This is a genomic window from Pelagicoccus sp. SDUM812002, assembly GCF_031127835.1.
Classification (GTDB): domain Bacteria; phylum Verrucomicrobiota; class Verrucomicrobiia; order Opitutales; family Opitutaceae; genus Pelagicoccus.
In genome coordinates this window covers 1-114475 of record NZ_JARXHX010000010.1, presented here as the reverse complement: position 1 = coordinate 114475, position 114475 = coordinate 1, and the positions used below count along the sequence as shown (strand labels likewise).

Here is a 114475-nt window from a genome sequence, read left to right as displayed (position 1 = left end):
AAATGTGAATTTTTCAATCCGCTCTCGAGTGTGAAGGATCGTATCGGCAAGGCCATGATCGAGGCCGCCGAAAAAGAAGGAAAGCTCGGCGAAGGTTCAATCATTATCGAACCCACTTCTGGCAACACCGGAATCGCATTAGCATTCATCGCGGCTGCCCGTGGCTACCGCCTGATCCTCACGATGCCAGAAACCATGTCCATGGAACGACGCGTTTTGCTCGGAATGCTCGGAGCTGAGCTAGTATTGACTCCAGGTCCGAAAGGCATGCCGGGCGCGATCGCTCGCGCGACAGAGCTAGTCGCTGAGTACGGCGAAAAGGCGTTCATGCCGCAGCAGTTCGAAAACCCAGCTAATCCGGAAGTCCACCGCCAGACGACTGCGGAAGAAATTTGGGAAGCGACCGAGGGCAAGATCGACGCATTTGTCTCGGGAGTAGGAACGGGCGGCACCATCACTGGTGTTTCGGAAGTGATCAAGGGCCGTAGGGAGTTGTATACTGTAGCGGTAGAGCCGTCTAATAGTCCTGTCATTTCCGGCGGCCAACCAGGACCTCACAAGATTCAGGGAATCGGAGCCGGCTTCATTCCCAAGAATTGCAATACCGAGATCATCGACGATGTGATCAAGGTAGAGAACGAAGATGCTTTCGCGACGGCTCAAGACTTGGCCCTCAAGGAAGGAATCAGCTGCGGCATCTCTTCCGGCGCAAACGTTTGGGCGGCCTTGCAGTTGGCCAAGCGCCCAGAGATGGCAGGTAAGATGATCGTCACTGTCGCGTGTAGCGCAGGAGAGCGTTACATCTCCACGCCACTGGGCGAAAAGGCGCGTCTCGCGGCAGCGGCAGCGACTGTCTAGAGCGAATTCTGGAAACTCGACGCTTCAGCTAACGGCTAACCTTGAGCCGTTGATTTTTCGGCGGGCTTCCTGTTCAAGACAGCGAGCCCGTTTTTTTGTACCTCGAGCAATTGCCACGCTTCTATTCCTTTGAATTTCCCCCGTATCTTTTCCCGTTCGCTCGATGCGGCTTTGGAGACAGCGTTTCCCAGTCAGTGCGCGGGTTGCGGGGAGTTGGTTAGTGAATCTCGGTTTTCTGGCGTATGTCCGAGTTGCATTCCGCGCTTGCAGTGGATTGAGGATCCGAAGTGCCTGACTTGCGGGTTTCCTTTCTTTGGCGACACAGAGTCCCACACGCACTGCATGCACTGCGAGCATCTTCAGCCTGCGTTTCGGCAAGGGTGGTCGATCGCCTTGTTTCGCGGACCGTTGCGGGAGTTGATTTACTCTCTTAAATACAAGGAGGGCTTGTGGGCTCTGCGAGATATTCGCGAGCTGGCTCGCTCTGCTCCGGGCTTGTCGGAATTCGCCGGGGAGTCGGTCTTGGTCCCTGTACCCTTGCATTCGCGAAAGCTCCGCGAACGTGGGTATAATCAGAGCGAACTATTGGCCGAGGAGCTGCGAGAGGTTATTCCGAACTGCCGGGTCGAAGATCTTTTGTGCCGTCACGTCGATACCGTTTCCCAGACCCAGTTCGACCGGAAGCAGCGAATCCGGAACCTCAAAAATGCCTTTTCATTGCGCCAAAACCGTGCCATAGACCCGCCCAAACGCTATATTATTGTAGATGACGTCTTCACCACAGGTTCCACTGTCAATGCGTGCGCCGCAGCTCTGCGACGTGCGGGGGCTCGGTCGATAGACGTCTTGACTATAGGGCACGGATAGCCCGTTTCGGCGATTCCGCCTCATCTCAAACAACACATTGCTCAATCACCATGGCGCTTTTCCAAAAACCGAAGTACTCGACCGTTATCGTCAAAAAGAAGGACATTCCACACGGCATGTGGAAAAAGTGTCCCGTATCCGGCGAGATCATCTACAACAAGGAGCTGGAGCAGAACCAGAACGTCGTCGCCAAGAGTGGTTACCACTTTCCGATCACGGCCCGCAGCCGCATCGGCCACCTACTCGACGAAGGAAGCTTCACCGAGCTGGAAAAGGATCTTTGTGCAGGCGATCCTTTGGAGTTCGTCGACTCCAAGCCTTATCCGGAACGCCTTGCGGCTTACCAGAAGAAGACTGGAGAAAACGATTCCATCGTCAGCGGCGTGGGTAAGATCCACGGCATCCCCGTTTCCTTGGCTGTTTTTGACTTTCAGTTCGCGGGCGGCTCGTTGGGCTCGGTGGCAGGCGAGAAGATCACTCGGGCCATCGAATTGGCGATTAAGGAGAAGATTCCTTGTATCGTGGTTTCCGCTTCCGGTGGCGCCCGCATGCAAGAGGGCATCCTTAGCTTGATGCAAATGGCCAAGACAAGCGCCGCTCTCGGTCGCTTGTCGGAAGCTAAGCTGCCGTTTATATCCGTTTTGACAGACCCGACCGCAGGTGGTGTAACGGCGAGTTTCGCGACCCTTGGCGACGTGATCATCGCTGAGCCAGGTGCCCGTATCTGTTTCGCTGGTGCGCGCGTCATTAAGGAGACCACCAACGAGGAGCTGCCGGAAGGCTTTCAGTCAGCGGAGTTCCTTTTCCAGCGTGGACTGATTGACCAGATCGTGCCGCGCACGGAAATGCGCGGTCGGCTGCGCGATTTATTGTCAGCTCTCTACACGAAGAAAGAGCCGGTCGAGGCTTAGCGTTAAATATTTGTGGGAGCGAGCTTGTTCGCGAATCACCTCCCTCAGAGGTTAGCTTCGCGCCCAAGGGCGTTATCAAATCACTCTGATGCCTGAGCTAAACTCGTACGAATCTGCTCGCAATTGGCTGTATTCGCTGAAGAACCGCGGCTCCAAGTACGGCATCGACCGGATGGAGCGATTTGCGGAAGTACTTGGCCATCCGCAGCGCCGATACCCATGCATCCACGTCGCGGGGACCAATGGCAAGGGGTCGACTTGCGCCATGCTGGAGCGGATGTTTCGCGATCAAGGTTTTCGGGTGGGTCTCTCGACTTCGCCGCATTTGGTGAGGCAAGGGGAGCGGATTCAGGTTAACCGGAGGATTTTAGACGAGTCGCAGATTCTTGATTACGTTCGCGAATTTCTGCCTCTCGCGGAAAAGGTGGCGGAGGAAGATCCTGAGCTGCATCCGAGCTTTTTTGAATTCATGACTGCAATGGCCTTCATGCATTTCGCTCGAGAGGAGGTCGATTTGGCTATGGTTGAAGTGGGTTTGGGCGGGCGATTGGACGCGACGAATGTTCTCGTCCCGGAAGTGAGCGTTATCACTTCGATCGGTCTCGACCACTGTGAGATTTTGGGAGACTCGCTGGCGGCGATTGCCAGAGAAAAAGGAGGAATCATCAAGGCAGGCGTCCCGGTGGTTGCGGGATTTTTGGAGCCCGAGGCGTTGACTGAGATTCGGGTAATCTGTGAAGAACGCGGTTGCGAGCTGGTTTGCGTCGAGGAGAAGTTTGGCTCCGATCTTTTCAGGTACCCGGCGACGAACTTGCATGGAAGCTACCAACGGATCAATGCGGCGATCGCATTGACTGCGGCGGAGCTAGTCCAGCAGCGCTTTAATTTGGATTTGGACAAGGCTGAGAGGAGCCTGCTTGATGTCGCTTGGCCTGGACGTTGGGAGGAAAGGCAGCTCAAGTATCGAAAGATTGTCTTCGACGTTTCCCATAACGCGGAAGGGGCTCGCTGGTTGGATCAAAATCTCGCGGGGCTCGTCGAGAGAAGCGGGGGTGCACGTCCGGATATCGTGATGGGTGTGATGGGCGCTTACAGGGCATCTTCCTTAGTGCCGGTCGCTGCGAAATGGGCGCAAAGCCTGCGATTTGTCATGCCAGAGCAGGATAGGGCATGCACCTTCGCGGAACTGAAGTCATTTCTACCGTCCGACTTCAAGGGTGATGTTTTCGAGGAGAAGTTGGCGGACCTGTTTCCAGGTAAGGGCGAGTGTTCGCTCGATTTTGAAGCCGAACGCCCGGTGGTGGTGAGTGGCTCCATCTACCTGATTGGCGAGATCTGGGATCGCTTCTATGAAGAGAGCCCTTTGGGGCAAGGAGCGTTGCAGGACTTCTAATAGAACTTCAGTGTAGAAATAGAAAAAATCTCAAAACGGGGTTGACAGTTGGGTTCTTAATTAGCTTTTTCGGGGCCTTCCAAATGACGCCTCTCTAGCTCAATCGGTAGAGCAGTTGACTCTTAATCAATTGGTTCGGGGTTCGAGTCCCCGGGGGGGTACCACTTTTATTAAAGTTCAGCGGTACGAGTCCGTTTTACAGTTTAGTTCGCCGGTGTAGCTCAATTGGTAGAGCAACTGATTTGTAATCAGTAGGTTGCGGGTTCGAGTCCCATCACCGGCTCCACTTTCGAAAGAACCGCCATCAACATGATCGGCGGTTTTTTTGTGCCTGGTTCGGGCTGGTTTAATTCAGCCAGCCAAAGGGAGAAAGGTGAGGCGAAAATTGCGTCATTTCCCCTTTACACGGGAGAAGTTTTGTATCTTTGTCATCGATTCCTTCAAAGTCATGCAAAAGACCAAGAAATCTATCGCGAAACGCTTCAAGCTTACTGGCAACGGTAAGCTCCGTCGTCGTTCTCCTGGGCAGCGTCACCACCTTCACCAGAAGACTACGAAACAGAAGCGCAACCTAAACAAGGACAAGTCAGTCTCCGCTGGACGCCAAGCCGACCTCATGCGCGGTTTGCCCCACGGTCTCTAAAGTCCCTGTTTCGACGAGAATTATTTCGATCGGGTAAATTCTAATCAAGGCGACCTGACGAAATCCAATACTAGAAAGTTATAAAACATGCCTAGAGCAACAAACGCACCCGCATACACGAAGCGTCGCAAGAAGATGCTGAAGCAGGCCAAGGGCCACTTCGGTAACAAGTCGCGTCTCTACAAGTACGCCAAAGAATCCGTAGCCCACGCGCTCACTTACGCTTACCGCGACCGCCGCAACAAGAAGCGCACCTGGCGCGCTCTTTGGATCGTTCGTATCAACGCCGCTTGCCGCGCTGAGGATATGAGCTACAGCCGATTTACCGAAGGCCTCAAGGCTGCGGAAATCGTTCTCGATCGCAAGATCCTCGCTGACATCGCTGTAAACGATCCTATCGCGTTCAAGGGATTGGTCGAAAAGGCCAAGGATGCCCTGAAGGCGAAGGCTGCAGCGTAAGGCCTGAAGCGAAAGCGTTTTTCCGAAGCTCACAAAAAGAGCTCGGACATCACAATTTTCCTTTCACTAGAAGGAGTTCGAGTATCTGCTCGGGCTCCTTTTTTTATAGCCAAATTTCCCACGGCTCTCGCAGCGCAGCGCTCGAACCGTACCACCATCAGAAACCCTCCCTTCTCATGGAAGACGAACTCAATAATATCGTAGAATCTGCCAAGCAAAAGGTAGCCGCCGTGACAAGTCGCGCCGGCTTCGAAACTGTGAAGGCAGAAATCACTGGTCCTAACGGAGCTCTCACCAAGGTGATGAAAAACATGGGCTCGATCGCCAAGGAGGATCGCCCGACCTTCGGCAAGCTGATCAATCAGGCGAAGACTACGATCCAAGGCTTCTACGACGATGCCCTTGGTGCCATCGAACAAGCCGAGCTCGCCGCCCGAATCGGCCCCGCGATCGACCCATCCTTACCATCACCCAACGACCCTCTTGGCAGCCAGCATCCTCTGACCAAGGTACGAGAAGAGATCTGCAGCATTTTCAAGCAAATCGGCTTCACTGTCACGGAAGGTACTGAAGTCGAAACCGAGTACTACTGCTTCGACGCGCTCAACACGCCGGCCGATCACCCAGCTCGCGATTTGCAGGACACGTTTTATCTGCCCAGCGATGCCCAGTTTGGGAACGTATCCAAAAAGGCAGACGAGCGTTACCTGCTCCGTACGCACACGTCTTCGGTTCAGATCCGTACCATGCTCAAGGAAAAGCCACCACTGCGCATCATTTCGCCAGGGCGCTGTTTCAGGCGGGATACTGTAGACGCAACTCACAGTGCCAACTTCCATCAGATAGAAGGGCTCTACATCGACGAAGACGTCACCGTGCGCGACCTAAAGGCGGTGCTCGATTACTTCTTCGAGCGTTTGTTGGGGAAGGGGACGACGACTCGTTTTCGTCCACATTTCTTCCCTTACACCGAGCCTAGCTTTGAGGTCGATTTTTCCTCGAGCCATCTTGCAAAGCTCGGTAGCGACTGGGTCGAAATCGCTGGTTGCGGCATGGTGGAACCGGCAGTTTTGGAATCCGTCGGAGTCGACCAGGAAAAGCACTCCGGCTTTGCTTTCGGCATGGGAATCGAGCGTATCGCCATGATTCTCTACGGAATCGATGACATCCGCTATTTCTATCAAAACGACGCCCGCTTCCTCTCACAGTTCGCGTGAGGAAAACCTGTATCCAGAATATCTAACATTTTTATACTGTGAAAGTATCTCTCAAGTGGCTTAAGCGTTACGTTGACCTCGACGAGTCTCCTAAGGAACTCGCCGCCTCGCTCACTCTCCTCGGTTTCGAGGTAGATGACATGGAAACCACCGGCGTGCCTCCTCTCGAAAACGTAGTCGTGGGCGAAGTCCTGCAGCGCGACCAGCATCCAGATGCGGACAAGCTCGGCGTTTGCCGAGTGGATTGCGGACCGAAAATTGGCGAAAAGTCGATCGTGTGCGGAGCAAGCAACTACAAGGTCGGCGATCGAGTTCCTGTGGCGCTTCCTGGCGCGGAGCTCCCCGGAGGCTTCAAAATCAAGGAGTCTAAGCTTCGTGGGGTGCCTTCCGCTGGCATGATGTGTGGTGCGAGTGAAATTGGCGCGTCGGGTGACAACTCCGGACTGCTGATTCTCGATGGACGGCCGGAGCTTGGAACTCCGATCAATCAAGTGCTCACGGACAGCGATACAGTATTCAATTTAGAAGTTACTCCGAATAGACCGGACTGTTTGTCGCATATCGGTATTGCTCGCGAATTGGCGGCTTGGTATCGTCGGGACGTCAAGTATCCGAAAATCAACAACGTTCCTGCCAAGTCAGATTGTGCGAATGGCGAAGGTCTTTTTAGAGGACTGACCGTCGATGCACCGGAAGATTGTCCGCTTTACATCGCGAGTGTGATCAAGGGAGTGAAGGTTGGCCCAAGCCCCAAGTGGCTGCAGGAGGCCCTTTCTTCCATCGGTCTGCGTCCTATCAACAACGTGGTCGACGTGACCAATTTCGTCATGCACGAATGCGGCAACCCGATGCACGCGTTTGACGCCCGCGATATCGAAGGCGGAAAAATCATCGTTCGCAACGCGGGCGAAGGCGAAGTGATGAACACCCTCGACGGTGAAGAGCGCAAGCTTTCCAGCCGCATGGCGGTGATCGCTGACGAATCTAAGGCGCTTGCGGTTGCCGGCGTCATGGGCGGCCAAAATTCGGAGGTGAAGAAAGACACTACGGATCTTGTATTGGAAGTCGCCTATTTTAAGCCGAGTACCATCCGCTGGGTATCCAAAACGTTGGCGCTCTCGACCGATAGCTCCTACCGCTTCGAGCGCGGCGTGGACCCGCTTTCGCTCCGTTACGCTACCGAGCGTGCGGTTTCCCTTATTCTCGAAACTGCTGGTGGCGAGCTTTGCTCGAACGGTGTGACGGCGGGTAGCGAACCCGCATGGCAAACAGAAGTTGAGATCACTCCGGAATGGATTCGCAAGAAGAGTGGATTCGAAATCACGGACGAGGAGATTCGCGAAGCCCTAGAGTTGCTCGATATGAGCATCTCGGTGGATGGCGAAGGCGTATGGACGGTTTCGATACCAAGCTACCGGGGCGACCTCTATCGTCCCGTTGATCTGCTTGAAGAAGTGCTACGTATTTTCGGTACGGACAAGATTCCTGGAGGACAAGTCCGCGCCACCGCGACCACGGCCAATGACAGTCCGATCACCGAATTCAACCGTAAGACAGCGTCCTATCTCATCGGGCAGAACTTCGCCGAAACCGTAACGTATACGCTGCGTTCGGCTGGCGAGCAAAAGCGTTGGGCAGGGCACGTTTCTGCGGAGGAGTTAGCTTTGCTTAACCCGATCAGCGAAGACCAGACGCAACTGCGTCACAGCTTGCTTCCCGGCATGCTAGAGGTTTTGCACCTCAACCAGTCGCGCAAGACGGGCGCGAATCGCTTCTTCGAAACCGGTCGCGTTTTCCGGGAACTTAACGGCAAGGTGGTAGAAATGGTTGCGGTCGCCTTTCTCGAATGCAACGGCGGTACCGGTCGCTCCTGGAAGGAGCGGAGCTTTGACGATTTCTATGCGGCCAAGCAGCGCATCAAGACGATCGCGGGCTATGCGGGCATCGACCTTGATAAATTCAAGATTCGCGAAGTCAGCGACAACGAAGGCGCTTGGCAAGAAGGTCACAGCGCCGCGTACGAAGAGCCCAAGGCCGGCTTCTTCGCTCGCGTGGGATTGATGAGTCTGCCGCGCGTGAAGGAGATGGATATCCAAGGCGAAGTGTTCGGTGGGATCTTTTGCTACCTGCCGGAGCGTCTGCGGGAACCAAAGCGTATCAAGTTTAAGCCCTTCAGCCTGTACCCAGCTTCCAGTCGCGATTTGGCGTTGGTTGTCGACAAGTCCGAGCCGGCCGAAGAGGTCGTTCGCGCGATGTGCAAAATCGCGTCGAAAGCGACTAGGGACTTCGAAGTGGAAGACGTATCGGTGTTTGACGTCTACGAAGGTGTGGGTGTTGCAGAGGATAAGAAGAGCGTCGCAGTCAGTATGACGTTCCGCGCTCTCGACCGCACGCTTAAGGACAAGGAAGTGAATGCCGCTTTCGATACTATCCAGAACCAGGTTCGCGAGAATTCGCCTTACAGTATTCGAGACTAAATTTGACTCTATTGACCATGACTGAGGAAAAGCACATCGATATCGATTACACGGCGAAGCTTGCGCGTATCAATCTGACGGATGCGGAGAAGGAAAAACTCTCTGAGCAACTGGATTCAATTATTGGATACGTAGAGAAGCTTGAGGAATTGGATACGGAAGGCGTGGAGCCGACCGCTCACCCGCATCCTGTCTATAATGTTTGGCAAGAGGATGAGGTGAAGGGAGAGCTTTCTACGGAAGAAGCTCTCAAGAACGCTCCAGCCCAACGTGACAACATGATCGTCGTACCGAAGGTAGTGGACTGATTGTTACTCCCGCGAAGAGCACAAAGAAAACACGAAGGATACGGTGTCTAAAGAATTGCATTACAAGTCGGCTAGTGAGCTCTCGGAGTTGCTAGAGAAGAAGGAACTATCAGCGGTCGATCTGATGAAAGCGACGATCGCTCGTACCAAGGAGGTCGAGGACAAGGTCGGCGCGTTTAATTCCTACGATGAAGTCGACGCCTTGGCTCAGGCCGATGCCTCGGATGCGCGGCGAGCAGCGGGAGGATCGTTCGGTCCTTTGGATGGAATCCCCGTCGGCATCAAGGACAACCTTGCGGTGAACGGTCAACCATTGACTTGTTCCAGCAAGATGCTGGAGAAGTTTGTTTCGCCCTACGATGCGACTTGTATCGAGAAACTGAAGTCGCAGGGAGCGGTGCTATGGGGTCGTCTCAATCTTGACGAGTATGCAATGGGTTCCTCTACGGAGAATTCGGCTTTTAAGACGACCTCCAACCCTTGGAATCTCGATTGCATTCCCGGCGGTAGTTCCGGTGGATCGGCTGCGGCTGCGGCTGCGGGGCAAGCGGTGATGACCCTGGGGAGCGATACCGGTGGCTCGATTCGCCAGCCCGCTTCGCACTGTGGTGTTGTCGGTTTGAAGCCAACCTATGGTCGCGTTTCGCGGTATGGTCTGGCTGCCTTTGCCTCGTCGCTCGACCAAGTCGGTCCGCTCACGCGCAACGTCAAGGATGCGGCATTGCTGCTGCAGGCCATTTCCGGTCACGACGAGCGCGACTCGACGTCCTACAAGGTTTCCACGCCGAACTTCTTGGAGGCGATGGAAAAACAGCGCGGTCACAAGTGGACGCTCGGTTTGCCAAAGGAGTATTTTGCCACCGCAGCGGATACGCCTGCCATGAAGCCAGTTCTCGAGGCGATCGAATTCTACAGGAGTCTCGGCTGCGAAATAAAGGAAGTGTCGCTTCCGCACACGGACTACGCGGTGGCGACTTATTACATCATCGCGACGGCGGAAGCGTCATCGAATTTGGCTCGCTACGACGGTATCCGCTACACGCACCGGGCTGAGAAATTCGACGCCAAGGACTCGGTGGATATCTATTGCCAATCGCGTGCGGAAGGATTTGGCGAAGAAGTGAAGCGTCGCGTTATTTTGGGTACCTACGTTTTGAGCAGCGGCTATTATGACGCCTATTATCTCAAGGCTCAGAAAGTTCGTACTTTGATTCGCCGAGACTTCGAAAACGCCTTCAAGGAGGTCGACGCACTCCTTACTCCGACCTCTCCAACTCCCGCTTTTAAGAAAGGTGAAAAGGCGAGCGATCCGCTCTCCATGTACTTGAGTGATATCTATACAATCTCTGCGAATCTCGCGGGAATCCCTGGCATGTCATTGCCGTGTGGATACAGCGACGGGTTACCGGTGGGATTGCAAATCCTTGGCAAGCCGTTCAAGGAGGACGAGCTGCTCTCGATCGCCCACGAGTTTGAAATGGCCCACGACTTCAAGGATCAACACCCAAGCCTCTAATTTTATAATGGAATACGAAGCAGTAATTGGCCTGGAAGTTCACGTTCAGATAAAGGCCGAATCAAAGATTTTCTCCCGCGTTCGTGCAGGCTATGGGCACGAGCCGAACACTATGGTCGATCCCGTGGTAATGGGATTGCCGGGGGCGTTGCCAGTGATGAACAAGGCGGCGCTTGATGGAATAATAAAGGCTGGCCTGGCGTTGAATTGTACGATTCCGGAATCCTGCAAGTGGGACCGCAAAAACTATTTTTACCCCGATAGCCCAAACAACTACCAGATCACCCAGTACGACCAGCCGATCTGTGACGGTGGTTTTGTGGAAATAGAGTTGCCGGGGCACAACCGCGGCGAAATGGGCGAGCACAAGAAGATCGCCCTGACGCGTATCCATTTGGAGAACGATGTGGGCAAGCTGAACCACTTTGCCGACGACAGCTTGGTGGATTACAATCGGGCCTTCACTTCGCTCATGGAAATCGTCAGCGAGCCGGACATGCGCTCCGGTGAGGAAGCCTTCGCTTTTCTTACCGCGATTCGCCAAACCATGATCTATTGCGGTATCTCAGACTGCGATATGGAGAAGGGCCAGATGCGCGCGGACGCGAACATTTCGGTGCGTCCAGTTGGGCAGAAGGAGCTGGGGCAAAAGATAGAGCTTAAAAACCTCAATAGTATCACCGGCGTAAAGAATGGCATCGAGTACGAGATCAAGCGCCAGACGCGCGAGCTCAAGAAGGGCAATACGATCAAGCAGGCGACGTGGCGTTGGAACGCGGACCTCGGCCAGACGGAGATGATGCGCGAGAAGGAAGACGCTCACGACTATCGTTACTTCCCGGATCCGGATTTGATGCCGGTGCGCATCGACGAGGACTGGAAGACGAAGCTGCAGAACGAAATCCCGGAGCTACCCTGGGACAAGCAGCGTCGCTTCATTGAGGAATACGACCTGCCATTTTCGATTACTTCCGTGCTGGTGCCGGACCGCATTTTGAGCGATTGGTTCGAAGCTGCGGCTAAGCAGGAACCGAAGCTTGCACAGGCAATCGGCAATTTGGTGGCGAACGACTTGCTGCGCGATTTGAGCGAAGCGGGAATGAGTATCGATACGTGTAAGATAACTCCGGATACATTGCTGGGCTTGGTCAAGGTCGTCGACCAGGGAATCATCCCGAAGAATGTGGCCAACAAGGACGTCTTCCCAGAGATGTTCAAAACAGGCGAAACTGCGGAGGAGGTGATCGAGCGTAAGGGCTTGAAGCCCGATTTCGACGAAGGGCAGGTTAAGGTCTGGTGCCAAGAGGCGATCGATGAGAATCCCAAGCCAGTGCAGAATTACAAAGACGGAAACGAAAAGTCGCTCAATGCCTTGCTTGGGCCGGTCATGAAGAAGAGCAAGGGCAAGGCGAACCCGCAGTTGGTCAACAAGATCATCCGCGAGCTGATCGATTAAGGACGCTACCCAGGTTAAGTTCTAGGTGGTGGGACGGCCTTCAAGCCGTCCGTCCAAATAAAAAGTCAACCGCCTGGTTGGCGATTGACTTGAATTAGGGGAGTGAGCGAATGGAAAGGATTCGTTACGCTCTCTGACGCCTGCTCGCGATCACCAAGCCCATAGTGGCTGCACCTATAATTCCGTACATGGAAGGCGAAAACTCACTTACCGAGTTGATGGAAGCTTCGAATTCAGAGGCCTGAGCGACGTTTTTATCGTCACTGTTGGTGAGTCCTAAATCGTCAGTTGAGATATGGGCGCAGAGGACAGTCGCGGCGAAGATACAGGCGGTTGTCGTGAGGATAGGCTTCATAGTTCGTGTCGCTTTTGAGGCCACTAGAAGACAACGGAATATAGGGTATTACAACCCCCAGAGTGTGCCAATTCGGTTAACCCTGTCTTTGCTTAGATTGGCCTCATCCAATCCCCTATGCCTCACCTGACATTTTCCTGAGGACGGCCGACGATTTAAATGGATACCCTTACTCAAGGCTCAACTCACTGATAAGATTCTCAACAGCTGTCCAATGTAGATCGACGGATTGTTTTGTTCCGCTGATGGTGAACACTACGAGATTGGACCCTACAAAGCAGAAAATTTCTCGCCGTTTGACCAGTCCCCGCGTCGTTTCCAGTTGATACACGATTTGGCGAAACTGCTTTCCGAAAACATAAGGGGTGATCGCTTGCCCGATGTTCGTATTTTCCAAGACGATCTCGATGTACGGTTTTTCAATCAGGAGCCCTTTTCGATAGGCTGACCATGAGACTTCGGAAAGGTCTGGAAGAAATTCACCTCCCTTGAAGAGTGAAAGGCCGATCGTGATTCCGGGAAGTTGGGTGTCTGTGATCTCGCCAGAGTAGCGACTCGAAGACGGTCGATTGATGCGTAGATTCTCTCGGTTTGCGAGTTCGAAGGAGAGGTCGCTCGATTGTACCAGCAACATGGGTACATGAATTCCGTCGAAATTGTCGAAGGAGCTTCTCGTACTCAATTCTGGCCGAGCAGATTTAGGCCAGAAGAGAGCTTCGAGATCACTCCCGTCATTTGCAGTTTGGGAAAAAGCTGCTGCAGCTGTTCCCATTAACAGGGCAATGGTGTAGAGCGGTTTATTTAGAGTCATCGTAACTTCGCTTCGGGGGAATGCCGATAACCTTTTGGACGGTTGATCGGCTTCTCGTGTCTTACTTTTGGTTTTAGATTGGATTATTCGTCCGATCGATTGCTGTCCTTAGACATCGATCAAATCTTAGTTTCGTAGCGGGTTATTATCTTAGTTAGACGTGACCTGCCAAGGAAGTGTCGAGATACGGTCCTCGTATTCTTCTTTTGTGAGGTTGGTGTAGTTGATTCTACGATACGTTCTCAAAAGTGGTGTGCCAGGGGGGAAGGTGCCGTCGAGGAAAAGTTGACTGAATCCCCACTTGCGGCCAGGAGGCCCATAATAGTCGATGCGCCAGGCACTATCGTCTACCTCGCTTTCGTAGAGACAAACGAGGGAACCTCTGATGTAGAGGTCGTCGCCTGACCAGTTTTCGAGGAATCGGGGGAAGTTGTGCACACCTCCGCTGCTACGACCGTTTCCGTTAGCGTTGGAGGGAATCAAACCTGATACAATGGCCGCCGCGACCTCGGTGGAGCGGGCGTCTTGCTTTTTCGTGGAAAAGGAATTTGCGTCGTAGCTGGACCTATTTTCATCCCAATTTTCGGAGAGTATGGTGACGCTGTCGCCAAAGAGTGCGACAGGAACTTCTCCTAGCTCCGGAACGACGGAGCTATTTTCGCTGGTGTTGGTTTCGTGCAGAGATCCGTCAGCATTGAAATCTCCGAGCACATAGAGCGCGTTATTGGTGGCTAATGTCATACCGGGATCCGCTCCGCGGCTGGGAATTCCTTGTTTCCAAGCATCGGTTTCTCCTCCCCATAGGCGAACTCCGGAGTAGTGGAGCCTCGCTTGCTCGTTGGCGTCGGAGGAGCTGGTTTTGCATTCAACATAGACGATTCCATTCCAGTCGGCTCCAGGATTGTAGCACGCGTTTGTGTAAACAGACGATCCATCGGCAGGGACGGTTCCATACGCGTCGTACGGTTTGATATGTTCGTTGTCGACTGAGTAGTCGGGGTCCTCGATGAGCTGCTTGAGTTTGCCGACATTGAATTCGAGCATCGTTATATACTCGTTGCGGCGGTGATCGTACATGACGTCAGACTTGATCTCGAACAATTTGTTAGCGCCGGAGCCTTCGAGGTGAGTAATGTCGTAGCGAATACCGCCCTCGTTGTAGAGGCGTACCTCGTTTGTTTGCACATCCCAAGTTATATAGAGACCGGCCTTGTTGGAGAGCTTTTGCTTCTCGACCTCCTCGTTGTAGTCAGGATGCACGACGCTCAGTGGAGCTTCGATCAACTGGTGCCCAGAGTTCAGCGGATCGTAGGCTGCAGTGGTCGGATTGTCTGGGAGGTAATCCGGAAAGGCGACTGGGTTGTAGGTTTCTACTCCGTGCTCTTGAGTGAGTAGATTGCCGTTCCATCGATCGGCCGCGTAGGTTCTCCAGTTACTCATATTCGAGTCTTTATATGAGTTGTTGACTTTCATGGAGGCTAGGTTCCCGGCGCGGTTCTTAAACTTTACGTGACCGGACTGCAGGGATTCACCGCCGGAACCTTGGGCAGATCGGACAGAAGTGCCCCAGCCGTAGAACATGTCACTCGCCGTGGAGACGGGATAGTGGAAGTCCACGCCATTAATTGCTTGCAAATAGAGGTTTCCATTCGCGTGAACGGGTCCGTGGATCTCCATCTTAGGTCCAGGTGAGACTTCAAGGTCGAGGTTGTAGAAGATGGCGTGGGCGAAAAGAGGGGCGTCGCGAACTTGCATCTTTTGAGTGACGTAGTTCGTGATGTCTGGTCCGCCTCGAGGATCTATAACTGTCGCTTTCGCGTACAGAGCGATTTGTCGTGCGTAGACGCTTTGGCCACGAAGAGGATCGAATTCGTTCGCGGGATTAGCCGGATCAATAAATGTCAAAGTAGTGGGATAATCGTCTATTATGCCGCCGATGATTTCTGATTTCGTGTGATCTACATTGGAGCCGAAAAGATTGGAAGAAGGCATGCTCAGCGCGTCCGCCGATGAAGGTGAGAGCGCGGAGTTGGAGAAGTTCGTTTGGTTCTCGAACTTATGCCGGAGCTGGGCGAAGCCGTACTCGACGACGGCCTCGGAAGCGTTCTTTGCGATGAGGCGAAGTTCGTGACGGGCATTAATCTTACGCTCGGTGAGAGAATGGCTGAGGATGGCTCCCAGTACGACCGCAAGCGCCGTAGTGATGACGAAGACTGCCATCACTACGCTGCCCCGTTTCTCGCTGATTCTTGCATTTCGATTTTTCATACGCTTAGCCTCTCGGTGATACAGTGAAGTTATAGGTGTTGGTTGCCCGTTTGAGATTGCTTCCGTGATGGAGAATCTCGCCTTGGACGGTTATGCTACGGTTATAGAAATTGAAGAAGAGTTGGCCGTCACTGAGTCCTTTTGAGAGCTCTATTATTTCGCTGTGGGTTCCTATTGTTTCCACTACAGGGAGGAGATCCTCGAGAACAGCGGCTTGCGGCGAACTGAAATCGGTCGAGAATCGCATGACAGGACCTTCGGAGTCTTCGGTCGCGGCTCGGTAGAAACCTATTAAGCCGGTATAGAGGTTGGGGTCGTTGTCGTCCGTGAAGACGAGTACTAGGAAGTCTCCCGATCCGCCCGCGTCGACTCGTGTGCGATTGGTAAAGGATTCGTAGATGACGAAGAAGTTCGAGTAAGTCGCGTTGTCGCTTAGCTCGCTGGTGAACTTTCGTATGTCATGGTTCACGAGCAACTTGCCTTCGTTGTAGGCTGCGAAGTTTGACGTTGAAATAAGGAAACTCATCACCGCCCCCATAATTACTCCAAAGACCACAGTGGTCACCATGACCTCGGTGAGGGTAAACGCTTTCTTGCTCAGCCTTTTGGTTACAGTTCGCATGTTCTTAGAAAGTTGGGATACGCGAGCGTATGGCGTAGAGGGTATTGCCGACCGCTACATTCGCGCCTGTGGAGTTGTCTGTATAGTCCCAGCGGAGTACGATCCGCCGCGCCTCGCCGACGCCATTTGCTTCGTCGGTGATGTCCTGAACGTAGACTACAAAGTTGATACTCAGATCGTCCTGAGCGACTTCAGGTGTGTTGTTGATGTCGATGCTGCGGGTATTGACGATATCAGTGTCAGCGTTGCCCGTTTCCACGTCGGCAGGTAATGGGGAGACGATGAGGGAATCCGGCACACCTTGGCTGATCAGCTCCGGGATGGTGCTTTCATCGAGATGTCTGAACTTCATGTTCTTCAGCTGCTCGACGTAGCCTTGTGCCACTGTTGTGGCGGTCGCTACATAGATCGAGCCTTCCGTCATCTTGCGGGCTTGTAGTAGACCTGAAAGGACTCCGACTGAAGCGATTGTGAAGATGACGGTTCCCACCATCACTTCCACGAGTGTGAAGGCAGCAGTAGCGGGTTTGGTTTTGGATCTTCGACGAAAGGAGGGCATTTCAGATCATCTATCGGTGTATAGTTAGGATTATCTGAAAAAAATCTCGTTTTAGTGTTTCTAGATACAGGTTTTGAGCGCCTTACCCCAGCGAGGTTTCCCTAGAAGTGGCGAACGCTACAGGTAGGCCTTGCGGAAATTACTGACTGCCCTTGCGTTCTTGTTCGGGGGGATTCCGTACGGGGGCTGGACTCTTATTTGGGTTGCGGCCAGCTCTGCCGGAGCTTATTCACTCCCGCTTAATTTTTGATCGATGAAGTCCTTTTACATCACCACCGCAATTGATTACGCGAACGGCTCCCCCCATCTCGGGCACGCCTACGAAAAGGTGCTGACCGATGTGGTCGCCCGCTTCCGCAGACTAATGGGGGATGATGTCTACTTCCTCACCGGAATCGATGAGCACGGCCAAAAGGTCCAGCAATCCGCTGCCAAGCGAGGCATCGAGCCGATCGAGCTTTGCGACGAAGCTGCTGAACAGTTCAAAGAGCTTTGCTCGAGCCTCAACATTTCCAACGACGACTTCATCCGCACCACGGAGACGCGCCACAAGGACGTGGTTCGTACTATTTTGCAGGACCTCTACGATCGTGGAGAAATTTATCAGGCCGAGTACAAGGGGTTCTACAGCTCACGTGCCGAACAATTCCTCCAAGAAAAGGACATGGTCGACGGCAAGTGGCCGGAACTCTTTGGCGAGGTCACCGAAATCACGGAGAGCAACTACTTCTTCAAGCTCAGCCAATACCAAGATTGGCTGATCGAGCACATCAAGACGCACGAGGACTTCATATTCCCGCGTTTCCGGGCCAAGCAGGTGCTGGAGTTCCTCAAAGAGCCGATCAACGACCTTTGCATCTCCCGCCCCAAGGAGCGCCTCGAGTGGGGGATCCCGCTGCCCTTCGACGAGGAGTACGTGACCTACGTTTGGTTCGACGCCTTGGTGAACTACATCAGCGCGGTAGGTTACGGCACGCCAGATTTCGAAAAGTATTGGCCGGTCAACTACCACGTGATCGGCAAGGATATTCTCTTGCCGCCGCACTCTGTCTATTGGCCCATAATGCTCAAAGCCATTGGAGTGGAAATCCCATCCAGCCTGCTCGTGCACGGTTGGTGGTCCATCAACGGCGACAAGATGTCCAAGAGCACTGGTAACTTCATCGAACCGAGCGAATTTGCAAAGGAGTACAGTGTGGACGCACTGCGCTACTTCCTTGTTCGCGAAATGAGTGTGGGGCAGGATAGTGATTTTTCAGACGATCTCTTCACCAACCGCTACAATAGCGATCTCGCAAACGACTTGGGCAACTTGCTCAACCGCGTGCTTACCATGACGCCTCGCTACTGCGGCGAGACGTTCCCCCCTCGCTCTGTGGCTGAAGAACCGGAGCAAGAGCTGGAAGACGCTTGGGCAAACACCGAGCACAAGGTAGTCGAACTCTACGAGGATTTCCAATTCCACAAGGGTTTGGAGCTCACCTTCGCTTTCATCCGCTCTATCAATCGCTACGCCGAGCAACGCTCCCCTTGGAAACTTGCTAAGTCGGATGACCAGAAGGACAAGGATACCTGTGCCACGGCTCTCTCGCTCATGGCCGAAGCACTTCGCCGGGCAGTCGGTCTGCTTGAGCCGGTCATGCCTCAGACCACCACACGCGTGTACGAGCTTCTCGGATACGAGAGTGATGCACCGTGGTTGGAGCGCCTCAAGGCCTCCGATGCTTTGACCGGAGCCAAAGTCGGCGAAAAGGTGATTCTTTTCCCAAAGCCGCAGCAAGAGAAGAAGTAGGCACGTTTCCCTTTTGTGGATACTATCCAGCTAGACCCCAGCCAAGCGAAGAGCTACGAAGCCTTGCATGCTTTTTTGCAAGGCTGCCAGTTCAAAGCGGCGGAGAAGGGGCATGCTCAGCTGGTGAGCATCGCCGCGGAGTCGTCGATCCTGGATCCACTCGCAGTTTTAGAGTCAATCTACGAGGAGCGTCAGCAGCACTTTTACATCGAACGGCGTCGCGATGAACTGGCGATCGCCGGTGCTGAAGTCGCGGTGAGCTTTTCGCCTGCGGGAGCTGAGCGCTTCAAATCGGTAAAGCTATGGATGGATGAGGTGCTGGATAATTCCATCGCCGTGGGTGATCCCGCCTTGCCGTTTTTCGGGCCGCACTTTTTCTGCGGATTCACGTTTTTCGACGAAGTAGCCGAGAATTCGCCGTTTCCCGCTACTTCTGCTTTCGTGCCTCGATGGCAGGTCGTTGCTTACAAAGGACGCTGCATTGCGATAGCAAACGCGACGATCGATGCGGGCGATGATATCGAGTCGGTGGCAAAACGTATCTGGAATGCGAATACGAAGTTTCGCACCTTTGACTACACCGACGAAGAGGAACGTTCGAAGCGAGAAAGCCTGCGTGTACTTGCAACCGAAGAGTGCGGAGGAGAAAACGCCTTCCGCGAGTCGGTCAGCAAAGTTCTGAATCTGATCGATGAGGGTGAGTTTCAGAAGATAGTGCTGGCTCGAGCACTCGATCTCAAAGCGGACCAAGCATTTCACCCGTTGGAAATTCTCAATACGCTGCGCGAGCGTTACGAGGACTGTTATGCCTTTTCAATAGCCAATGGAAAAGGGCAGAGCTTTATCGGTGCCAGTCCGGAGCGCCTTGTATCCGTTTCCCAAGGGCTTGTTAATGTAGACGTTCTTGCAGGCACGGCTCCTCGCGGCAAAACGGCCTCTGAGGATGCCCGATTGGGAGCAGGGCTGCTGGAAAGCGAAAAGGACCGGCGTGAACATCGGATCGTTCATGAATCGGTTTGTCGACGCTTGCGCGATATTGGTCTCTCGGTCGAAGGGAAGTGTCATCCAAGTTTGAAGAAACTACAAAATGTGCAGCACCTGTTTGTAGATGTCGAAGCAGACTTGGAAGATGGTATCCATTTGTTGGATCTAGTCTCAGAACTTCACCCTACGCCTGCAGTGGGAGGTACGCCCCGCGAGTCTGCAGTGCCAAAAATCAAGGAACACGAGAGCTTTGACCGCGGCCTTTACGCAGGGCCGATCGGTTGGATAAACTCCAAGGGAGAGGGCGAATTTTTGGTAGGCATTCGTTCCGCTCTCGTCGATGGCGATATCGCTCGCCTCTACGCGGGAGTAGGTGTGGTCAAGGGGTCTGTACCGGAACGCGAACACCTGGAAACGAATCTAAAGTTCCAAGCTCTCAAAGAAAACCTACTCTGATATGGGCAAAGAATGGGCGAACGCGAACGAACTCTGGGCCGATGTCATTGCGGAGACACTACACCGGAAAGGTGTAGACTACGCCATTACTTGTCCAGGATCACGTAGCTCGCCGCTGACTTTCGCTTTTGCTCGTCACCAATCGATCGAAGCGTTGCCTATTTTAGATGAGCGTTCGGCAGGATTTTTTGCCTTGGGCTTGGCGAAGCGAACAGGGAAACCAGTAGCGATCATTTGTACCTCTGGTTCGGCTGTCGCCAATTTATTTCCAGCAGTCGTAGAGGCTAGCGAGAGTGGCGTGCCTTTGCTGGTTTTGACGGCGGATCGTCCTCCTGAATTGAGAGATTGCTCTGCGGGCCAGACCATAGATCAAGTGAAGATCTTCGGTGGATACGCACGAAAGCAAATCGAGCTGGCTGTACCGGATTCGAGTGTCGAATTGCTGCGTTATTTGAGGCAAGCGGTAGTTCATTGCGTAGATTTTGCGACCGCATCAAATCGTGGACCTGTCCACTTGAACATCCCGTTCCGCGACCCGTTGATTCCCGTTGCGCAAGCAGGCTTTGCGTCACCGTTCGACGGAGATGGCTTCACTTCTTTCTTTTCTCACATCGAACCTTCGGATGCCTTGCCACTCCTACAGGCGATGCTGCCGGCTTCAGTTCGCGATGTTCAGAAAGGATTGATTTTGGTCGGCCCCGCATCACCTGTAAACGAAGAAGCTTGGTGCGAAAACGTTGCAGCCTGGGCAAATAGCTTAGGCTGGCCGTTGCTGTCGGATGCTTTGAATCCGATTCGCACGAATGCGAGCGCGTTCACTTCATTGGTTTGTGGGTACGAAAGTGTACTGAGAAATGCAGAGCTCTCTGAATTATTGCGACCCGAGCATGTTATTGTTTTAGGCGGATTTCCGACGAGCAAGGCATTGCGGACTTGGATAGACCAGTTGGATGTGGCGCTTACGATTCTTAGCGATCGTCCGATTAACTTGGATGCGACCCACTCACGGGCGACCCACGTTTATGCAGATTTCGAGTTTGGCGGAGTCATCGTTGAAAAAGGAGACGCTGCAGATTACGCGGAACGCTGGCTCGAACTCGAACGGCAGGTGAGCGAAGCATTGGATACACGTTTTGCTGCAACGGAAACGTTCTTCGAAGCGAAGGTTTCATGGACCCTTTCTAGGGTCTTGCCAGAAGGGAGTTCGCTCTGTGTTTCCAATAGTATGCCGCCGCGCGATATGGAGTTCTATTTCGGCAGAAACGATCTGGGGATTTCGGTCTTCAGCTCTCGCGGCGCAAATGGAATCGATGGGATTTTGTCGACAGCTCTAGGAGTCGCTCACGATGCTGAGCAGACGTTTTTGCTAACTGGAGACTTGGCTTTGTTGCACGATACGAATGGGGCTTTGATCGCTAAGAACCTGAAAGGAAGCCTGACTATCTTATTGGTGAACAACTCTGGAGGAGGCATATTCGAAATGCTCCCCGTTTCGCAGTTCGAGGATGTATTCGAAAAACATTACGGCACGGATCAGTATGTCGACTTTTCGAATTGGGCGAGGACCTACGGGATCGGCTACGAGCGCATCGAGAGTTGGTCCGAACTCGATGGGAAGCTAGGGGAGCAATCGGAGGGCGTTCGTCTACTGGAGATTTGCACGGATCGGAAACGGGACGCGGCTTTGCGCAAGCAATGGTTTGCCGAAATTAGTCGGGAGCTGAAGTAGGTTACCTCTCAGACAGGGCGGCGTGTCAACGAGCTGAAGCTAACGCGCGGCTGACTAGCCTAGGACGTTAGCATTCTAGCAGCGACGCCGAAGCGGAGATTGAACTCTGAGAAGTAGAGGCGTTCGCAGCCGAGGTGCTTGAGAGAGCTTTCAAGTGTGACCATAGCGGTCGGGAAAATGTCTGCTCTGCTCTCGGGAATGCCGTATTCTGCAACGCGTTCCTGTAGCGGTAGTGAGCAGAGACGATGGGCGATTCGCGAGAATTCGTCGATTGCGAGGCCATCTGCGAGTTGTCGACTTGTAAGTGCTTCGGCCAAGTGCTTGGCGGCTCCTCCCGTTAGCACGGCGACCTCGGATGGGCTGGAGCGCGCTGGGAATTTGGAGGCAAGCCATTGCTCCTTCACGTACTCGGCGATCAGGATTTGCTTCTCATTTTGAAGAGGAATCGCTCTATCAGTCAGTAGTAAAGAGGCTAAGCGTACGGATCCGATTCGGAGGCTTTCAGCTTCGAGGAGTTTTCCGCTCGAAAATTGGATACACTCGAGGCTGCCGCCTCCGAGATCGAGAAGGGAATAGGATTCGAGTTTTGAGAGGGCGGGATCGCACTTGAGGGCTTGGCCGATAAAGGCTGCCTCTTCGTCGCCGGAGAGGATTCGTAGCTCGTGGCCACACGCTTTTTCGACAGCGTTGACGAATGCTTGCTTGTTGGACGCGTCTCGGACGGCGGAGGTGGCGACGATGCAAATGGAATCGCATTCGCAGGCAGCTTCGACCAGTCGGGCGATGGCTGAGGAGCCGCGTGCTATCGCGTCGGCGTCTATGACGGGAGGATGGCCTGTCATGCCCTCGCCAATACGGGTTTCTTCAACGACGAAGGCGACTTTCTCTGCTGGAAGCTTTTGGCCTGCCTTTGCGATGAGGAGCTTGATTGTGTTAGATCCTACGTCGATGACGCCGACTGATTTCATGCGGTAGTGACTTTGTGGATGGGGCTAAAGCTCGTAGTTTTCCGGTGCGATGAGCACGACGAATTCGCCTTTTTTGCTGGCGGTGGCCATTTGCTCGCGGATTTGAGATATGGGACCGGACCGGATGGTCTCGAACTTTTTTGTGAGCTCGCGACCGATGCAGACGACACGTTCTGGACCAAGTACGTCCTCTAGTTCGGCGGTCATCTTTTCGATGCGGTGAGTGGATTCGTAGAGTGCGATGGTGTGCTTGAAATTGCGATACTCTTCGAAGAAACGGCGGCGGGCGGCAGATTTGGGCGGAAGGAATCCCGCGAAGAAGAAGGCGTCGGTGGGGAGTCCGCTCACGCTGAGGAGTGATGTGACGGCACATGCACCGGGGATCGGAACGACTGGAAGTCCTAGGCGCTGGCATTCGCGGGCTACTCGGAAACCGGGATCAGAAATGGCGGGAGTACCCGCGTCGGAAACGAGTGCAACAGACTCGCCGGCATGCAGCTTAGCTACGATAGAACTGGCCGCGTGCTTTTCGTTATGGTCGTGGTATGCTAAGAGAGGCCGGCGGATTTTGAGGCGCGTGAGCATCGTGCCGGTCGTACGCGTGTCTTCGCACGCTATGGAGTCGACTTTAGAGAGGAGAGATAAGGCTCGCTCGGTGATATCGGCGAGATTGCCGATGGGGGTAGCGATCACGTAGAGGTGACCGGGCTCAGGGGTGAGGGATGGATTGTCGGAGGACATGTAAGCTCGTGCGTAGATAAAAAAAGTCGGATCTCTTTCGAGATCCGTCAATTGTGGTTTCGAACCTCTGCTGAGATTCGTCGATTCTATCGGTAGTCGCTTAGTTGCTGCCCATTCCGGGAACGCCGCCTTCCCAGTCCTTTGGTCGGCTCCAAGGAATGGTGGATTCGTCTGGGTCTGCACAGCCTGTGACGAAGAAAAGAGATGCGATGCTCGCGGCAGCGAGAATGATTGATAAGAACTTTTTCATGATTGTAGAAGTCAGTTGAGGCTGGAAACCGAGTCCCCAGTTTGCGGGGTCTTGAGGAGGAACTCTGGCAGAACGCGGGCAATGCTCAAGTTTTCCTTCACTTCGGTGACCTGTATTTTGGCGATTGGTGTGTCAGCGTGCTGGACGTAAAGTTCATTTTGCAGGCGGACCCCGTCGCTATAGCCGATGTCGAGTACGACGAAGGAGGCTCCTTTACCGACTGTCAGGACGTTTCCTCTTATGGCGGGGTCGGCGGGAATAGAGGTGGGTAGAACGCTTGTAGCTTGTTGTAGCGGTTGTGTTTGCTGAAGTTCGAGGACTTGTCGTTCTAGGTTGGCGATGGCGAGTTCGTAATTGGCTATCTCCTCTTGGGGTACGCTCGTGGCCTTGAGCACATTTACTTCTTGGGTGAGTCGGCTGTTTTCTTTTTGCAGGCGGCGCTCGGCGACTTCCTGGGCGTCACGTTCGTCGGCGAGGCGCTTATTTTCCCGTTGGATCTGGAGAAGCTGGTTATTGGCGAGAAGAGCGTCAGCGGTGAGTTTTTGGATCTCTGAAGCCTGGGATTCGATGGTTTCGGCTTGGACGGAGTTCTCTTGCTGAAGCGTTTGGGTATTGGTTTTCTCGCTCTTGAGAGAGGAGTTTAGGGACTTCAGGTTGGTGTCGAGGGATTGGTACTCCGCCTTGGCGAGAAAGTAGAACACTCCGGCTGCGATGGCTCCGAGGATGGCCAGGGCTTGGAGAATTCGGGTTATCACTTTCATGGTATTCGATGCTAGGCCGCGTGTTGCGGGAGGGAAGTATAATTTATGTAGAGATTAGGAGGCCGACGCAGGCAGGAGTAAGGGTAGATTCAGAGCGAATCGAGGAGGGCTCAGATCGCTTGAGTCCTAGGCCTGGTAAGCTTGGCGATCTCGGCCATGATGCGGTCGGCTACGATTTGGTAGCGTTCCCTGCCTGCTTCGCGCCCGGGATCGTAGGAGCGTGGTGAGATCGGTTTACCGTAGCGCATGTGTACGCTCAAGTTGAAGTTAGGAAGGACTTTCCCTTTGGAGAGGACTTTGTTGGAATTGAAGATACGGCAGGGGATGACGGTCGCCTGCGATTTTGCGGCGATAAGGCCGATGCCAGGTTTGGCGAACTGTAAGGTACCGTCGGGGCTGCGAGTGCCCTCAGGAAAAAGTGTCAGAAGTCCCCCGTTTTTGAGGGTAAAAAGGGTGGCCTTCATGGCTTTGATGTCAGAGTCGCCGTCACGATCAACCGGTATGGTGCCGACGCTGTCGAGCCACCAACTGGCGGCTTTGTTAAACCAGAGGGTTTTGCGGGCGAAGAAATTGATGTGGCGACGCAGCAGACAGCCGATGAGTGGAGGGTCGAAATGGCTGGCGTGATTGACAGCGAGGATGACCCCACCTTTGGGGGGCACGTTTTCCATACCTTCGACGTCTCCAATGAGGATTTGGCTGAGCACGCCGGCGGCAAAGGTTTTGCTGGCGTGGTAGATGGTGGGTGAGTAGACGGTTGGCATCTTACTGTAGGTAAGCCTTGGATACGAGTTCCGAAACGTGCTCGACTACCTCTTCGAGAGTCATTTCGGAGGAGTCGACGAGGGTGGCTCCTTCAGGAATAGATAGTGGCGCGGTCTTCCGGCTGCTGTCCATTTGGTCGCGTTTTTCGATGCTGTCGGCGAGGCCTTCTGCCGCGCGACGTGCGGCCCGTTTGGCGGGGTCGGCGTAGAGGTAGAGACGTAGGTCGGCGTCTGGGAAGATGACGGAGCCAATGTCCCGGCCTTCCATGATGAGTCCGGCGAAGCCTTCCTCGCGAGCGATGGTGGCGAGGTCGCGTTGGTAGTCTAGGAGGAATTTGCGCAGCTCGGGAATGGCGGCGTATTGGGATACGTTGGCGTTGACTCGCTCGCTACGGATGGACTCGTCGGGTATCCAGTCGTTGACTACGATGTAGGCGGAGTTTTCATCGATGTAGGTGCCGAGCTCGATGGATGCGAGGGCTGCGTCCATGGCTGCTCCGGACTCAGGTGCGATTTCAGTTTCGAGAAGCTTGACGGTGGTTGCCCGGTAGAATGAGCCTGTATCGACGTGCATGAGATCGAATCGTTGGCTGAGGGCTCGCGAGGTTGAGCTTTTGCCGGCGGCGGCTCCGCCGTCGACGGCGATGATGATAAAGTCTTTTTTGGACATTGTAGGAATGGATTATTGGGCTCCGGGGTCGCACGCTAAAGCGTGGCGCTAGTTAGGGAGTCCTGTCGTAGCTTTTCCAATACTTGGAAGAAGTCAGGAAAGGTTTTTTTGCAGCAAGTCGGATCTTCGACCTGAAGCCAAGGTTGGCCGTTTCCGAGGGCGTCGAAGCAACCGAGGACGCCGAAGCTCATGGCTACGCGGTGGTCGTGGTAGGTGGCAATGGTAGCGGGTTGGAGTGGCTGAGGAGTGATGGTGAGGGAACCTTCAGTTTCCTGCACCTTTTGGCCGAGGCGTTGCAGACCGTCGGCCATGGCCGCTATGCGGTCGCACTCTTGATGTCGGGTGTGCCCAATTTCTTCGATGGAAGTGGTGCCGTTGAAGAGCGGAGCGACTGCAGCAGCGGTGAGGAAAGTATCGGAGTAGGGATAGAAGCTTCCCTCGAGCGATTCGGGCTTGGCGCCGGGTTCGTAGTGGACCGTGGCGGAGTGCTTTTCCCACACGATGTAAGCTCCCGCTTCTTCCATGCGGCCGGAGAAGGCAATGTCGCCTTGCAGGGATTCTTGGGTGACGCCGTGGATCTCTAGCTCGCCGGTGACGGCGACGGGCAGGGCGAAGAAGTAGGAAGCCGCGGAAGCGTCGCCTTCGACGAGATAACCTTCAGGCTTGGCTTGGTAGGGGATGAAGTTCTGAATGAGGTATCCCTGTTCCGAGGAGGACAGGGCGGACTTAGGAACGCCGAACTGCTTGAGCATGGCCAGCGTCATGTCGATGTAGCTGCGGCGGACTGAGGTGTCTTCGAGGATAATTTCGATGCCGTTCTCCGCATAGGGGGCGGCCATGACGAGGGCGGAGACGAATTGGCTCGAGGATGAGGCGTCGATGGAAGCGCGTCCACCGGTTAACCCGCTGGAACGGATGCGTAGCGGCGCGAATCCGTCGGTGGTTTCGATATTGGCTCCCAGCTGGTTGAGGGTCGTGGCAAGGTCGACGATGGGGCGTTTACGCATTTGAGGGACACCGTCGAGAGTGTAATCGCCGCCTTTGCTAAGGCAAAGAAAGGCGGTTAAGAAGCGAGCGGAGGTGCCGGAGTTTCCGACGAAGAGTTCGGCCTTTTTGTTCGGAATCTCTCCCGAGAGGCCATGGACGCGGATGGTTTTCGCGTTTGGATCGGGTCGCACGTTGAAGCCGAGTTCCTGCAGGGCTTTGATCATGATCTCGGTGTCCTCGGAGAAAAGGCAGTTTTCGAGCAGGGTTTCGCCGTCGGCAAGGGCAGCAATGATAAGGGCTCGATTGGTGATGCTTTTAGATCCGGGCACGGTGACGCTGCCGCGGACCGGAGTGGTGAAGGGAGTAACTGGATAGGGATCTTGCATGGGAAATCGGTCGTCTTCGAAGAAGTCGACCCGCCTCGATTTATAGCTGGTCACGGAACTGTTTTCCGTCGGCGAGTTGTTTGAGGAGTTCGAAATCGCTTTGGTTGGCGATAGCTGCGGTTAGGGATTGCAGGTGATCTTGAAAGTCGCGAAGGGCGCGAAGCACCTCGGGTCGGTTTTGGTCGACGATCTCGTGCCAAAGCTCAGGGCTGCCGGAGGCGACTCGAGTGGTGTCGCGTAGGCCGTTTCCGCAGTAGTCCGCAGCGGTAGGGCAGCGGGTGGCGAGAAAAGTGGCGAGCGATGAGGCGAGAAGGTGAGGAAGGTGGCTGACTTGGGCGACGATCTCGTCGTGGCGGTCGGGCGTTTCTTGAACGACTAGGGAACCGATGGCTTCCCAGAAGGCGTTGGTTTTGGCGAGGGCCTCGGGATTGGATTTGTCGGATGGGGTGACGAAACAGACTCGTTGCTCGAAGAGGTCGCCACAGGCGTTCTCCATCCCGGTTTTCTCGGAGCCGGCCATGGGGTGGGAGCCGATGAAGTGCGCTCTGCCAACGAGGGCGGCTTCGCAGCGATGAACGATGTCGGCCTTGACGCTACCGACGTCTGTTACGATGGGGTTGCCGATCGCGAATTTGGAGATTTCCTCGGCGAGGGTGATGATGCGGTTGACTGGGGCGCAGAGCACGATGAGCTCGGAGCCGCGGCAGGCCTCGTCGAGGTCGGTGCTGGCTCGGGTGCACCAAGGCTGCTGGAGAAGGGATTCGACCGCTTCCGGGCGTCGGGCCCAGATTGAGATGTCCTTGGCGACGCTTTTTTCGCTAGCGGCGATGGCGAGCGATGCTCCGAGGAGTCCGGGTGCGACAATGGTGATGGTTTGGAACACGTTATCGAAGAAGGTCTGGGAAGTGAAGTTTGCGGAAATTCTGCTCTGGCGGCTGCGGTTTGGGCCTTTACGGGAGAGGGTTGCTCGCTAGCGTCTTGGAGAGAACGTGAAGGATGGAAGAGCCGGAAGAAAACAGTGAAGAGGCAAAGTGCGCCAAGCGAATAATTTATTGGGTCATGACCGTGTTCATCGCCGCCCCCGTCGTCGCGCTCGTGTATATGGCATTTTCCGGTTGATTAGGGTTTTTCTGGGTCGATAGGAAAGGGATACCTAGGGCTACTATTATTGCCCACCGGACTTCCCATTATTTCTGTCCGCAATGACTCATAAAATGAACCAATCGATTCTCACTTTTCGTGCTATCCTATTGGCCTTCTGCGCCTTGGGTGGCTATGGCGTTTGGTATGCCTTCAACGAACTTGGCAGCGTTTGGCTGGTAATGACAGTGGCGGTGCTAATCGGCTGCTTGTTGATTTTGGTCGATATGCTGATGAAGGGCTTCTCACTGCGGGGCTTATCGGCTCTGACTTTCGGTCTCTTAGCTGGAATATTGGCGGCTCACTTGATCACGATTTCGCCGCTTTTCGAAGAAGGGGACGCTCAGGTGATCTACATCTCGCGAGTGGGAGTGTTCGTGGCGGTGACTTATCTCGGAGCAATTATCGCTTTGCGTGGTAAAGATGAATTTAACCTGGTGATCCCGTACGTTCGCTTCGACCAGCAGCAGGTAGAGGTGCCTCTAGCGGTACTGGATGAAACGACTTTGGTCGATGGTCGGGTTTCGAAGCTGGTCGCAGCCAGAATGTTGGTGGACGTGCTTTTCGTACCTAAGTTTGTGGTAGACGAACTAAACGAGTTGAGCAATTCGTCAGCGGAGGAAGAGCGCAACCGGGGCAAGCGAGGCTTGAAGACATTGGCGGAGTTGCGGTCGTTTGAACATGTTGAGGTTCGTCTGCACGAGAGCGAGCTCAAGCACGGGCAGAGTCGCGAGGAGAAAATGCTCTTTATCGTACGTAGCTTGAAGGGGCGTCTTCTCTCGGTAAGCGATTCCCTTAGCTCGAGAGCGAAACAAGAGGGCGTGCCTTTTGTAGACATGCTTGGTCTAGCCAAGGCGCTTTCTCAGGAAGTCACCGTGGGCCAGGCGATCACAGTTCGTTTAGTCAAGACCGGACGCGAAGACAGCCAAGGTGTTGGTTATTTGGAAGATGGCTCCATGGTCGTGGTGAATGGAGCTGCGGACCTCGTAGGTGCCGACGTGTTGATCGAGGTAGATAGTATCATCCCGACCAGTGGCGGACGGATGGTGTTTGGGAAGATGCTGGGACAAGGAAGCTAGGAATTTTGTTGATTCAATAGTTATCGCTCTTTTGAGAGGGTTACTTGGTGCTTGCCTCAGGAGGCGAGCGCTTAGAATGCGGAGCTTCGGCGGATCTCTTCTTCCGTGACGAATTCGACAGTCTTATACGCTTCTCAAAAACCTCTTATGGAGTTCTTTACCCTCGAAAACAAAAACGGTCTCAAGCTCAAGTTTACGAACCTTGGCGGTATCGTATCGGAAATTCACGTACCGGATCGGGACGGCAACTTTGCAGACGTCACGCTAGGTTTTGAAACGGTCGAAGAGTATAGAGACCACAATGACGCATACTTTGGGGCGCTTATCGGTCGCTATGGAAACCGGATCGGAAGCTGCAAGTTCTCTCTGGATGGCGAAATGTTCGACGGCTTGTTCGCGAACGATGGAGTCAACCATTTGCATGGCGGCAAAGTTGGTTTCGACAAGGTCGTGTGGGAGACGGAACTGGTATCCGGTGATGGATACATGGGAGCGAAACTTACATACCGAAGCCCAGACGGTGAGGAAGGCTACCCCGGTAATCTCGTTGCAACAGTCTTGTACAAACTCACCGACGAGAACGAGTGGGTTATTGAATACGAAGCGACCACGGACAAGGTGACTGTTTTTAACCCGACGAATCACGCCTATTTCAATTTAGCGGGTCATGACGGGGACTCGCCGCTGGGCCACGAGATGCTGATTAACGCGGCGTTCTTCACGCCGACCGACGAAGCCGGAATTCCGACAGGCGAGATCAACAGCGTGGAAGGGACGGACCTGGACTTTCGTTCGGCGAGAGTTTACGGAGCAACTGTGAATTCCGAGGATAGCTTGATCAGCCGACTCGGTGGCTATGACCATAACTGGATCTTAGACAAGCAGTATGGCGAATTCGGCTTGGCAGCGGTTGCTTACGAAGCCCAGTCGGGAAGGGAAATGAAGGTCTATACAAGCGAGCCTGGAGTTCAGTTTTACGCGGGTAACTTTCTCGACGGATCACTGACTGGAAAAGGTGGCAAGGTGTACCAGAAGCGCGACGGGTTTTGCCTCGAGACGCAGCATTTCCCGAATTCGCCGAACTATGGTCATTTTCCATCTACGACTTTGCGTCCGGGAGAGGTTTTCAGATCGAAGACCGTGTACGCCTTCGGGGTTCGGTAGATTGCTATTTCGCCAGTGGAGCCCGCTCTACCTTTTAACAGCGACGACTTGAGCAACTGAGCCGATGCCGGTGTGCAGGTTGCCTTCCTGAATATCGCGCTCGGTTTCCTGGGCGACCAGGAAGTCCAAGCCGTCAAGGTCTTGCTTTAGCTGGTCGATGCTCAAAAGGAGATCGAGGGTAGGAGGACCTCCGGTTCCTTTACTGAGCTGCTCGGGCGTGTAACCTTCGAGAATTAGGACACCTCCTGGCTGAAGAGCTGAGACAGATTTGCGATAGACCTCCTTGCGGAGTGCGGGAGGAAGATGGCAGAAAATGGATACGATTCCAGCAAAGCTTGAAGGCTCGAATTGAAAGTCCGCTAGGTCTCTATGAACGGTATAGAGCTCGACTCCCTTTTGTTCAGCGAGCTGGCGGGCTTTTGCGAGGCCGACCTCAGAAGAGTCGACGGAGGTGACTTTGTATCCTAGACTGGCGAGGTAAACGCCGTTGCGACCCTCACCGTCGGCGAGGGAGAGGCAGGCGCCTGCGGGAATGCGGTGCGCTTGCTCGGCAAGGAAGTCGTTAGGTTCTGTACCGTAAACGAAACCCTTGGATGAGTAGCGTTGGTCCCACTTGTTCATAGGTTGGAAAGGAAACGTCTTCGGAGAAGTCGTTCCACCTTTTTATTGGAGACTTACCGTTCGCTTTCGGCCTTCGGAAGTGAGGTGGAGTCGGTGGGTGATGGGCCAAGGGATGAAAGGTAATTTGCTGGGCCACTCGATGGCTAGGCAGAATGGGGGGTAGATCAGCTCCTCGAGCATGAGTTCGTCCCAGATATCGGGCGACTCTTCGAGCCGATAAGCATCCATGTGGGCGAGCTGTCTCGTGCCTTGGTAGATGTTGTAAATGTTAAAGGTGGGACTCGTAACCGCTTCTTGGATACTCCAGGCATGAGCGAGTCCTTTGACGAATGTTGTCTTGCCAGCACCGAGGTCGCCCTCGAGGGTGAGTATGGCTTCGTCTGGCAGGTGTTCCGCGAGTTCGTGGGCGATTTTGTGAGTCGCTTCGACGGAATCGGTGGTGATGCCCGACTTGAGTCTATCTAAGATGTTCATAGCCGGTTGCAGTGAAACCTTGGGGAGCGTTTTTGAGGATGAGACTGGGCAAACCCATCGCTGGAGGATCGATTGCGTAACCGATATGGGTAAGTGGAGTGTCGATGGATTTTCCCCAGTTCGAGGCGAAGAAAGTCAAGTCGACTCCGGGATTGAGCGCGAAGATTAGTTCGAAGTCTTCGCCGTCGTTGAAAACGTGATACAGTGCATCTCGATTTGAGATGGTGGCTGTTTCGAAGGCGTCCTGAGATACTGGGAGTAGCGAGCAATCGATCTCGCAAGCGAGGTGGGTGGGGATGACGTTTAAAAAATCTTTGCCCAACCCGTCGCTTAGATCGCTGCAGCTGAGGCAGAGTCCGGAGTTGGCTAGCCAGTGCCCCTCGATCAAGCGAGGCGTGAATGTGTGGTGCTTTTTGAGGCGGGTACCTCCGAGGGTACCGGTGACGTAGAGGGGACTGCCAGCCTGAGCGGCGTGGCGTAGCAGTGGCTTATTGCTGGGAAGTGTTTCGCCGTAGAGTGTGAGAAAGGCTCCCAGAAACTTGTCTGCGCTGGATATGTCGCCACCTACGATCCTGGTGCTGAAGAACTGGGCCTCCTTCGCTAGGCCGATATAGAACTCTTTGATCCACGAAATGGATACTGATGGGTCGAGGGCGAGGCTGATTACAGCGTGGGTCGGGCGTCCGCCCATCGCGGCAATGTCGCTCAGGTTGCGTCGAAGCAGTTTCGATGCGGCTTGCTGGGGAGTGATTGAGTCGTCGAAATGTTTACCGTAGATTAAGGGGTCGGCGGTGACGAGCTGCAGCGAACCCTCTGCGGTAGAGGGCAGGACGGCGCAGTCGTCGCCCATGCCGAAGGGAGGAGGAGGTGCGGTGTCGCCGAGCCACCTACGAAGGTTTTCGATCAGCTGGGTCTCGCCCAGATGAGCGATCGATCGGCTGGACTCTCGGGTGAACGGGTTCACGTTAGGTCAGGGAATAGCAGGATCAGTGCGAGGTTGATCGAGTTGAAGACGGAGTGGAACGCGATGCTGGAAACGAGGTTGCCGGACTCCCTGTAGGCGAATGCAAGCATGACGCCGATCGTCATGAGGGGTGCGAAGGAGTAGAGGTTGGCGTGCAGGAGGGCGAAGAAGAAGGCCGACAAACCGATCGATGCAAACAAGGGCATGCGTCCGTGAAGGTAGCGAAAGATGCCTCCGCGAAAGGCGACTTCCTCGCAAACGGGCGCAACGATGACGATGACAGTGTACATCAAGGCGAGCTCAATTGCCGAACCGCCTGCCTGGACCATTTTGATGGGATCTTGGATGACCTGTTCGAAACCGAGCGAGTTTAGAAATATCCGGGAGAAGAGGTTAACGCCTATCATCACCGGGTAAGCGATGAGGAGCCATTTCAGGCCTATGAGTACGGCCTTGGGGAATTCGACAGCTTTGGCGGTGGTAGGATCGAGAGCTTTTTCGTCGGTAAAGCGTTTGAAGACGACGTAAGCTACGAGCATGCCGATTTGCATCCCAATGTTGGCGGAGAGGGCGATCAAAAGTGGCGGATCGGCATCTGGATCGGGCGAGAGAATCCACTGGACGATCTTCGCCCCGAGAAATGAGCAGAATCCCATGAAGGAAAAGAGGAGAGCTACGAACACCCAGAAGTCGCTGCCGCGTATCTCCCACTTGGGAAGGGAGTTGCGTTCGACTAGGGGAATCGTTTCTGCGTGTGTTTCGCTTGTCATATTAAGCAGGATTCAGGCAATCGGCTTCCTCGAAAGGGGCGAGGAGAAAAGCACGAAATGAGAAAAGTGAAGAGCGATCGCTTAGAGTGAAGGATTTTGCATGACATCTGTGCGGGATGGTTTTGGGTACCCATCTTTTGTGATGGAAAAGGCCAAGAATAAAAGAGCGTCATTGCACACGCTGGGTTGTCGCCTCAACCAGTCGGAGACTTTGCTGATCGAGCAGGGGTTGCAGAATCGAGGCTACGAGATCGTGCCCTTCGGTGAAGAAGCGGATTTGGGAATAATCAACACTTGCACAGTGACGAACTTAGCAGACTCCAAGTGCCGGCAAACGATCCGTCAATTCGTGCGCAAGAATCCGCAGGCTTACACCGCAGTGGTGGGCTGTTATTCTCAGATGGGCGCGAAAGAAATCTCTGAGATAGGCGGTGTAGACTTGATTATCGGGAATCAGGAGAAGCTAAGCGTGATCGACTACATCGGGCAGGAGAAAAACGAGAAGCCGGTGATCGTGCGCGAAAAGATTTCCCAGGCGGATTTCTCGATCCACAATTTCGGAGACGTTCCTTTCAACCAGAGGGCAAATTTGAAGGTCCAGGATGGTTGCAGCTTCGTGTGCAGCTTTTGCATCATCCCGTTTGCTCGAGGCGCGGCCCGGGCCCGGGATCTGGGAAACTTGTTAAAGGAGGCTCGCTTAAAGGCTTCTCAAGGGATTCGCGAGATCGTGATCACAGGAGTAAACATTGGTACCTACCATACCGAAGACGGCGATTTGCTGAAGGTGCTGGAAGGGCTAAACGCGATCGAAGGTATCGACCGAATCCGTATCAGCAGCATCGAGCCGACCACGATTCCGACTGAGCTTTTCGGATTGATGAATGACCCGCAGCATGCGCTGCTGCCGTTTTTTCACATACCCTTACAGAGCGGTTGCGACAAGGTTCTTAAGGAAATGAGGCGCCGGTATACGATTTCTGAATACTTAGAGTTCTTGCATCTCGCCCATGATAGCGTGCCGGACGTCTACATCGGCTCCGATATTATGGTCGGTTTCCCCGGAGAAACGGAGAACGACTTCCAGGAAACTTGCAGCGTGTTTTTGGAAAACCCATTCGATTTTTGCCACGTGTTCAGTTACTCGGAGCGCCGAGGAACGATGGCAGCTCGTCGAGCGGATCAAATCGATATCCCGGAGCGGGCGCGTCGCAGTGCCTACTTGAGACGCTTGTCGTCAAAAAAGCGATATGACATGTACGAGCGCTACTTGGGACAAGAGATGCGAGTACTTTTCGAGAATCCAAAGCCGGACAGCTGGCCATCCTATACGGATAACTACATTCGCGTAGTGGTCCCGAGGTTCGGTTATCTAGCCGAGGAAAAGGGTGTCGACTTGGCAAATCGCTGCGGGCGAGTACGGCTAACTCGTGTGGCAGCGGATTATGTGGAAGGGGAGTTACTGGAGGTGCTGGATTGAAGGGAGTTCTTCAGCGCCCTTTCAGGTGGCATAGAGGTGTCCGAGGAGGCCGAGTGAAAATCCAAGAACTGCGCCAAGGGGAGGTGCCCACTTGCGCTCTATGCGTACTTGGGGTGCGATGTCCTGGAAAATCAGGTACAAGATTCCCCCTGCAGCGAACAGTTCGATAGCTGCGACCGGACGCGGATCTTTGGAGAGTAAGCCGTAGCCCAAGGCAGCGGCGGCAGGGCCGAGCAGAGACATGCATAGGAAGGCTAGCGTTATCTTTCCTTTCGACAAGCTGGTGTTGCTACGCATCTCACGGAATGCGTTGAAACCTTCTGGTAGATTTTGAAGTCCGATCATCAGAGCGATAACGAAGCTTGAGGAGGACCCATGTGCAAAGGCGGCTCCAAGCGCGATTGCCTCGGGAAGGAAGTCGGTTAGCATGGCGACGAGCTGGCCGAGGGCTGACTTCTTGCGGCTTAGAAACGTGTCGAGACCCATCAGTGAAACAGCGCCAAAAAGTAGCCAGAGACTCGCCGGTATCGGGGAGAATGCTTGGCTTCCTTCGGGAACGAGTACCAGGGCAACGGCGGAGAGCAGGGCTCCAGCTCCGAAGGCAATGACTCCGTGGCGGAATTCATTTTCCAACCAGTTCGGGCCTATGTGTTCGATTTGAGCGAAAAAGGCTCCGAGCGGCATTGCTAGTCCAGCTGCCCAAGCAATGCCTACGACCAATATCCAATCCATGCATGAATGAACCAACCTTTGGAGGACAGCGCTAGAAAAAATGAAAGCGGTGGCTTTGAGGCCGGCGCTTCGAAAGTTTTTGCCTGTTAGCTGCAGCTACCTTTCGTTGGGCAAGATTTCGACTTCGACCCCGTCGCCCTCTAGCTTTTGGTAGAAGACCTTGATGCCTCTAATCGATGCGAACGGGTGAAGCTGAGAAAGCTCGCCGCCGACACGGTCGAAGGAAAGTTGGTTGAGCTATTTGACTGAAGGCTAGTGTTTGCTCAGGCGCCCCGGTGTCTTAACCCGCTAGGGTTCGGTTCGATTTATTTCTCGAGTCGACGGGTCGGCTGGCGCGTCAAATGCAATGGGCCCGCCAACGGATACTGCTCGGAGCAAGTCATTAACAGTTAGACGCTCGGGCTATCCTTACAAACTAAAGTATGAAACCATTTCGTAGGCTCGCGATTGTCGGCTGCGGAGCGTCGACGATCTTCGTCCTTAAACACTTACTGGATGCGCCTAGCCAGCTGCGCCTTCAGCTCGAGGTAATCGCGATTTTCGAGAAGAGCGTTATTTTGGGGATGGGCATGCCCTACAATCCGCAATTTACGGACCGCTATAACCTGTCGAATATTTCGTCCGAGGAATTCCCGGAGTTGCCCGAAACGCTGGTGGAATGGTTACGGCGGCAGAACAAGGCTGATCTGGACGAGTTAGGGATTCGCAGCGAAGCGATTTCCGAGTCGGAAATTTACAGCAGGCTGACCTTGGGCCGCTACTTGAATGCTCAATATCGGACCTTGCTCGAACGCTTTAGGTCGCTGGGCGTTTCGATACTGGAGTACGCGAGTTGCGAAGTGACGGACCTGACGTTATCGGAGGCTGATGGAGTGACCATCGTCACGGCCCTAGGTTGCTTTCCTGATTTCGATAGAGTGGTTATCGCGACTGGCCACGGTTGGGAGGAAGAGGATTGTCAGGACAAGGGCTTCTACGCTTCGCCATGGCCTATCGCTAAGTTGCTACCGGCTCCGGGAGCTTTTTGTAATTATACGGTGGGTACGCTTGGCTCGTCGTTGAGCGCTTTCGATGTCATCGCCTCCCTTTCGCAACGCCACGGAACGTTTGTGGAGGATGGGGATCGTTTGGTTTATCTCCCGGCGGCGGGTACGGAAAAGTTTAAGCTAGTTATGCACAGCGCGAGTGGACGGCTACCTCACGTCCAGTTCGAGCAAGTCAATGCTTTGCGGGAGATCTATCGTCACGTCACGCGCGACGCATTGCTGGCTCTCAGGCAGCCCGATGGATTCCTTCGCTTGAGCACCTATTTCGAAAAGGTATGCAAGCCGGCGTTTATGGATGCGTTTCGTAAGGATGATCGTGGCGATGTAGTTAAACGTTTGAGACAGCCGGAATTTACGTTTTTGGACTTCATCGAGTTGATGTCTGAAGAGCATCTGTACGTGGATCCTTTTAGCGGACTGGAAGAAGAGCTTCGGGAGGCGGAGTCTTTGGAGCGGCGGGCTCAGCCAGTTTATTGGAAAGAGGTTCTCGACGACCTGGTGTATACTCTGAATTTCCATGCGGAGCTTCTGCCGGCAGAGGATCACATCTTCGTGCGTCGCCACTTGATGTCTTTTCTCCTGAATGTCGTAGCTGCTATGCCGTTGCCGTCGGCTCGCATGCTGCTCGCACTGCATCGCGCGGGAAAGTTGGAGCTCGTGGGGGGGCCAGTTCGGGTTCGCCACGACGACTCAGGAGCGGGCCTAGCGCGGCTCGAAGTCGGAGAGGGGGAAGGGCGTGTCTTCGAGTATCCAATGTTTGTAGACTGCAGCGGGCAGAAGCCATTGGAAATCGAGGATCTTCCATTCCAGTCCTTGATTGCCTTGGGTTTCGCAAGGAAGGCGAGGGCAGGCTTTCAGTATCCGGAGCGGGCGATCGCTGATTTGCAAGGGGGCGAGAAGGAGCATTTGATCGTGACGAAAAGAGGGGTGCTCACTTACGCTCTCGGAGGGCTCGACGTCGACGGATACTATGCGCTGATTGACGATAACGGGTGCCGCAGCTCTCAGGTTTTTGACATAGCCTTTTCGCACGTTAGCGGGCTAAGGCCTTACTCCTACGGGCTGCAAGCTTGCAACGCCACGAGCGCAGTGCTCGTCGAAGGTTGGGTCATAGAGGCCCGTTCGGTCGGCGTAGACGGAACGGTGGAGTCTGCCTCGAAGAGCTACGAGGCAATTGGGTGAGGAAGCTGTCTTGGTTGTTGGGAAACTTTCGCTCAGGCAGTCGCGGAGAGGTGCGAAGCACACGACGGCTTTGTGCCTTTGCTATGGCGATAGCTCGGTTTAATACGTGTATTGGAGGTGGGAATACGTTTTTGAGTGCATCGTAGCAATGGACGATACGGTCCCAACGTGTGGAATTGAATGATGGGGCGAGGCAGTGTTCGGCGTGATAGCGTGAGAATTCGTTTCCTTCTGCGAATTTAGAGAGCCAGTGGATTCCGTTGTGGATTTACTGTTGGTTCCAGGACGCACGGTCTTGATCTTCTAGAAGAACGAGTCCGCATGAGGGATGGGAGCGGGCCAGATTCGCACGGCTGCGAAGAGGGCGTTTCGGACGGCGTACTCGATATCGATGATGCGAGCGACGCCTATTTTCCCCGGCGAGGAGGGAAACGACGTTTCCGTATTCCCGCTGGAAGAGGTTGTTTAGATCTGCAGAGTGGCTCAAGGCGTGGTGATTTCACGGATCTCGACGGAGGAGCCAGGTGCGCAGACTCCGGGACATGCTAGCGACTTCGATGGCTTCTTCGTAGCTTTCTGCGGATATCACCATGTAGCCGCCGACGACTTCCTTAGATTCGACGAATGGGCCATCGATCGTTTTTTCCAAGGAAACGACGCGGCCGGTGCCGCTGAGGCCGCCGCCAAGATCGACTAGGTTGTCGCTGAACTTTTCCCGCCACTCGTTGAAGACAGCGTACATTTTTTCCATATCGCTGGGCGAGGGTGGTTCACAGCCTTCTTGGGAGGCACTTCGTTGGATGCATAGATAGTTCTTTTTAGGCATTTTTTTGGGGTTTAAGTTATGCCGGATTAAGGTGCCGACATAGGATGTAGGCTAGGGATGAGTAAATTGGACACAGGGGGGGCATTTTTTCGAAACGTTTCTGGGGAGCATGGGGAAAAGGAAAAGGCTGCGATGGGAGTCGCAGCCTTCGGGGGAAGTGGTGTTGAGTCGCGTCGAGGTGTCTCGCTCAGCGTTGGTTGGGCAAGATTTCGACTTCGTAGCCGTCGGGATCGGTGATGAAGGCCATGGAGAAATCTTCCTTTTCCTTCCAGTTTTCGGGCCAGACTTCGACGCCGTCGTCCTCGAGCTTTTGACAGAAGGCTTTGATGTCGTCTACGCCGATGCAGGTGTGCATCAGGTCTTCAGGGAACTCGACCTTGAAGTCGGGCGAGTAGGTGAGCTCGAGCATGTGATCGTTGCCCGGGAGCTGGAGGTGGACGATTTGGTTGCCTTGCGGGCTGGTGTTGGGTCCTTTGAACACTTCGAAGCCGCAGTGTTTGCAGTAGAAGTCGAGGGACTTTTGTAGGTCAGCTACGCGTACGCGAGTGTGGAGGAATTTAATCATAGAATTTCTGTTATTGAGGGCGGTATGGCTTAGGCCAAGCCTGTATCTGTATCGCTACGGATTATCCCTTTAACCGATTGCTAGTCAGTGGCCGCTATTTCGCGAATTCCTCAAACTCGAAAGAGAGCGCACGAGGATCTTCCACTCTTTGAAACTCTCGGAAGCGGAACAAATTATACCGAGTCTCCTCGGAAATGGCCTCAGGGCTTTTGGTCGGGACAAGTCTGAATGAATCCAGTTCGGTCACTTTTTCGAGATAGAAAGAGACGACCTTGAAATCGTGTTGAGTCGCAGCTGTGAGGGTGACTCGGTCCATGGGGAGGCGGCCAATAGGAGATGGGAATTCTCTCTGTGCTCCGTGAAGCTTGCGGCGGATTAGCAGGTAGCCAACTGCCTCGACTTGGAAGAGCCAAGACTTGATTGCTCTCTTGATGTCTAGGAGGTCGGTGTCAAACGAATGGGCTTTGAACTGATCGTGGATGGTATAGGAGATCACAACGACGGTCTCTTCGGATTTCGGAATGAAATCGTGAGAGCGGCACTCGCAAAAGTGTCGCCCAGTCTGGATGAGCTGCCCAAGAATCATCGGAATTTATCGTATCCAAAAACGGAATTATCGAAAGTGGAAATTGAACTTATTCAGACGAAAAATGGACCTGCGTCAGCGGTTTTCGTCAACCTTACGGGCAGTCTCTTAGATCTTCTGGTAGATGAGAGACCTTTGGGTCCGTATTTGGCCAATTTAGAGGCGGGCTGGTAGGCCGGCGGCGGCGAGGTGTTCCTTCGCTTGCTTGATGGTGTAGGTGCCGAAGTGGAAGATCGAGGCGGCGAGCACGGCGGAGGCTTTTCCCTTGTTGAGGACGTCGACCATGTGGTCGAGGTTGCCGGCTCCTCCAGATGCGATGACTGGCACTTCGACTGACTCGGAGATGCGGCGAGTGAGCTCACAGTCGTAGCCAGCTAGGGTTCCGTCGGCGTCCATGCTCGTAAGCAAAATTTCACCCGCACCGAGCGATACCGCTTTCTTGGCCCACTCGATGGCGTCGAGCGGAGTCGGGTTTCGTCCACCGTGGGTGAACACGCGCCAAGAGTCGCCGTCGCGCTTGGCATCGATGGCGAGTACGATGCATTGGTTGCCGAACTTTCGTGCAGACTGAAAGATGAGGTCTGGGTTGTTGATAGCAGCCGTGTTGAGCGAAACCTTGTCGGCTCCGGAGTGCAGCATCTTGGTGATGTCGTCGACGGTGCGAAGTCCTCCGCCAACAGTGAGCGGCATGAAACACTCAGAGGCGGTCCGTTCGACGACGTCGCGCATAATTTGGCGTTCGTCGGAGGAAGCTGTGATGTCGAGGAATACGAGTTCGTCGGCACCTTGCTGGTCGTATGCTTTCGCGGATTCGACGGGATCGCCCGCGTCGCGAAGCTCTTTGAACTTAACGCCTTTGACGACGCGGCCGGCATGGACGTCGAGGCAAGGAATGATGCGTTTGGCTAGCACGGTGGTGGAAGTTGTGGAGGGTGAGGGCTGAACACTGGGAGGTTTGGTTTGTGGGACAATAAAAATTGTTCAATGCCTGCTTAGTGGTGTGGCCTCTTCTGCAGTGCGGTCCGGGTGGAATTGGTCCATCCTGTTATGGGCTCTGTGGACCTTTGACTGTTTCCTCGACCTAGCCTGCCACACAAAAAAGGCGACTCCCTGATGGAGTCGCCTTTTGGCCAAATTGTACTTACTCGGCGTCACCGATCGCGATGATATCGGGATCGAAGGTTGCGGCGAAGCGGTAGGTTTGTCCCGGGCGCATGATCAGCGGATGATCGCGTTCGAGAATTTGCAAGTAGTGCAGGTTGCCGTAGTTGGTGCGGTAGGCGCTGTCGTTGGTAACTACCTCGGTTTCCTTCCAAGTGCCTTGGAAGTCGTCCTTCTGGATGGAGCAACGAAGGCCTTCAGCGCCGAGCATTGGCGAAGTCTCGAGACGGTAAGCGGAGTGTGGCGACGCGATTGCGAGCATGTAGCGGAAGCGATCGAGGGTGACCTGATTCTTGACGCTGTAGATGTATTCGCAGGAGATCTGGTTGCCAACGAAGGACCAGTTGACCTTCACGGTTCCGATTCCAGGCACCATTCTCTCGTCGGTGGTGATCCACTCTGGTTGCTCGTAGCGGAAGTAGAAGGAGCGCTTGAAGCCGAGGCCGGTGGTGCACTTCTTTCCGTAGTAGGAGGGAACGAAGACGTTATCTCCTACGGTGAGCTCTGGAATCATGATCGGCGCGTACTGGCTGTTTGGCCAATCGAAGACGCCGGGCGAATGGGGGAAGGCTTGGCAGTCTGCGGTCGCGTGTCCGTTGCTGGACATGAGCGGCATCTGTACCTGCAGGCCGGACTCTACATTGCGGTAGAGGAGGAGGCCTTGCTCTTTTTTGTTGGACTTGTCGAAGATGACGAAACGGCAACCGGACTTGAATGGCTCGGGAGCTGATGCTGGGGGAGCATCGATCTGCTTGGAGAGGCGGGACCACTGGCTGAGGTAGCGAGCTCCGTCGAAGTTCGCCATGCGGGTGGTGTGGTTGCGGTACGCGGTACGCTCGCCGTCGCGGACTACGAGGTAGCCGTGTTCTTGGTCGAGGTAGGTGACGTAGAAAAAGTAGAAGAGGCGACGCAGCAGATCGAAGTACTTGGGACGCTTGTCATCGGGTACCCATCCATCGCGGAAGCCTTGAAGGAGCAGTGAGATGAGGTGCATCTGGCCGTAGGCGCCGGCGTTTTCGGAGCAAGTCCAGCCGAGGCCGTCTTCGCGGACCATGTCCGGAAGCAGCTTGATGTACTTTTCCGCGAAGGTGCGGAGAGAGGGGAGCTTGCGCTCGCGGAGGCCGGGGTTGCTGTGCAGCTGAAGGGCTTGGCGAGTGAAGACGAAGGACATGACTCCGTAGAGAGAGAACGAACCGCCGATACCTTCGTCGCCAACGTCGTCGAAGTAGCCATTAGAGCTGGTTTCTTCGATCCGGGAGAGGAAGCGCTCGATGAGGCGACCGGTTTCATCCTTCTTGGAAAGTCCAAGTGAGAAACGGCAAACCGCCTTGGCGACGTTGAAAGACTGCCAGTGATTATTATAGTCGCTGCGGTTAAGCAGGAGACGGTCGAGGTTTTCGCGGGTTTCGTCGACGAGGCGTTCCCAGACGGGATTTCGCTCCTTAGACGGACCAAACGAGAGCAAAGCGAGCGCTGCGTAGGCGAGACCGTTCTCTTGCGGAGGGTCGCGGAATGCCTGGGCTGTGATGCAGCGTGCGGCGAGGTCGATGAGATCCTTGCCGTCAAGCTCGGTTTCTCCGGTGGCGCGGTAGAACTCACCTATGGCGAGTGCGGCGTGGCCGGACTCGTCTAGACGAGAATCTTCACCTTCGACGGGTGTGATGGTTCCATCAGGATTGATGGAATCCAAATTGTGGCTGAGCATGGAGCGAGCCATGTCGAGGCACTGTTCGGAGAAGCTATCCATTGATATTGTTTGAAACGGGTGTGGTGCTCACTTGTGTCCTGCGAGCAGAGGAAACGTTCTTTTTCACGCGACGAATCGTGGCAGATCAAGGCTTAAGCGCGTTTGGCGCAGCTTATTGTCGAAAGATCTGCCATTTCGTAGCATTTATCGATTAAGGAGGTTGAGGAGGTCCTGGTTGGAATCGGTTTTCGAGAGTCGAGTGATCATGGTCTCGGCAGCTTCCTCTGGCTTCTGCTGCACAAGGGCGCGGCGGAAGAAGTGAATGCCTTCGAGCACGTCTTCGGGGATGAGCAACTCTTCGCGGCGGGTGCCGGAAGTGGCTATGTTCATGGCTGGGTAGATGCGCATGTCCGCGATCTTGCGATCGAGCACCATCTCCATGTTGCCGGTTCCCTTGAATTCCTGGAAAATCATGTCGTCCATGCGGCTACCGGTCTCGATGAGAGCGGAGGCGACGATGGTGAGCGAGCCGGCTTCCTCGGTGTTGCGAGCGGCGGCGAAAATCTGGCGAGGCTTCTCGAGAGCGCGTACGTCGAGACCGCCTGACATGGTGCGCTTACCCTTGCTGGCCGCGTTGTGGGCTCGGGCCAGACGGGTGATGGAGTCCATCAGGATTACGACGTCCTTGCCGGTTTCCACGAGACATTTTGCACGTTCGATACAGAGCTCGGCTACGCGCAGGTGGCTGGGCAGGTCCTCGTCATTGGAAGATGCCCAAACTTCGGCGTCTATGTTGCGGCGGAAGTCGGTGACCTCCTCCGGGCGCTCGTCCACGAGAAGCACCATGAGGTGGATTTCTGGGTGGTTGGCGTTGATACCCTGGGCGATGTGAGTGAGGAGAGTCGTCTTGCCGGTGCGAGGAGGAGCTACGATGAGTCCGCGGGTTCCTTTGCCGATCGGGCAAAAGAGGTCCATGCAGCGGGTGGTCATCTTTTTCTTGTCCGTCTCGAGCTTGATCTGCTCCTCTGGCGTGATGGTCGTCAGTTGGGAGAAGGGGAGGAACTTGCGTCGTTCCTCGACCGAGACGCCGTCGACTTGCTCGATGAAGCGAACCTTTGGGTTCTGGAAGCGAGGGTCGGAGGTGGCTTGAGCGACGATATGGCTACCGCTGCGCAATTTGAAGCGACGAATAAGTTCCTTGGGGACGAATGGGTCCGTGGGGCGCTGACGGCCGTTCTTGCTCAGGTCGAGCAGCTGGCCAGTCTTCTTCTTGGTGACTTCGAGGACACCCTCGACGGTTATTGTTTCTTCTTGTTGCGCGTTCTCGTTGTCCATGACGGAGCGGATTAAGGCGATATTGGTAAATTGTTGCGTGTGAATAATCCAAATACGGAAGGCGATAAGGGGTTACAGCCGGAGGATCCGTATCGAAAAAAATGTGAGGAGAGTCTGTTGATAGAGTTCCAAAGCTTGACCGTCGAAGACCGGCGGAGACAGTATCGTGCTTTGCCTTAAATACCTAACCCCAACAAACGAGGAGCAAGTAAGTGCCAGACAAGACCACTTCAACCGCGAGCCAGAGCGAAAGAGTTTCGCCGTCGCCCGAATTCAGGAAGCAAGCTACTGTGAACAGTACTGCCGAATACAAACGACTGTACAATGAGTCCGTAGCAAACCCCGAAAAGTTTTGGAACGCTCAAGCGAAAGAGTTGCTTCAATGGCGTAAGCCTTGGAAGAAGACGCTCGAGTGGAAAGAACCCCAAGCTAAATGGTTCGTAGGTGGCAAGCTAAATGTTTGCGAGAATTGCGTGGACCGTCACTTGGGCACCCCGAGAGAGAACAAGGCTGCCCTGATCTTTGAAGGAGAGCCGGGGGACCAGCAGACTTTGACCTACAAGCAGTTACACGTCGAAGTTTGTAAGTTTGCCAACGTGTTGGAGGGGCTCGGAGTCAAAAAAGGCGACCGCATCGCAATTTATATGCCGATGACTTGTGAAGCGGTAGTCGCTATGCTGGCGAGCGCCCGTATCGGTGCGGTGCACACGGTTATATTTGGTGGTTTCAGCTCGGAGTCGATCAAGGACCGCGTTAACGATTGCCAAGCCAAGATCATCGTCACTGCGGACGGTGGTTGGCGTCGTGGATCCGTGGTGGACCTCAAGAAGAATGTGGATGCGGCAGTCAGTGGATGCCCAACCGTCACAAATGTGGTCGTGGTGAAGCGTATCGGTAGTCGCGTATCCATGAAGCAAGGACGTGACCTATGGTACCACACCCTTATGAACGAGGCGAGCCACAAGCATACGGCCAAGGCTTTCGATTCAGAGGCTCCGCTATTTATTCTCTACACTAGCGGAAGTACCGGAAAGCCCAAGGGAGTTTTGCACACGAGCGGTGGATACCTGCTTGGGACCACTATCACCTCAAAGTACGTTTTTGATCTGAAAGAATCCGACACATACTGGTGTACCGCGGACATCGGTTGGATCACCGGCCACAGCTACGTGACCTATGGAATCCTTTCCAACGGCGCGACAAATGTCATCTACGAAGGCGCCCCGAACTATCCGGAAGTCGATCGTTTCTGGGATATCGTAGAACGTCACCGCGTCAGTATCTTCTATACGGCCCCCACCGCAATCCGCGCGTTCATGAAGTGGGGTGACCAGCATGTAAAAAAGCACGACCTAAGCTCGCTGCGATTGCTTGGGTCCGTGGGCGAACCGATCAATCCCGAGGCATGGAAGTGGTATCACAAGACAATTGGCGGCGGACGGTGCCCAATTGTGGATACGTGGTGGCAGACGGAGACGGGTGGTATCATGATTACTACTTTGCCAGGGGCAAACTACTCGAAGCCTGGTTCTGCAGGATTGCCGTTTTTTGGAGTGGTACCGAAGGTTTTCAACGACGAGGGCAATGAGGTTCGTAAAGGAGAAAGCGGCAAGCTGGTTCTTACCCAGCCTTGGCCTTCGATGCTCCGTGGACTCTATGGCGACAAGAAGCGCTACAAGGAAACCTACTGGAGTGAATACAAGGGAATCTACTTCTGTGGAGATGGCTGCAGACAGGATAAGGATGGATATTTCTGGATCGTCGGGCGTATTGACGATGTATTGAATGTTTCAGGACACCGCATTGGAACGGCTGAAGTGGAAAGCGCTTTGGTGGGCCATGGTGGCGTTGCGGAAGCAGCGGTGGTAGGACGTCCTCACGATCTCAAGGGAAGCGCGGTCGTTTGCTTCGTTACCCTGAAGGAAGGCGTGGCGATGACTGATGAGCTTCGCAGGGAATTGCGCGAGCACGTGGGCAAGGAGATCGGAGCGATTGCTAAGCCTGACGAGGTCCGCTTTGCTCCAGCGCTGCCCAAGACGCGTAGCGGCAAGATCATGCGTCGCTTGCTCAAGGATATTGCTGCCGGCAAAGAGATTCACCAGGATACGACGACCTTGGAAGACCTCAATGTGGTGAAGGCCTTGCAGGAAGGATAGCTTTCTTGTAACGTAAATTTAACTACGAAGGCGACGCTATGAGTGTCGCCTTCTTTGTAGTTGAACTTGAATACAGATGGATTCTGTTTTGGTGCTTGCCGATCGGGGAGCTCAGAGTTGGAGCCATCGGCGGGCTTCGGCGAGGGTGTCGAAGATACGGAAGGTCCAGGTTTTGTTTACCTTTTGGCAGGTCTCGACGTATTGCTGGTACGCGGCCTTTATTTCGGGTTTGGATCCTACGAGGGCCACAGAGATGTTCTTCAAGTAGGACTCAACGCCGATGTCGTTGGAGGCGATCCTCTTAATTTCTCTATCGCTTACGGCGAAGGCTTCGATATCCGTTCCGTCGAAGATTTGGTAGCGTGCAGTGTCGCAGCGTGGGTCATCGGAGAACTCGCGATTCATCGCGTCGATTTCCCATTCCGGTACGATACCCCAAAATCGTGAATAATAGCCTCGGTCGTCCCAAGTGTTTTCGAAGGGCATTGTCTGGTTTGAGCAAATTAGGCGGTCGAACGTGACGTCAGCAGGGATACGGAAGCGCTGCCCGCTGAATGTTCCGGTTATAGTTTGAGTTTTTGTTAGAGCGGGACGAGTTGTAGTTAGTGGCTTTTACTGTTTTAGCCTTTAGCGGTTTCGGGGTCGCGGTATTTGTCAGGATATCGATGGAGGTGTAGCCGAGCGTGATGGTTTCCGTGTTGCCGTCGCGGATGGTGCTGAGGACATTAACTCCGTGCAGCGGATTGTCGGATTTCTTGTTTTTCGCTTCGTGCAAGGGGTTCTGGACGTTTCCGCTCGAGGCTTGGAAGAGAGGGGAGGATTTGTCGACTTGTTTGACGATCGTGATGGGCTTGTGCTGCCGTTTCCCGGTAGCCAAGCCGGAGGCCGCGTCTCTTGGAGAGACGAGTCCCGAAACGGATACGATATCTATCCAGTCCTTCTGGTCTGCGCTTTTCGATTCGCCCTTGATGCCATCGACTTTCATATAGGCAGCTCCGAAGGCGGTGCAGACGAGGAGGTGAGTGAGCAATATTGCGAGGTAAGTAGAACGCCTTTTCATGACGAGATGGGGTTGAGGTTAGGCGGAGCTTTTGGAGGGCTATTCATCGCCGGCAACTAAAGTAAGTTTGATGCAGAGGTCAAACGGCGGCGTATTTTTCCGCAGATCAACTCTATGCTGGGCTTAGATGATTGCCTCTACGAGCTCTACACTCAGTACCCATCCAGTGACCGATTGGACATGGTTTTATCGGGATCGGGTACCAGCATGAGCCGGAGGCAGCAAACCGTCATAGAAGGATGGCTGCTAAAGCATCTGGGGTGCGAGAATCAGCTGAGCCAGCGTGTTATCTCCGGGCGAAAGATGAAGAAGGCGGCTCCGACTAGGCATATGCTTGCCCAAAGGAAATCGAGGCGGAGGTTTTCTTTCATGTAAAAGACAGCAAAGGGAACGAAGACCGCCAGCGTTATGCATTCTTGCAGAATCTTGAGCTGTCCAAGGTTTAGGGTCTGGTAGCCGATGCGATTGGCAGGGACTTGCAGCAAGTATTCGAAGAAGGCGATTCCCCAACTTATGAATACAGCGATAATCCAAGGTTTGGCGGAGAGATTCTTGAGATGCGCGTACCAGGCGAAGGTCATGAAGACGTTCGAACAAACAAGCATCAGGATGGCGATAGAAGCGGAACGCATAGGAAAGGCAGGTTAGTCAGATTGACGAAATTGCAGGTTTAGGAAAACGATTTGAATGAAAGGAGGGAACTGTGGGACGGGGATAAACCCCGCGCCCTACGGATGACGGGCTTTGCGGGCCGGCGCGAGCTCCGCTCGGGATGGAGGTAGGGCACGGGCTTTACGCCCGTCCCGCAGCGGTTGAGCCCTACGGGTGTGCTACTTGGACGTTTTGGGTTGGTATTTTGCGTGGTTTCGAGACTAGAGTTGGTACTGTTTGCCGTAGTTGCGGCCGGTGCTGTAGATCTTGTTGTTTAGCTCGCGGCGGTAGTTGCGCATTTGCTGGGTTGAGCTGCCACCAGTGGAGCCCTGGCTATCGTAGCGACCGTTTGGATACTGGGAGCTGTAGGATTCCCACCAAGTCGGTTCCTTCACTGGGGCTTGGGCTTCGATCCATTGCTGCTCAAGCTGGCGTTCGAGTTCGGCTTGGAACTGCATGGCTCTTTGCCAGAGGGCTTCTTCGTTGGCGATAGTGGTGGCGAGGACGCTGGGGTCTTCGCCGCGGGCGAAGGCGGCCATGGCGCGTTCGTGGTGGGGGCTGCCCACGGGAAAGCGGCGGTTGTAGGCGATGAGGGTGTCGCGCTCGGCGGTGGTGAAGTTGCGTTTGAATTTCTTGTAGTTTTTGGCGACGGCGTCGAGGTGGGCGGAGAGGCGGTCTTGGTTGGCTTCGAGAGCTTACTGGAACGCGGCTGCGTGCTCGTTGGGAGAGAGTTGGAGGAAGGGGGTGGAGGGTTGGAATTGGGCTTGGGAGAGAGGGCAGAGAGCGAGGGAGAGGAGAAGGGCGAGGGTGTTGAGTGGGTTTTGCATGATGGTGGAAATGGCTGTGCCGAAGGGCGGTGTTGATCGATGTTGGGCTTTGCGGGACGGGGATAAACCCCGCGCCCTACGGGAGCGCTATGGGGAAGTCTTGGCCGTAGCCGTAGGTGACGGGGTATTGGGCTTCGCCTTTTTCTTTTTTGGTGAGCTCGGGGACTTGGACTTCGACGTAGGCTTTGAGCTCGTTGACGGAGACAAGGCCATCACCGGTGTCGGCGGCACCTTGTAGGGCTTGCAGGACTACGTGGGTGAAGGCGCCGTGGCCGAGGCTGTCGAACTCGGTGGCGAACTGTTCGCTGCCGGTGGCGGTGAGCCAATGGGTGCCGGAGCTGCGGGCGAGCTGGGCGATGGCGCGTTCTTCCACGGCACCGCGCACGGCGAGGCTTTTGAGGGCGCCGGCGGATTGGCAGGCGTCGAGGAGGAAGAGCTGCTTTTGGGCGGAGATGTTGCGGGAGTAGGCGAGCAGTTCCTCGCTGGAGATGCCAAGCTGGCGGAGAATGCGGCGTTCTCCGTAGAGCTGGGTGATCTCGTAGGGAGCGAGGAAGAACTCGGGGTCGTCGTCTTCGGAGACAACGCCGTGGCCGGCGTAGTAGAATATGAATACGTCGCGGGGATTGGCTTCGGACTTTATGGTGTCGAGGGTGGCGAGGATGTTTTCGCGGGTGGCTTCGGAGTTGTAGAGGGCGTAGCGGTTTTGGCGGGTGAAGAGCTGTCCGTAGCGTTTGGCGAGGATGGCCTCTATGGCGGCGGCGTCCTTTTGGGCGTAGTTGAGGTTGTATTGGGGATTTTGATACTCGTTGATGCCGACTACGAGAAAGTGGAGGGCGATGCCGCCTTCGCTCTGGGGGGAGGTGGTTTCGGAGTAGACGATGACTTCGTCGGGGACAGATTCGGTGCCTTGCTGGTTGATGGCGATGGCGCGGAAGCGGTTTTTGCCAGGGGTGAGCGTAAAGGTGTGGGTGGCGGATTTGGTGAAGGTGTCAACTGGGGCTTCGTCCTCGTCGTCTTCGACGAAGAGTCCTCGGGTGGCGCCGGATACGAGCTTGCCGTTGTGGTAGATGCGCAGGTCGGCGACGGGGGAGCCTTCGCAGGTGGCTTCGAGCTTGAGGGTGACCTCTGGGGTGGGGAGCTCGAAGGTTTCGAATTCGTCTTCGACGGTGAGCCCTCGGGTGGCGGGGCCGTCGATTTTCAGGGTGAGCTTGGGGGCGAGGCTGAGATCGCTGAGCGGGATGGTGGGCTTGGGCGAGAGGCCTTTGACGAGGGAGCCGAGGAGGCGGGGTTGGTAGAATTGGTCGAAGTAGGATTCGAGCGGGGTGATGGTTTCGCCTTGGATGAACTTGAGGTCTTTCTGCAGGGAGGTTTCGGAGGTGAAGAGGCCGGTGCCTGGATGGCGTACGAGCCACTTCTTTGAGTCTTCGAAGAGCTTTATTTCGGCTATGACGGCTTGTTCGCGGATGTCGATGAGGCGGAGGGTTTCGTCGTTGTTGGAGGTGGCGACGAGGAAGTTGTCGGAGCCGATGAATGCAAGAGTGGCGGGCTTGAAGTCGAGGACGAGAGAGGCGGTCGCTTTCCCGTCGGGAAGGGTTTTTAGGGTGATGTTGTTATAGCTGGCTTGGGCTACGAGGGTACTCGCTCGGTTGTAGGCTTGGAGGTGGGCGGAGGTGTAGTCGATTTTTGAATTCACCTCTCCCGTGGTGACGAAGCGGGAGCTGAACCAGTTCGAGCCGGTCGGGCCGCCGATAGGGCCTCTTAGATAGAGGAGGCGGCCGTCGCCGCTGAAGCGAAGGAAATCGATGGTTTCGAAGGGTTTGTCGCAGGGGGCTTTCCAGAGTAGTTTACCGGTGGATACGTCGTGGCATTCGACGATGTCGAGGGATCCGTTGTCGGTTTTAGTCGTGTAGGCGAAGGCGACGGTCTGTCCGTCGGGCGAGAGGGCGAGGAGTTGCTGGTTGTTGTCGGCGTACGAATACGGGGAGTCGATGGGGAAGGTGGCGATGCGTTTTTCGCTGGGTCGGTCGGCGACGGTGACGGCGGAGTTATGGTGAAGGGCGATGGTTTGGCCGTCGCGGGATAGGTCGTAGAAGTGGGTGTTGCGCAGCGTGAAACGGCGGTTGTCGCCCTCCTTTTGGAAAAAATCGAGGCCGAGGGCGGAGAGTTGGAAGGCTGAGTCTTTGGCTGCCCGTGAGGCGATGCGAGGTTGGTCGCTCCCGAGGAACTGCCAATCTTCGTTTGCTGAATCGTAAAGGGGAGTGAAGGGGCCGAGGGCAGCGCTAGGCAAATCGACGTTTTGTATGTCGAGTCCGACTTCGTTGAAGCGGACGATGCGGGCGTCGGCGCCTCTGCGGATGGCGAGTTCGAAGTCGTCGGGGCGAGCGGCGATGTCGTGGGGGGCGAAGGTGGGGACGGACCATGCTTGGCCGAAAATGCCGGAGGGAATTGAGATGGGTTCGAGGTAGGTGGCGGTGGCTTGGGAGTAGTCGCCGCTTAGGCGGTTTGATTGGGCGATGAGGGTGGTGGTCCGACTGGGTTCGCGAACGGTGATGGATGCGTCGGTGACGCGGTTTTCGAGACGCTGGAGGGGAGTCGTCTGGCGAGAGGCGAGGTCGTGGACGGCGAATTCGTAGCCGGTGGCGAGAAGGAGAGGCTGGCCGAGGCGGGTCGGGAGTTTGGGTGGTAGGTTCGAGGATGAGGCGAGTTGGAAGAGGGGCTGGGTTTGGAAAGTGACGGGGTTGACGACGGTGTAGGTATTGAGGTTGCTCTCGCGGGTGTGGCCGATGAGGCGGCCGTCGGGGAGGAAGCCGAGAGCGCCGTGCTGGGCGGGGACGCGGGCGGCGATTTCGCCGTTTGCCAAGTCGACGAGAAGGAGCGGGTTTTCGCCTTGGAAGCGAATGGAGGCGAAGCGGCCTTGGGGATCGACGGTAATGAAATTTCGACTACTCGGCGTAATGGCAGTCCCGGATTTGACGAGGTTTTCCTTGGAGAGGTCGAGGGTGTGGGAGTAGCTTCGCTCGCGTGTGGAGAGTTCGACGCGTGTGAGCGTGAGTTGGGGTTTGTTGTATTTGGTATGGTAGCGGACGACGTAGACTGCTTGTTCAGCGGCGTTGAAGTAGTAGGCGGTCGGTTCGAATTGGCTTTGCTTGCCGGAGGAGAAGTTGAAGTCGTCGTAGATTGTGAAGCCGTGGTTGGTGCAGACTAGGATTTGGCGTGGTGTGTCTGTGAACCAGGCTCCCATGATGACTTGCAGGTCGTTGAAGCGCCAGCCGCTAGGCGTTTGCTCGAAGGTGGCGATATTGGCGCGTTGTTCGATGTCCCAAATTTTCAATACGTGCTGATCGAAGCTGAGTAGGTAGCGTCCGTCCGGCGAGGCGTCGAGCTGCAGGATTGGGTCGCGATGGAGAGAGGAGCTGAGCAGGCGGGGTGCGGGCGGCGGGCCGACCGGAGTTTTGGGAGCGATGGTTTCGGCGGTCGGCGGCTCGGTCGGCGGGGCGAATTCGGAGTTTTCGATGAGGTCCGGGTTTTCGAGGAGCTCTTCGAATTGGGCGGAGAGAGACGTAGTCGCGAGGAGGGCGAGGAGCAGAAGTTGGCGGAAGGTTTGGGTCATGGGTGGAGAGTGGAGCGGTAGGGGGGGTGATGGTGGGCTCTGCGGGACGGCGCAAGCACCGCCCGTACGGGGATGGGGCTTTGGGGATTCGCTAGGTTTTGATGGTAGGGGCGGGGCTTGTCGCCGTCCCGCGTCGGTTAGGATTTGTCTGTGGATAAGATTTCATCGAGTTTGGTATCCTGCTGTATCCACGCTGCGGGCGGGGTGCTGTCGGGGTTGAGTTGCTCTTGGAAGTCGGGTGTGTAGTTGCGGTTGCAGAGCCAGTGGGGCCAGAGCTGGTCGGCGGGCAGGAGGGCTTTTCGGTAGGGGTTGAGGAAGATGTAGCGGGCAAAGGCGTTGGTGTTGGTTTGGTGGCGGATGCGGTGGTCGTAGTAGTTGCGGTGCCAGTAGAGGGTGTGGGCGGCGAGGGCTTTGCGGGTAGCGTTTTTGAATTTGGAGATGGTTTGAGAGAGGGTGAGGTTATTTCCGAGCACGAGCAGAAGGTGCAGATGATCGGGCATAATGGTTCCGCAGAGGAGCGTTATCGCTTCATCTTGGTGGAGGGCGCGAAGAGTGGTTTTGATTTGCTTGGCGATGGAGTCTTGGGTCACTCCGGGGAGTTTCTCTTTGGTGTTGATCGTTAGGAAATAGTTGGCCCCGGGGTGCGAAACTCGATGATGGGATAATCGGTGCGTTTGGCGGGTGGGGAGCATTGGATTTGGCCTTTGGTTTTGTGGGACTTGGGCTCTGCGGGACGGCGCGAGCACCGCCCGTACGTTTTTAGGGGAGGAGGGCTATTGGGAAGTCTTGGCCGTAGCCGTAGCTGGCGGGGTATTGGGGGGCTCCTTTGTACTTTTGGGTGATGGTGGGGAGCTCGCTTTCGAGGTAGGCTTTGAGCTCGTTGATGGTGATGCGGCGGTCGCCGGTGTCTGCCTCGCCGTCGAGGGCTTGCAGCAGGGTGTGGGTGAAGGCGCCGTGGCCGAGGTCGGCGAACTCGGTGGCGAATTGGCTGGCGGAGGAGGCGGCGATCCAATGCGTGCCGGTGGCGCGGGCGAGTTGGGCGAGAGCCTTTTCTTGGCTGGCTCCGCGTTGGGCGAAGGCTTGCAGGGCACCGCCGGAGTTGCAGGCGTCGAGGATGAAGAGCTGTTTCTGGGCTTTTATGGTCGCTGAGATGTCGCGTAGTTGATTGGCGGATATGCCGTTTTGAGTGAGGCTTTGGCTTGCTCCATAAATGCGGGTGACGTCGTGGGGGATGAGGTAGAACTGGGCGTCCTCGCGGGACATGACGCCGTGGCCGGCGAAATAGAAGATGAAGGCGTCGTGCGGGAGGGCGTTGGCGCGGATCTGGGCGAAGGCTGCTAGGATGCCGTCGTGGGTGGCGGCGGGGCTTTCGAGGTGGTGGACGTTGATCTTGGCGAAGAGGTTGGCGTTCGCGGCTTGGATTTTCTGGAGCACGCCGGTGGCGTCGGCTTCGGCGAAGTTTAGATTGTATTCGGGATTGCGATACTGGTTGACGCCGACGGCGAAGAGGTGGAGTTCGGCGGGGCGGCGGGCGGCGATTTTTTCGCGCAGGAGGGCTTCGGGAGGATCGATGACGATCTCCTTGGAGGTGACGCTGACTCCGGCGGTGTTGGTGGAAACCACTTTGATGCGGTTTTGTTCGAGCAGGAGATCGAGGACGTGGTTGTCGCGCAGGCTGGTTTTTCCATCGGCTGGGAAGCTGTGGACGAGCTTTTCGTTTTGGTAGATAGATACGGTGGCGAGCGGGTATTGTTTGGTCTCGGTGTTGACGACGATGCGTCGCTCGAGGGCGCTGACCCATTGCTCGCCGACGGAGAGAGAGGGCGGCTGGACGTAGGCGGGGATCTCTTCGTCTGCGGAGAGGGCGTCTTCGCCGAGAGCGGTGGCGAGGAGGTTGGGGCGGTAGTCGCGCTCGAAGATGCTGGCGAGCGCCGTGGGGCGGGTACCTTGGAGGAGTTGTCCGCTTTGGCGGATGGGGGCGGAGGCGTCGTACTTGCCGTTGGGGGTGAAGGCGAGGTAGTCGCCTTGGTCTAAGTCGTAGAATTCGAGTTGGAGAGCGGGGCGGAGGGGAGTGGATTGAGTGTCGAGGAAGACGAGGGGGCCGGTTTCGAGTTGGGCGACGAGGTGGCGTCCGTCACCGTAGCGGTGGAGCTGTCTAATGCTTGCGGGCACAGTGACGCTGGCGGCTGTGGGAGGAGAGGCGGCGAGGTCGAGCGTGGTGACTTGGGAACCGCTGGCGACGTAGACGAGATCGCGGCTCGGGTGCCACTGTACGCTGTTGGTGGGTACTACGAAATTTTCCGGGTCGAGGCCGGGAATTGCTTGGGAGCTGCTGCTGCCGTCGCGGGGGTCGAGGACGAGCAGCTCTCCGGATTGCGTATCCAGGAATTGGATTTTTTGAGAGACAGTTTGGTCCAGCCAGACGAGATTGCCGTGTGGCAGTTCGACGGACCAGGTCGGTTCCGGGGATTCGTTGGCGGGATCGAAAGGGAGCGCTTCGAGGCGCAGGCCGATGATCTGGTTATCGTAATCGTCCCAACTGACGGTTCGAGCGAGGCGGTAGATAGCGGTTTCGTCGGAAGCGAAGCGGAAGCTTGGCATGGGGGCGTCGTAGGTGCCGACTCCGCCGAGGCTGCTAAGGATGGCGGGATCCCCGAAGCGGTGCAGAGTGGCGTCGCGGTTGTTGATCTTGATGAGCCAGTTGCCGCTAGGGGAAATTTCGTGGTCGCCGGTGTAGACAGGATTGGCGTTGCGCAGTGGTGGATCTTGGTAGACGAGGCTACCGGGGGATGGAAATTTGTCGGCTACGATTTGTTCGGAGGGTGGGTCGAAAAGGCCTTCGAAGAGGATGTGTTTTCCGTCGGGCGTGTAGCGGGCTTGGTAGGCTCCCATGCCGCGGCTTTGGTGCTTGAGGCCGGAGGGGGCGACGCGGAAGAAGTGCACGCCTTCGCCGGAGTCGGTGGCGAAGAATTCCGGTTTGCCGGGGTGGAAGGCATAGTTGGCGTAGGCGCTGGGCGAGGGGAGGTCGGGGAGGTTGAGGCTTTCGATAAGTCCAGCGGGGAGTGGGGGCCAGGTGTTGGGTTCTGGCACGCGGACGTTGCGGATGGTCTTGAGGGTGCCGCCTTGCAGGAAGTCTTGGTAGTGTCGCGTTTCGCCTTCTTCGGTGACGGTGCGCAGGGAGACGACTTGATGATTTGGATACAGGTCGAAGCGGACGTTGTGGAGATCGAGGGTGCGGGTGATTTTGCCTGCGTAGGGATCGATTTGGTAGTAGGCGCCGTCAGCGTATTCGAGGAGCTGACGTTGGTCGTTGGTCCAGCGGATGGTTTCGTAGAGGTAGAAGTTCTCGTCGGGGGGAGGCATGGTGGCGCTGCGGGCGATGGCTCCGGTTTCGAGGGAGACTTGGGTGAAGCGAAAGTCGCCCCAGGTTTTTGGGTCCCATTGGTTTTTGGGCGGGCCTATTTCGCGAAAGACGAGAAGGGCTTGGTCGGGTTCCCGAGCGGGTAGGATGGCCTTGAATTCCAGCCAAGGCAGGTTTTGGGCGGTGATGGTTCCGAGGAGTTGCGGGGCGTTTGCGCCGGTGGGATCAATGCGATGGAGGCTCTGGGCGTCGCTGTTCCAAGTTCCGGAGAGGGTGACGAGTTGGCCGGTTTGGCTGTTTTGGGCGAGACTGAGGATGTGGGGGATGGGAGCGAGTTTGCTTATCGAGCCGGTGGTGAGGTCAAGGGCGAAGAGGCCCTCGGTGGGGGTGGTGTAGTAGAGGCGGGAGTTGTCGGGGGCGAAGTGGCGTGGTTGGGCGTCGGCTTGGCGTACCAGGAATTGGGTGGCTAGGGTTTCGCGGTCGTGGATGGAGAAGCTCCTTAGGTTGTAGCCGTGGCTTTTGGATACGACGAGGAGGGTGCCGTCGGGGCTTTGCTCGAGCGGGTCAGGGGACTCGATTTGCCAGGCGGCGTGGGAGGCGGTGGCGATGAGGGTGAGGGTTAGTAAGGCGAGAAGTAGGCGTGCTAGCATGGTTTTGGTTTTGAAAAAGAGGATGTGGTAGGGGCGTTTGTAAATTGGATGGTGGGCTCTGCGGGACGGGTGGATGATGGGCTTTGCGGGAGTTGATGTTGGGCTCTGCGGGACGGCGCAAGCACCGCCCGTACTGGGAATTGGGAATGTTGGGATTATGCGGGACGGCGCAAGCGCCGCCCGTACGGGGAGTTACGGGAGGATGGCGATGGGGAAGTCTTGGCCGTAGCCGTAGCTGGCGGGGTATTGGGCGGTGCCTTTGTGCTTGGCGGTGACTTCGGGGACTTGGCTTTCTAGATAGGCTTTGAGTTCGTTGACGGTGATTTGGCTGTCGCCTGTATCGGCAGCGCCGTTGAGGGCTTGAAGCAAGGTGTAGGTGAAGGCTCCGTGGCCGAGCTCGGCGAACTCGGTGGCGAATTGCTGGCTGCCGCTGGCGGTGAGCCAATGGGTGCCGGTGCTGCGGGCGAGCTGGGCGATGGCGCGTTCTTCGGCGGCGCCGCGTTGGCTGATGCTGGCGATCGCTCCGGCGGATTGGCAGGCGTCTAGGATGAAGAGCTGCTTTTGGGCGGAGATTTGACTGGATAGCTCTTGGAGCTGGATGCTGGACACGGCTCGGCTTTGGAGCTGGTCGTCGGCGCCGTAGAGTTGGGTGACGTCGTGGGGGACGAGGTAGAAGTCGCCTTGGCCTTGCTTGGCGACGACTCCGTGCCCGGCGTAGTAGAATATGAATACGTCGTCGGGGGTGGCGGTCTTTTGGATTTCTTCGAGGGTTGTTACGAGGTTGGCTTTGATGGCTTGGTCGTTTTTGACGGGGTGGTAGTTGACCGTGCTGAAGAGCGGGGTGGAGTTTTGCTGGAGCGTTGATGCGAAGGCGGTGGCGTCGGCGACGGCGTAGTTGAGATTGTATTTCTCGTTTTGATACTGGTCGATGCCGATGGCGACGAGGTGGAGGGCGGGTTGGGTTTTGTTGGGATCTGCCTTGAGATGGATGCTGAGCTCGGCGGGGGGAGACTCGATGTTTTGAGCGTTGAGGGCGACGACGGTGAGGGTGTTGTCGCCGGGGAGCAGTTGGATGGGGAACTGGCGGTTTTGGTTGTAGCTAGGGGCGGGAGAGTCGGTGGTTTCGGGTTCGTCGTCTTCGACGAAGAGGCCGCGGGTGGCGAGGTTGAGGCGTTTGCCGTTGTGGAAAACGCGGACTTCGCGAAGGGGAGTGGCGGGGGAAGCGATGGCTACGTTGAGGAGGATTTCGTTTTGCTCGGTCGTAGTGGAGTCGAGGATACTATTGGCCGCTTTGTCCAGGAGGGTTATTTTGGTGGCGGGAGGCTGGGCGAGAGTGGCTATGTCGATAGTGGGAGGGGTGACGGCTTGTCCTTCGAAGAGGGCGTTGAGGAGGCGGGGGCGGAAGTAAGGTTCGTAGAAGGAGGCGAGCGGTGCGGGGGTGAGCCCAAAGGCGAAGTTGAGGGCGGACTGGGCTGCGGGCGTCGCGTCGAAGAGTCCGTCGCGGTTGACGAAGGCCCATTGAGCGTCGGACTGGAGGAGGCTGAGCTCTCCGAGGTAGGTTGGGGCGTCGGTATCGAAAAAAGCGATCCTGTTATCGGAAAGGGCTGCGAGGTGATTGTTGCCCGCGAGGAAGGCCCCGCTGGATACGCGCTTTTTGATGGTGATATTTGAGGGGTTTTTGAAGTAGGGAGCGGAAACGATGCGCAGGGTTTTGTTGTCTTGGAAAACCCAGCGTCGACCGTCGGGGGTGGCGGCTACGATATCGGGGTAGTCGGCGAATACGTCGATGCGAGTGGGCTCGCGTTTGGCGGCTCCGGTGTCGGCGTCGACGGTATTCACGAAATGCCGGATGTAGTTTTTTGTACCGTTGGAGGTGTTGCTGCGGTAGCTTTTTGTGGTGGCGAAGCGAAGGGCGTTGTCGGCGGGGTCGTAGCGAAGGTAGGTGGCGTGGGCGGGGATTTCCCAGAGCTGCTTCCCGGTTCGAAGCTCGATGGCGACGACTGTACTTTTGCTGTTGTTGTTTTGGCTTTTGTGGAAGAAGAGGCGTGATTCATCGCTGTCGAATGCGAAATCTGACGGCCTCAGATTTGGTTTGTGAGGAAATTTCCAAAGGAAAGTTCCGTTCGAGGTTCGCACGTGAAAGCCGGCTGGGTCGACGATGACGAGGTGGTTTCCGCTGGGGCTGAGTATGGGGCTGGTGGAGGATCGGCGGTTGTTGTCGGTGTCGGTTCCACGGTGTTTGAGAGTGGTGGTTGGTTTTGAGAAGGCGGGAGGGTAGAGGGTAGCTGATTGGTAGTTTGGTTCTTGGTAGCTTGAGGAGATCCCTCCGATGGCGATTTGATTGGATTGTGTCGCGAGGCTGATTTGGCTGAGCGGTTGGCCTTTTTGCGAGGCTATGGAGAGGCCGGCTGGGGTGAAGTCGATTCGCTTGACGAGGCCGTCGCTGTCGTTGACGAGGAGAGTGCGTGACGTGCTGCTCGCGTGGATGTGTTCGGGGCGGAAGGCGTTTGTTTGCCAGCGGTTGAATTGCTTCGTGGCAGGGGTGAGGACGAAGCTGAGGGCGTAGTCGAAATTGAGGGCGGCGTGGACAAAGATGTAGTCGTGATCGGCGGAGGCCGTGATCCTTCGAATGGTTTGCGATCCGAAGGATTCGTTTTTGAAGGAGCGGATGGCGACGAGTTGACGCGTGGAGGGGTCGAGCTGGAAGAGGTCTTCGCGAGTGGATACAAGGGTTGGCTTGTTGGGGGAAATGGGTGTGAGAATATTTACGACGGGTGCCTTTTTCGGAAGGGCGATCTCGACGGGCGGGGAGGCGTCGGCTGGGTTGGTAAGGGTGATGGAGTCGATGTAGCCTTCCGAGGCGGTGAGGATGTGGCCGTCGGGAAGGAGGAAGCGTTGGTCTTTGGATGCTGGATACGTTTTGGCGACGACCCAAGTGCGGCCGGTTTTGAGGAGTTCGGCGGTGCCGGATTTGAAGGTGATGAGGGCGAGATTTTCGCGGGGGGCGAGGGAGATGCGGGTGATGGGGTCGAGCGCTTCTTGGGCGCAGGTGTGGAAGGGGCGGATGCGTCCGTTAGAGGGATCGACGGTCCAGATGGTGGCGCGTTGGCCGCGTTGGCCGGCTATGTAGAGTTGGCCGGAGGATGCGTCGCGTGCGTAGGCGGTAGGTTCCGGAACGTTTAGGTCGCGGCTGAAGGAGTAGGAGGGAAGGTCGAAGGTGCGTACCCGTTTTTCGGAGAGGAAGTAGACGGTGTCTTTGCTGGCGAAGATGGGGATGTAGGGCGATGTGTAGCGGTCGTGCTCGAGATCGACCGAATTGAGAGTGCGACCGGTGGCTGTTTCGTAGAAGATGGCGGTGCCGTCGAACTGGGTGGTGAGGGTGGTTTCACCATCGGGGGAGAGGGCGATGTGAGGGGTGTTGTGCGGCAGGCCGGTGGAGAGGATGAGCTCGGGGGTGAGTTGGGCGTGAGCGAAGGGGAGTAGGCTGAGGAGGAAGGTGAAGAGGATGGCTTGTGTGATTGGTCGCATGGTGTTGTTTTTTTGCCCACGAAGATCACTAAGAGGCACGAAGGTGTCCGGGAAATGTGATTTTAGACTTTGCGTTTTACCGCTAATGGACGCGGATTTTTTGAGAGATTTCTGCTGCTCGCAATGCTCGCTTGTGTGGAGGGCACTCTGATGAGTGCTGGTGATGTTAGGATTTGTTTTTTTGATGTTGGGCTTTGCGGGACGGCGCAAGCGCCGCCCGTGCGTTAGGGGATGATGGCGATGGGAAAGTCTTGGCCGGTGCCGTAGCTGCTGGGGTATTGGGCGCTGCCGCGATATTGCTGGGAGAGTTGGGGGACTTGGCTTTCTAGGTAGGCTTTGAGTTCGTTGATGGTGATTCGCTTGTCGCCGGCGTCGGCTGCGCCTTCTAGGGCTTGGAGGAGGGCGTAGGTGAAGAGTCCGTGGCCGAGCTCTGCGGCTTCGGTGGCGAATTGCTGGCTGCCGCTGGCGGTGAGCCAATGGGTGCCGGTGCTGCGGGCGAGCTGGGCGATGGCTTTTTCTTCGGCGGCGCCGCGTTGGGCGATGGTGACGAGGGCTTCGGCGGATTGGCAGGCGTCGATGAGGAAGAGCTGCTTTTGGGCGGCGATGTCGGCGGAGAGTTGGCGGAGCTGCTGGGCGCTGATACCGTTTTGGACGAGGTGAACGGGATCTCCGTAGAGCTGGGTGACGTTAGCGGGAGCGAGGTAGAATTGCTTGTTTTCGGTTTCGTCTACGACGCCGTGGCCCGCGTAGTAGAATATGAATACGTCGCGCGGGGCGGCGGTAGCGGCGATTTCTTTGAAAGTGGCGAGGATGTTGGAGCGGGTGGCGTCGGAGTCGAGTAGGAGATGGGTGTCGATGCGGGTGAAGATGTTGGCGGCTTTTGCCTGCAGGGCTTTGGAAAAGGCTTCGGCGTCGGCTGCAGCGTAGTTGAGGTTGTATTTGGGATTTTGGTACTGGTTGGCTCCGACGATGAGGGTGTGGAGTGCGATGCCGCTTGTGGTGTTGGAATGGGCTTGGCCTTGGGCGTTGAGGGTGAGGCTGGCGGGGAAGGATTCGATGCCGCTAGCGGTTACGACGACGGCGCGGAAGCGGTTTTTTCCTGGGAGGAGCGGGACGGTGTAGTTTTTGGAGAGGTAGGTTTCCGAGTCTTCGTCGTCATCTTCGACGGTGAGTCCGCGGGTGCTGCTGCCGAGTAGCTTGCCGTTGTGGTAGAGGCGGGGTTCGGCGGAAAGGAGGTTGGCTCCGCTGGCGCGGAGGGTGAGGGTGGCGGTGGCGTTTTCGGTGTCGAGCTCGAGGTCGTCCTCGACGGTGAGGCCTCGAGTGCCGTCGGCTAGGGCGAGGGTGACTTGGGGAAGGGAGGCGAGGCCTTCGATCTGGGTTGCGGCTTTGGAGGGAAGGTCGCCGCCGAGGATGCTGGCTAGGATGCTAGGCTCGTGGAGCTGAGCGAGGAGTTGGCCGCCGGGAACGATTTTGTGATCGACGACGGTGTAGAGCGTATCGGCAGCGTCGGGCGAGGTTTCGAAACGGTGGTCGGAGGCGACGAATGTCCAGTCGTTTGTTTTGGGGAAGAGGGTGAGCTGGGCAACTGAGCGGGCTTGGTCGAGGCTGTAGAATTCGATGGGGCCGGAGGCGGTGGCGGCGAGGAGGAAGTCGGATTTGGGCGAAAACGCGAAGGCGGTGTTGGCAGCCGCCAGCGGTAGAGTGGCTTGGATGGATACTGTATCCAGATCGATGATATGGGTTTCGTTTTCGGCGACTGCGAGGATGAGGCGTTTATTGTCGTGGGAGACTTGCAGGTGGATGGGGTCTGGAGAGTCGGATGGAATGGGAAGGGGCTTGCCGTATGGCTGGGGTTCTCCGGTTTCGGCGTCGAGTTGGATGAGCTCGAAGGGGTTGGTTTGGAGGGCGAGGAGCTGGTTGTCGTCGTTGAAGAAGAGGGGGAATACGTGGCGGTTGGCGGGAACGGAGTGGGTCCAAGTTTTTTGCGCGGAGTGAAAGTCGAAGGCGGAGAGTCCTTGCTCTATGGATACGACGGCTACGGCTTCGTTTTGATCGATGGCGGCGAGGTGGCTGGTGTCGCTCGAGGCGGAGTGATTGCGTGAAGTGTCGCTGGGGAGGGTGTAGATGGTTTCGCCGGTGAAGGCGTCGATGATGCGGTCGTCTTCTTCCGGGATGAAGGCGTAGGAGCCCGCTGGGGAGAAGATAGCGGTGTTGCCAAGGGGGGATTTGTAGTCGGGGAGACTGGCGGGGACGTTGATGGGCTTGGAGTTGGGATAGGTATCGGCAAGCCAGAGTTGGTAGGTGGGAGTGGCGTAGGGATTTGGGCGAAGGAGGGTGGCGAGGCTGGCGGTGTTGCCTTGGATTTGGAAGTTTTGGATATCCTCGGCGAGGACCTGGGTGCGGGCTCCGTTGCGATCGAGGGAAAGGCTTAGGAGGCGGTTTTCGGAGTCGAGGGCGAGGTAATTGGATTGGTTGGCGTTTAGCGCGATCTTTTGGATACGCAGGGTGGGATCGGGCTGGTAATTGGCGGTGAGGGTATTGCTTGCGATGTCGCAGCGGGCGAAATGGGTGGCGTCTGAGAGGAATAGCGATTTTCCGTCGGCGGAGAAAGCGGCGGAGGCTCCGGATTTGTTCATGCCGAATTGGCGGAGGTCGGTTTGGAAGGAGATCTCTTTTTCGCTCAGGTCGAGTATGAAGACGCGGGTACCTTCGATGAGGAGGGCTTGGTTGGTGGGGGCGTGGAAATTGCGTCCGGCGGCGAGTTGGAGGGGACCGACGAAGGTTTCGGAGTTGGCGTAGGTTTCGGCGGTGTTGTGGAGGTAGAGGATCTTTTCGCTTTGGAGGGTCTGCGGTTCGACGAAGGCGATGTAGCCGAGGTCGTAGTAGCCGTGGTAGGGCTGAAAGAGATGGAGAAGGACGCCGCCGGGAGCTGCGTAGCGGGAGTCGAAGTCTGAGATGTAGCGAGTGAGCAGGCCGTCGAGATCGCGGTGTTGGAAGGCGAGTTCGTTAGCTGTGGTGGAGGCGGTGAGCTTGCCTTGGGAGAGGCCGACGCCTTGCGCGGCGCGATCGAAGAATTGGGCGCCGTCGGGGGCAGGGAGAATGTCTAGGAGCGGACCGTATTCGATGGCGTACTCGTCCGGATTTTCGTCGGAGCCTCCGCGGGTGATGGGGAGGTCTGGAAGGGGCGTGAAGGAGAGGGAGATGGGGTCGACGCGATAGAGGTGGTTTTGGGACGCGGCGAGGTCGTGATCGACGGCGATGAGCTGGTCGGAGGCGGGGTCGAGAATGAGGCGGTCGATGCTCGGTAGGGGGATGCTTGATACGTTGGGAGAGGCTTGGTCGATTTGGATGCGGACGAGTTGGGAATCGGTGGCGGTGAATACGGTTGTGCCGTCGGGGGAGAGGATGCTGTTGCTGCGAGCGTTGAGGGCGGAGCCGTTGGCAAGGGTGACGGGGCTGAGGATTTTTCCGGCTTTGCTTTGCCACCAGTTGGCTCCAGTGGCGTTGAGGGTGAGGAAGTGGAGGTCGTCAGGGGCGGGGAAGACGGCGAGCTCGCTGGTGTCGATGACCGAGACCATGGGACGGAGGTCGGCGGCGTGGAGGTTTGAACTCGGGATGACCGCCGCGAGTGTGGTTGCTAGGAGGACGACGGTTTTGTTGAGGCGCATGGTTGTGTGGAACGGGGTGGGAAGGAGGGCGATTGGGTTGTGCCCTTCGACGTACGAAGGATCTGTTGACAGGACGGAAGGAATTGGGCTTTGCGGGACGGCGCAAGCACCGCCCGTACTGATGGTTAGTGGTGGGGGATTTCGATCATGAGTGGGACGACGGTGCCTTTGGTTTTTTCCGTAACTGTGAAGCCGATACGGGCGGGGTCGTATTGGATGTATCTGTCGGGGACGATTTTGCTACCGAGGGATTGGGCGACCTTTAGGGAAAGGGTGCCGGGATTGGCGGCCATTGCTTCTTTGAGGGCGTCGATGTCGAGAGGCTCCTCCGAGTAGAGCAGTAGCAAGTAGTCGGTGCCGGGGTGGTTGTCCATGCGGACGACCTTGCGCTCGGAGGGGAAGGCGATGGTGCTGTCGGGTCCGATGTGGGGCGACATGTTGTCGGCGAAGGGGAGGATGGTGGTGATCTTGCCGGTGAGATCGGTCGCGAAGGCGTAGAGATAGCTGTCGGTGTTGGTGGTGATGTAGAAGCGGAAGCGGGTGCCGGACGGATAGGAGCGGGCGAGGCGGTAGCCGACGTAGCGGATTTGGGTGTTGGGGTCGGCGGGCGGGGCGACTTTGACGGCGGGCATGGGGGTGCCGTCGCGTTCTTGGAAAATGACTTTGCCTTTGAGGAGGGGGGCGAGCTCGGGGGTGACGCCGTCGGGCCCGGGGACTGGAGTGGGGCGGGCGGGTCGTTTGCCGTAGGCTTGTAGGGCCATGATGCAGTTGCGGCCGAAGTCGGCGTAGGGAATCCAGACGAATCCTTTGTCGGCCCATTTGGGGCTCCAGCTGTTCATGACTCGCATTGCGCCGCCGTACTTGTTGTCGTCGTAGCCGACTACGACCATGGCGTGGAGCCCGTGCTGGCCGGTGGGGCCAGCGTCTGATTCGAGTTCACGCCAGAGCGGACCGGACTGGTAGAAGCTTTGGTGGACTTTGAAGCCGATGACTACGGGGCTGCCTTCGGAGAGGGACTTTTTGACGGAAAGGACTTTGATGGGGTCTTCGTTGGCGAGGTCGGTGCCGTAGAGGATTTGGTAGTCGATGATTGGATATTCTGTGGCTTCGAGCAGGGCCTCGGATTCGATGGAGCTGCCGCACTGGTAGGGGACGGTGCTGAGGGGCGGGATGCCTATGGTGCGGAGGAGCTCGAGGGCGGCGACGGGGCTGGAGCCTTGCATGCAGTCGTTGTCGTCTTCGCTTTTTATCCGTTCGTAAACGAAGGTGGGGGAGAAGATGTGTTGGTCTAACTTGGATCGGTAGGTGATTTGTTTTTCGATTCCGTAAAGGATCGTGCGGAGGTGGTATCCAACCGCGAAGGCGGTGCAGGTAGAATAGGGCCCCTGATCGCCGGGAGTGGGGGTGTATTTTTCGAGGTTAGCAGCGGAAGGCAGATTGGCGTAGGTCTCGGCGGTCACGGGTGCCTTGTAGGGGACGGCGCGATATGCCTGTTCGTCGAAGACGAGGCCTGTGCCGTAGTCTTGAGCGGCGAGGATAGCTGGCAGGGCGATTACGAGGAGAAGGCAGAATTGGGTCAGAAAGTATCGGAATTGGATGCTCATGGGAGGCGATCGATGAGGGAGGAGTGAGGTGTTTGTTTCTAGGCGTTGAAAGATAGATCGGAGGGGAGCCTGGTGGCTGTAGGGCGTTTCTGAGATTGATTATAGGAAATATAACTCCCTTTTATCGGCTATGTTAAAAAAGATTGCGAGGCGTGGTAGCTGGCGAGCAGCCTGGATTGTTCTCACGGCATTGGTCTTATTCGGTCCAAGTCTAGAAGCAGACACTGCCTCGAATGAAGAAGCAGCGTGGTTTGCCGGAAAATGGATGGTGGGGCCGGCTCCGGTTGAGGGGGGTGAAACGATAGCGGGCGGGGAGGCGAACGTAGCCGTCGTTCGGCACCTTGGAGGGCCTCGGATCGAACGTGAGATTACACTGCGTGGTCAATTGCATGTGATGCAGTTCGAAGTACGAGCGTTCGGCGGAAATTTTCCTTGGTGGGGCGACAATGGGGGCAATTACGTATCCAAAAATAAGGATGAAAACACGTTTATATTGGTTCCTGTCGGTCCGATGGGGAAGGCGGAATGGGAACGGGCTTGGTTGTACCAGAGGTTGTTGCGGAAACCGAGTAGCTTAGCTGAGCAACGCCTTCCAGGTTTTGCCTGAGGACTTTCCTTCGAGGATGTTAACCTCGTCCTGTCCTTTGCCGCCTCGCCATTCCAAGAAGCTCTCCGAGTAGTAGGTCGGTTCTACGGTGTTTTGGGGTTTAACGAAGGAGAATCTCAATTCGTGTTTTGCAAAGGATAGCTTGCCGCCGGCTCCGAAGTAGTACCAAGGGATGTGGAAAGTGTTTACTTCATCGAGAGAGATCGAAAAGAGCTGTATCGGGTATTTGGAGTCGCCTTCGGAGGTGCCCGCTCCATGGCTCTCGAGTAGGGACTTGAGCTTTGATTCGGAGAAGGTGCCAGACTCGAGAATGAGGTAGCTGAGCGTACGGTCCTCCAAGTGAAGGATTCCGGGGATGCTGTGGATTGGGCCCTCTAGAAGCCAGGCTTTGCTGGAGAATGTATTAGGGGCTTTCATACCGTAGCTACTTCTTGAATTCGCCCGATACGGGGCGGTCCTTAACGCCGAGGATCTTCTCGACTTCCGCTTCGATGAATTGAGCCTGCGACGAGTCAGTTAAGCCGGAGAGAAGTTTCTTCTGCTTGTTGTTGCGATCGATGCAGTGCACCTCGTAGGTGATGCTGGTGTTGTTTTTGTTTCGGGTAATTTTCTCTTTGCAGTAGACCTGCTGGACGTTTTCGACGGGGATTTGCAGCTTGCCCTTCCAGGGAAGCGGGTAGTGATTGACGGAGAGGTTATAAGTGTCGATGCGGATGTCGGTTTTGTTCACGAAAAGGGCTATCGTGTAATAAATTAGAAAGATTCCGACGGTTGCATGGATGGAACCGAAAGCTGCCATTATCCAAACGCCATTGCTGATGGCGATGCTCGTCCAGACGACCATGAATATATTCCAGAAAAGGGCGAAGACGATAAGGAAGTAAGCCAGTGCGGATTTCCAGGTTCGGCGTATCACAATAGCGTCGTATTCGACGACGAGCTCAAGATTTTGGGGCAAGGGGGTGAAGGCAGGATTGTCGGATGCGGCCATGTTTCAAAGTAAGAAGATCCTCTACTAGAGAGGTTTATGTCAATCTCTTAGAGCTGCGTTTATGGGGACCTATGGTGAGGTTTTAGATGTATTCGCACCACGATGAAGTAAGTCTTGCTGCAAGAGTCTTATCGGAGAATTTGACAGTCGGTTTGGCTGAGCCGTTAGGCTAGTGTATTCTGCCGGTAAATACAGCAACCAACATTCTGCGGGCGGAAGGAATGTTCGAGACTGCTCAATTATCGAATCTGGAAGCGATGTGTTGCGAAAGCTAGTCAATGATCGCCGATCGGAAATTTGCCGGAGCTCTCGCTTCGGCGGCCTTGCTACTGATCCCGTTTAGTCGAGTCGACGCCGCGTTGACTGTCTTGGCACGAAGGCGGATCGTTTTCTGCTAACTAATCCAAAACTTATCCAGATCATGAAAACCCTCATACCTATATTATCTGCTGTCCTTTTCTTGTTCGGGATGGCTTCAGCGAATAGCGGCCCGAAGGAGATTTCGAGGGCCGAGCTACGAGATAAAATTCACGGGTACTGGATCGGGCAGATTGCTGGTAACTATCTTGGATTTCCTTTCGAAAACCTCTACGAGGAAGAGCCGATACCTATATTGATCGACCGATACTATGACTACCGTGATGCTGGTCCCGCCGACCTGAAGATGAATCTCACTGATCGTCGTTCATTTACCCCGATCATGGCGGATGCGATGGGTGGGGCATGGAGCGACGACGATACAGATATCGAATTCGTGACACTGCATGCAGTCGAGCTGCATGGGCTCGATATGAGCTACGAGGATTTGATGGGTATTTGGAAGGTGCACGTCAATCGGTTCATTTGGGCGGCGGCTCGAAACGCTCGGGACCTTATGGAGGAAGGCGTATCTCCGCCCGAGACAGGTAGCAGAGAACGGAACGCACGGTGGTTTGGTATCTCATCGCAGTTGATGACTGAGATTTGGGGAGCGTTTTATCCCGGAATGCCGGAGCGGGCTGGCGAGCGAGCAGAGTGGAATGCCAAGATGCTGTCGGACGAGTGGGCGACTCATCCCGATATTGCATACGTCTCAATGTACAGCTCAGCGTTTTTTGAGGATGACGTGAAGGTTCTGGTGGATCGGGCCATTGCGGCCTTGCCGGAAGCGAGTCCTTATCGGCAGGGAATGGAGGACGTGCGAGAGTGGAAGGCTCAGTATTCAGATTGGCGCGACGCTCGGAAAAGGATGCACGAGAGGTATTTTGAGCGGATAGATGGCGTCCTCATAGACTATCCCCTAGGTGGAGCGGTAATCAACGGTCTGGCGGGGACGATGGCTATCCTGTATGGAGAAGGGGACTATCTAAAGACCGTATCGATCGCAACGTCTCTTGGTTATGATTGCGATAACCAAGCGGCGACTTGCGGAGGTCTGTTGGGAATCATGCACGGTGGCAGCTCCATTCCAGAGAGACTGACGCTCGATCTACCTAGTCGCGGCCGTTGGGAAGAACCGTTCAACGATTTGTACATCAATTATTCGCGAGATGGTTTGCCCAACGTGACTCGAATTTCCGACATCGTTGATCGCATTTTGGCGATAGCGGAAAGGGCGATTCTCGAAAATGGCGGACAAAAGGTCGGATCAGGGGAAAATTCGGTGTATCGGATTCCGTGATACTCGACTCGTAGTTATTGTTGACTTGGGGGAAATGCTTAAGTCTAGGATCTCATTGCAGGTCCCCGCTGTCTCGAGTTGCAGGATTAGGAACTTTCTTGTATGCTGCTGCTATGAAATTGAAGTTTATGGAGGCAAAAAAGAATCCTGGAGCGAGCTACAGTCGCCCTCTTGAGGTCCTAACTGACGACGAATTGTCCCAGGATGAAAAGAGGAAGGTGCTAGAATCCTGGAAGGCGGAAGCTATCCACCTCGAAGAATCTTCGGGCGAGGGGTTTGGCGGTGGCGAGCGCAGCAACCTCGATGAGATCGCGGAAGCGTTGAAGCGAGTGTAGGAGAAAATGCGCTTGGTGGCGAGTTCTCAAGAGTATCGTTGATAGTACTACCAGTTTCCGGTTTCGCCGGATACGATCGCTTTTGAGAACGCAACGAGAAGCTGGATACAGTGTTCGGCGTCTTGCAGGTCGATCATCTCGCTCGGGGTGTGCATGTAGCGAAGTGGGAGGCAGATGAGGCCAGTGGCAACACCAGGGCCGGCTACTTGGATGGCTCGGGCATCGGTGCCAGTGGGACGCGGGTCGCTCTCGAGCTGGTAGGGGATGTTGTTGGATTCGGCGGCTTCGATCAGCTTTTTGAATACGATCGGGTTGATATTCGGGCCGCGGGTAATTATGGGACCGCCGCCAAGTTTGAACTCACCGAACTTGCGTTTGTCGCAGTCTGGGTGGTCGGTGGCGTGGCCGACGTCGACCGCTACTGCGAAGGTGGGTGCGGCGTTATAGGTTGAAACCATCGCTCCGCGTACGCCGACCTCTTCTTGGGCGTTTGCGACGGAGATGACTTTGGCTTGCAGCTCATCCTTTTCCTTGGCGAGTCGGCGGAGGGTCTCTCCCACTATGTACGAGCCTCCTTTGTTGTCAAAGGCGCGGGCAGTGGCAACGCTACCGTGGATGAATTCGAACTCGTGGTTGTAGGTGGCGACGTCGCCGACTTGGACCCGAGACTGGGCGTCGGCTTTGTCCTTAGCGGCTATGTCGATCCACATCTCATGTATCTGCGGTACTTTCTCACGGTCTTTGGAATCCATAAGATGGACTGCACGTTTGCCGGTAACGCCTTTCACAATGCCATTTTTAGTTTGGATGAGCACGCGGCGTCCGGAGATGACGATACGATCGTGTCCTCCCAAGGTTTGGAAGTAGAGAAAGCCATTGTCGTCGATGTAGTTGATTTGCAGGCCGAGCTCATCGAGGTGGCCTGCGAAGAGGACGGAGGTCTCTGCATCCGGATTTAGGATACCGATACGATTTCCAATAGTGTCCTTCTGGTAAATGTCAGAAGAAGGTTCGACGTATTTGTCGAAAACGGCTTGAGCTTGCTGCTCTGCCCCAGAGGGGCTTTTGGCTTCGAGGAGTTCGAGGAGAAATTCTGGTGCTTTCATGGAAGGGCGAAATAGGGGAGTGGATTCCTACTGGGCGATGTTGTAGGTCTTTCCGTTTTCGAGGGAGGAGGGATTATCGAGGAGCTTTGCTATTTCAGCTGCAATGGTATCCGGTGATGGGATACGGCCTTCTTCCTTGAGCTTAATGAAGTGTTCGACGTCTGGAAAGGCCTTGGGGGAAGTATTGCGGATTTGCTCCTGCATAGCGGTTTCCATAACGCCAGGGTTGATATTGACGAAGGTGGTGGGATTGTCCGCGGTATCCTGTTCCTTTGCGATGGCACGGACAAGTTGTTCTTGGCCAGCCTTGGAAGCACAGTAGAGTGACCAGCTTGCCTTTGGGCGTTCGGGCAAGGCCGCTCCGGACGAAATTTGCAAGAATGCCTTGGGGATTGGGAGCGACTCGACGCGACTCACGAAAGCCGCTGCGGCGAGCGCGGAATGAGTGAGGTTAGCGGCGATGGTTTCCTCGATTTCGAAGGGATCGAGGTTTTGTATCGGTTGAAGCAGGCCGAGGCGACCTGCGTTGGCGATGAATATCACGCTTTCAGACTCTTCGATCGGCTCTGATTCTAGTGCTTGCTGGAAAATGCTATATGCAAGCTGAGGTTTGGTGAAGTCGCATGTGTGGAAGGTCCCGGAGAACTCTCCTTGCGTACGGCCAAAGCCGACGAGATTAGTGTTTTCGTTGGCGAGAGATTTGCTGAGGGCTTGTCCGAGCCCTTTGGATACACCAGTTATTATGATCGTACGCATGGTTGGCTTTCGGGCGAGTTGAAACTCGCCCTTCTAGTTTGAATTACAGTTCGTCTACAATGTCTTCGAGAGGGTAGCTGATTATCTCGGCGAGAGTGGGATGGTACCAATGGGTCTTGAGGAGATCGGCCGCGGTAAGGTTATTGGAGACGGCCACGGAGAGGGCGTGGATAAGCTCGCCGGCGTCTTTCGATACTATTTCCGCTCCGAGGATACGTCCTGTCGGCTTTTCGCCGAATAGGCGAACGAAGCCGTATTTGGCTTCCATTAGGATGGATTTGCCATGGTCGTCAAAAGGATAGTCCGCCGCGATGTACTCGATGCCACGCTCGTCGAGGGTTTTCTGGGTGAGTCCGACGCGAGCCACTTGAGGATCGGTGAAGACGACGTCGAGCATGTGGTCGTAATTGAGTGGGCTGAAAACGCTTGATTTGTTGAATGCGTGCCGAGCTGCATATTCGCCTTGGAGGACAGCGGTATGCACGATCTCGAAAGGTCCGGCACAATCGCCCGCCGCGTAGACGTCAGGGTTGGTGGTGCGCTGGTGTTCGTCAGTTTTTATTTGTCCGTTTGGTAGGAGATCGATCCCAGCGTTATCCAGTCCGAGATTTGAGGTGTTGGGAGTGCGACCAAGAGCATTGACGACGTATTGGGCGGTAACTGATTTCTCGAATCCTTCGTGATCGAATACTGCTTTGTAACCTGTGTCCGTTTTTTCGATACGCTTGAGCGAGGTTCCGGTGAATAGGTCTAGACCTTCGTTGCGGAACGCTTTTTCGACCGTTTCGGAGACGTCCGCAGCTTGGTCTTTGAGTATGTGCGAGCTACGCTGGATTTGCGTGACCTTGCTACCAACTCGGTTGAGGAATTGAGCTAGCTCGCAAGCGACGACACCGCCTCCGAGTATGATGGTCGACTCCGGTAGGAAATCGAGGTCGAGCACGTGGTCGCTGGTCCAAATGTCCTCATGCTCGAGTCCTGGTATTGGTGGGACGGATACTTTAGATCCGGTGCCAATTATGAACTTTTTTCCTCTCAGTTGGGTGCCGTCGGCGAGTTCCAGGGTGTTGCTGTCGATGAATTTTGCGTAGGAGCGGTAAAGATCGTATTTACGGCTCCTCATCGATTCGACTCGGTAGTCTGTGAACTCCTTGATAATGTCCAATTTACGCTTGTGGAGAGCCGGCATATCGGCGGTGGCACTCGGGATATTCAGGCCAAATTTATTGGCGTTTTGAGCGAGGTGTAGGACTTCGGCTGAGTAGATGAGAGTTTTCGAGGGCATGCAGCCGCGCAGGATGCAGAGGCCGCCTAATTCTTCCGCACCGTCGATGACAGCAACGCTATCGGAATATCCGCGAGCGACGCGGGCTGCATTGAAGCCGCCAGAGCCGCCGCCAATTGCGATAAAATCGTAGGTTTTCATTTAAAATGGAACAGTGGGTAGGGTGTTAGGCACTCGGATTGAAATGAATGGATTCGGCTATTTGTTCAGCTGTCGCCTTGTCGGTAAGCTTTTCAACGAGCATGAGTGAGAAATCGACTGCGGTTCCAAGGCCTTGGGAAGTTGTGATATGTTCATCGACGACCACGGGGTTGTCCGAAGCATTGGGTAGGTCGTCACGAACGGATCGGTGCGATGTGGCTGTGCGCGTATCCAGGATACCGTGGTGGGCGAGTATTTTGGGTGCGGCGCAGAGAGCTGCCAGTTCTTTGGCATCCTTGTCCTGAGCAACAAGAATGTCGCGGACTGCTTGGTTTTCGAGGAGTTCGAGAACGCCGGGACCTCCCGGAAGTATCACGAGGTCAAACGAGTCAGAAGCCACCAGCGAAAGGGCGACGTCTGCGGCGAAGGTGATTTGGTTGCGCCCTGTGACCTGGGGTTGGCCGTTGACGCTGGCGACAGTGACTTCGATGTCGGCTCGTCGTAAGATATCGACGGGGGTGAGAGCCTCGATTTCCTCGATGCCGTCGAAAACGATGACGAGGGCGTGTTTGCGTTGGCTGGGCATACTGTTTTTTGGGGCATGGTTGGGACTTCAGGCAATCATTTTGCGATTCAATCCTCAGGCTGTCCCGTTTCTTGTCGCCGCTTTGGCTTGCGAGTCACTGGGATGAAGGTGAGAACAAGCGGATGTTGGCAGGAAAGGGAAAGCGGCTTTTGGTGTTGGGTTGCGGCTATTTAGGACGTCTGCTGGTTGCAGACGCGTTACGTAGGGGGATGCGTGTTTTAGCTGTAACGCGTAATTTGGATACATTGGCAGAAGTTGCGAAAATGGGCGCGGAAACAGTTTGTGGCCTGGTGGATACCGACGCTTGGCATGAGGCTGCCGGTAGCGATGTCGATTTCGTGGTCAATTGTGTGAGTTCCGCTGGCGGCGGGCTAGCCGGGTATCGACAATCTTACATAGGGGGGAACGAGTCCTTGCGCAAATGGGCGCGGTCGGTTGGCTTTGCAGGTAGGGCGATATACACCAGTAGCGTGAGTGTCTATGGGGATGCTGGGGGAGCGTGGGTGGATGAGTGTTCTGCGCCGGAGCCCGCCAATGAGCGGGGAGCTTTGGTTCGACAGTCGGAGCAGGTGTTTTTACGCGGCTTGCGAGGAGCGCAGGCTACGGTGTTGCGTCTTGCGGGTCTGTATGGGCCTGGGCGTCATTTGATGTTGGATCGTTTGCGATCGGGCGAAGATGAGCTAGCGGGTTGGGGCGACTATTATCTGAACTTAGTGCGAATTGAGGATGTGGTCAGATCGATTTGGAGTTGTTTGGAGGCGGAGTCGCCTGTGGAAGGAACATTTACGGTGGTAGATGACGAGCCAGAGTTGAAGCAGGAGATCGCTTGCTGGATTGCGGAAGCGGTCGGCAATCCAACGCCTCGATTTACGGGAGAAGCTGATACCAGCGGGCGGGCGTCGCGGCGATTGGGCGAGAACGGACGTCCGGCGAACCGTCGCATCAGCAATGCCGCCTTGAAGAAAGCGGTGGGCTGGAATCCGCGGTTTCCGAGTTTTCGGGAGGGCTTTGGCGATCTGCTGAAAGAGGGTTAGAGATTGACGCTGCGGACAGGTGGATGCAGCTTGGCCCGCTGTTTTACGCAACGATTAACCCGAAACTATTTAAGAGAAGGAGCTGAATTATGGCTGGAGTTGGCAAATTGATGAAGCAAGCCGCTAAGATGCAAAAGAAGATCGAGCTGATGCAGGAAGAGCTTGCAAATAAGGAACTCGAAATTTCTAGCGGTGGTGGCGCGGTAGTGATTAAAATCAACGGTCAGAGTGAGTTTAAGTCGCTCAAGATCGACCCGGAACTACTTAAGGAAGAGGCTAGCCTAGTCGAAGAGACCTTGCTCGAAGCGGTGAAGGAAGCGGCCTCTAAGGCAAAAGCTTTCAATGAAGAGGAAATGGCTAAGGCCACGCAGGGTTTCAGCATGCCCGGGTTGATGTAGTTGCTTTTTTGTTACGTTTTACATGACTCCTGCATTCGAAGCGTTGCAAAAAGAGCTCAAGCGATTGCCCGGTGTGGGATATCGCTCCGCGGAACGGATGGCTATCCATCTGTTGTTAGAAAAGCCTGAATCGGCGAAGCGGTTGAGTGACGCAATTCTAAGTGCAAGCGAACGAGTGCGTAGCTGTTCGACGTGCGGAAACGTTTGCGAGGAGGAGCTGTGTGCGATCTGCGAGGATGTGCGTCGCGAGGAGAGCGGCTCTTTGTGTGTGGTTGAACATGTGAGCGATTTGATGGCGATCGAGAAGTCGGGTGCTTATCGTGGGAGGTACCACGTGCTTCACGGAAAGCTGTCTCCCATAAATGGAGTCGGGCCGGATAATTTGAATATGTCCGGTCTCGCCGCCCGCATCGAGGCAGAGTCTGTGACGGAGGTAATTCTGGCCTTGCCGAATGACGTAGAGGGCGAGGCGACTTGCCATTACTTGACGGAATTGGTGGAAAGCGATTCCGTTGAGGTTTCGCGAATTGGCTTTGGTTTACCAAGCGGAGCGTCGGTGCTGTATGCAGATTCTGGAACTTTGAAAAGCGCGCTTGACGCTCGCCAACGATATTAATTTCGGGCTTTCTGGAACCATGCTACCAGACGTATCCAACGAAGTTGTATATGACAGAGCGACAGTCGATGAGCTGTTGCTTAGGCAGAAGGACGGGCGTCCGCTGTTGCGGCGCTTGTTCGAAATCTATCTCGAGGAAACGCCTCGCTTACTTGAGGAATTAGAGACGTCATTCGCTGCCAAAAACGAGGAAGAGGTACATGAGGTGATTCACCAAATGAAGGGATCTGCGGCGGCTTTGGGAGCTCGGAAGCTTTTTCGGATCACCGAGTCGGCGCTCTCGCTAAGCCGAAACGGTGAGATACTCAAAGTGGAAAATCTTGTGGAGCGAATTGAAGACGAATCTGACGCCTACATCCGGGATGTTTCGGAGATTTTGAATCGTCATTAGCAAGCCGAGTAGGCTGACGGGTTGAGCCCCCTTCCATTTGTTTTCCGATACCGACGGGACCCAAAAAAAGGCGTCCCTGCTCAGGAACGCCTTTTCGTGGAAATAGAATTTTCTGCGATCAATCTTGGCTTACCAGCTTCAGCTTTACAGCGAGACGGGTCATATCGGTAGCGCCGCGGAGATTGAGCTTTCGCATGATATTCGAGCGGTGAGCGTCGATTGTGCGGACGCTGAGGTTGAACGAACGGGCGATTTCCTTCGAGCTGTAGCCTTCGCCGACCATCTGCAGTACGTCTGTCTCGCGAGGGGTGAGCATCTTGAGGCTGTCGTTGTAGTCCTTGTTAGTGATGGGCTGGCGAAGCAGCTTGTAGGCTTCAGGGGAGTAGTAGACAGCTCCTTTGAGGATCTGGCCGATAGCATCCTTAAGGCTTTCGATGGAGCTGTTCTTGGTGACGAGGCCATTCACCCCGCGCTCGACGGTGTTTTTGACGATCTCTGGGGTGAAGTGAGCTGATACGAGGATTACCTTGCATTCAGGAGTGCGGTCCTTGATGCGGTTGAATACGGTTAATCCACCGAGCTTCTTAATTTTGAGGTCGAGGATTACGAGGTCTGGCTGGAGGTCGAGGCAGGCTTGCAAGCCTTCTTCCCCGTCGTCGAACTGTCCAACCACTTCCAGCCCAAAGTCGGTCCGGACGATTGATTCAGTGAGTTCTCTAAAGAGTATTTGGTCTTCGATGAGTACGACTTTCATTCGGTCTACGGTCTAAATACAGGTGCTGGCTGTTGGTGTTTTCTTAGGTGTCTATTCAGGTAGTTTACGTATTACTACCAGTTGGATTCCGTCAATTAATGATCATGAACCAAGGCTAAGCAACATGTTTGTTGCCGCTTTACGGTCTATTATTGAATTGCCGGAATATTATTACGATACCTTTGGGGTGAAGCCCCTAACGGCGGAGACACGTTGTTCTAAAGGTCGACCTCTTTGGGAGCATTTAGAATCGAACGAGGCGACTTGAAAACCGTAGGTAAATGTATTGGGCGCTCCGTCACATCCTGATTTAGTGTTGAATGGAGTGGATATTTGGCTAACCCCGATTCTTTGTCCTGCTTGATAGCAATATCCGAACAATCCTATGGCACTTAGTAGAGTAGTAATAACTGGCGTCGGCCTCACTTCTCCCAATGGCAACACGCTTGAGGAATTTCGTCGTAGTCTCCTGAAAGGCAAGGGTGGAATCAGCCGAATCGACATGCGCTACATGGGGCAGGTCCTAGCGGGAGTTTGCGATTTTGAAGCAACCAAATACCAGAAGCGCAAGGAGTTGAGAGTCGGGACGCGCGCTGGAAGCATTTCAATCTACTGCGCTCGCGAGGCTTTGGCGGATGCAGGCCTTGCGGTGGATCAGCTGGATTCCAAGCGGACCGGAATCTACGTCGGGACTACTGAGCATGGAAACGTCGAGACAGAAAACGAGGTCTACAATATTTCCCAGTTCGACTACGACACGAAGTTTTGGTCGCATCACCACAATCCAAGAACCGTTTCCAACAATCCAGCGGGTGAGGTTTCCCTGAACCTAAAGGTGCACGGGCCGGCTTACACTATTGGAGCTGCCTGCGCGGCTGGAAATTTGGGACTCATTCAGGGGATGCAGATGCTTCAGCTCGGCGAAGTCGATTTTGCGATCGCTGGTGGCGTTTCCGAAAGCATCCGCTCTTTCGGAATTTTCGCCGGTTTCAAGAGCCAAGGGGCGTTGGCTGAGCACGAGGACCCGAACAAGGCGTCCCGCCCTTTTGACGTGGATCGAAACGGAATCGTGGTTTCCGAAGGAGGGGCGCTCTACACGCTCGAACGCTTAGAGGATGCTCAAGCCCGTGGGGCAAAAATTTACGGCGAAATCGTTGGCTACAAGATCAACTCGGACGCCACAGACTACGTTTTGCCGAATCCGGAGCGACAAGCTGAATGTATGCGTGGAGCACTCGAGAAGGCGGGGATACAGCCCAGCGACATCCACATCGTCAGCACGCACGCGACTGCGACACCACTGGGAGATATTCAAGAGTGCGAAGCTGTGCGGGAGGTCTTTGCCAACTGCCCCGACACTCACATCAACAATACCAAGGGCTACATCGGCCACGCCATGGGGGCCGCTGGTTCTCTGGAACTCGCGGGTAATCTCCCGTCGTTCGAAGATGGACTTGTTCACCCCACGATCAACGTGGATAATCTGGACCCTAAGTGCGATTTGCCGGGGCTGGTCATCAACGAACCGAAGCAAGCGAAACGGGTTGACGCCATTCTTAATAATTCCTTTGGTATGCTCGGTATTAACTCGGCGCTGATCATAAAGCGCTTTTCGAACTAGCAAAGAAAACTTACATGACCAAAGACGAATGCAAGCAAGTGGTGCTCGACATCATCGCAGAAATAGCTCCTGACGAGGATCTTAGCGATGTTAAAGGCGAGGTCGCCCTACGTGAGCAACTGGATCTCGATTCGATGGATTTCCTCGATATCGTGATGGAACTTCGTAAACAGCACAGCATCGAAGTGCCCGAAGCCGACTATGTGCAGCTCGCTTCTTTGGATAGCTGCGCGGAGTACCTGACTCCTAAGTTTAACGCACTGGTCTAAGAGACACTCTTAGCAGATCAATTTTTCGAATTGGCCCACCGCGAGCGGTTGGGCCATTCTTGTATCCATGAGTTGAGGACGAAATGTCTGAGCATTACGACGTAGCGATTATCGGAGCGGGGATGTCCGGCCTAGCGGCTGGGATTCGCGCAGCCCACTTCGGAAAGAAGGCTATCATTCTCGAGCAGCACAACGCTCCAGGAGGCTTGAACAGTTTTTATGCGAAGGATGGGCGCAAGTATGATGTCGGCCTCCATGCCATGACGAATTTTGTGCCAGCCAAGGAGCGTCGAGCGATTTTTAACAAGCTGCTGCGGCAGTTGCGCATCGATCGAGCGGAGCTCGATTTGATCGAACAAAAGTCTTCTCGTGTTGCGTTTCCAGGTGTCAACCTGCGGTTTGGGAATGACGAAGCCTTGCTTGAGGCCGAAGTGGAGCGCCTGTTTCCCGGGCAAATCGATGGGTTCGTTCGTCTAAGCGTCGCAATTCGGAATTATCCTGATCTGGATTTGAACCAGCCTTATCATTCCACGCGAAAATGGATCAAGCAGTTCGTCACGGATCCGCTATTGGAAGAGATGATCTTTTGCCCGTTGATGTATTATGGATCTGCGGTCGAGGACGACATGGACGTGGGGCAGTTCGTGATAATGTTTCGCTCGATCTTCCACGAAGGCTTGGCACGGCCGGCCGAGGGAATCCGTTTGTTGATTCGTGTCGTTTTGGATCGCTACCGCAAGCTCGGCGGTATCCGGAAAATGAAGACAGGCGTAAAACAGCTGATCGCCGAGGATGGAAAGATCTCCCGTATCGTATTACAGGACGGTTCCGAGGTTACGGCGGACGTGGTGTTGTCCTGTGCGGGCTTGCCCGAGACGTACGCCCTCGTCGATCCTTCGCTCGTACCGGACGAGTCGAATCAGGCGGGCAAGCTCTCGTTTTCCGAAACGATTGCCGTTTATAACTCGCTCCCCGAAACATGGGGATGGGGAGATGATACAATTGTATTTTTCAACAACGCGGAGAGATTTTCCTATCGGAATCCAGCGGATCCGATCGATTTGCGGAGCGGGGTGATTTGTTTGCCTAACAACTTCGAGTTTGGCGATCGCCCTCTGAAGGAGGGGCTCGTTCGAGTCACGTGCTTGGCTAGCCATGATAATTGGTGCGGGTACTCGGACGAGGAGTATGAAAAGGCGAAAACGGATTGGTTCGAGCGTATCCAAAAATCGATACTCCCCATGATGCCCCCGTCGACTCGCGAGTATGCTGGTGATTTGGTGGCGACCGACATGTTTACGCCACGAACGGTCAAGAAGTTCACTCGGCGTGCTCGTGGTGCGATCTATGGATCGCCGGAGAAGGTTAAGGATGGCCGGACTTCGTGGGATAATCTGTTCCTTTGCGGAACGGATCAAGGCTACCTAGGAATTGTAGGAAGTATGCTAAGCGGCGTCGTTATGGCGAATGAGCATGTGCTCAAAGGCTAGTTTTCTCGACCGGTTCTAGTAGTAGTAGATTACCCAGGCGCAGACGGCCGCGAGGGCGGTGAATGCTAGGGCGCTTATGATTAAGCATCCTCGCTTCGTATCGGCAGCGGCGCTTTTGGTGTCGGGTCCGAGTTCGGTGTAGAGGTCGCTGACGACCTGTCCGCGAGGCGCGGATTCGAGATCAAGGCTTGGCGCAACTTCCTTGTCGTCGGAGATCGCATCGATTAGTCGGCTTGTTTTTGGGCTTTTACTGGGGGCTGCCGTGTTTATTTCCCGGTCGATCTCTTGGTTGATCCAATCGAGATGATCGAGGATGAGCTGCTTTTGTTGTCTTAGCTTTTGAAGTCGTTCGCTGTCCATGGCGCCGTGTGCTTCCTAGGGATCGGCTGATTTGGGTGTAGGTTGAGCGAACTGGCGAGGTTGATCGTTCAAAATCAGAGGGAGATGGGCATGAAAAAGCCCTCTCCGGTATCTCAGAAAGGGCTTGGAAAGTGCAGGGCGTGAGTTGCTTACGCTTCGACGGCTACCTTACGGTGCTCCTTGTCGAAAACGACGTTGCCGTCTGCGAGAGCGTAGAGGGTGTGGTCACGTCCCATACCAACATTCTTGCCAGCGTGGAAGCGGGTGCCGCGTTGACGGACGATGATGTTGCCTGCGATTACGTTTTCGCCGCCGAACTTCTTAACTCCGAGGTTCTTTGGGTTGGAATCGCGTCCGTTCTTGGAAGTTCCTTGTCCTTTTTTGTGTGCCATGACTGGAGGGTGCTATGTTCTAGCTAAAGGTTTTGTGATTAGGACTCGATGGAGTCGATCTTGATGACGGAGAGCTCTTGGCGATGGCCGCGGCGGCGTTCGTAGCCCTTCTTAGCCTTCTTCTTGAAGACGACGATCTTGCGACCGCGCTTGTTTTCGAGAATCGTTGCGGAGACCTTGGCGCCACTGACGAAAGGTGCGCCGAGCTTGAAAGCATCGCCTTCGCCCACGGTAAGGACTTCGCTGATTTCGAGCTTTTGGCCAGCTTCCGTGTCTGGGTAGCGGTTCAAGATGAGAACGTCGCCTTCTGTTACGGTGTACTGTTTGCCCTGTGTTTGAATGGTTGCTTTCATCGGAAAAATTGGAAACCGCGTAATAAGGTCGCTTTGCGGTGTTTGATCAATCTTTTTATCGGAAAAATTTCGGTAAATGGATGTAGAAAGAGTTCGCGGTTATTTCAATGAGGCAGGCACAGTGCAACACTATGCGAAGGCGGTGGCCAACGTTGGGCTTTGGGAGTCTGAGAAGCTGTTGTTCAGCAAGTACTTCTCTCGTGAAGAAAGTTTGCTCGATTTGGGCTGTGGAGCCGGTCGCGTCGCGATTGGACTATGGGAGGAGGGCTTTGAAAGCGTTTTGGGCACCGATTTAGCGGAGGGCATGGTGCAGGAATCTAGAGAAATAGCGGACTGCCTGGGCTGTCCTTTTCGATTCCAAAGAGAGGATGCCACCGATTTGAGTTTTGAAGAAGGGCGTTTTAGCGGGGTGGTTTTTGCCTTCAATGGGTTGATGCAAATTCCTGGACGTCAGGTGAGAGAAGCCGCGCTGCAGCAAGTTTATAGAGTGCTGCGCCCTGGCGGTGTCTTCATCTTCTCAACTCTTGATCGGGAGGATCGCCTCTACTCGAAGGTCTTCGCGGTGGCGAATGATCCCGAGCATGACTTGGCGCAGAACGACCAACTTGTGGACTTTGGTGACCGGCACTTCGAAACGGAACACGGAACCACCTTCATGCACGTGCCGTTGCGGAGCGAGGTTGTGGCTGACTTGTTGGGCGTGGGCTTCGAACGCGTCGAGGATGCGATGCGTAGCGAGCTAGCCTGTGAGCGGGCTGCGGTACTCGATTTTTCCGAGGACTGCCGCATGTGGGTGGCTCGGAAACCGCTTTGAACCCGGTGAGACCCTCTATATATTAGAAGGCGAAAAAGCGCTTTACCCGAGGGGAGAGGACCGCATAGTGCTCGCTTTCCCATTTTTAGACCTCTTTCACCATGAGCAGAAAAAACTACTTCAACACACTGACTTTGGCCCAAAAGCTGGAGCAACTCGGCCGTTGCCGTTTCATGAATTCCTCCGAGTTTAACGGAGTCGAAGCACTCAAGGGCAAGAAAGTGGTCATCGTTGGCTGTGGTGCTCAAGGGCTTAACCAAGGCCTCAACATGCGCGACTCCGGTCTCGACGTGAGCTACACGCTTCGCGGTGCGGCGATCGAAGAAAAGCGCCAATCGTGGAAGAACGCGACCGAGAACGGTTTCGCCGTCGGCACTTATGAAGAGATGCTTCCTTCCGCTGATCTCGTGCTCAACCTCACTCCCGACAAGCAGCACACCGCAGTTATCAGTGCCGTTCAACCGCTCATGAAGAAGGGAGCGACCCTCGCTTACTCGCACGGTTTCAATATCGTGGAAGAAGGAATGGAAATTCGTAAGGACCTCACCGTGGTCATGGTTGCTCCAAAGAGCCCTGGCACCGAGGTTCGTGAAGAGTACAAGCGCGGCTTCGGCGTTCCGACTCTCCTCGCGGTTCACACCGAGAACGATCCAGAAGGCAAGGGTTGGGACATCGCTAAGGCTTACGCTTGCGCCACTGGCGGCGACCGTGCCGGCTGTCTCGAGTCCAGCTTTATTGCCGAAGTTAAGTCCGACCTCATGGGCGAACAGACCATTCTTTGCGGCCTTCTCCAAGCCGGTTCGCTCCTCGCTTACGACAAGATGATCGAAGAAGGCGTCGAAGCCGGTTGGGCGTCCAAGTTCGTCCAGCACTCCTTTGACACCATTTGCGAAGCGCTCAAGCACGGTGGCATCACCAACATGATGGATCGCCTCAGCAATCCAGCAAAGCTCAAGGCGTTCGAGCTTTCCGAGCAGCTTAAGGACATCATGCGCGATCTCTTCGACAAGCATCAGGAGGACATCATGTCCGGCGCTTTCTCCAGCGGAATGATGGCCGACTGGGATCAGGACGACAAGGACCTGCTCGCTTGGCGCGAAGCGACTAACACCACCGCTTTCGAGAAGTCGACTGCGGGCGACGTCGAAATTTCCGAGCAAGAGTACTTCGATAAGGGCATCCTCATGGTAGCCTTCGTTCGTGCCGGTGTTGAGCTAGCATTCGAGTCCATGACAAATGCGGGCATCAAGGCTGAGTCCGCTTACTACGAGTCTCTCCACGAAACTCCTCTCATCGCCAACACCATTGGCCGCAAGAAGCTCTACGAGATGAATAAGGTTATCTCCGATACGGCCGAGTACGGTTGCTACCTCTTCTCCAACGCTGCGATTCCTCTTCTTGGCGATTTCATGAAAGGCGTGAAGACCGACGTGATCGGGAAGGGCCTCGAGTCCGGCTGCGCAGCAGTTGATAACCAAGAGCTCGTAGCGGCCAATGCCAAGATTCGTAGCCACGGTGTTGAAAAGATCGGTGCAGTTCTTCGCGGTCACATGGGTGCTATGGCGAAAATCGCTGTTGGCGGCTAAACGCTATTTCGCGTAGTTGAAATTTAGGCACGCCCCGTTCGAAAGAGCGGGGCGTTTTGTTTTGCGCACGTTGTCTGTCGTCCGCATTCGATGGGGAGGAAAAGCTCATCGCTAGTTCTCAAAAACTTCAAATTCGGGGATTTTCGAAGCAACGCAAACGATTCTCGACAGATACGTAAGGTGTAGCGATGGTAGCCGCGTACGTTACAAAGCACGTTCCAACAACAAGATGCATCTCATTCTTTAATGTTTTCCGTTCGTAATAGCGCGATCGTGAGGTATTTATCCAATCGGTACTCTTGGTTTCGTGCGGGTGCGGTACCTTGTCGTGACAACCGTTCGACCAACTTGTACCTGTCCCTCATAGAGCGTACGTCTAAGCCTTTTCGGTTGGGGTACGTGGGACCTGATTCCAAAAGTGGGCTAGGTTATCAAGGTCGCGATCTCGTTGAAAAGCTCGGTATTCGCGATTGGTTAGCTGTCAGCAACGATGACAACGAGCGTCTCGATTGGACTGGCCCAGCTACTTTGACGAGGGTGACTTCAAATTCCGATAGAATGATCATCCGGAAATGGCTGAGTAAGGTCGATTGTCTCCTGTTTTGTGAAACGCCAGTGCGAGACGACCTGCTAGCTATTGCCCACTCGATGGGGATTCCATCTGTATGTATCGTCAATTGGGAGTGGTTGGCTCCGTATTTGCCATGGGTCAGAGATGTAGATTTATTTTTAGCTCCAAACAGCCACACCTATGATTTGCTTACCCAGTGGAAAGCCAAGTCTCTCCCGAGGATCAAAGTCGAAAGGATTCCGGGACTCGTAGACGTGGATCGTTTTTCTTTCAAGGAGCGTGCGGTGTGCCGCAGCTTTCTTTTTGTGAACGGTCGAGGCGGCTTTGCTCCCACTATCCGTGGGTTATATAGGGATAGGCTTGGTCCGCCGCGAAAAGGCTTGGAAGTGGTTCTAAAGGCAGCTCGGCTTGCTCCAGAGGTTCCGATTAAGATTCGCAGCCAAATCCCGATCGAGAATGACCTGCCAGCAAACGTTGAGCTGCTACCCAGTGAGGAAGACAACACCAAGCTTTACGATACGGGCGATGTCGCAGTCCAGCCTTCACTCCTTGAAGGTACCGGCTTGCAGATGATCGAAATGATGGCGACAGGCTTGCCCTTGATAACGACTAATGCTCCTCCCATGAACGAGTTTCCAGCTTTGGACTTGATCGATTGCCGCTCGAAGCTTGGCAAAGCGAGGAGACATATTATCGATGTTAATTTTCCATCGGCGGCCCATTTGGCTCGTTTGATGCAGGTAAGGCTGGGGACGAGCGTGGTGGCAGAGTCGAGGTTGTCTCGACAGTACGTGATGGAGCATCACTCTTGGGATGCTTTAAGTGAGCGTTTCATGGATTTGTTCAATCAAGGTAGGTAACGACTATGAGCCCTGAACGCAGAAATCGGTTTCGTGGAAGGGAAGTTCTCTATCGGTGGCTGATAGTAATAATTGTAGTTAGTGTGTCACTACGGTTCGCATGGATCGAGGCAGACTTGCCGGCTTGGGTTTCGCCGTTTAGCGCAGGTCCGTATGTGGATGAAGGATACAAGACACTTTCTGCGCGTAATCTTGTATTGTTTGGAGATACGCATTGGCATGATGGCGACGATTATTCGGGTTGGCATAGGAATAGTCCGCTCACCAGTTGGTCTTACGTCGGCGCATTTAGATTGGGATCTGCAGAGCTTTCAACGGCCAGAAGCGTCACAATCATATATTACACGCTCTTCTTGATGCTGTTCGCAGTTGCGATGCGAAAACGATATTCCCCAGGGACGCTTGCAGGGGGAGTTGCTGTGTTGAGTGGTTGTGCGGCGCTATTCTTTTTCTCTCGTTTGGCACTGATCGAGGCTCCGATGATTCTGCTTTTGTACGGCTGGGTATTTGCTTTGGCTCGCATGAAGGAGAAAGCGTACCTGATGCCACTGCTTTCAGCTTTGCTTGTTGGTGTAGCATTGGCTCAAGGGGTTAAGCTGTCAGCTCTGGTTTATCTGATTCCTGTGATTGTTGCAATGTTCTCCAGTTTGATTTTTGGAAACGGTTTCAGGACATCGGCACGGGTGAATCTGTTTGGTCTGGTCGCTGTGGTTGGTGTTGGAATCGTCCTCTATTTGGAGCGGGATGTTTGGATAAAACGCATCGACTTGGGGCCTCTTGGCTACCTCGCAAATGTTTTGGACAATCCGCTCATCGGATTTGCCCCGTTCCTTTTTCTAATCGGTTGGGTCTGTGCATCTCATTTGCTCCTAGGCGATTTCAGGGCAACCGTCAGCTCGCCCTACAGGCTTGCATTAGTTTCTATGGTTTTGGGCGGAACGCTTCTGATGGGAGTTTTCGAATACAATCCTCCGCGTTACTATGTACCGCTATTGCCCGCGTATGTGCTGATCGGTTGCGAATGGCTATCCGCTAAAGGGTGGCGCGTGCGCTGGTTTCCATCCTCGAGATTTGGTGCCGGTGCGGCTGTGTTGCTTTTAGCGGTTTCGGCATTCTCGGTGGCTCAGGTAGCGAATGTCTTTTTGCTGAAAACGTTGCCACTAGCGATCGGGCAAGAGCCGGGCCTTGGAAACAGTGTCATGTTAAAGGTATTCTTTCCTCTATCACTGTGCTTTGCAGGATGTGCTTGGTGGGGGCGTGATCGATGGGTAAATGGAAGGCGCATTGCGGGAGTCGTTTTGGTCGCGGCGGTGTTCTTGCCTGTCCATTCTGTTGTCCGAATCGGATCGTTTGTATCAGAACCGGAATTTGACGGACGCTCGACGAGATCTCTTTTGGAGAATGCGGTACCTGAAGGGAAATCAGTGATTGGGGATTGGGCTCCATTCTTCGCTTTAGGTACTCAAGTACGAGCCATGTATATGAGCGATCTTTTCAATACTGCCGATCGGTTGCCAGTTCTTCGCCCTGACTATTTTCTTTTCAGTGACCGGGAAGTCTCGCGCCAGTCGCTCGAAGTGATCCGTGGTCTTGAGGGAGTCGACCTCGGCGAACCCATTTTCGAGTCGACCTACAACAATACTCAAGTTGTGCTCTATCCGTTGCTCTACTCCAACTGAACTTCAGCAAGTGAAAGTTTTTCGATGATGATGTATCCTGATTTTAATGACAGACCTAAACTTTCATCATCCCAAACGATCGATGTATCAATCGTGATCCCCATGCGAAACGAGGAAGAGAACGTTAAGGCGGTCTGCTCTGAGCTGGTCGCCTTTATGAACGACCGAAGGGAACGCTACGAAGTGATCATCGTCAACGACGGTAGTGAGGATGCCACGGGTTCGTTGTTGGAGCGTTATTCAGCTGAGGACGAACGTTTTACGGTGATTGAGTTCGCTCGGTCTTTTGGGCAAGCGGCAGCGATGGATGCGGGGTTTCAAACGGCCCGCGGGCGAGTGATTGTTCCGATGGATGGTGATATGCAGAACGACCCTGCAGATATACCCGGGTTGGTCGCTCAGTTGGATGAAGGCGAAGGCAGCGATATCGTGAGCGGGTGGCGGAAAGATCGCAAAGATCGTTGGCTCAGCCGAAGGCTACCATCGGTCATAGCGAATCGCCTCATACGAAAGTTGACCTGGTGCGATCAGTTGAACGACTTTGGCTGCTCGTTGAAAGCCTACCGCCGGGAGGCGTTGGAAGGAATACGATTGTATGGGGAAATGCATCGATTCCTTCCTGCACTATGCAAGTGGAGGGGGGCTCGATTAAGCGAGCGTGTGGTAAACCATCGTCCTCGCGTGGCTGGCGAGAGCAAGTATGGTATCATTCGAACCTTCAAGGTGTTGTTAGATTTGATGACGGTGAAATTCCTCGGAGACTACTTGCAGAAGCCGATGTATTTTTTTGCGAAGCTGAGTTTTATCGCGATCGCGATCGCTTGCGGTTCTACTATCTTTGCTACCGTACAGAAATTCGGATACGCAACGGAACACGGCATGCCTGTTATGCTTAACGACAGCATCTTCATACTCTTTGCGATGATGATGTTTCTAAGTGCGGTGATTCTGGTTTTAGTCGGCATTCTTGCAGAGCTCATGACAAGGATTTATTTCGAGAGCCAAGGCAGGTCGCCGTATCGCGTTCGACGAGTTTTGAAAGGTTCCGTACGGGGGAAAGAACGCGAATGATCGTAAATCTCAAGGAAGGCTGCGATGCCTTGAGCTCTGATTATGATGTCTGTGTAGTTGGAGCGGGAGCCGCCGGCATAGTTCTCGCCCTGGAGTTGTCCCGCAAGAGCAAGGTACGCGTTGCTCTGCTGGATTCAGGTGGTTTGGAGTATGATCCAAGTGCTCAGGATTCGCTCCGAGGAGAAACGGAGGGTGACAGGCATCCTATGCTCCACCGAGCTCGATATGCTGGACTGGGCGGGGCAACGCAGCTGTGGGCTGGCTGGTGTCGTCCCTTAGATGAGCAAGACTTCGAGCGCCGCGAATGGATCGACAACAGTGGTTGGCCAATCGAACGTTCCGAGCTGGATTCGTACTGGGAGCCCGCTACTCGGTGGTGTGGGTTGGGCGATAAAGGTTTCGACCAGAAGGATTGGCGACGGCTTTTCCAGGGAGAGTCTTTAGCCGGTGAAATTGTTGAAGACTGCCTTTTCCGAGTACGTAGATTCAAGTTTAAAGACGCCTACAAGGAAGATCTGGAAAGAAGCAAGGAAGTCACGACCTTCTTGCATGCTACTGTTTTGCGGTTTGATGCAGGAGAAGGAAGCCGAGTCAACACCGCCGAAATTGCGGTCGGAGATGGGAAACGTGCGTCGCTGACGGCGAAACTTTTCGTTTTGGCAAGTGGTGGGTTGGAGAATCCACGACTTCTTTTGCTTTCGGGGGAAACGCCGGAACGGTCATTGGGAAATGAATACGGAAACGTCGGCCGCTATTTTACCGAACACGGTTTCGCTGATCCGGGTTGGCTCCGGGCCTCACAGAAGCGTCGTTTGCGCCGTTATTTCTCAGTCGAGCACCCTGATGCCACTTCGCATGGGTATGCGAGGCATACCTTATCGTTGACGGCCGCAGAACAACAAAAGCAACAACTCGCCAATGCAACTTTGTTCTTTTATCCTGGATACGAAGCGAGCACCGCTTTCGAAAACCCGTCGACCAAAGCGGCGCTGGAATTGTGGGAAATCTTCAAGGGACAGGCGGTGCCTGGAGAGAGAGCTCGCTTGATGAGCGAAGTGGCGCGTCGACCTCACCAACCACTCATTGCGGCTTGGCGAAAGCTTCTCGTGACGGGTGATTCCCGACAAGACTGGCGATTGAGGTTTTACTACGAAACGGTTCCGCAACGAGAAAATCGCGTTGAACTGGGTCGCGGAACGGATCGATTCGGCAGGCCACTTGGCAAATTAATTTGGAGATTGTCCGGCGGCGACCTTGGTTCCGCCCATCGCACGTTGGGCTTGATTTCGGACAATTTCCAGTCGCGGGGTTTGGGTGTGCTCGAGCTTCCGAAAGAGGCGGAGGAACTGCGTGGTAGGACCGAGTCAGGCAAGCATCCGATGGGAACGACCCGTATGCATGCCAGTCCTCGAATGGGAGTGGTGGACGAACAATGCCGCGTTCACGGTCTCGATAATTTATACGTTGCCGGAAGTTCAGTATTTCCCGCGGTTGGATATGCAAACCCGACGCTTACGATAGTCGCGCTAGCTATTCGGCTTGCCGACCGGCTAAGTTGCCTGATTGAGAAAAAAGAACCTTTCCAGTAGCCTTCAAAATACACCGAAATGAAAGAAAAAGTGCCCACCCTTGTCTTGGGATTAGATGCTGTAGAAATCGAAGTCATCGACCGCTTAATTGCGTCAGGCAAAATGCCACGGCTCGAGGCTCTCAAGAAGGGCGGTAAGTCGGGACGTCTGGTAAATCAACCGCCCTATTTCTTGAGTTTGGTTTGGAGCAGTTTCTTTACCTCCTCGCATTTGGGTGATCATGGATGGTACTTCAACAAGCTCTGGCGCAGCGAGAAGCAGCGTATCGAATATGCGGATTCCAAGTGGCTTTCGCAGCGGCCATTCTGGGAGGACCTAGATGACGAGCTACGCGTGGCAATTCTAGATTTGCCTTATGTCTCAGGAGCACCGAAGAAGCCCAACCAAACGATTATCGGAGGCTGGCAGTGCCATGACGATTTTGGCAGGTTAGAAAAGCCTGCGGGAGAGTGGGGACGTCTGGAGCGAATTTTGGGCAAGGCTCGGATGGAGCCAGAGGTATTTGGTCCTCAATCTGTGGATACGCTGCTCGCATTGAGGAAGGAGTCCCTCGAATCCTTGGAGCAGTTTACTGATCTAGCGATCGAGTACGTGAAGGCCGGGCAACACGATTTGATCATGGCTGTTTTTGGATCTTTGCACCGTGCTACTCACTATCTTTGGGACCTCACTCAGGTGGATACTGCGGGAGCGAAGGAGAGTGAACTTAAGCTCATCGAGGGAGCTCGCGATGAATTGTTCGTGGCGATGGATGCTGCATTGGGTAGAATCTTGGATTCGATGCCGGAGCCCGCTCGAGTCATCGCATTTGCTCTACACGGGATGGGGCCAAATCTAGGATGGTACGAATATCTGCCGCGGATGGTCGAGTGTGTCCACAATGGTGGACAGACTACTCAGCCAGCGAAGAAGGGCTTGGTTTTTCGGCTGAAAAAGGCTTTGCCTTGGACTTGGGTTAGGCAAGTTACACGGCGAATCCCTCACGCTTGGAATCAAGCTTTGGTTCCAGTTTGGTCGAGGCGTATGTACGACTGGAGCAAGACGCGCTATTTCAGCTTGCCGATGGATTACAATGGTTATGTTCGATTGAATGTGAAGGGACGCGAATTGGAAGGTGCGTTGGATCCTGCGGAAATCGATGCCGAAGTGGCGCGCTTGGAGGAAGGGCTGAAGAGCTTCCGCGATATTGAAACGGGCCGGAAAATAGTGAAGGGCGTAGTTCGCGTAGAATCCTTAGTTGGCGAAAATGCGCCGAAACGAAATGTGCTGCCGGATGTGATTGTCCTGTGGGAGGCGGACTTTCCGACGGCTGAATCCTGTGGCGTACGTAGCGATCTATTTGGAGAGATTCGTTGGCCCAAGGGGCAAAAGTTAGTGTCGGGCCGCTCCGGTAACCACACGCCCAGAGGTTGGTTCGTGGCGTCCGGGCCTGGAATCGGCAATGGTACAGTAGAGGACGCTATCGATCCGATTGACCTCGCCCCAACACTCCTCGACTGGCTTGGGGCTCCTCGGAACGAAAAACTTAAAGGGAATTCGGTTGCTGATCAGCTTCGCTGAGAAGCCGCATGTATATCTCCTCGATCCGTTCAGCAGCAGCGTCCCAGCTGTATTCGGATTTCGCTTTGAGGGATGCAGCGAGGCCGAGGCTCTTGGCTAGCTTCGGATCGTTGGCAAGGGTCAACATGGCCTCGGCCATGGCCTTGGGATCATCGTTTGGTATTGTCAGACCGGTGACGCCATTCTCGATGGGACCTGACGAGCCTTTGCAGGCCACGATGGCTTTTCCTGCAGCCATATAGTTGAGCAGTTTCTGGGGCAATCCATCGCAGACGGTTCGGGGCGTTACCGCGATGGACGCTCTGGCCAGCTGGTCAATTTGTTTGTCGAAAGGAATATCGAGTACCTCGGTCGCGTATCCGATTTTCAATTCCTTTACCCGTTTTTTTGCAGATTCGAACGATGCAGAGCCCGCAATGGATAGGCGAAGGCTAGGGACTGTTTGGAGGGCAATCGCGAATCCATCTAGCAATAAGTCTAGTCTCTGGTAGGGAGCGTCATTTCCTGTGAAAACGATTCGCTTTGGGTCAGGCTCGATCGGGGCTTCAGAAGTGAAAAGATGGTAGTTTACGCCATTGGCTATCGTGTCGATGTTTGCGGGATTCACCGCTCCATTGCGTATCAAGGTTTTGGTGATCGTTTCGGATACTGAGACAATATGGCTGGCCGCGGAAGGAATGCTCCGGTCCAGTTTTGACCCGATGGCGCGAAGGAGAGGCTTAAGCAATCCGGGAAAGTAGTCGGGGAGTTCTCCAGCCAAGGTTGTGTGGGCGTCGTAAACTAGCGGCGCATCTTGTACAGCGGACTTCGCGACCATCATTCCCTCATAATGAACGGCGTGCACCACATCGAAGCGAATCTCCTGATGGAGTATTCTCGTAAGCCGGGTAAGGGCTGGGTTGAGTTTGAATAGCTTGCGTAAGCTAGGACCAGGGCTCGTTTTCTGGTAGCTTGAGACATTTTCGATTCGGTGAATCGGAAAGGGGGACTCGCTGTCCTCTCCAAGGTGATAGGTGATCGCGTGCACTTCGTGCCCTCGCTTGACCAATGCTTCAGCGAGGCGAAAAGTCCGCAATGGGGTGCCGCGAGGCCAAGGGAAGGGGCAGGCTGCTATTACTGCAATTTTCACTTGATATCGGAGGAAGGTGGTTGCGGTTGGTCAAGTTTTCCGATCTTCGGTATGGATCGATAGGCGTCGACGCAGAGGATAATTGCGATAGCGGACTGAGTAATCAGGTTCACGACTGCGGTTCCGTAAGTTCCGTAGTTGGGGATGACCCAAAGGTTGGCGAGAATCTTCACCAGTATTGCTGAGAGCACTACGATGCAGGCAAAGCTCTCCCGGTTTTGGGAAGCCGAAATGAAGAGCCCCACGGTGGCGATATAGAGAAATGGTGTCGCTGCGAAGAGGAGTTGTAAGATCGGCGCGGAATTGGCGAAGGACTCGGAGTAGATGAAGCTCATAATTTGTCCTGCCAAAGCTAAGGTGATCAACCATGCGCACACTCCGATGCTGGCCGAAGCCAAAAACATTCGATTCAGCAAGTTCCGAAACTGGATCCAGGAACCGTCGGATACGAGCTTAGCCGATATTGGGAACATAATGAGAGTGACGGGACGTATCGCGAATTGGGAGGCCTCGTAAAGGCGGGAGGCGACTTCATAATTTGCTACCTCGTCGTAAGAAGAAAGAAACCCAAGGGATATGGTATCGAGAGCGTAGTGAACATAAGATAGTCCTGATAAGGCAAAAAGTCCGAATGCTTGAAACGCGTTGGCGCGGATCGTTTCCCATGAGAATGTCGGATGTATGGGGCCGTGGATACGCTTGAATAAGTACACCCCAGAAAAGAGCATGGTAGCGCCACCCGCCAAGTAAGCCACGAGGATCCACATGTTTCCTAGGTCCAGCTGGCTGGCCAATATGACTCCGACAAGGGTGACGATGATTCCGGAGGAAAAGGAAGCGATGCTTCGTTTGATGCGCCTCAAGCCGGTGAAGGCGGATGAATAAGTCCGCTGCAAGTCCTTGAGGGCCGTGTAAACAGATATGCCTGCGACGACGGGAAGGAGGTCCGGTTTGACTAGGGCGACAACGACGTTGATGCAGACTACGAAAGCTACGAGGAGTGGAATCCGGGTGGATACCGTTGTTGTGAGAAGGGCTTTTATTCTCGAAGGCTTTACCGCGACTTTTCGAACGAGATCCGCGCTAAGCCCCAAATCAGTAAGAAGGACTACCGCGGCGCATAGGGACAGGCTCATGGTTAGACGTCCGTAATCATCCTTGTCGAGGTGCCTCGCCAGGAGTGCGACGGTCAAGAAGCCAACCAGCTTATAACCGATTTGGGATCCTAAGCTGGTTATGAGATCTCGCTTCGTCTTACTCGCCATTTCGAGAATGATTTTTCGGCCCGGTCAGGCTCCAGTTGATATGGCAGACGACGTTGATCATCCCTTGTCCCAGGGCTTGGATCTTTGACGATTTGAGCTCGCGGTTGAAGGGGAACGAGCCTCCCTCGAGTATTTGGGAATCCGGGACAAGGCGAATTCGACGAACCTCTGCTCGTTGCGCAAAGATGCGTTTTCGTCGGGCGAACAATTCCTTGGCGGCCCATAACCAATGTGGAGTCCATCCATTCGCGATGGCACCGCCGAGTTGAACCGCTTCGAAGAAGACAAGAGCGGGTAGGAATCTAGCGAGCGTTCGCTTTTGGTATAGGGTCATCAATACGTACCAGCGATTAAGTATGCTTTGTTGAATACGTATAGGTTTTACTTCCCCAGTTTGGCGCACTGAGAGCCCGATGGAACCCTCGCGGTGGCGACAGGTAGCGTGGGGAACGCAAATAATACGTTGGCCGGCGATATTGCAGCGGAGCCCGGCTTCGTGGTCCTCGAAATAGATAAACAAGTCCTCGTTGAAAAGAGTTAGATTTCCCAGCCTCTCCCGATCTACGAGGAGGGCGGAAGAGATGAGAGAAGAACACGTAAACACTACATTGCCGCAAGCTTCTCGAGGTTGTTTCGCCCATAATGGAATCACGGTGCCCAGGAAATGGGAGGCTGCCCCTGCGAACTGCGTGATGTCGTTTTGGTCGTGATAAACGATGTTGGTCAGAGCGACGCTGGCAGAAGGGTGTTGCTGTAGGCCTTCGAAGAGGGAGTCGATGCACTCCGGCTCGGGAGAGACATCGTTATCTAGGAGAAGTACGTGACGGCTTTTCGCCTTGGCGAGAGCGAGGTTTCTGGCATGGCCAGGACCGTCGTTCGCAGGTTTTGCCCAGATTTGAACTTCCGGAAATTCGCTTTCAACAAAGGCCCGGCTGTCGTCAGTCGACGCGTTGTCCACGATCGCGATTTCGGTACCGGAGGGGGCGGCTAGCTGGACGGCACGGATCGTTTCTGCCAAATAGGGTCTCCCGTTGTAGTTTACGACCGCGACAGTGAGGTTTGGCAATTTGATGGCGTCTGGCACAGCGAGGAATTTGAGTAGGCAAGGTAGCGTCCGCATGCTCAGGGGCAATAGGCAAAAGCTTTGATTGCTATGAGATGGGGGACTATCAGAAATCAAGAGTGCTTATAGTTTTACTGATAAGCTCGATACTCAGCCAGAGAGCGGTTTGGGTGGCAGTCGCCTTAATTCAACTTAAACGCCTAACCACGTATTGCCATGGACGCGTTCGTCTTGTCGCGTATCCAGTTCGCGGCTAACATCACTTTCCACATCCTTTTCCCGTCGATCACGATCGGCTTGGGATGGCTGTTGCTGTACTTCAAGTTCCGCTTCCAACGGAGCAAGGACGAGAAGTGGATGGAGCTATACTTCTTGTTCACTAAGATCTTTGCCTTGAGCTTCAGTCTGGGGGTCGTGAGTGGAGTGACTATGTCCTTCCAGTTCGGAACGAACTGGCCGGGCTACATGAATACCGTCGGTAACATTGCCGGGCCATTGCTCGCATACGAGGTGCTGACCGCTTTCTTTTTGGAAGCGAGTATGCTGGGGATAATGCTGTTCGGCTTCCGAAGAGTGAAGCCGTGGGTGCACAGCTTGGCGACGTTTCTGGTGGCGGCAGGCACGACTTTATCCGCTTTCTGGATACTGGCCCTAAACAGTTGGATGCATACGCCCACTGGATTCGAAATGATCGAAGGAGTTGCTCACGCAACTAGCTGGAAGGAGGTAATATTCAACCCATCCATGCCGTACCGTTTTGTGCATGCGGTGTTGGCTTCGGGGCTGACCGTGGCATTCCTGGGAGCGGGCTTGATGGCGTACAAACAGTTGAAAGGTGACAACGGTCCTGCGGCCCGGGCGGGCTTGAGGTCTTGTTTGTTCCTCGCAGCTGTGCTGGCGCCGCTGCAGTTGTTCGTAGGGGATCTCCACGGAACGAATACGCGGGATCATCAGCCTCAAAAGCTAGCCGCTATGGAAGGGTTATGGGAGGGCGGGGAGGGCGTGCACTTGACGCTGTTTGCATTGCCGGACGAAGAGGCTAGGGAGAACCGCTTCGAAGTTTCGATACCCAAGCTGGGAAGCCTGATCGTCACCCGCGACCTGAACGGTTATGTGCGAGGTCTCAATGCGTTCGAAGGCGAGCATCCGCCGGTGGCACCGGTTTTTTGGGCGTTCCGTGTGATGGTTGGGATGGGGATGTTGATGATTTTATCTGGGCTTTACGGAGGCTGGATGCTTCTGAAGAAGCGGGAGTTGCCACGGCGGTTCTTGCAGCTGCTCCAAGCTATGACTTTTGCAGGTTGGGTGGCGACGGTAGCCGGTTGGTACGTGACCGAGATCGGTCGCCAGCCGTGGTTGGTGCAAGGAGTGCTGAAATCAAAGGACGCGGTGGCGGACCTGCCTCCGGCGAACGTAGGGGCCACGCTCGCAGCTTACTTGGTAACTTATGGAATATTGCTAGTGGCCTATATGACCGCTGTGTTTTATCTGACCCTACACGCGAAGCGGTCGGGAGATGTTAACCGCAAACCGAATCCGACATGAATGACCTAATGCAGGATGGGGCTTGGCTGCCGTTCGTTTTCGCCTTCCTAATCGGGCTTTCGATGCTGTTGTACGCGGTGCTTGATGGGTACGACTTGGGAGTTGGTTTGCTTTCACCTTTCGCTCCGCGGTCGAACCGAGATCGCATGATTGGCTCCATCGGTCCGTTTTGGGATGCCAACGAGACTTGGCTGGTCCTAGGAGTGGGGCTTTTGCTAGTGGCGTTTCCGGCGGCCCATGGGCTGGTTCTAGGGGAGCTTTACCTACCGGTGGCATTGATGTTGATCGGGCTCATATTCAGAGGGGTTTCGTTCGACTTTCGTAAGAAGGTGGCACCGGAAAAGCAGGCGCGTTGGGACCGGATTTTCTTTCTCTCATCCCTCGTGGTCGCCTTGAGCCAAGGCTATATGGTTGGCCGCTTCGTGGTGGGGTTCCAGCCGGGTTGGGTGAGCGAAGTGTTTTCGATCTTCTTCGGCTTTCTCGTGGTAGCGGGGTACGGTTTGATGGGGGCGTGTTGGCTGATATTGAAGACAGAGGACGAATTGCAACGCTTTGCAGTCAAGTGGGCGCGATTAGGTATTTGGTCGATGGTGGCGGGGGCGGTCTTGAGCAGCATCGCGGCTCCGTTCGTGGATACGAGGATCTATGATCGAATGTTTGCGTTTCCGGAAGCGACGCTGCTGATCGCGATGCCGCTGGTCTCCATGCTGCTCACGGTGATAATGCACTTCTTGCTCGGAGCTTTGCCGATGCCGGGTGATCGATTGTCGGCTATGCCATTTGCGATTTCGGTTTCGATTTTCGTGCTCGGTTTCGTGGGGCTAGTATACAGCTTTCATCCCTACATCGTGCCCGGTCAATTGCGGATAGTAGAGGCAGCTGCGGCTCCGGAGTCGCTCAAGGTAATCTTGATCGGAACAGGAATCGTATTCCCATTCCTCATCGGATATACGATTTTCGCCTATCGAGTTTTTCGAGGGAAGGCCACTGACTTGAGCTACGATTGAGGAAGACCGAACATACCATTTTTAGATACCGATTCCTGTTTCGTATCAGCTATTTGGTGATAGTCGGTGTTGAAATTACAATTCGTGTTCATCGCCAATGCAAGGCCGAGCCTCGCTTTTGAGTTTTCGGGATCAATCTCGAGCGCTTCGGCAAAGACGTATGCCGCTTGTTCATAATATTCTAGTCCGATCTCCTTTTGCGATAGTTGCATCAGGGTGTGCCCGCGTTCTACAAAGTCTTCGGGCGATGCGAGTAGGTGGCTCCCGATGGCGAGGTTGCCGGACGCGGTAAAGAGGCCAGTGCGTGAGGTATTGAATGTCATGGCGTATCTAATTCCTGGATATTTGTAGTATTAATGAGACGGACGGCGGTTGGATTATGATCTTGATGCGCTATGAGTTGTAGGATCCGGAGGTCGGCTGTTTGGGCGAAGGGTTGGATTCGCCTTTATCGTGGATATTCGCCCGGCTCGGGCGACCGGATCCTCGATTCCGCGCAAATGCATCATTTTCTTCGTATTGGTAGAAAAAGCGCATTTGTTAGGGATCCGATGACGTTGTGAAGACGTATGTTTGAGAAAAGCCTCCTCTCTTTTTTGTGAATTTAAAGTCCGAACAACTTTCCGATCTGACGGATGCCGACCTATTGCAGGAATCGGGCAAAGGTAGCCGAGATGCATTTCGCATTCTTTATCGACGTATTTCCAAAGCTCTCTATTCTGCTGCTTTTAAGTTCACCGGAAATGGTGCGGACGCTGACGAACTCATGCAGGAGACTTTTCTAGAACTTTGGAAGCAGGCCCCGAAATATGACGCGAGCCTAGCTCAGCCGTTGACGTTCGCATCGAGAATCATTCGCAACCGAGCCATCGACCGTATTCGTAAGAAGACGCGTCGAGGGAGAATCGTGGAAGATTCCAAGCAAGACATCCTGGAATTGACGCAGAGCGCACCTTTGGCGGGTGCATTCGAGAACCTACGGGCAAGCGAAGCTGCTCAGGTTGTACGCAAGGCGTTCGACGTCTTAACGGAAGATCAACGTCAAGTCTTGCAACTAGCTTATTTCGGAGGGCTCTCGCAGAGCGAAATAGCAGACCGGGAGTCGCAGGCTTTGGGCACCGTCAAGTCGAGGATCCGTAGGGGCTTAGAGCGTTTGCGGGTAGAATTGGAGGGCAAGCTATGAGTCGCGACGAGCTTCAAGAGCTAGCTGCACTCTATGCCGTCGACTTGCTCGAGGGAGATGAGTTGCTCGCCTTCGAGTCAGAGTTGGATCGTAACCCCGAGGCGAAACGAGCCGTCGAGCGCTACGCTGAGACATCCGATCTTTTGGCTTTGACGGCTGATGAGGTTGAACCCCCGGCGGATCTCGAAGAGCGGATAATGGGAATGACCGACCAATCTGAAGAACCGCTCATGGCTTCTGGAGGAGACGCCGACGCTGCCATGGAGACTAAGGTCGTTGGAAATTCTTTTTCCTGGATTCCTTGGGGTCTGGCAGCGGCTTTTGCTATCACAAGTTTGGTTCTCTGGAATCAACGGACTGATATATCTCAACGTCTAGCGTCGTTACAGGCTGAATACGCTCATCGGGTAGATTCATTGTTAGTCTCGCATCTTCAGGAAATGAACGATCTCGAGGCAGAATTGCGGCAGTTGGAAAGCGACGGAGCACTGCAAAATCTTCGAATCGCAGTCCTCAAGTCTCAATTAGAGTCGGCTCCGAACGCTCAAGCTGTGGCGGTTTGGAACGCTTCGCAGCAGTCGGGTCGTTTGACTGTCTCGCAATTGCCCGCGTTGTCCTCGGATCAAGACTACCAACTTTGGATTATCGATCCAGCTTACGAGTCACCGGTTAGCGCTGGAGTGTTCAACACGAACGAGGAGGGCACCCTTGAATATGCGTTCTCAGGTTCCGAATCCATAGCGGACATCGACGCTTTCGCTCTCAGTTTGGAGGCCAAGGGTGGCAGCGACACGACGCCGAAGGGCCCGATCATTTTGATGGGTAATTAGACTGTACCGAGCCGATATTGATAGAGGGTTGCCAGATAGGCGCTCCCTGGGTTGATTCGCGATCGATGAATCGAATCGATAGGCTGATGGGTACGATGCTACTGTTGCAGAGCAGGCGGGTTACGCGTGCGGAAGATATTGCAGCTCATTTCGAAATCAGCCTGCGTACTGTCTATCGAGACGTGGCAGCTTTGAGCGAGATTGGGATCCCGGTGATCGCGGAAGCGGGCGTGGGCTACTCGCTGATGAAAGGTTATCTGTTGCCGCCGATCATGTTTTCGGAGGACGAGGCGGCAGCTTTAGGAATGGCAGGCTTAGCTTTAAGCAAGACAAGCGATCCGTCTTTGGATGCCTCCATCCAGTCTGCGCTCCTCAAGGTGAAGGCAGCCTTGCCCGATCGGCAGAAGAGTAGATTGGAACGGGTGGAGGAATCCGTGATCTTCGGGTGGAGCAGCCATGCACCTAAGCCGGACGGATGCGTAGCTCGCCTGGTAGACCTGCAAACGTGCCTTGCGGAGTCGCGTGCTTTGCGAATTGCCTACCAAGGCGGTGGGCGAGGCGAGGTAACGAAGCGAGACGTAGAGCCTCTGGGCTTAATCCACTACCTCGACTATTGGCACCTGATCGCATGGTGTCGTTTGCGAAAGGATTACAGGGATTTTCGTATCGATCGTATCCAAAAAATTGATATTTTAGACAGAAACACGGAACAGCACGGAAACTTCAATTTGCAGAAGTATTTGGAGAAACAGCACGACCGTACCGAGAGCCTGGAGGTGAAGATATTTTTCAAGACAATTTCAGTGGGACGGGCGCGTCGCGAGTGGTCGCTTGGCTTAGTGTCTGAGCATGAGGTCGAAGGGGGGAGTATCCTCGTATTGGCTACGAAAGCCTGCGACTGGATGACGGGCTGGCTCCTCTCATTTCAAGAGAACGCTACTGTGCTTGAGCCAGAGGAGATGAAGCATGCTTTAGCAGAGGAAGCGCGCAAAGTGGCCGATCACCATGCGATTCGAGTGACTTGCAATTGAGCCGATCACCGATTGCGAGAGGATGTCTCGCTTCTAAGGAGTAAGCTTTGCAGAGTTGAAAAAGAGGGGGGGGCTGCTCCAACCGGTCCGTTCTTGCGGATTTACTTGCTCGCTGGCTCAGCTTGTTTTCAAATGCGTCCTTATTTGTAAGCGAAAACCAATCTACTCTTCCCAAAAGATAATGAAAAAAAGTCCTTTCCTGTTCTGTATTCTGAGCCTTCTCGCGGGAGTTCCTGCTGCATTTGCGAACCATAATGAAGAGGGCGGGCACGATCACTCGCCTCTCGAAGAGGAAATGGAGCATATCGGGGACGCCTGGAAGTTGGTCCGTCGGGCGATTCGCGACCCTGAGCAATTTTCCGCTGCTGCTGAGCAGGTTGCAATTATGCTCGAACACGCGAAAAAGTCGCTCGATCTGGAACCGAGTTTGCTGGCCCAACAAGAGGGCGATGCCGCCAAGAAGGAATTTTTGGAAGGTTACCGAAAGGGAATGAAACAGACCATCACTTTGCTTGAGGAATTGCATGCGGCCTTGGAAGAGGGCGATGCGGAGGCTGCTCAGAAGACTGTCGGCAAGATCAACGATGCCCGCAAAGAAGGGCATAAAGCTTACAAGCCTGAAGACGAAGATTGATCGGAACGCTCGCTCTTCGAGACTGCCTAAGTATTTACATCCCTGCTGCTCTCGAAGCGGCAGGGATTTTTTTGCTGTGCAATGGACTCCGCGGGTGCGGGTGTCCGTCTTAGCTAAGAACCGCGTCGAGACGAGCAAGCATCGGTGACGGAAAATGTAGAAATACTTCATCTCTGCTGACATAGGGTTGTCAGCGGCGAAGTGTATAGTGGCGGCGATATGAAAAACCGCACTGTTACAATCACTGTTTCCGCTTCGGTCGACGAAGTGTTCTCTTTTCTCTCCAATCCAGAAACCTTGCCGCTTTGGGCTGTGAGCTTTTGCGGGTCGGTCCACAAGAAGGACGAGCGTTGGACTATCCGAACCCCGCAAGGGGGCGAACTCGCTTTTGCAATAGATGCTGATCGCTCGAGCGGATGCATCGAGATGTTGGCGGGGCCAACGCTTGAATTGGTGGAGAGCTTTCCGATGCGCGTCTTCAAGGCGGACAATGGGCAAACCGCTGCTTCATTTACCATGTTTAAGTCGCAGCGTCCTGATATGACGGATACGCTTTTTGACCTGCACTATCGCGGACTCGTTCGCGAAGTAGGGACTTTGGTTGAGCGCTTTGGTGGAGGAGATCTGAGCTCTGGCCTGCCAGATGAAGCGAAGCTCTGTATGGGAATCGTGAGCGATAAGCTATCGGAGACGCGCGATTTCTACGTATCCTATTTCGGCTTCAAAGCGGTGTTCGACGCTCCGTGCTATCTGCATCTGCTCGGCCCCGAAGGTGAGCAGTTAGGGGTCATGGCGAGCGCTTCCGAAGCGGGGCAACCGGAGTTTGAGGCCGCGACTGCGGGTGATGGATTGTGGATCTCGCTGACGGTGGAATGCGTTGATGCTGCTTTTAGTCACCTCAAGGCTGAGGGACTGCTCTTTCGTGAGGAACCGACGGATCAGCCCTGGGGAGAACGTACCTGCGTGACAGTCGATCCCAATGGTGTATTGATACACTTGAGTCAGCCCATTGGATTGATGGACGATTCGCTGAAACAGTACGTGCGCGAGCCCGGTGCTGAGCTGGTTGTCTAGTTTTGGATTGTAAGCGAAACTTGGATACTCGACTTTGAGATTCGAGAGTCTGGAGTAACGTCGTTTAGGATATGAGTGGCGTTCACTCCAAGGCAGACTTGTTCGTTGAGCTTGCGCTCGAATTTTGCCGAGACGATTCCGGTTTGTTCGTGGGAGCTAGCCACGGTATTGCGGCCTGGACTTCCATCGCGGTTTAGCGAGGCATACTGCGCCTTCCAGGTGAGTGAGTTCAGCGGACCAATTTCGTGCATGCCGCCCAATGTGAGGAGGCGAGAGTCATTGTCGGTGGATGCTCCGATCGCGTTGCCGCGGTAGCGATAGCCGCTCTGGTAGATACTGTGATTGTATGCAGAATTCGCGAAGCGATCATCTAGGAAATCCATGGTGGTGTCGCTCGCTTCTAGAAAGATCCGTCCGTTGGACCAGTCGGTGTTGACGGGAGTCTCAACGCCGAAGAGGCCGATCTTCCGGGAAGGGAATCCGCCTGCTTCGTCCTCGCCAATAAGTTGGCCGTAGAAAGTGACTGATTGGTCGGCGAATCGGGTGGTCCAGCGAAGGTCGATACCTCCGAGCTGGTTTCCGGGTTCGTTGGAACCGTCGAGTTCGATCCCACCGTCACCTACGTTATCGTTGCCGAGGATCAGGTCTTTTAGGCTGTCCCAAGTTTCGGGCCGTCCGTCTCCTCCCCATTGCGCCGTACGGGTGAGCCCGACCTCCAAAGAATCGATGGGCTTGAAGGTGAAGCGAGCCCCGAGAAGTTTAGCTTCTGGTATGTGGCGGTCACTTTCTAGCTGGTTGGCGAATGAGCTGAAAGACCAAGGACCGAGCATGCGGAGCACAGGGAGGTTGAAAGCCTTGGTGGTGTTCCGATTGAGAAAAATTCCGGGACTGGGACGAGCGTTGTTGGAGAGGATGAGGCTGCCCTGCCATCCGGGTCCCCACCATCGGTCGACTGCCCCGGCTCCGAATTGCCAGTTCTTTAAGTCGACCGCTATGTAGCTGCCGTCGAGTCGCACTTCTTTGTCGTCCAGAGGATTGTCGACGGCGGAGGCTTGAAGGTGGAAGGTGAAGAGGCCGACCTGTTCCGAGGACTTGAAGCGAATCTCTCCCTGTTCGCGGAAATCGTCGGCGAAGCCCCGCAGTTCTTGGCGGCGGTTGCCGTATTGAATGACTGTTGAGGCTGAGGCAGTGTTAAGCAGTCTTTGTTGGAGAGCGTTCAATGACTGGGATTGCTCCGCCGTAAGCTCGTCTTCGTTGAGGCTAGCGATGCTTGAGGCGATCTCTTTGTCGGACAGGGGCCAGGTGGTGCTGAGAGTATTGATGACTCCTTCGTCGACCAGCAGCTGGAGATGGTGTCGGAGTGCTTCGTCGCCGGGCTCGATTGAGTTTTTGGCCACCAATGGGGTGGAAACCAGAAAAAGGGCAGCCACGACGGAATTGAAATTGAAAAGGGTGCGCGATGGGATTGGATCGGCTTTGAAAGTCATAAGATGACGGTTAAAGAGCACTATTCAGCTCAGTGGAAGCGCGTTTTTTGGATTGATGGAATCTAGAATACGTCGACAGCTTTTTGGGTGGTTGCCCTAGCTATACTGAAAACTCGACATTTTCGCTCTGAAAGCTATCCCGCCTGCATGAGTACGGAAAAATCACTGGTCGTAGCCTACTACAAGTTTGTCGATCTGCCCGATTTCGAAGCCCGCAAAGAGCCTCTACTGGAAGTGTGCGAGCAGCACGGCGTGAAGGGAACTATCCTGTTTGCCCATGAAGGGATCAATTCGACGATGGCAGGTTCGGAAGCGGGCGTGGAGGCTGTGCTCGCGTATCTGCAGTCGGATCCTGCGATCGGAGAGTTGACGGTGAAACGTTCTTGGGCGGACGAGTGTCCGTTCTACCGAATGAAGGTCCGACTCAAGAAGGAAATCGTACGTCTGGGCTTGCCCGAAGTGAACCCGAACGATCAGGTAGGTGAGTACGTGCCGCCCGATAAATGGAACGAGCTGATCTCCGACCCAGACGTTGTTCTCGTAGACACCCGCAACGACTACGAGTACGAGATCGGCACTTTCAAGGGCGCATTGGATCCCAACACGAAGTCATTTCGTGAATTTCCTGACTACGTAAAGAAGGAGCTCGCCGATAAGAAGAACAAGAAGGTGGCCATGTTCTGTACGGGGGGAATTCGCTGCGAAAAGTCTACATCCCTCTTGCTCAAGGAGGGTTTTGAAAAGGTCTACCATCTGGAAGGTGGAATTCTTAACTATCTTGAGAAAGTCGATCCCACGGAAAGTCTTTGGGAAGGGGATTGTTTCGTTTTCGACAACCGCGTGGCTGTGGATCACTCGTTGCGGAAGGGTGACTACGAAATGTGTCGTGCGTGCCGCCATGCTTTGACGGAGGAGGAGACCAAGTCCGAAAAGTACGTCGAAGGTATCAGTTGTCCTCATTGTTTCGATACGTTATCCGAGGAACAACGCATCCGCGCCGCGGAGCGCCAAAAGCAAGTCGAGATCAGCAAGGCTCTTGGGCGAAAGCATATCGGTGCGACCTTACTCGAGCGCGAGCAGTGGCGCGAGATGAAGCTCAAGGAGCGCGAGGAGGCGAACCGAAAGCAGCCTGAGTGCGGGTGTGGCGAGTAGAGTCTGGAGTGAAGCGGCATTGATCTTACTGTAAGGGATTCTAGGGTCTCGGAGTTTAGGGGAACGGTTGGCAGTGTTTGCTGTCAGGATACGCACTGTTACTCTTATGAAATCCCGTACCCTTTTGTTTACTCTGGCGCTTATCGTCGGAGGCGTTGCTGGCGTATGCGCTAGTTTTATATATTTTCGTTCCTCTCCGGATAAGATGGAGAGTGTCGCGTTAGACGAGGAGCCGATGTCCAACCACTTTACTAAGGAAGTAGAGGTGGAGGAAGGTGTTTAAAATTTGAATACGTCTGGTTCAGGCAATTCGGACCAACTCTCTTTTGACGAGCGCGTGGCGTTGGCGATGTCCCATGGATCGGCTCGTCGGAAGGCGCATGAGGGTGAAAGGCTTTTTGAGTCCATGACAGCGGAGGAGGCTCCTGCTATTATGGCGAAGATAATGGATGTGGCAGACCCAGTGAGCGTGGCGGATTGCTGCAGCCATTTTTCGTGAAGTGAGCGGAGCTCGACGGTCCGACTGCTTATTCCGTATCTATTGAATTGGATTGGCGGAATCGCCGTGACGGCATGTCAGCGGCTTTGGCAGGTTGGGTGCAAACGGATGTACATGCGGCTTGGAATGTGGCGATTGGGTTTTTGAAAGAGTCTTCGGGTATGATGGACATTTATCTCACTCGTGGGGCGACAGCGGAGATGGCGAAGCAGGATCCAGATACGCTTTTGAGGCTTTATGCGGGTGATCGCGCGAATCAGAAGTACGCTACGTTTGGGCGATTTCTGATAGAAGCAGCGTTTGAAAACGGTGAACAGGCACAGCTGCTTGAAAAGCTCAGGATAATCGAAAACTCGGAGGATCGGAATAAGTGGGTAAGTCAGATTTTTTAGCGTTGGGGAACTTTGGATACGGAGGCTCCATTGGATGCTCTGTCCCAGATGAAAGATCCCGAGGAGGCGAAACGAGCGCTGGAAGGATTTTTGCGAGGTTGGGTGGAATCGGATCGGGTGGGGGCTCTTAACTATGCGTTTGATAATCAATCCGATCCGGCAGTGGAGGCTAGCTTCGCATCGATGCTTCAGCGATCGTTTCAGAATGGGAGTCGGGAAGATAATGATAGCCTTGTCACGCGCTTGGAGTCTGAGGGACTTTTAGAGGGAGTCGCGATGGAGATTTCAAGACCACTTGTATTTATGCAGCCAGAAATCGGGCTGCGTTTGGCTGAATCGATAAAGGACCCTCAAGATCGTCTGCAACAGCAGCAAACAGCGATCGGTAGCTGGGCTAGGAGAGACTATAACAAGGCTCGGGATTATTTCGATGGATTGGAATCGGTGGAAACGAGAGCGAAGCTTCTTCCCTCGCTGAGCGGGACGCTTGCGTCTCGTAGTGATGGAGGGGCGCAGCTTGTATCGTTGATGGAGAGTATTCCTGAGGGGAAGGAGCGGTCTGAGTCGATAGAGACAATACTGACGAATGCGACTCGACCTAGGGCCAAGCTAAGTGACGACTATATTGAAGGGCTGCAGGCGCTTTTAGAAGCCGAGCCGGAGTTGTCGGAAAAGGCGAAGGCATTGCGTGGCAAGTTGCCTATGCCGAAGCTGTAGTTGAATCGAGGTTACGTTTTGTATAGGGATGCCAGCTCAGTTGGCATTGAGATGCACTAGCTCTGCATTGATGGCTGCGAGCAGGAGGTCGAGCTTGATAGGTTTGCTAACGAAGCCGTTCATTCCGCAGGATTCACAACGTTTGCGGTCAAGTTCGGTAGCGCCCGCCGTCATCGCAATGATCCGCGGCTGGTTGTCTGGCGCAAAGTCAGAGCGTATTCTCTCTGTTGCCTCAAATCCGTCCATTTCTGGCATTTGGGCGTCCATTAAGACAATGTCGTAGCGCTTTTTCTTGACCGCCTCGACCGCCTCCAGGCCGTTGACAGCGGTATCCGCCTTGTATCCGATCTTCTTTAGCATATGCTTGGCGACCTTGATGTTGATTGGATTGTCATCGACGACGAGCATGCTGATTTCGTCGTTTATCTTCGTGATCGTATTTGTGGGCGATGATTTTTGAGAGATCGCGGGTGGTTTGTATCCGCAGAGTGTGGCCGTGGTTCTTAGCAGGGTTCCTTGGCGAACGGGCGTTTGTATGTATTGGATTTGGTGACCAAAGCTAGAGCTATCGGTTTTGATAGTGGAAGCGTTGTTCGTCATGATGATCAATCCCGCTTCTTTGCATGACTTTAATCTGTGAATGCGTTCCAGCAGGCTTAGTGCCTGGAGTCCTTTGGGGTTTTCTGAGCACCACACGATATCGAAAGGGCTGTTCGCGTTTGCTGCGAGCTCTATTGCCTGATTGGCAGTCGACGCGGAGGTAGTGTTGATGCCGTAGTTGGCTGCCAACTTTTCGAGTGTGGTCAGTTCGCCCGGTGAGCTATGAACAATCAGCAGTCGCTTAGAGAAGAGTGACTGTAGGTGAGGTTCTGAGCGGGTATCGTCTTCAGTGGAGGGATATTGTATGGTAAAGCTGAATACGCTTCCTTTTCCGGGCTCACTTTCGACATGCATGCTTCCGCCCATGCGAGTCGCTAAGCTCTTCGATATTGATAGTCCGAGGCCTGTCCCTCCATAGCGTCTTGCTGTGGAGGCGTCTACTTGAGTGAAGGCATTGAAGAGCTTCTTCAATTTAGGTTTTGGAATACCAATTCCTGTATCGTGAACCTCGAACCTTAGTGAGTTCTCGGATTCCTGCGCATGGCGGGCAAGGTCTATTCGCACCTCACCACGTTCGGTAAACTTGATGGCATTGCCGACTAGGTTGACAAGAACTTGCCGGATACGGGTCGAATCTCCTAGCCCTTTTGCCTTGATGTCTTTGGAGATTCGGTAGTGGAGGGCGATTCCCTTTTCGCGAACCGTTGGGCCGAAAAGCTCTACGACGTCTTCCAGAGTGTCTCGAACGTCGAAGGGTACATTTTCAATTTCTAGTTTGCCCGCCTCTATTTTCGAGTAGTCGAGAATATCATTTATAATGGTTAAGAGCGACTCGCTTGAATTGCGGATTGTGGATAGGAATGAGCCTTGATCGGGATTGAGAGAAGTGTCGGATAGCATGCTGCACATTCCGATGATACCATTCATTGGCGTGCGGATTTCGTGGGACATATTTGCGAGGAAGTCTGACTTGGCTTTGTCAGCCTCTTGAGCTTTCTCGGTGAGTCTCACTGACTCTCGAAGCGACTCTTCAAGCATAGCGTTCTTCTGACTTAGATCATCCGCCTGACGCTTCACTTCAGCGGTTTGCTTGGCTACTTGTCTTGCGAGATTGGCGTTGCTTTGTCTGAGCCTTCGACTTCTGTAGCGGAATGAATACGCGATGAGCATGGCAGCGACGGTTGTATAAAGAGCGTATGCGTAGGCATTGTCGTAGAGTGGAGCCTTGATCGTGAAGGCGTAGCTCTCGATTTCGCCAGATTCACCATAGTCATTCATGCCGACTACGTGAAAAACGTAGTTCCCAGGGGAAAGGTTGGTGAACTCTTTGTAGCGTTGCGAGGAAAAGGTCTCCCAGTCTTTTTGGTATCCTTCGAGAAAAACCTGGTATTGATTTAAGTTAGGTGTTTCGAAGTTCTCTAGCGCGTATTCGAATCTTAAGGAATTCTGGCTGTGCGGAATAGAAGCTTGGGATTTCCCGTTTTTGAGTGATGACTTATTGATGGGATCGCCAGTGGATATATCAAGAATACGAGTTATTCGGGTATGGAACTCTTTGATTTCAGGCGGATCGTGAGAAAGGGGGGTCCGGACGACGCCGAAACTGTTGGCCACCCATATGTAGCCTGCATCTTCGACAAGAAAAGCCTGGGCACGGTGGTTTGAGCCGCGTGCGAGGTTTTTCAATCCTTTGGCGTAGTCACCGGGAGGGAGGTCGGTTAGGGTGCCGCTGACAGTATCTTGTCCGACGATTAGATTATAGTCTGGATCGGATATTAGGGTCTCGAAAGTCGAGAAGAATTCATCACCGTGAATATTGTTCCAATCAGTGAGTGATTTGAACGAATTGCTGGATTTTTCGAATGTGAAAAAGCTATCTTTTTCACTTCTAACTATTATCTTTCCATTGCGTTCAAAAAGTCGGGATATCTTTTTATTGATATCGTAGCTTTGAATGGATTCGATTGTATCATTAAAGACTATGCGTTTGATTGAACCTAGGCTATCGAGCAGCCAGATATTGTTGTCTTCATCCAACTCTATGGAGAGATAGCCAGATGAGAGGGCAGGCTTAGATAAAAATGATGAATTCCAACCCTCTTTATTTTTTTGTATGGTAGTGAGTGAGTTTTCAGAAAGGGCGATGAATGTCTCTGGATTTTGTCTAGATTGAATGATTCTTTTTGTGGCGATAGAATTTATCTCTGTCAGTTGGCGGAACTCGTCCATAAAGTATATTCCGCTCTTTCCGGCGATAAGCATGCCGTTGTGAGTTGGTAGAAGATAGTTGCTTGATGGAAGCTCAGTTAGAAGTTTGAAAGCAAAGGGAGTAGTATCTTCGTTTTGTATATATTGGTATATTCCAATAGGTGTGCTAAAGAAGATTACTCCATTTGATTCGACGATTTGCTGAACTGAACCTTCGATTCCGAAGGAGTGGTTGTAGAGAGATACTTTTGAGATTAGATCTACTCTGAAGAGCCCAGCATTGTGAGCGAGCCATAGAGATCCATCGTTTGCGACGTAGGCTCTTCGCAGGCTTCTCGTCTTTATGTTGGCGAATTGATCGATGGTGTAGCGAAACTCGCCTTCGAGACTAAATACGATAAGACCTAGGTCTCTCGTCGTGGCAACGAGCAGCTCTTCGCCAAGGGCAGTGAGCGATTCGATCGAGTGAATCCTCTCCTCCAGCTCGCGATCGATTTCCAGGGGCGATATTGTTTGACCATTCCAAAATGCGAGTTTGTTGGACTGGTCTATGAAAAGAATTCGGTCTGCGGACAGTTTGCAGTGAGCTCTGACGTTGATATCTGAATACACGTCCGACGCTAGCTGCAGGGGTTCGAACTCTCCGTCAGGGAGGAGATTCGTGAAAAGCGATTCGCTTGTGAGGGCCTGAAGCTGCCCATTCAGTTCGAAGATACTCTGGATGCTTCGACAGGGGAGTTTCCAGATTGTGGTTTGATTATCAGAGGAAAGCCGGGCGACCGAAGCGCCGTTGAGAAGGAGTAGATCACCGTTGGCTGCGACGAGCGCTGGGGTCCATATTCCAGATTCGGCGCTGGGATTTTTTATTTTGTCTTTAAGGCTATTGAATTTGAAGGGGCGCTCTCGATCGACCGTGATGGACCCGAAGTCCTCGGTGGTACCGATGTAGATAAGGTCATTTGATCCGAACAGGACGCGAACAATCTTTCCTAGAGGCAGAGTGTCGATCCGATTCCAGTCTTCTCCATCGCTGTAAATGAGCTCCGAGTCCGATGCCACGTAGAGTCTGCCGCTTGGGTCTTCACCCATGTCGACGAAGGAGTGTGTCCCGAAAATGGTCTCTGGAGGAATGTGCGAGACGATCGGGCTTCCGGTGCCGTCGTATCCTGAGCTCTTCGCTAGAGCTAGAAAGAGAAGAAGGATAGACGTGGCTACGTGTTTAAGGCTATGTCCAAGTTCGATGGGCATCTGAGTGGTCGATACCCCTATCGTCAGAATCCCTCCTCTACTGAATGTAAACCCCGAGTTTCCTTCAGGGTGAAATGAGACTTAGACATCAGAAATCGCTTCATCTCCAGAGAATACGGTCGATTCCAGCAATGACTGAAAAGACCGCACACCGCGTTTGTAACGTAACGATTTCCTCAGGATGAACCGAATCCTATCTCTCACAACTCTTCTAGGCTGCCTTCTGGCGGTGAATCTTCACGCGGGATTTCGCGGGAAGGACCTTCAGATCGGCGGTTTCGTCAGCAATGGCTATCTGCAGTCGTCGCACTACAACTACCTGGTAGATTCCGAGGATGGATCCTTTGAGTTCGTGGAGCTTGGCCTGAACGCGTCGTGGACATTGCAGGATCGTACGACTGTCAACGGGCAGCTTTTCGCGTTTGAACTGGGGCCGTACGGGAATTTCGAGCCTTTGGTGGATTACCTTTTTGTTGACTACAATTTCAAACGGGAATTCGGGCTTCGAGCCGGGCGAGTAAAAAGGGAAGTTGGAGTCTACGCTCATATTCAGGACATAGATGTTTCGCGAGCTAGCGTACTGCTCCCGATGGGGATTTATGACCAACGTTTTCGTGATATCAGCGCGTCTCTAGATGGTCTATCTGCATACGGAAATCTGGATCTTTGGAAGGGAGCCTATCTAGACTACAATATTTATGGTGGGATAGTAGAACTTCAGGAGGACGGAGGCGTAGCGGGCCTAGCTTTGACTTCTGCTTCACGAGTTGCTGACAACCTAAAGGTAGAATTTATTGATTCTAAATATAATTACGGCGGTCAGCTTTGGCTTAGTCCGGGATTGGACGGCTTGCGAATGGGCTTTAGCGTGACGCAATTTATGGACATGTCTGCCACGACTTTGGGTACGGTACCGCTGGATGCTCAACCAAGCTATTTGGCAGGTCTGCCTTTCCGAAGTGAATTTGAAGACTACGACTTAGTGAATACGACGGCTTCCATAGAGTACTTCGTAGGAGAATGGAATTTCGTGGGCGAGTATCTTTATTCGGATGTCAGTTTGTTTGTCATTTCCGATATAGCGGGCGTGTTCACTACAAGGGAAGATACGAGAATTAAAGGGGATTCATTTTACCTAAGCGCCGCTAGACGGTTTGACCGTTTAGAAGCTTCGGTCACCTATGTAGAATACTATGAAAACCGCGACAATCGAAAAGGTATTGGAACGCTTAATCCAAGTTCAGCCTATAACAAGGATTTGCAGTTTTCGATTCGGTACGATGTGACTGACTATTGGAGCCTTAAGGCTGAAATTCATGATATTAAAGGAACAGCCAGGCTGTTCAATGAATTGCAGCAGAACCCCATCTTAGATGAAGAAGCTTGGACGCTGTTTGCAGCCAAGAGTACTTTTTCGTTTTAAGCACAGTGGAATATTATCCCATGAAACGCTCACTCCCAAAACTGTTTTCTTTAATTCTTGCGATCGCTAGTTTCGGTATAGGGATAGCGTCAGCTTCCGATATTGTAGCGAATCTTAAAAACGATGAACCTTTGAACAAGGAGCAACTAAAGCTGATGCTCACAGGTAAGGAGAAGTTTTGGGAATCCGGTTCGGAAGTGGTTATTGCCATTTTGAAGTCGGATCCAGCTGTGGATGGCGCTCTTGCGGAGTATACGGGCATGACATCCAATAAGTTCAAAAACCACTGGCAACGCATTGCTTACAGCGGTCGCGGGAAGATGCCCCGTATGTTTTCGAATATTGAGGATCTAGTAGCGTTCGTAAACGCGAACAGAGGCGCGATTGGGATTGTGTCCGAGGAGGTGTCGTCGTCAGAACTACGTCGAATCAATCTTGGAGTCTACAGTCGCAACAAGTGGGCCGCCTTGTACGCTTTGAATAGATAGGGAAAGCGGGGCCCTTCGAAAGCTTAGTCCTGGGAATTGTACTTGGGGTTTCGGGTGCCGCCGTAGAGTTCGTACTCGAGGAGGCGGCATTCGATGGGGCCGTTGTAGAACTCGATCTTACGCTTTGTTTTCAGGCCGACACGTTTTGCGAGGGTTTTGTTACCGGTGAAGATGTAGCCCCAATAGCCGGGGCAGCGTTGCTTGAAGAGGTCGCCGATGGTCTTGTAAGTTTCTTCGAGTTGGCGTTGCTCTCCGAGACGCTCGCCGTATTCAGGATTCAATACAATGGTTCCGGACTCCTCAGGGATTGGTGCTTCGCGGAAGTCGCAAACGCGGAAGTCGATGAGGTGGGAGACACCAGCCTTCTTGGCATTGGTTTCGGCGGCACGGATGGCTTGGCGGTCGATGTCGGAGGCGATGATCGGAAAAGGGAGAGAGTCGGGGATGCGCTTGCGGACTTCGGCTCTTATTTCTTGGTAGCGTGCGTTATCGAACGGTTTGAAGTGTTGGAATGCGAACTCGTGGCGTAGTTGTTGCCCGGGTACATCGGATGCGAGCAGTGCAGCCTCGATGGCTAGAGTGCCGGATCCGCACATGGGGTTGAGGAAAGGGGATGCTTTATCCCATCGCGTAGCAGCGATGACCGAAGCGGCAAGGTTTTCGCGCATGGGCGCGGCTCCTGGCATAGCTCGATACGAGCGGTTGGAGATAGGGATTCCAGAGGTATCGAGGTAGATGCAGACTTCCTCCTCATGCCAGTAAAGGAAGATGACTCCGCGGTCGCGCTCGTTCCCTGAATTAGGGCGGTCCCCTGTGACTTCGCGCATGCGGTCGACGATCGCGTCCTTGAGGCGAAGGTTGGGGAAATTTGTATTCACCACGGTTTCGTTGCGGACGGAGGATACGATCGAAATGTAGGCGTCCTCAGCGGGGATCCACTCTTCCCAAGGCATGCGAACCGCTTGGTGATAGAGGTCTTCACCGTCGCGGGCAGTGAAGTTGTCGACTTCCCAGAGAACGCGCAGGCCGGTTCTTAGGGTCAGGTTAAGACGGATACAGTCTTCGTATGTTCCTGAAATAAAGACGCCGTTTGAAACGAGGGAGGTTGGTTTGTAACCTAATGAGTCGAGTTCTTCGGCCAAGTATTCAGCGCAGGCTTTAGGACAGGTGACGAGGATAGTGCGTTTGTACATGGAAATCGATTATCGCTTGATGAAAGGGATGGCAGTGCCGGCTTCGGAGGTTTTGCTTCGATGTTTTCCGTACTCACTGCGGATTTGAAGGTGGAAACTCTGCATTTGAAAGGGCGAAACTTTGGGTGCAGAGTAGGAGAAGGGCGAGGTGTTTCGATCTTACTTTGTATTTTGGAAAACGAGGACCGTGTTTTTTAGAGCCTTTACTGTAACTGTAAGTGGACTTGTTTGACGTCGAATCCTCCATTCCCATGTCTGCTCCCGCTTTGGGATGCAGCAACTGTTCATCAATCTAACCTTCATCTTTGTTTTCGAGGAAAGGGACGATCGCTCGGCTGGACCTAACCCTGCGACTGGAAGACCGCTATGCTCAGTAGGTTGAAGCGTCTAGGCTGTTACCGTGCTGGCGTGCTGCCAATTGGTACAAGTTGGTCCGCCCTTCCTAGAGCAGGAACCTTTTCAGTGTGTTCTTCACAATAGGGTGATGAGACGAAAAAACGCCCAGTTCGTACGAGCTGGGCGTTTGATATTTAAAGGGTTTGTATCGAGATTTCGACTACTTCTTTTTGGCTTCTTCGCGTTCGTGGGCAGCCTTGATGACTTCCTCTGAGACGTTACGAGGGCAAGGTGCGTAGTGTGAGAACTCCATGGAGAACTGGCCGCGACCAGAAGTCATAGTACGGAGCGAACCGATGTATCCGAACATTTCGGATAGCGGTGCGTCTGCCTTGATCTGTACGCCAGTTGGAGTGGAGTCCTGCTCTTTGATCATGCCCCGACGACGGTTGAGGTCACCGATGACGTCACCGATGTTCGCTTCTTGTACGAAGACGTCTACTTTCATGATCGGCTCGAGGATCTGTGGACCAGCTTTCGGCATGGACTGGCGGTAGGCCGCTCTGGCTGCGATTTCGAAAGCGACTGCAGAAGAGTCGACGGGGTGGTAGCCACCGTCTGTGAGGGCGACTGTGACGTCGACTACAGGGTAGCCGGCGAGGACACCGCGATCGACGGATTGCTTGAAGCCCTTTTCAACGGCTGGCCAGAATTCCTTAGGAACGTTGCCACCAACAACCTTAGATTCGAACTGGAAGCCGGAACCTGGCTCGCCTGGTTCGATGGTGTACTCGATCTTACCGTACTGGCCGGAACCGCCAGACTGCTTCTTGTGCGTGTAGCTGTCTGCGATCGGGGTTGTGATGGATTCGCGGTAGGCGACCTGTGGCTTGCCGACGATAACTTCAGCTCCGTAAGTGCGCTTGAGAATGTCCACCTTGATGTCGAGGTGAAGCTCGCCCATGCCCTTGAGGATGGTTTCGCCGGAATCTTCGTCGGTCTCAACGCGGAAGGATGGGTCTTCCGCAACCATCTTGCCGAGGGCTACGCCAAGCTTTTCCGCATTAGCTTTGTCCTTCGGAGTGATGGCGATGGAGATAACGGGGTCTGGAAAGACCATTGGCTCTAGGGTTGCAGGATCGTTTTCGTCGGCGAGCGTGTGACCAGTCTGAACGGTCTTCATGCCGAGGAACGCTACGATATCGCCTGCTTGGCAGGAATCGACTTCGTTGCGGCTGTCTGCGTGCATCTCGACGATGCGGCCGATGCGTTCGGTCTTGCCGGTGAAGGTGTTCAGCAGCGATGAGCCTTTGGAGATAGTGCCGGTGTAGACGCGGAAGAAGGTGAGTGCGCCGTATTTGTCGTCCATGATCTTGAACGCAAGAGCACGGACAGGTCCCTTCGGATCGACGATTGCGAACTTGCCGGTTTCGTTACCCTCTGCATCCACTTCTGGCTGCGGCTTTACTTCGGTTGGGTTTGGCAGGTAGTCGACGACGCCGTCGAGTACGTTTTGCACACCCTTGTTCTTGAAAGAAGAACCGCAGTAGGTGGGGAAGAAATCGAGGGCGATGGTGCCCTTGCGGATGCACTTCTTGAGTCCTTCGATCGAAGGCTCGTTGCCTTCGAGGTAAGCTTCCATGAGCTCGTCGTCTTGTTCGACGGCAGTTTCGATGAGCTTTTCGCGCCACTCTTCAACGGCATCCACCATATCTGCTGGCACGTCTTCGAGCTTGTAGTTTAAAGGATCACCGGATTCGTCCCAGACCCAAGCCTTGCGGGTGAGGAGATCGACGACTCCTTTAAGTTCGGATTCCTTACCGATTGGGAGAACCATGACGAGTGGGCGCGCGCCGAGGCGATTCTCTACTTGCTTAACAACGCGGTAGAAGTCGGCGCCAATACGGTCGAGCTTGTTGACGTAGATGATACGGGCGACTTCAGAGTCGTTGGCGTAACGCCAG

102 protein-coding genes, 2 tRNA genes and 1 pseudogene (1 of these 105 cut by a window edge) are annotated in these 114475 nt (G+C 54.4%); 52 read left to right on the top strand and 53 right to left on the bottom strand.

Annotated elements, in window-relative coordinates; all coding sequences use genetic code 11:
* The 14 genes and pseudogenes from cysK to gatB form a co-directional block, all read left to right on the top strand.
* Positions 1 to 858: the 3' portion of a cysteine synthase A gene (gene cysK / locus QEH53_RS15115; protein WP_309024051.1), read on the top strand. It extends 99 nt beyond the left edge of the window; only the last 858 of its 957 coding nucleotides appear in the window; its start codon lies beyond the left edge, outside the window; it ends in the stop codon at positions 856 to 858.
* A gap of 129 nt (positions 859 to 987) precedes the next feature.
* Positions 988 to 1197 (top strand): annotated as a pseudogene (locus QEH53_RS24465) (double zinc ribbon domain-containing protein); the annotation flags it as partial.
* A gap of 3 nt (positions 1198 to 1200) precedes the next feature.
* On the top strand, positions 1201 to 1725 hold the full coding sequence (locus QEH53_RS15110) for a phosphoribosyltransferase family protein (protein ID WP_309024050.1): 525 nt from the start codon (positions 1201 to 1203) through the stop codon (positions 1723 to 1725).
* A 50-nt stretch (positions 1726 to 1775) separates the two neighbouring features.
* Positions 1776 to 2636, top strand: coding sequence for an acetyl-CoA carboxylase, carboxyltransferase subunit beta (accD, locus tag QEH53_RS15105; protein ID WP_309024049.1), 861 nt, complete (start codon positions 1776 to 1778; stop codon positions 2634 to 2636).
* An 88-nt stretch (positions 2637 to 2724) separates the two neighbouring features.
* The gene (locus QEH53_RS15100) at positions 2725 to 4029 is read left to right on the top strand and encodes a folylpolyglutamate synthase/dihydrofolate synthase family protein (protein ID WP_309024048.1); all 1305 of its coding nucleotides are present in this window, start codon (positions 2725 to 2727) and stop codon (positions 4027 to 4029) included.
* Between the two features lie 88 nt (positions 4030 to 4117).
* Positions 4118 to 4193: transfer RNA gene (locus QEH53_RS15095), tRNA-Lys, on the top strand.
* Positions 4194 to 4239: 46 nt separating this feature from the next.
* A tRNA-Thr gene (locus tag QEH53_RS15090) sits at positions 4240 to 4315 on the top strand.
* A gap of 162 nt (positions 4316 to 4477) precedes the next feature.
* Positions 4478 to 4672: a 50S ribosomal protein L35 gene (gene rpmI / locus QEH53_RS15085; RefSeq protein ID WP_309005415.1), complete on the top strand. Its 195-nt coding sequence runs from the start codon at positions 4478 to 4480 to the stop codon at positions 4670 to 4672.
* Between the two features lie 87 nt (positions 4673 to 4759).
* Positions 4760 to 5131, top strand: coding sequence for a 50S ribosomal protein L20 (rplT, locus tag QEH53_RS15080; protein WP_309024047.1), 372 nt, complete (start codon positions 4760 to 4762; stop codon positions 5129 to 5131).
* 176 nt (positions 5132 to 5307) lie between these two features.
* Complete coding sequence (gene pheS / locus QEH53_RS15075) at positions 5308 to 6348, top strand: phenylalanine--tRNA ligase subunit alpha (protein WP_309024046.1); 1041 nt, start codon at positions 5308 to 5310, stop codon at positions 6346 to 6348.
* Between the two features lie 38 nt (positions 6349 to 6386).
* A complete protein-coding gene (gene pheT / locus QEH53_RS15070; protein ID WP_309024045.1) occupies positions 6387 to 8825 on the top strand; it encodes a phenylalanine--tRNA ligase subunit beta in 2439 nt (812 codons plus the stop codon).
* A gap of 17 nt (positions 8826 to 8842) precedes the next feature.
* Complete coding sequence (gatC, locus tag QEH53_RS15065) at positions 8843 to 9133, top strand: Asp-tRNA(Asn)/Glu-tRNA(Gln) amidotransferase subunit GatC (RefSeq protein WP_309024044.1); 291 nt, start codon at positions 8843 to 8845, stop codon at positions 9131 to 9133.
* Positions 9134 to 9176: 43 nt separating this feature from the next.
* Entirely contained in the window at positions 9177 to 10649 is a 1473-nt protein-coding gene (gatA, locus tag QEH53_RS15060; protein ID WP_309024043.1) for an Asp-tRNA(Asn)/Glu-tRNA(Gln) amidotransferase subunit GatA, read from the top strand.
* A gap of 7 nt (positions 10650 to 10656) precedes the next feature.
* On the top strand, positions 10657 to 12105 hold the full coding sequence (gatB, locus tag QEH53_RS15055; protein ID WP_309024042.1) for an Asp-tRNA(Asn)/Glu-tRNA(Gln) amidotransferase subunit GatB: 1449 nt from the start codon (positions 10657 to 10659) through the stop codon (positions 12103 to 12105).
* Between the two features lie 124 nt (positions 12106 to 12229).
* Here the strand turns inward: gatB and QEH53_RS15050 are convergent, their stop codons facing one another.
* The 5 genes from QEH53_RS15050 to QEH53_RS15030 form a co-directional block, all read right to left on the bottom strand.
* Positions 12230 to 12460: a hypothetical protein gene (locus QEH53_RS15050; protein WP_309024041.1), complete on the bottom strand. Its 231-nt coding sequence runs from the start codon at positions 12458 to 12460 to the stop codon at positions 12230 to 12232.
* A 169-nt stretch (positions 12461 to 12629) separates the two neighbouring features.
* Positions 12630 to 13271 (bottom strand): hypothetical protein, encoded by a 642-nt coding sequence (locus QEH53_RS15045; RefSeq protein WP_309024040.1) that lies wholly within the window; start codon positions 13269 to 13271, stop codon positions 12630 to 12632.
* A gap of 150 nt (positions 13272 to 13421) precedes the next feature.
* Entirely contained in the window at positions 13422 to 15539 is a 2118-nt protein-coding gene (locus tag QEH53_RS15040) for a hypothetical protein (RefSeq protein ID WP_309024039.1), read from the bottom strand.
* A gap of 4 nt (positions 15540 to 15543) precedes the next feature.
* A complete protein-coding gene (locus QEH53_RS15035) occupies positions 15544 to 16161 on the bottom strand; it encodes a type II secretion system protein (RefSeq protein WP_309024038.1) in 618 nt (205 codons plus the stop codon).
* A 4-nt stretch (positions 16162 to 16165) separates the two neighbouring features.
* Positions 16166 to 16720, bottom strand: coding sequence for a prepilin-type N-terminal cleavage/methylation domain-containing protein (locus tag QEH53_RS15030; protein ID WP_309024037.1), 555 nt, complete (start codon positions 16718 to 16720; stop codon positions 16166 to 16168).
* A gap of 253 nt (positions 16721 to 16973) precedes the next feature.
* Between QEH53_RS15030 and metG the strand changes: the two genes are divergently transcribed.
* The 3 genes from metG to menD are packed head-to-tail and all read left to right on the top strand — an operon-like array spanning position 16974 to position 21681.
* A complete protein-coding gene (metG, locus tag QEH53_RS15025; protein WP_309024036.1) occupies positions 16974 to 18512 on the top strand; it encodes a methionine--tRNA ligase in 1539 nt (512 codons plus the stop codon).
* A 15-nt stretch (positions 18513 to 18527) separates the two neighbouring features.
* A complete protein-coding gene (locus QEH53_RS15020; protein ID WP_309024035.1) occupies positions 18528 to 19952 on the top strand; it encodes an isochorismate synthase in 1425 nt (474 codons plus the stop codon).
* Between the two features lies 1 nt (position 19953).
* A complete protein-coding gene (gene menD / locus QEH53_RS15015) occupies positions 19954 to 21681 on the top strand; it encodes a 2-succinyl-5-enolpyruvyl-6-hydroxy-3-cyclohexene-1-carboxylic-acid synthase (protein WP_309024034.1) in 1728 nt (575 codons plus the stop codon).
* A gap of 59 nt (positions 21682 to 21740) precedes the next feature.
* Here menD and QEH53_RS15010 read toward each other — a convergent pair whose 3' ends face one another.
* From QEH53_RS15010 to QEH53_RS14975, 8 genes are all read right to left on the bottom strand, one after another.
* On the bottom strand, positions 21741 to 22649 hold the full coding sequence (locus tag QEH53_RS15010) for a hypothetical protein (RefSeq protein WP_309024033.1): 909 nt from the start codon (positions 22647 to 22649) through the stop codon (positions 21741 to 21743).
* Positions 22650 to 22673: 24 nt separating this feature from the next.
* Positions 22674 to 23390 (bottom strand): 16S rRNA (cytidine(1402)-2'-O)-methyltransferase, encoded by a 717-nt coding sequence (gene rsmI / locus QEH53_RS15005; protein ID WP_309024032.1) that lies wholly within the window; start codon positions 23388 to 23390, stop codon positions 22674 to 22676.
* Between the two features lie 100 nt (positions 23391 to 23490).
* Entirely contained in the window at positions 23491 to 23640 is a 150-nt protein-coding gene (locus QEH53_RS15000) for a hypothetical protein (protein WP_309024031.1), read from the bottom strand.
* A gap of 11 nt (positions 23641 to 23651) precedes the next feature.
* Positions 23652 to 24401, bottom strand: a complete 750-nt coding sequence (locus QEH53_RS14995) for a hypothetical protein (protein WP_309024030.1) — start codon at positions 24399 to 24401, stop codon at positions 23652 to 23654.
* A gap of 110 nt (positions 24402 to 24511) precedes the next feature.
* On the bottom strand, positions 24512 to 25165 hold the full coding sequence (locus QEH53_RS14990; protein ID WP_309024029.1) for a lysophospholipid acyltransferase family protein: 654 nt from the start codon (positions 25163 to 25165) through the stop codon (positions 24512 to 24514).
* Between the two features lies 1 nt (position 25166).
* Positions 25167 to 25835, bottom strand: coding sequence for a (d)CMP kinase (gene cmk / locus QEH53_RS14985; protein ID WP_309024028.1), 669 nt, complete (start codon positions 25833 to 25835; stop codon positions 25167 to 25169).
* A 35-nt stretch (positions 25836 to 25870) separates the two neighbouring features.
* Positions 25871 to 27262, bottom strand: a complete 1392-nt coding sequence (gene aroA, locus QEH53_RS14980; RefSeq protein ID WP_309024027.1) for a 3-phosphoshikimate 1-carboxyvinyltransferase — start codon at positions 27260 to 27262, stop codon at positions 25871 to 25873.
* Positions 27249 to 28091, bottom strand: coding sequence for a prephenate dehydrogenase/arogenate dehydrogenase family protein (locus tag QEH53_RS14975; RefSeq protein WP_309024026.1), 843 nt, complete (start codon positions 28089 to 28091; stop codon positions 27249 to 27251). The genes aroA and QEH53_RS14975 overlap by 14 nt, the downstream gene beginning before the upstream one ends.
* A 331-nt stretch (positions 28092 to 28422) precedes the next feature.
* Here QEH53_RS14975 and QEH53_RS14970 point away from each other — a divergent pair, with 331 nt between their 5' ends.
* A complete protein-coding gene (locus QEH53_RS14970; protein ID WP_309024025.1) occupies positions 28423 to 29427 on the top strand; it encodes a twitching motility protein PilT in 1005 nt (334 codons plus the stop codon).
* Between the two features lie 105 nt (positions 29428 to 29532).
* Positions 29533 to 30591, top strand: coding sequence for an aldose epimerase family protein (locus tag QEH53_RS14965; protein ID WP_309024024.1), 1059 nt, complete (start codon positions 29533 to 29535; stop codon positions 30589 to 30591).
* Between the two features lie 27 nt (positions 30592 to 30618).
* Here the strand turns inward: QEH53_RS14965 and QEH53_RS14960 are convergent, their stop codons facing one another.
* From QEH53_RS14960 to QEH53_RS14945, 4 genes are read right to left on the bottom strand one after another with little or no spacing between them, the layout of a single operon-like run.
* Positions 30619 to 31212, bottom strand: coding sequence for a class I SAM-dependent methyltransferase (locus tag QEH53_RS14960; RefSeq protein ID WP_309024023.1), 594 nt, complete (start codon positions 31210 to 31212; stop codon positions 30619 to 30621).
* A 42-nt stretch (positions 31213 to 31254) separates the two neighbouring features.
* Entirely contained in the window at positions 31255 to 31686 is a 432-nt protein-coding gene (tsaE, locus tag QEH53_RS14955) for a tRNA (adenosine(37)-N6)-threonylcarbamoyltransferase complex ATPase subunit type 1 TsaE (protein WP_309024022.1), read from the bottom strand.
* Positions 31670 to 32650, bottom strand: a complete 981-nt coding sequence (locus QEH53_RS14950) for a thiamine-phosphate kinase (protein ID WP_309024021.1) — start codon at positions 32648 to 32650, stop codon at positions 31670 to 31672. The genes tsaE and QEH53_RS14950 overlap by 17 nt, the downstream gene beginning before the upstream one ends.
* Complete coding sequence (locus tag QEH53_RS14945; protein WP_309024020.1) at positions 32647 to 33420, bottom strand: type II CAAX endopeptidase family protein; 774 nt, start codon at positions 33418 to 33420, stop codon at positions 32647 to 32649. The genes QEH53_RS14950 and QEH53_RS14945 overlap by 4 nt, the downstream gene beginning before the upstream one ends.
* A gap of 142 nt (positions 33421 to 33562) precedes the next feature.
* Between QEH53_RS14945 and mtaB the strand changes: the two genes are divergently transcribed.
* Complete coding sequence (gene mtaB, locus QEH53_RS14940; RefSeq protein WP_309024019.1) at positions 33563 to 34897, top strand: tRNA (N(6)-L-threonylcarbamoyladenosine(37)-C(2))-methylthiotransferase MtaB; 1335 nt, start codon at positions 33563 to 33565, stop codon at positions 34895 to 34897.
* 21 nt (positions 34898 to 34918) lie between these two features.
* On the opposite strand, the gene QEH53_RS14935 is transcribed toward mtaB, so the two are convergent.
* Positions 34919 to 35629, bottom strand: coding sequence for a hypothetical protein (locus QEH53_RS14935; protein ID WP_309024018.1), 711 nt, complete (start codon positions 35627 to 35629; stop codon positions 34919 to 34921).
* Between the two features lie 422 nt (positions 35630 to 36051).
* On the opposite strand from QEH53_RS14935, the gene QEH53_RS14930 reads away from it, so the two are divergent.
* Entirely contained in the window at positions 36052 to 37857 is a 1806-nt protein-coding gene (locus QEH53_RS14930) for an FAD/NAD(P)-binding protein (RefSeq protein WP_309024017.1), read from the top strand.
* Positions 37858 to 38356: 499 nt separating this feature from the next.
* On the opposite strand, the gene QEH53_RS14925 is transcribed toward QEH53_RS14930, so the two are convergent.
* From QEH53_RS14925 to rho, 6 genes are all read right to left on the bottom strand, one after another.
* A complete protein-coding gene (locus tag QEH53_RS14925) occupies positions 38357 to 38683 on the bottom strand; it encodes a YciI family protein (protein WP_309024016.1) in 327 nt (108 codons plus the stop codon).
* Between the two features lie 187 nt (positions 38684 to 38870).
* A complete protein-coding gene (locus tag QEH53_RS14920) occupies positions 38871 to 39248 on the bottom strand; it encodes a VOC family protein (protein WP_309024015.1) in 378 nt (125 codons plus the stop codon).
* A 94-nt stretch (positions 39249 to 39342) separates the two neighbouring features.
* On the bottom strand, positions 39343 to 39834 hold the full coding sequence (locus QEH53_RS14915; protein WP_309024014.1) for a hypothetical protein: 492 nt from the start codon (positions 39832 to 39834) through the stop codon (positions 39343 to 39345).
* Between the two features lie 156 nt (positions 39835 to 39990).
* A complete protein-coding gene (hisF, locus tag QEH53_RS14910; RefSeq protein ID WP_309024013.1) occupies positions 39991 to 40746 on the bottom strand; it encodes an imidazole glycerol phosphate synthase subunit HisF in 756 nt (251 codons plus the stop codon).
* A 229-nt stretch (positions 40747 to 40975) separates the two neighbouring features.
* Positions 40976 to 42742: a hypothetical protein gene (locus tag QEH53_RS14905; protein ID WP_309024012.1), complete on the bottom strand. Its 1767-nt coding sequence runs from the start codon at positions 42740 to 42742 to the stop codon at positions 40976 to 40978.
* A gap of 144 nt (positions 42743 to 42886) precedes the next feature.
* Entirely contained in the window at positions 42887 to 44062 is a 1176-nt protein-coding gene (gene rho / locus QEH53_RS14900; protein WP_309024123.1) for a transcription termination factor Rho, read from the bottom strand.
* Between the two features lie 167 nt (positions 44063 to 44229).
* On the opposite strand from rho, the gene acs reads away from it, so the two are divergent.
* Complete coding sequence (gene acs, locus QEH53_RS14895; RefSeq protein WP_309024011.1) at positions 44230 to 46173, top strand: acetate--CoA ligase; 1944 nt, start codon at positions 44230 to 44232, stop codon at positions 46171 to 46173.
* A 111-nt stretch (positions 46174 to 46284) separates the two neighbouring features.
* Here acs and QEH53_RS14890 read toward each other — a convergent pair whose 3' ends face one another.
* The 11 genes from QEH53_RS14890 to QEH53_RS14840 all read right to left on the bottom strand — a co-directional run bounded on the left by QEH53_RS14890 (position 46285) and on the right by QEH53_RS14840 (position 65132).
* Positions 46285 to 46659 (bottom strand): hypothetical protein, encoded by a 375-nt coding sequence (locus tag QEH53_RS14890; RefSeq protein ID WP_309024010.1) that lies wholly within the window; start codon positions 46657 to 46659, stop codon positions 46285 to 46287.
* A gap of 37 nt (positions 46660 to 46696) precedes the next feature.
* Complete coding sequence (locus QEH53_RS14885) at positions 46697 to 47233, bottom strand: type VI secretion system tube protein Hcp (protein WP_309024009.1); 537 nt, start codon at positions 47231 to 47233, stop codon at positions 46697 to 46699.
* 269 nt (positions 47234 to 47502) lie between these two features.
* On the bottom strand, positions 47503 to 47865 hold the full coding sequence (locus tag QEH53_RS14880) for a DMT family protein (RefSeq protein ID WP_309024008.1): 363 nt from the start codon (positions 47863 to 47865) through the stop codon (positions 47503 to 47505).
* A 240-nt stretch (positions 47866 to 48105) separates the two neighbouring features.
* On the bottom strand, positions 48106 to 48450 hold the full coding sequence (locus tag QEH53_RS14875) for a hypothetical protein (RefSeq protein ID WP_309024007.1): 345 nt from the start codon (positions 48448 to 48450) through the stop codon (positions 48106 to 48108).
* Between the two features lie 129 nt (positions 48451 to 48579).
* On the bottom strand, positions 48580 to 48711 hold the full coding sequence (locus QEH53_RS14870; protein ID WP_309024006.1) for a hypothetical protein: 132 nt from the start codon (positions 48709 to 48711) through the stop codon (positions 48580 to 48582).
* Positions 48712 to 48787: 76 nt separating this feature from the next.
* Complete coding sequence (locus QEH53_RS14865) at positions 48788 to 52321, bottom strand: caspase family protein (protein ID WP_309024005.1); 3534 nt, start codon at positions 52319 to 52321, stop codon at positions 48788 to 48790.
* A 137-nt stretch (positions 52322 to 52458) separates the two neighbouring features.
* On the bottom strand, positions 52459 to 53013 hold the full coding sequence (locus QEH53_RS14860) for a transposase (protein WP_309024004.1): 555 nt from the start codon (positions 53011 to 53013) through the stop codon (positions 52459 to 52461).
* A 67-nt stretch (positions 53014 to 53080) separates the two neighbouring features.
* Complete coding sequence (locus QEH53_RS14855; protein WP_309024003.1) at positions 53081 to 56332, bottom strand: caspase family protein; 3252 nt, start codon at positions 56330 to 56332, stop codon at positions 53081 to 53083.
* Between the two features lie 192 nt (positions 56333 to 56524).
* Positions 56525 to 59860 (bottom strand): caspase family protein, encoded by a 3336-nt coding sequence (locus QEH53_RS14850; RefSeq protein WP_309024002.1) that lies wholly within the window; start codon positions 59858 to 59860, stop codon positions 56525 to 56527.
* Between the two features lie 224 nt (positions 59861 to 60084).
* Entirely contained in the window at positions 60085 to 63528 is a 3444-nt protein-coding gene (locus tag QEH53_RS14845; RefSeq protein WP_309024001.1) for a caspase family protein, read from the bottom strand.
* A 125-nt stretch (positions 63529 to 63653) separates the two neighbouring features.
* Positions 63654 to 65132 carry a DUF4384 domain-containing protein gene (locus tag QEH53_RS14840; protein WP_309024000.1) on the bottom strand — a complete coding sequence of 493 codons (1479 nt, stop codon included), beginning with the start codon at positions 65130 to 65132 and terminating at the stop codon, positions 63654 to 63656.
* Positions 65133 to 65262: 130 nt separating this feature from the next.
* Here QEH53_RS14840 and QEH53_RS14835 point away from each other — a divergent pair, with 130 nt between their 5' ends.
* Complete coding sequence (locus QEH53_RS14835; protein ID WP_309023999.1) at positions 65263 to 65739, top strand: hypothetical protein; 477 nt, start codon at positions 65263 to 65265, stop codon at positions 65737 to 65739.
* Here QEH53_RS14835 and QEH53_RS14830 read toward each other — a convergent pair.
* A complete protein-coding gene (locus tag QEH53_RS14830) occupies positions 65707 to 66156 on the bottom strand; it encodes a hypothetical protein (protein WP_309023998.1) in 450 nt (149 codons plus the stop codon). The two genes, QEH53_RS14835 and QEH53_RS14830, sit on opposite strands and share 33 nt — an antisense overlap.
* Before the next feature lie 7 nt (positions 66157 to 66163).
* Positions 66164 to 66730, bottom strand: a complete 567-nt coding sequence (locus QEH53_RS14825) for a hypothetical protein (RefSeq protein WP_309023997.1) — start codon at positions 66728 to 66730, stop codon at positions 66164 to 66166.
* 421 nt (positions 66731 to 67151) lie between these two features.
* Between QEH53_RS14825 and QEH53_RS14820 the strand changes: the two genes are divergently transcribed.
* Together QEH53_RS14820 and QEH53_RS14815 are read left to right on the top strand one after the other, a co-directional pair.
* The gene (locus tag QEH53_RS14820) at positions 67152 to 68390 is read left to right on the top strand and encodes an ADP-ribosylglycohydrolase family protein (protein WP_309023996.1); all 1239 of its coding nucleotides are present in this window, start codon (positions 67152 to 67154) and stop codon (positions 68388 to 68390) included.
* Between the two features lie 113 nt (positions 68391 to 68503).
* A complete protein-coding gene (locus QEH53_RS14815) occupies positions 68504 to 68725 on the top strand; it encodes a hypothetical protein (RefSeq protein WP_309023995.1) in 222 nt (73 codons plus the stop codon).
* Positions 68726 to 68772: 47 nt separating this feature from the next.
* Here the strand turns inward: QEH53_RS14815 and QEH53_RS14810 are convergent, their stop codons facing one another.
* The 4 genes from QEH53_RS14810 to QEH53_RS14795 are packed head-to-tail and all read right to left on the bottom strand — an operon-like array spanning position 68773 to position 72599.
* The gene (locus QEH53_RS14810; protein ID WP_309023994.1) at positions 68773 to 69831 is read right to left on the bottom strand and encodes a M20/M25/M40 family metallo-hydrolase; all 1059 of its coding nucleotides are present in this window, start codon (positions 69829 to 69831) and stop codon (positions 68773 to 68775) included.
* A gap of 27 nt (positions 69832 to 69858) precedes the next feature.
* Positions 69859 to 70587: an SDR family NAD(P)-dependent oxidoreductase gene (locus tag QEH53_RS14805; protein WP_309023993.1), complete on the bottom strand. Its 729-nt coding sequence runs from the start codon at positions 70585 to 70587 to the stop codon at positions 69859 to 69861.
* 43 nt (positions 70588 to 70630) lie between these two features.
* Positions 70631 to 72013 carry a dihydrolipoyl dehydrogenase gene (locus tag QEH53_RS14800; RefSeq protein ID WP_309023992.1) on the bottom strand — a complete coding sequence of 461 codons (1383 nt, stop codon included), beginning with the start codon at positions 72011 to 72013 and terminating at the stop codon, positions 70631 to 70633.
* A gap of 25 nt (positions 72014 to 72038) precedes the next feature.
* Positions 72039 to 72599, bottom strand: coding sequence for a DJ-1 family glyoxalase III (locus QEH53_RS14795; protein ID WP_309023991.1), 561 nt, complete (start codon positions 72597 to 72599; stop codon positions 72039 to 72041).
* A gap of 122 nt (positions 72600 to 72721) precedes the next feature.
* Between QEH53_RS14795 and QEH53_RS14790 the strand changes: the two genes are divergently transcribed.
* The 4 genes from QEH53_RS14790 (at position 72722) to QEH53_RS14775 (ending at position 75038) form a co-directional block, all read left to right on the top strand.
* Positions 72722 to 73633, top strand: a complete 912-nt coding sequence (locus QEH53_RS14790; RefSeq protein WP_309023990.1) for an NAD-dependent epimerase/dehydratase family protein — start codon at positions 72722 to 72724, stop codon at positions 73631 to 73633.
* Positions 73634 to 73722: 89 nt separating this feature from the next.
* Complete coding sequence (locus QEH53_RS14785; RefSeq protein ID WP_309023989.1) at positions 73723 to 74031, top strand: YbaB/EbfC family nucleoid-associated protein; 309 nt, start codon at positions 73723 to 73725, stop codon at positions 74029 to 74031.
* A gap of 22 nt (positions 74032 to 74053) precedes the next feature.
* A complete protein-coding gene (gene recR / locus QEH53_RS14780) occupies positions 74054 to 74647 on the top strand; it encodes a recombination mediator RecR (protein WP_309023988.1) in 594 nt (197 codons plus the stop codon).
* Positions 74648 to 74666: 19 nt separating this feature from the next.
* Complete coding sequence (locus tag QEH53_RS14775; protein ID WP_309023987.1) at positions 74667 to 75038, top strand: Hpt domain-containing protein; 372 nt, start codon at positions 74667 to 74669, stop codon at positions 75036 to 75038.
* Positions 75039 to 75156: 118 nt separating this feature from the next.
* Here QEH53_RS14775 and QEH53_RS14770 read toward each other — a convergent pair whose 3' ends face one another.
* Positions 75157 to 75792, bottom strand: coding sequence for a response regulator transcription factor (locus QEH53_RS14770; protein ID WP_191616704.1), 636 nt, complete (start codon positions 75790 to 75792; stop codon positions 75157 to 75159).
* Positions 75793 to 76177: 385 nt separating this feature from the next.
* On the opposite strand from QEH53_RS14770, the gene QEH53_RS14765 reads away from it, so the two are divergent.
* The 3 genes from QEH53_RS14765 (at position 76178) to QEH53_RS14755 (ending at position 79172) form a co-directional block, all read left to right on the top strand.
* Positions 76178 to 77413, top strand: a complete 1236-nt coding sequence (locus QEH53_RS14765) for a beta-ketoacyl-[acyl-carrier-protein] synthase family protein (RefSeq protein WP_309023986.1) — start codon at positions 76178 to 76180, stop codon at positions 77411 to 77413.
* Between the two features lie 14 nt (positions 77414 to 77427).
* Entirely contained in the window at positions 77428 to 77682 is a 255-nt protein-coding gene (locus QEH53_RS14760) for a phosphopantetheine-binding protein (RefSeq protein ID WP_309023985.1), read from the top strand.
* 83 nt (positions 77683 to 77765) lie between these two features.
* Positions 77766 to 79172 carry an FAD-dependent oxidoreductase gene (locus tag QEH53_RS14755; RefSeq protein WP_309023984.1) on the top strand — a complete coding sequence of 469 codons (1407 nt, stop codon included), beginning with the start codon at positions 77766 to 77768 and terminating at the stop codon, positions 79170 to 79172.
* A gap of 15 nt (positions 79173 to 79187) precedes the next feature.
* On the opposite strand, the gene QEH53_RS14750 is transcribed toward QEH53_RS14755, so the two are convergent.
* The 3 genes from QEH53_RS14750 to rplU all read right to left on the bottom strand — a co-directional run bounded on the left by QEH53_RS14750 (position 79188) and on the right by rplU (position 80277).
* Entirely contained in the window at positions 79188 to 79532 is a 345-nt protein-coding gene (locus QEH53_RS14750) for a hypothetical protein (protein WP_309023983.1), read from the bottom strand.
* Between the two features lie 149 nt (positions 79533 to 79681).
* Positions 79682 to 79924: a 50S ribosomal protein L27 gene (gene rpmA / locus QEH53_RS14745; protein WP_309023982.1), complete on the bottom strand. Its 243-nt coding sequence runs from the start codon at positions 79922 to 79924 to the stop codon at positions 79682 to 79684.
* A 38-nt stretch (positions 79925 to 79962) separates the two neighbouring features.
* The gene (rplU, locus tag QEH53_RS14740) at positions 79963 to 80277 is read right to left on the bottom strand and encodes a 50S ribosomal protein L21 (RefSeq protein WP_309023981.1); all 315 of its coding nucleotides are present in this window, start codon (positions 80275 to 80277) and stop codon (positions 79963 to 79965) included.
* A gap of 76 nt (positions 80278 to 80353) precedes the next feature.
* On the opposite strand from rplU, the gene QEH53_RS14735 reads away from it, so the two are divergent.
* From QEH53_RS14735 to QEH53_RS14705, 7 genes are all read left to right on the top strand, one after another.
* Positions 80354 to 81091, top strand: coding sequence for a class I SAM-dependent methyltransferase (locus QEH53_RS14735; protein ID WP_309023980.1), 738 nt, complete (start codon positions 80354 to 80356; stop codon positions 81089 to 81091).
* Positions 81092 to 81192: 101 nt separating this feature from the next.
* Entirely contained in the window at positions 81193 to 82677 is a 1485-nt protein-coding gene (gene ilvC, locus QEH53_RS14730) for a ketol-acid reductoisomerase (protein WP_309023979.1), read from the top strand.
* A 558-nt stretch (positions 82678 to 83235) separates the two neighbouring features.
* Complete coding sequence (locus QEH53_RS14725; protein WP_309023978.1) at positions 83236 to 84108, top strand: glycosyltransferase family 4 protein; 873 nt, start codon at positions 83236 to 83238, stop codon at positions 84106 to 84108.
* A gap of 155 nt (positions 84109 to 84263) precedes the next feature.
* Complete coding sequence (locus QEH53_RS14720) at positions 84264 to 85787, top strand: hypothetical protein (RefSeq protein WP_309023977.1); 1524 nt, start codon at positions 84264 to 84266, stop codon at positions 85785 to 85787.
* Positions 85788 to 85811: 24 nt separating this feature from the next.
* On the top strand, positions 85812 to 86858 hold the full coding sequence (locus tag QEH53_RS14715) for a glycosyltransferase family 2 protein (RefSeq protein WP_309023976.1): 1047 nt from the start codon (positions 85812 to 85814) through the stop codon (positions 86856 to 86858).
* Complete coding sequence (locus tag QEH53_RS14710) at positions 86855 to 88447, top strand: GMC family oxidoreductase (protein WP_309023975.1); 1593 nt, start codon at positions 86855 to 86857, stop codon at positions 88445 to 88447. The genes QEH53_RS14715 and QEH53_RS14710 overlap by 4 nt, the downstream gene beginning before the upstream one ends.
* 18 nt (positions 88448 to 88465) lie before the next feature.
* The gene (locus tag QEH53_RS14705; protein ID WP_309023974.1) at positions 88466 to 90007 is read left to right on the top strand and encodes an alkaline phosphatase family protein; all 1542 of its coding nucleotides are present in this window, start codon (positions 88466 to 88468) and stop codon (positions 90005 to 90007) included.
* Here the strand turns inward: QEH53_RS14705 and QEH53_RS14700 are convergent.
* The 3 genes from QEH53_RS14700 to QEH53_RS14690 are packed head-to-tail and all read right to left on the bottom strand — an operon-like array spanning position 89973 to position 93485.
* Positions 89973 to 91136: a glycosyltransferase family 4 protein gene (locus QEH53_RS14700; protein WP_309023973.1), complete on the bottom strand. Its 1164-nt coding sequence runs from the start codon at positions 91134 to 91136 to the stop codon at positions 89973 to 89975. The two genes, QEH53_RS14705 and QEH53_RS14700, sit on opposite strands and share 35 nt — an antisense overlap.
* Positions 91133 to 92401, bottom strand: a complete 1269-nt coding sequence (locus tag QEH53_RS14695; protein ID WP_309023972.1) for an oligosaccharide flippase family protein — start codon at positions 92399 to 92401, stop codon at positions 91133 to 91135. Before QEH53_RS14695 ends, QEH53_RS14700 begins: the two co-directional genes overlap by 4 nt.
* The gene (locus QEH53_RS14690) at positions 92391 to 93485 is read right to left on the bottom strand and encodes a glycosyltransferase (protein ID WP_309023971.1); all 1095 of its coding nucleotides are present in this window, start codon (positions 93483 to 93485) and stop codon (positions 92391 to 92393) included. Before QEH53_RS14690 ends, QEH53_RS14695 begins: the two co-directional genes overlap by 11 nt.
* Before the next feature lie 195 nt (positions 93486 to 93680).
* Between QEH53_RS14690 and QEH53_RS14685 the strand changes: the two genes are divergently transcribed.
* A complete protein-coding gene (locus QEH53_RS14685) occupies positions 93681 to 95009 on the top strand; it encodes a cytochrome ubiquinol oxidase subunit I (protein ID WP_309023970.1) in 1329 nt (442 codons plus the stop codon).
* Positions 95006 to 96016 carry a cytochrome d ubiquinol oxidase subunit II gene (locus QEH53_RS14680; RefSeq protein ID WP_309023969.1) on the top strand — a complete coding sequence of 337 codons (1011 nt, stop codon included), beginning with the start codon at positions 95006 to 95008 and terminating at the stop codon, positions 96014 to 96016. The genes QEH53_RS14685 and QEH53_RS14680 overlap by 4 nt, the downstream gene beginning before the upstream one ends.
* Here the strand turns inward: QEH53_RS14680 and QEH53_RS14675 are convergent.
* A complete protein-coding gene (locus QEH53_RS14675) occupies positions 96007 to 96339 on the bottom strand; it encodes a tetratricopeptide repeat protein (protein ID WP_309023968.1) in 333 nt (110 codons plus the stop codon). The genes QEH53_RS14680 and QEH53_RS14675 overlap by 10 nt on opposite strands.
* Before the next feature lie 275 nt (positions 96340 to 96614).
* On the opposite strand from QEH53_RS14675, the gene QEH53_RS14670 reads away from it, so the two are divergent.
* The 5 genes from QEH53_RS14670 to QEH53_RS14650 all read left to right on the top strand — a co-directional run bounded on the left by QEH53_RS14670 (position 96615) and on the right by QEH53_RS14650 (position 100768).
* Positions 96615 to 97199, top strand: a complete 585-nt coding sequence (locus QEH53_RS14670) for a sigma-70 family RNA polymerase sigma factor (protein ID WP_309023967.1) — start codon at positions 96615 to 96617, stop codon at positions 97197 to 97199.
* Positions 97196 to 98029: an anti-sigma factor gene (locus QEH53_RS14665; RefSeq protein WP_309023966.1), complete on the top strand. Its 834-nt coding sequence runs from the start codon at positions 97196 to 97198 to the stop codon at positions 98027 to 98029. Before QEH53_RS14670 ends, QEH53_RS14665 begins: the two co-directional genes overlap by 4 nt.
* Positions 98030 to 98094: 65 nt before the next feature.
* Positions 98095 to 99060 carry a YafY family protein gene (locus QEH53_RS14660; protein WP_309023965.1) on the top strand — a complete coding sequence of 322 codons (966 nt, stop codon included), beginning with the start codon at positions 98095 to 98097 and terminating at the stop codon, positions 99058 to 99060.
* 181 nt (positions 99061 to 99241) lie between these two features.
* The gene (locus QEH53_RS14655) at positions 99242 to 99694 is read left to right on the top strand and encodes a cytochrome b562 (protein WP_309023964.1); all 453 of its coding nucleotides are present in this window, start codon (positions 99242 to 99244) and stop codon (positions 99692 to 99694) included.
* 219 nt (positions 99695 to 99913) lie between these two features.
* Positions 99914 to 100768, top strand: a complete 855-nt coding sequence (locus QEH53_RS14650) for a VOC family protein (protein ID WP_309023963.1) — start codon at positions 99914 to 99916, stop codon at positions 100766 to 100768.
* Here QEH53_RS14650 and QEH53_RS14645 read toward each other — a convergent pair.
* Positions 100765 to 102255 (bottom strand): capsule assembly Wzi family protein, encoded by a 1491-nt coding sequence (locus tag QEH53_RS14645; RefSeq protein WP_309023962.1) that lies wholly within the window; start codon positions 102253 to 102255, stop codon positions 100765 to 100767. The two genes, QEH53_RS14650 and QEH53_RS14645, sit on opposite strands and share 4 nt — an antisense overlap.
* 147 nt (positions 102256 to 102402) lie before the next feature.
* Here QEH53_RS14645 and QEH53_RS14640 point away from each other — a divergent pair, with 147 nt between their 5' ends.
* From QEH53_RS14640 to QEH53_RS14625, 4 genes are all read left to right on the top strand, one after another.
* Positions 102403 to 103407: a rhodanese-related sulfurtransferase gene (locus tag QEH53_RS14640; protein WP_309023961.1), complete on the top strand. Its 1005-nt coding sequence runs from the start codon at positions 102403 to 102405 to the stop codon at positions 103405 to 103407.
* Between the two features lie 106 nt (positions 103408 to 103513).
* The gene (locus QEH53_RS14635) at positions 103514 to 103690 is read left to right on the top strand and encodes a hypothetical protein (protein ID WP_309023960.1); all 177 of its coding nucleotides are present in this window, start codon (positions 103514 to 103516) and stop codon (positions 103688 to 103690) included.
* A 263-nt stretch (positions 103691 to 103953) separates the two neighbouring features.
* The gene (locus tag QEH53_RS14630; protein ID WP_309023959.1) at positions 103954 to 104298 is read left to right on the top strand and encodes a hypothetical protein; all 345 of its coding nucleotides are present in this window, start codon (positions 103954 to 103956) and stop codon (positions 104296 to 104298) included.
* A 48-nt stretch (positions 104299 to 104346) separates the two neighbouring features.
* Positions 104347 to 105015: a hypothetical protein gene (locus tag QEH53_RS14625; protein WP_309023958.1), complete on the top strand. Its 669-nt coding sequence runs from the start codon at positions 104347 to 104349 to the stop codon at positions 105013 to 105015.
* Positions 105016 to 105051: 36 nt separating this feature from the next.
* On the opposite strand, the gene QEH53_RS14620 is transcribed toward QEH53_RS14625, so the two are convergent.
* Positions 105052 to 109071 (bottom strand): response regulator, encoded by a 4020-nt coding sequence (locus QEH53_RS14620; protein WP_309023957.1) that lies wholly within the window; start codon positions 109069 to 109071, stop codon positions 105052 to 105054.
* Positions 109072 to 109300: 229 nt separating this feature from the next.
* Here QEH53_RS14620 and QEH53_RS14615 point away from each other — a divergent pair, with 229 nt between their 5' ends.
* Positions 109301 to 110494 (top strand): hypothetical protein, encoded by a 1194-nt coding sequence (locus QEH53_RS14615; protein ID WP_309023956.1) that lies wholly within the window; start codon positions 109301 to 109303, stop codon positions 110492 to 110494.
* 20 nt (positions 110495 to 110514) lie between these two features.
* Positions 110515 to 110982 (top strand): hypothetical protein, encoded by a 468-nt coding sequence (locus QEH53_RS14610; protein ID WP_309023955.1) that lies wholly within the window; start codon positions 110515 to 110517, stop codon positions 110980 to 110982.
* Between the two features lie 23 nt (positions 110983 to 111005).
* Here QEH53_RS14610 and QEH53_RS14605 read toward each other — a convergent pair whose 3' ends face one another.
* Positions 111006 to 112175, bottom strand: a complete 1170-nt coding sequence (locus QEH53_RS14605) for a hypothetical protein (RefSeq protein ID WP_309023954.1) — start codon at positions 112173 to 112175, stop codon at positions 111006 to 111008.
* Positions 112176 to 112731: 556 nt separating this feature from the next.
* Positions 112732 to 114475: elongation factor G (gene fusA / locus QEH53_RS14600; RefSeq protein ID WP_309023953.1), on the bottom strand; the 1744-nt coding region annotated here is incomplete at its 5' end.

Excerpts from the sequence above, each read along its gene's own strand:
- QEH53_RS15110 (WP_309024050.1), top strand. The coding sequence starts at position 1,201 with ATGCACTGCGAGCATCTTCAGCCTGCGTTTCGGCAAGGGTGGTCGATC.
- accD (WP_309024049.1), top strand. The coding sequence starts at position 1,776 with ATGGCGCTTTTCCAAAAACCGAAGTACTCGACCGTTATCGTCAAAAAG.
- QEH53_RS15100 (WP_309024048.1), top strand. The coding sequence starts at position 2,725 with ATGCCTGAGCTAAACTCGTACGAATCTGCTCGCAATTGGCTGTATTCG.
- rpmI (WP_309005415.1), top strand. The coding sequence starts at position 4,478 with ATGCAAAAGACCAAGAAATCTATCGCGAAACGCTTCAAGCTTACTGGC.
- rplT (WP_309024047.1), top strand. The coding sequence starts at position 4,760 with ATGCCTAGAGCAACAAACGCACCCGCATACACGAAGCGTCGCAAGAAG.
- pheS (WP_309024046.1), top strand. The coding sequence starts at position 5,308 with ATGGAAGACGAACTCAATAATATCGTAGAATCTGCCAAGCAAAAGGTA.
- gatC (WP_309024044.1), top strand. The coding sequence starts at position 8,843 with ATGACTGAGGAAAAGCACATCGATATCGATTACACGGCGAAGCTTGCG.
- gatB (WP_309024042.1), top strand. The coding sequence starts at position 10,657 with ATGGAATACGAAGCAGTAATTGGCCTGGAAGTTCACGTTCAGATAAAG.
- QEH53_RS15050 (WP_309024041.1), bottom strand. The coding sequence starts at position 12,460 with ATGAAGCCTATCCTCACGACAACCGCCTGTATCTTCGCCGCGACTGTC.
- QEH53_RS15045 (WP_309024040.1), bottom strand. The coding sequence starts at position 13,271 with ATGACTCTAAATAAACCGCTCTACACCATTGCCCTGTTAATGGGAACA.
- QEH53_RS15040 (WP_309024039.1), bottom strand. The coding sequence starts at position 15,539 with ATGAAAAATCGAAATGCAAGAATCAGCGAGAAACGGGGCAGCGTAGTG.
- QEH53_RS15035 (WP_309024038.1), bottom strand. The coding sequence starts at position 16,161 with ATGCGAACTGTAACCAAAAGGCTGAGCAAGAAAGCGTTTACCCTCACC.
- QEH53_RS15030 (WP_309024037.1), bottom strand. The coding sequence starts at position 16,720 with ATGCCCTCCTTTCGTCGAAGATCCAAAACCAAACCCGCTACTGCTGCC.
- metG (WP_309024036.1), top strand. The coding sequence starts at position 16,974 with ATGAAGTCCTTTTACATCACCACCGCAATTGATTACGCGAACGGCTCC.
- menD (WP_309024034.1), top strand. The coding sequence starts at position 19,954 with ATGGGCAAAGAATGGGCGAACGCGAACGAACTCTGGGCCGATGTCATT.
- QEH53_RS15010 (WP_309024033.1), bottom strand. The coding sequence starts at position 22,649 with ATGAAATCAGTCGGCGTCATCGACGTAGGATCTAACACAATCAAGCTC.
- rsmI (WP_309024032.1), bottom strand. The coding sequence starts at position 23,390 with ATGTCCTCCGACAATCCATCCCTCACCCCTGAGCCCGGTCACCTCTAC.
- QEH53_RS15000 (WP_309024031.1), bottom strand. The coding sequence starts at position 23,640 with ATGAAAAAGTTCTTATCAATCATTCTCGCTGCCGCGAGCATCGCATCT.
- QEH53_RS14995 (WP_309024030.1), bottom strand. The coding sequence starts at position 24,401 with ATGAAAGTGATAACCCGAATTCTCCAAGCCCTGGCCATCCTCGGAGCC.
- QEH53_RS14990 (WP_309024029.1), bottom strand. The coding sequence starts at position 25,165 with ATGCCAACCGTCTACTCACCCACCATCTACCACGCCAGCAAAACCTTT.
- cmk (WP_309024028.1), bottom strand. The coding sequence starts at position 25,835 with ATGTCCAAAAAAGACTTTATCATCATCGCCGTCGACGGCGGAGCCGCC.
- QEH53_RS14970 (WP_309024025.1), top strand. The coding sequence starts at position 28,423 with ATGAACCAATCGATTCTCACTTTTCGTGCTATCCTATTGGCCTTCTGC.
- QEH53_RS14960 (WP_309024023.1), bottom strand. The coding sequence starts at position 31,212 with ATGAACAAGTGGGACCAACGCTACTCATCCAAGGGTTTCGTTTACGGT.
- tsaE (WP_309024022.1), bottom strand. The coding sequence starts at position 31,686 with ATGAACATCTTAGATAGACTCAAGTCGGGCATCACCACCGATTCCGTC.
- QEH53_RS14945 (WP_309024020.1), bottom strand. The coding sequence starts at position 33,420 with ATGACAAGCGAAACACACGCAGAAACGATTCCCCTAGTCGAACGCAAC.
- mtaB (WP_309024019.1), top strand. The coding sequence starts at position 33,563 with ATGGAAAAGGCCAAGAATAAAAGAGCGTCATTGCACACGCTGGGTTGT.
- QEH53_RS14935 (WP_309024018.1), bottom strand. The coding sequence starts at position 35,629 with ATGGATTGGATATTGGTCGTAGGCATTGCTTGGGCAGCTGGACTAGCA.
- QEH53_RS14930 (WP_309024017.1), top strand. The coding sequence starts at position 36,052 with ATGAAACCATTTCGTAGGCTCGCGATTGTCGGCTGCGGAGCGTCGACG.
- QEH53_RS14925 (WP_309024016.1), bottom strand. The coding sequence starts at position 38,683 with ATGCCTAAAAAGAACTATCTATGCATCCAACGAAGTGCCTCCCAAGAA.
- QEH53_RS14920 (WP_309024015.1), bottom strand. The coding sequence starts at position 39,248 with ATGATTAAATTCCTCCACACTCGCGTACGCGTAGCTGACCTACAAAAG.
- QEH53_RS14915 (WP_309024014.1), bottom strand. The coding sequence starts at position 39,834 with ATGATTCTTGGGCAGCTCATCCAGACTGGGCGACACTTTTGCGAGTGC.
- QEH53_RS14905 (WP_309024012.1), bottom strand. The coding sequence starts at position 42,742 with ATGGATAGCTTCTCCGAACAGTGCCTCGACATGGCTCGCTCCATGCTC.
- QEH53_RS14890 (WP_309024010.1), bottom strand. The coding sequence starts at position 46,659 with ATGCCCTTCGAAAACACTTGGGACGACCGAGGCTATTATTCACGATTT.
- QEH53_RS14885 (WP_309024009.1), bottom strand. The coding sequence starts at position 47,233 with ATGAAAAGGCGTTCTACTTACCTCGCAATATTGCTCACTCACCTCCTC.
- QEH53_RS14880 (WP_309024008.1), bottom strand. The coding sequence starts at position 47,865 with ATGCGTTCCGCTTCTATCGCCATCCTGATGCTTGTTTGTTCGAACGTC.
- QEH53_RS14870 (WP_309024006.1), bottom strand. The coding sequence starts at position 48,711 with ATGCAAAACCCACTCAACACCCTCGCCCTTCTCCTCTCCCTCGCTCTC.
- QEH53_RS14865 (WP_309024005.1), bottom strand. The coding sequence starts at position 52,321 with ATGACCCAAACCTTCCGCCAACTTCTGCTCCTCGCCCTCCTCGCGACT.
- QEH53_RS14860 (WP_309024004.1), bottom strand. The coding sequence starts at position 53,013 with ATGCTCCCCACCCGCCAAACGCACCGATTATCCCATCATCGAGTTTCG.
- QEH53_RS14855 (WP_309024003.1), bottom strand. The coding sequence starts at position 56,332 with ATGCTAGCACGCCTACTTCTCGCCTTACTAACCCTCACCCTCATCGCC.
- QEH53_RS14850 (WP_309024002.1), bottom strand. The coding sequence starts at position 59,860 with ATGCGACCAATCACACAAGCCATCCTCTTCACCTTCCTCCTCAGCCTA.
- QEH53_RS14845 (WP_309024001.1), bottom strand. The coding sequence starts at position 63,528 with ATGCGCCTCAACAAAACCGTCGTCCTCCTAGCAACCACACTCGCGGCG.
- QEH53_RS14840 (WP_309024000.1), bottom strand. The coding sequence starts at position 65,132 with ATGAGCATCCAATTCCGATACTTTCTGACCCAATTCTGCCTTCTCCTC.
- QEH53_RS14835 (WP_309023999.1), top strand. The coding sequence starts at position 65,263 with ATGTTAAAAAAGATTGCGAGGCGTGGTAGCTGGCGAGCAGCCTGGATT.
- QEH53_RS14830 (WP_309023998.1), bottom strand. The coding sequence starts at position 66,156 with ATGAAAGCCCCTAATACATTCTCCAGCAAAGCCTGGCTTCTAGAGGGC.
- QEH53_RS14825 (WP_309023997.1), bottom strand. The coding sequence starts at position 66,730 with ATGGCCGCATCCGACAATCCTGCCTTCACCCCCTTGCCCCAAAATCTT.
- QEH53_RS14820 (WP_309023996.1), top strand. The coding sequence starts at position 67,152 with ATGAAAACCCTCATACCTATATTATCTGCTGTCCTTTTCTTGTTCGGG.
- QEH53_RS14815 (WP_309023995.1), top strand. The coding sequence starts at position 68,504 with ATGAAATTGAAGTTTATGGAGGCAAAAAAGAATCCTGGAGCGAGCTAC.
- QEH53_RS14810 (WP_309023994.1), bottom strand. The coding sequence starts at position 69,831 with ATGAAAGCACCAGAATTTCTCCTCGAACTCCTCGAAGCCAAAAGCCCC.
- QEH53_RS14805 (WP_309023993.1), bottom strand. The coding sequence starts at position 70,587 with ATGCGTACGATCATAATAACTGGTGTATCCAAAGGGCTCGGACAAGCC.
- QEH53_RS14800 (WP_309023992.1), bottom strand. The coding sequence starts at position 72,013 with ATGAAAACCTACGATTTTATCGCAATTGGCGGCGGCTCTGGCGGCTTC.
- QEH53_RS14795 (WP_309023991.1), bottom strand. The coding sequence starts at position 72,599 with ATGCCCAGCCAACGCAAACACGCCCTCGTCATCGTTTTCGACGGCATC.
- QEH53_RS14790 (WP_309023990.1), top strand. The coding sequence starts at position 72,722 with ATGTTGGCAGGAAAGGGAAAGCGGCTTTTGGTGTTGGGTTGCGGCTAT.
- QEH53_RS14785 (WP_309023989.1), top strand. The coding sequence starts at position 73,723 with ATGGCTGGAGTTGGCAAATTGATGAAGCAAGCCGCTAAGATGCAAAAG.
- recR (WP_309023988.1), top strand. The coding sequence starts at position 74,054 with ATGACTCCTGCATTCGAAGCGTTGCAAAAAGAGCTCAAGCGATTGCCC.
- QEH53_RS14775 (WP_309023987.1), top strand. The coding sequence starts at position 74,667 with ATGCTACCAGACGTATCCAACGAAGTTGTATATGACAGAGCGACAGTC.
- QEH53_RS14770 (WP_191616704.1), bottom strand. The coding sequence starts at position 75,792 with ATGAAAGTCGTACTCATCGAAGACCAAATACTCTTTAGAGAACTCACT.
- QEH53_RS14765 (WP_309023986.1), top strand. The coding sequence starts at position 76,178 with ATGGCACTTAGTAGAGTAGTAATAACTGGCGTCGGCCTCACTTCTCCC.
- QEH53_RS14760 (WP_309023985.1), top strand. The coding sequence starts at position 77,428 with ATGACCAAAGACGAATGCAAGCAAGTGGTGCTCGACATCATCGCAGAA.
- QEH53_RS14755 (WP_309023984.1), top strand. The coding sequence starts at position 77,766 with ATGTCTGAGCATTACGACGTAGCGATTATCGGAGCGGGGATGTCCGGC.
- QEH53_RS14750 (WP_309023983.1), bottom strand. The coding sequence starts at position 79,532 with ATGGACAGCGAACGACTTCAAAAGCTAAGACAACAAAAGCAGCTCATC.
- rpmA (WP_309023982.1), bottom strand. The coding sequence starts at position 79,924 with ATGGCACACAAAAAAGGACAAGGAACTTCCAAGAACGGACGCGATTCC.
- rplU (WP_309023981.1), bottom strand. The coding sequence starts at position 80,277 with ATGAAAGCAACCATTCAAACACAGGGCAAACAGTACACCGTAACAGAA.
- QEH53_RS14735 (WP_309023980.1), top strand. The coding sequence starts at position 80,354 with ATGGATGTAGAAAGAGTTCGCGGTTATTTCAATGAGGCAGGCACAGTG.
- ilvC (WP_309023979.1), top strand. The coding sequence starts at position 81,193 with ATGAGCAGAAAAAACTACTTCAACACACTGACTTTGGCCCAAAAGCTG.
- QEH53_RS14725 (WP_309023978.1), top strand. The coding sequence starts at position 83,236 with ATGATCATCCGGAAATGGCTGAGTAAGGTCGATTGTCTCCTGTTTTGT.
- QEH53_RS14715 (WP_309023976.1), top strand. The coding sequence starts at position 85,812 with ATGATGATGTATCCTGATTTTAATGACAGACCTAAACTTTCATCATCC.
- QEH53_RS14710 (WP_309023975.1), top strand. The coding sequence starts at position 86,855 with ATGATCGTAAATCTCAAGGAAGGCTGCGATGCCTTGAGCTCTGATTAT.
- QEH53_RS14705 (WP_309023974.1), top strand. The coding sequence starts at position 88,466 with ATGAAAGAAAAAGTGCCCACCCTTGTCTTGGGATTAGATGCTGTAGAA.
- QEH53_RS14695 (WP_309023972.1), bottom strand. The coding sequence starts at position 92,401 with ATGGCGAGTAAGACGAAGCGAGATCTCATAACCAGCTTAGGATCCCAA.
- QEH53_RS14685 (WP_309023970.1), top strand. The coding sequence starts at position 93,681 with ATGGACGCGTTCGTCTTGTCGCGTATCCAGTTCGCGGCTAACATCACT.
- QEH53_RS14680 (WP_309023969.1), top strand. The coding sequence starts at position 95,006 with ATGAATGACCTAATGCAGGATGGGGCTTGGCTGCCGTTCGTTTTCGCC.
- QEH53_RS14675 (WP_309023968.1), bottom strand. The coding sequence starts at position 96,339 with ATGACATTCAATACCTCACGCACTGGCCTCTTTACCGCGTCCGGCAAC.
- QEH53_RS14665 (WP_309023966.1), top strand. The coding sequence starts at position 97,196 with ATGAGTCGCGACGAGCTTCAAGAGCTAGCTGCACTCTATGCCGTCGAC.
- QEH53_RS14660 (WP_309023965.1), top strand. The coding sequence starts at position 98,095 with ATGAATCGAATCGATAGGCTGATGGGTACGATGCTACTGTTGCAGAGC.
- QEH53_RS14655 (WP_309023964.1), top strand. The coding sequence starts at position 99,242 with ATGAAAAAAAGTCCTTTCCTGTTCTGTATTCTGAGCCTTCTCGCGGGA.
- QEH53_RS14650 (WP_309023963.1), top strand. The coding sequence starts at position 99,914 with ATGAAAAACCGCACTGTTACAATCACTGTTTCCGCTTCGGTCGACGAA.
- QEH53_RS14645 (WP_309023962.1), bottom strand. The coding sequence starts at position 102,255 with ATGACTTTCAAAGCCGATCCAATCCCATCGCGCACCCTTTTCAATTTC.
- QEH53_RS14640 (WP_309023961.1), top strand. The coding sequence starts at position 102,403 with ATGAGTACGGAAAAATCACTGGTCGTAGCCTACTACAAGTTTGTCGAT.
- QEH53_RS14635 (WP_309023960.1), top strand. The coding sequence starts at position 103,514 with ATGAAATCCCGTACCCTTTTGTTTACTCTGGCGCTTATCGTCGGAGGC.
- QEH53_RS14625 (WP_309023958.1), top strand. The coding sequence starts at position 104,347 with ATGAAAGATCCCGAGGAGGCGAAACGAGCGCTGGAAGGATTTTTGCGA.
- QEH53_RS14620 (WP_309023957.1), bottom strand. The coding sequence starts at position 109,071 with ATGCCCATCGAACTTGGACATAGCCTTAAACACGTAGCCACGTCTATC.
- QEH53_RS14610 (WP_309023955.1), top strand. The coding sequence starts at position 110,515 with ATGAAACGCTCACTCCCAAAACTGTTTTCTTTAATTCTTGCGATCGCT.
- QEH53_RS14605 (WP_309023954.1), bottom strand. The coding sequence starts at position 112,175 with ATGTACAAACGCACTATCCTCGTCACCTGTCCTAAAGCCTGCGCTGAA.